Source organism: Brevundimonas sp. LM2 (genome assembly GCF_002002865.1).
Lineage (GTDB): Bacteria > Pseudomonadota > Alphaproteobacteria > Caulobacterales > Caulobacteraceae > Brevundimonas.
This window is the reverse complement of record NZ_CP019508.1, coordinates 3,127,869-3,239,344: the sequence shown is the minus strand read 5'-3', so window position 1 is coordinate 3,239,344 and position 111,476 is coordinate 3,127,869. Positions and strand designations below refer to the sequence as shown.

The window sequence follows — 111,476 nt, the reverse complement described above, 5'->3', positions numbered from 1 at the left end:
CCCTTCTGCGCTCGATCACCGGTCTGCAGACCATCGACGCCGGGTCCGGCCAGATCGACGTCTTCGGCGTCTGCGTGCAGAAGAACGGCCGCACCACCGGCGCGGTCCGCGCGGCGCGGCAGAAGCTGGGCATGATCTTTCAGCAGTTCAATCTGGTCGGCCGACTCAGCCTGTTCTCCAACGTCATGCTGGGCGCGCTCGGGCGGCTGCCGGCCTGGCGCGGCATGCTGGGGGCCTGGCCCAGTGCCGACAGGACCACGGCCATGGCGGCCCTGCACCGCGTCGGCGTCTCCGACTATGCGGCCCAGCGCGCCAACACCCTGTCCGGCGGGCAGCAGCAGCGGGGCGCCATCGCCCGCGCCCTGGTCCAGGGCGCGCAGGGCATCCTGGCCGACGAGCCGGTCGCCTCGCTGGATCCCGTTTCGGCGCGCAAGGTCATGGAGCTTCTGGTCGAGCTGAACCGGCGCGACGGCCTGGGCGTCATCGTCACCCTGCACCAGGTCGACTATGCGATCCGCTATTGCGATCGGGTCATCGCCCTGAAGGCCGGCCAGGTCGTCTACGACGGCCCCTCCACCGGCCTCGACACCCCCACCCTCATCGACATCTACGGTCCCGAGTTCGAGGACGCATTCTGGGAAACCAAGGCATGATCCGTCTGCACGCGCCCGCCGGTCGCCCAACCTTCGCCGGCCGCACCCGCCGCTTCGCCGTGGGAGCCGCCATCGCCGCCGCCACCCTGGCCCTGTCCGCCTGCGGCAACGGCGACGACGCCAAGACCGGCGGTGCCCCGACCGAGATCGATTTCGCCATCCTCTCGGCCGAGAGCCAGGCCTCGGCCGGTCCGCTGTGGCAGCCGCTGCTGGACGACATGTCCAAGGCCATCGGCGTGCCGGTGAAGCCCTTCTTCGGGTCGAACTACACCGTCCTGGTCGAGGCCATGAAGGGCGGGCAGGTTCAGGTCGCCTGGCTGTCCGCCAAGCCCTCGGTCGAGGCCATCGACCGCGCTCAGGCCGAGGTCATCGCCCGCACGGTCAACCGCGAAGGCGCCGACAGCTATCGATCGACTCTGGTCGTCAAGGCGGGGTCGGGCATCACCCTGGACCAGGTCCTGGCCTGCGGAAAACGCTTCGACTTCGGCATCGGCGACGCCCAGTCGACCTCTGGGACGCTCGCGCCCATGGCCTTCCTGTTCAACGCCCAGCAGCCGCCGATCGACCCGGCCCAGTGCTTCAAGACGGTCCGTTCGGCCAACCATCAGGCCAATGCCTTCGCCGTGGCCACCGGCGTGGTCGACGTCGCCACCTCCAACACCGTCAACACCGTCTTCCTGCTGCGCGAGAACCCGCAGATCGCGGCCCAGATCCAGGAGATCTGGCAGTCCCCGCCCATCCCGGAGTCGGGCATCGTCCTGCGTTCGGACCTGGATCCCGCCATCAAGGAGAAGGTCCGCAGCTTCTTCCTGACCTATGGCCAGGGCGAGGGGGCCGAGGCCGACCGCCAGCGCCAGGTCCTGGCCGGACTGGAGTATTCCCAGTTCCGCGCGGCCGATAACAGCTATCTGAACCCGGTCCGCGAGATGGTCGCCGACCAGCAGCTGTCGGAGGCGCGCGCCGAGGGCGACGCGGCCGGCGTCGCCGCGGCCGAGGCCGAGCTGCAGCGCCTGCGGTCGCTGCGCGAGGTCCAGCCTTGAGCGCGGGCGCGCTCGACACCATCCCGGCGGCCCCGACGAAATCGTTCGGAGCCTGGGTGCTCGATCTGCTGGTCTGGGGCGGCGTCGCGGCCGTCCTGATCTACAGCATCGGCGACGTCGATCTGGAGAACCTGAGCAATCTGTTCAGCAATTCCGCCAACACCCAGGTCTTCGCGGCCCAGCTCCTGGACCCCGACTTCAGCGACTGGCGGCTGTTCGTCGAGAAGATGTGGGAGACGGTCCAGATCGCCCTGTGGGGCACCTTCCTGGCCGTCTTCGCGGCGGTGCCGATGGGTCTGGCCGCCGCGCGCAACGTGTCTCCGGCCTGGGTGGTCACGCCGATCCGCCTGCTGATGAACCTGCTGCGCTCCATTCCCGACCTGGTGATCGGCCTGCTGTTCGTCGTGGCCGTTGGCCTGGGGCCGCTGCCGGGCGTGCTGGCCATCGCCCTGAACACCTCCGGTGTCCTAGCCAAGCTGTTTTCCGAGGCCGTCGAGTCGATCGACAAGGGGCCGGTCGAAGGCGTGCGCGCCACCGGGGCCCTGGGCCTGCACGAGATCGTCTGGGGCATCATCCCCCAGGTCGCGCCCCTGTGGACCTCCTTCGCCCTCTATCGCTTCGAGTCCAACAGCCGTTCGGCCACCGTCCTGGGCCTGATCGGGGCCGGTGGCATCGGTCAGGTGCTGTTCGACCGGATGAACGGTTTCGGCTATCGCGACGTGTCGGCCATCGTCATCGTGGTGGTGGTCGCCGTGACCCTGATCGACATGCTGTCACAGGCCATGCGCAAACGTCTGCTTTAAGCGTCGCAGAATCGCCTTTTCGAAAGCTCCTTCATGTCGTCCACCCTGCATCGCCGACTGTTCGTCGCCGGAACCGCCACGATGGCGTTGATCGTCGCCGCCTGCGGCCAGGGCGGCCAACAGCGGACGGGCATCTGGGCCGCCGGCTCGTCCACGGTCTTTCCATTTTCGACGCGCGTGGCCGAGAATTTCGGACGCAACAATCCGAACGGGTCCCCGCCCCGCGTCGAGTCCCTGGGCACCGGCGGGGGGATCCAGGCCTTCTGTCAGGGCGTCGGGCCCTCCACGCCGGACATCGCCAACGCATCGCGCCGCATGAAGGGGTCGGAGTTCGACCTCTGCGCCAGCAACGGCGTCACCGACATCATCGAGATCAAGATCGGCTATGACGGCCTGGTCGTGGCCACGTCCCGCACCGGGGCGGACTTCGTGCTGCAGGGCAGCGACCTGTATCTGGCCCTCGCCAAGGAGGTGCCCGGCCCCAACGGCACCTTCATTCCGAACCCGCACCGCACCTGGGACCAGGTGCGGGCCGGCCTGCCGCCCGCGCGGATCCAGGTCTATGGCCCGCCGCCGACCTCGGGCACCCGCGATTCCTGGGTCGAGCTGGCCATGACGCCCGCCGCCGAGGCCGTTCCCCAGGTCGCTGCCCTGGCCGAGAGCGATGAAGACCGGTTCGAGGCCATCGCCCATACGCTGCGCGAGGACGGGGCCTGGGTCGACTCGGGCGAGAACGACAACGCCATCGTTCAGACCCTCACCCGCACCCCGGGTTCGGTCGGCGTGTTCGGCTATTCCTTCCTCGAGGAGAACATCGGCCAGGTGAAGCCGGCGCTCGTCAACGGCGTCTCGCCGACGCTGGAGACCATCGCCTCGGGTGAGTATCCGATCTCCCGCTCCATGTTCATCTACGTCAAGAAGGCCCACATCGGCGTGATCCCGGGGCTTCAGGAGTTCCTGGTCGAGTTCACCTCGGAGGCCGCGACCGGCCGGGGCGGCTATCTGCAGGACCGGGGCATGGTGCCCCTGCCCACGGATGAACGGATGGCGCAGCGTTCAGTGGCGACGAACCTGACCGTGATGACCCGTCCCGAATAGGGCTCGGTTCCCGGCCCGATCAGGCCGCCGCGCGCCTGCGCACGCGGGCAATGCGTCGTAGACGCCGCCAGAACCGGCCGCGCTCCGGCTCCGGATACGGCTCCAGGTTCTCCACGAACTGTTCGGCCGAGGCGCGCCAGCTGAAGGTCTCGGCATAGGCCCGGACCACCGTGCGGTCGCACTCCAGCGCCTTCAGACAGGCGACCTTCAGATCGTCGTCGATGGCCCCGGCGTTCGATCCCGGGATCAGGTCGATCGGCCCGTGGGCCGGATAGGCCGCGACCGGCGTGCCCGTGGCCATGGCCTCCAGGATCACCAGGCCGAAGGTGTCGGTCCAGCTGGGGAAGACGAAGACGTCGGCGTCGCGGAAACACCGCGCCAGCTCCTCGCCGAACCGCGCCCCCAGGAACTTGGCCTGCGGATAGCGGGCCTCCAGATCGGCCCGGGCCGGACCGTCGCCGACGATGATCTTGGTGCCTGGCAGGTCGGTCTCCAGGAAGGCTTCGATATTCTTCTCGACCGCCACCCGGCCGACGTTCAGCCAGAACGGCCGCGGCCAGGCCTTGCCTCCCAGACCGTCGAAGATTCGCTCCAGATCGGGCCGGAACTGTTCGGTGTCGACGCCCCGGGTCCAGGGCGAGATGTTCTTGAACCCGTGTTCTTCCAGCTCGGCCTTCAGCGTCGGCGTGGCCACCATCAGCCGTCCCGACGGCTTGTGGAACCACTTCATATAGGCGTAGCCGACCTGCACCGGGACCGGGAACCGCGCCGAGATATATTCCGGGAATTTCGTATGATAGCTGGTCGTGAAGGGCAGTTTCCACTCGACGCAGATGCGCCGCGTGGCGATGCCGATCGGGCCTTCGGTGGCGATGTGGACCGCCTCCGGCTCGATCGCCCGCAGCCGCTCGCGAATCTCTTCTTCGGCACCCAGGGCCAGGCGGATTTCCGGATAGGTGGGAGCCGGGATGGTGCGGAACTGGCTGGGCTCGATGACCTCGACCTCGTGACCCATGGCGCGGCACTCAGCCACGGTGCGGGTCAGGGTGCGGACGACGCCGTTGACCTGGGGCTCCCAGGCGTCAGTGGCCAGAACGATACGCATGGGGCGGGGCGGCAGCTCTTATCGTTAAGCAAGGCGCAAACCTCTAGCGGCTTGCCGCGCGGAAGGCGAGATGTCCTGACCCCCTCCCGTTCGGGCGCGGAAGGGTCTATGTGGCCGCCATGAACGCCCATGTGATGCCCCCCGTCGCCGGACTGCGACCCGCCCTGTCGCAGGACTGGGATACGCTCGATCACGGCAAGTTCGCCGATGAACCGACCCGCCTCGCCGGCCTCCTGGCCGCTGCCACCCTGGACGGCCCCACCCGCGCCGCCGTCGTGGCCGACGCCGTCGCCCTGGTCGAACACGCCCGCCTGAGCCAGAAGAAACAGGGCGTCGTCGAAAGCTTCCTGCAGGAGTTCAGCCTGGGCACCCGCGAGGGCCTGGCCCTGATGTGCCTGGCCGAGGCCCTGCTGCGCACGCCGGACGAGGACACGCGCGACCGGCTGATCGCCGAGAAGATCGGTTCGGCCGACTGGGCCAGCCACTTGGGCCAGTCCGACAGCCTGTTCGTCAACGCCTCGACCTGGGGCCTGATGCTGACCGGTCGGCTGGTGGATGCCGACGAACAGGCCAAGCGCGACCTGCCGGGCTTCCTCACCCGCGTCGCCGGCCGTCTAGGCGAACCAGTCATCCGCCAGGCCGTGGCCGCCGCCGTCCGCATCATGGGCGAGCAGTTCGTGGTCGGCCGCACGATCGAGGCGGCGCTGAAGCGGTCGAACAAGGAAGGCTGGCTGTGCAGCTTCGACATGCTGGGCGAGGGGGCCCGCACCGCCGCCGACGCCGAACGCTACGAAAAGATCTACGCCGATGCCATCACGGCCGTCGGCAAGACGGCCAAGGGGCAGGGGCCCGAGGTCGGCCACGGCGTCTCGGTCAAACTGTCGGCCCTGTCGCCTCGCTATGAGGCCACGCACGAGGATCGGGTCTGGACCGAACTCTATCCCCGCGTGCTGCGCCTGGCCCGGATCGCCGCCGCCGCCGACATCAACTTCACCATGGACGCGGAAGAGGCCGACCGCCTGGCCCTGTCGCTGAAGCTGCTGGACCGGCTGGCGCACGAGCCGTCGCTGGGCGACTGGACCGGCCTCGGCCTCGCGGTCCAGGCCTATCAGAAGCGCGGGCCCGAGGTCATCGCCCGCGTCGCCGACCTGGCCCGTGCCAGCGGCCGTCGCCTGATGGTCCGACTGGTCAAGGGGGCCTATTGGGACACCGAGATCAAGCGCGCCCAGGTCATGGGTCGCACCGACTACCCGGTCTTCACCACCAAGGCCGCGACCGACCTGAACTACCTCGTCTGCGCCCGCGCCATGATCGACGCGGCCCCGCACCTCTATTCGCAGTTCGCCACCCACAACGCCCACTCCCTGGCCGCCGTGCACCGCATGGCGAAGGATGCGGGCGTCAAGATCGAGTTCCAGCGCCTGCACGGCATGGGCGAGGCCCTGTACGAGGCCGCCGCCGAAACCTTCGGGCCCATGATCGTCCGCGCCTACGCCCCCGTCGGCGGGCATGAGGACCTGCTGCCCTATCTGGTCCGCCGCCTGCTGGAGAACGGCGCCAACTCCTCCTTCGTCCATGCCCTGCTGGACGAGCGGGTGCCCGCTTCCGCCGTCGCCGCCGACCCCATCGCCGTGGTCGAGCTGGCACCCGACCGTCACGCCAGGATCCCGCCCCCCAAGGACATGTATATGGACCGCCAGAACTCGCTCGGCCGCGACTATTCCCAGAAGGCCGACCGCGAGCGCCACGCCGCCGCCCTGTCCCGGGTCGATGCCGAACGCTTCCTGTCCGGCCCCCTGATCGAGGGTGGTCTGGCCGCCGGGGAAAACCCCCGCGACGTCACCAACCCCTGGGACCGGACCCAGGTCATCGGTCGGGTTTCGGAGGCCACGACCGAAGACGTCGACCACGCCGTCGACCGGGCGCAGCGGGCGCAAGTCGCCTGGGATCGCGCCGGTGGATCGCGCCGCGCCCCGGTCCTGCGCGCCATGGCCGACGCGCTGGAGGCCGACATGGACCGTCTCGTCGCCCTGCTGTGCCGCGAGGCGGGCAAGACGCTGAACGACGGCGTGGCCGAGGTGCGCGAGGCCGCCGACTTCTGCCGCTACTACGCCATGCTGGCCGAGAAGGATTTCGGCGGTCCCGTGAGCCTGGCCGGGCCGGTGGGCGAGACCAACCGGCTGGTCCTGCACGGACGCGGCGTCTTCGCCTGCATCAGCCCGTGGAACTTCCCCCTGGCCATCTTCACCGGCCAGATCGCCGCGGCCCTCGCGGCCGGCAACGCCGTCCTGGCCAAGCCGGCGGAACAGACGCCCCTGATCGCCGCCGAGGCCGTGCGTCTGTTCCACGCGGCCGGATTGGACGCCGACCTGCTGGCCCTCGTGCCCGGTCGGGGCGAGACCGTGGGCGCGGCCTTGGTCAGCCACCCCGGCATCGACGGCGTCGCCTTCACCGGCGGCACCGACACGGCCGCCGCCATCAACCGCGCCATCGCCGCCCGCCCCGGCCCCATCCTGCCCTTCATCGCCGAGACCGGCGGGCTGAACGGCATGTTCGTCGACACCACGGCCCTGCGCGAACAGGTCATCGACGACGTCATCGGCTCCGCCTTCGGCAGCGCCGGCCAGCGCTGCTCGGCCCTGCGCATCCTCTATGTGCCCCGCGACTCGGCCGACAGCGTGATCGAGGGGCTGAAGGGCGCCTTGGCGGCCCAGGTCGTGGGCGACCCCGCCGATCCGTCCACGGACATCGGCCCCGTCATCGACACCGAGAGCCGACAGGCGCTGGAGGCCCACATCGGCCGCCTGACCCGGGACGCCAGGATCCTGGCCCGCGCCGCCATGCCCACGGGGGCCGAGCGCGGCGACCTGTTCGCCCCGACGATCGCCGAGATCCCGACCCCGGACTATCTGGAGCGCGAGGTCTTCGGCCCCATCCTCCACATCTACCGCTACGACCCCGCCGACCTGAAGTCCGTCGCCGGCAAGCTTGCGGCGCGCGGCTATGGCCTGACCCTGGGCGTCCACAGCCGTATCGAGGCCTTCGCCGAGGAGGTCGTCTCCCTGGTCCCCGCCGGCAACGTCTACATCAACCGCGGCGTCACCGGCGCGGTGGTCGGGGTGCAACCGTTCGGCGGCGAGGGCCTGTCCGGCACGGGGCCCAAGGCGGGCGGGCCGAACAGCCTGATCCGCTATGCGTCGGAAAAGGCGATCAGCAATAACATCTCGGCCCAGGGCGGGGACCCGGCGCTGCTGAACCTGTGACCAAGGCGCCGACCTGAGGGTCGGCGCGCCTTCCGCGCGTGCCGATCAGCTCGGGAGCGTGGCCGCCACCGCGACGAACTCGGCCTGGCGGCCGGTCGCCGACTTGGCCAGCAGCGCGCGCAGATGCGCCCGGGCCGTTGTCATCCTGACTCCCCGGGCGTGGGCATGCGCCTCCAGGGTCATGCCGCGCAACAGCGCCAGGGCGAGGGCCCGCTCCGCCGACGTCAGCCCGAACGCGGTCGCGGCCGCGCCGGCCTGGCGCGCCGCGTGGCCTTGAACGTCGCGAATGCGTAGGATTGCCAATGGTCGCCCACCGCCCCCACGGAAGGGATCGATCGCGATGCGCCAACCGACCGTGCCGTCCGGACCCAGGATCGCCCGGGATGTTCCGACCGGGAACCGTGACGTCGCGGCCGCCACGGCCTCACGCAGCGCCCGATCGTCTTCGGCACCCTTCAGCCTGAGGCGACCGGTCGCCTCGCGGCTGAAGGGCATGCCCGCCTCGGTCTGCGCCGCAGGATTGCGCCAGACGACGGTCGCCAGCCTGTCCACGATCAGCACCGCATCCGGCGAACTCGCGCTCACGCTTTCGGCCACGGCCAGCTTTTCGCCCAGCAGCGTCATCCGCCAGCGCGCCCTGACCATGCGCGACAGATAAGGCTGGGCGGCCTGCAACAGGCGCTCGTCCGCCTCTTCGAACGCCGGTTGGGACCGCACCCGCTGGATGCCGATCCCGGTCAGTTCGCGGCCGTGCGGCGTGGTCAGCATCACGCCCAGGCAATGAAAGACGTTCTTTCCGCTGGGCCTGATGAAGTCGTTGTACAGCTCGCTGTCCGCCATCTCGGCCTGGCTGACCAGGCGTTCGCAGTTGATCGCCACATCCAGCGGGGCCAGGACGCTGCGTTGACGCCACAGGTCGTGTTTGTGGTAATATTCCTCATACGGAGCGATATGCTCGGCCATCTGGAAGGCCGACCCGATGGTCACGGTCCCGTCGGCGGCGTGATTTAGGGTCCAGCTCGTCACGGCATCGAAACAGAGGCTGAGCCGCCCTGCTAACAGGCGGTGCGCCTCGTCATCGACCGTCGCCTCCAGCGCGGCCTCCGTCATCGCTTTCAAACGGTCCATCGCGTCCCCACGAGGGTGGAAATAACATTGTTTTTCCGCCTCGTTCAAATGAACGATGTGCGTCGGAAGCGGCGATGGCATCCGTGCGGGCGCGGTGGTTAACGCCGCCAACCTCCCCACATAGCCTGCCCCGCCGGCTGGCCCGTATAAGGAAGACCGATCATGCCGACCGTCAATGTCACGGCCCAAGATCAAGGTTGGTACGCCGGGTCCATCCACGGCTCTGGTAACACAAACTACGTGACCGGAGAGTTCGGGGCTGGCGAATACCGAAGCTTCTTCGTTTTTGATTTGACCGGCCTTGCCGAAACAGTTCGGTCGGCACGGTTCGTGGTCAATGCCGAAACGATCGCCACCTTTGATGATTTTGAAGTTCTCCGACTGTTCTCCGTGGACCGAACAGGCGCCGCGAGCCTGATCGCTGGGACCGCCGGCCTCGATGGTTTCGCGGATTTGGCCGATGGCACCCTGTTTGGCAGCCTCATTGTCAGGAGAACCGATGGCGGACGCTTAGTCGAAATCGAGCTGAATGCTGCCGCATTGGCCCAGATAAACGCGAACCTGGGCGGCGTCTTTTCGCTTGGTGGTTCCCTGCGCGACATCGGTTTGGGCGGGACTGAAGAGTATTTCGGCGGCTTTTCCGGCACGCAGTTCGCACGCCTTATGCTGGACACGACCGGGACACCTCCGACACCAACGCCGACGCCCAACTTTGTTTCTCTAACCAGCGGCGTGACTGTCCCGATCTCGCTCGCCGAGGGCAATCTGGGGACCACCGACTTCACCTTCACGATCAGTCGGTCCGGCGACATGACCGCGACGCTGACGGTGGACTGGGACGTGGACGGACTGGGTCTGGTCAATCCCGCCGATGGCGCGGACTTCATCGGCGGCGTGCTGCCCGGTGGCACGGTGACCTTCAGTCCGGGCGAAACGACCGAGACCATCACGGTTCGGGTGGCGGGGGATCGCGCCGTCGAACGGGACGAAAACTTCGTCCTGCGTCTGTCGGATGCCCGGACGACCGGAACCGCGGGCGTGAGCCTCGGCCAGGGCACGGCGAACGGACGAATCTACAACGACGATGTTCAGGGCTATCTACGGATATCCCCCACCTACCAGACCATGGTGGAGGGCCACGTCGGTCTCAGCAATTTCGCCTTCACCCTGAGCCGCACGGGCGATCTGTCTCAGGCCATGACGGTGACCTATGTCGTCCGGGCCCCGGGCGCGGGCAATGGCGACGTGCTGGCCGACGCCGCTGACATCGTGGGTGGCGCGTTCCAGATCCGCACGGCCGTGATCCCGGCCGGAGCGTCGTCGGTCGCAATCGTGGTGCAGACGACGGCAGACCGGATCGTCGAACCGCACGAGACGTTCACTGTCCAGATCACCGGCTTCACGGGCGGCGACCCGACCACGATCATCTCCACCCCCGACGCCACCGGCCGCATCTTCAACGACGACGGCTTCCCGCCGGTGATCCCGCCCGGACTGTCGGCAGGCGCGTTCGGCGACCCCCACCTCATCACGCTCGACGGCCTCGGATACGATTTTCAGGCGCACGGCGAGTTCATTCTGATCGAGACCGTGCCGGGCGCGACCGATCCGTTCCAGGTGCAGGTCCGTTTCGAACCTGCGGAGGGCTCCGACCTCGTCAGCGTCACGACCGGCGTGGCGACCGAGATCTACGGACAGCGGATCGTGATCGACGTCAACGGCTCGGACCTCGTCAGAATCGACGGCGTGGCGGTGTCGTTGCTCGGCGCGCCGCTGGACCTGAGCGGCGACGGCCAGGACGACCTGTTCTTCGACGGCAGCCAAATCGTCGTGGTTTTCCCGGGTGGCGACCAGCTCCACGTGGCGGTCTTCGACGGCTTCGTGAACACCGGTGTCTTCCTGACCACCGCCCATCTCGGACAGGTCCGGGGTCTTCTGGGCGACGGCGACGGGGACGGCACCCGCAGCGACGACTTCGCGCTGCGCGACGGCACGCTTTTGGCCCAACCGCTTGATTTCGACACCCTGTACGGCGCTTTTGCCGATAGCTGGCGGGTGACCCGCTCTGATTCCGGCCAGGACAACGCCTCGCAGTTCGATTATGCGGCCGGCCAGAACACCGAGGACTTCACCGATACCAGCTTCCCTGGCGTCCAGCTGACGCTGGCGGACCTTCCGGCGGACCTCCGGGCGGCGGGCGAGGCGGCGGCCGACGCGGCCGGTATCACCGACCCCCTGCTGCGCGAGGCGGCCATTCTCGACTTCGCCCTGACCGGCGACGACCAGTTCGCCGCCGGCGCCGGTGCCGTGGTCGCCGTACCGCAGGTAACCCTCGTCACGGAGAACGCGCCGACGCTAGGTGAGATCATTGGGGTAACGGCGGGCGTGGCGCAGGTCACCGAGGGCGGCTCGGGCACCCAGGGCCTAAACTTTACCGTCTATCGACTGGGCGACACGGCGGGAGAGACGACGGTCACCTACGCCTTCGCGGGGACGGGCATCGACGCGGCGGACTTCCAGGACTCGACCGCCCTCAGCGGCGCGATCATCTTCGCCGACGGTGAGACGTCCAGGACCCTGACGCTGAACCTCGCCGGCGATCTGACGGTCGAGGACGACGAAGCCATCCGGCTGACGATCGTCGCGCCGACCGACGTGATGGTCGCCTCGCCCTTCGCCCAGACGGTAGTCCTCAATGACGACAACACCGCGCCGATCGCGGTCAACGACGCCTTCGTGACCCTGCCCGGCGAGGCCGTATCCGGTGACGTGCGGGCCAACGACTCCGATCCGGACGGCGATCCGCTGAACGTCACGCTGGTCACCGGCCCGGCCTCCGGCACCCTCGTCCTGAACGACTCGGGCAGCTTCACCTACACTCCGAACGCCGGCTTCGTCGGAACCGATACCTTCATCTACAGCGTGTTCGACGGCCAGGTTCTGGCCCAGGCCACGGCGTCGATCGCTGTGACGGCACCAGGGGGCGGCACCACCGGGGACGACATTCTGAACGGCACCGCCGGCGATGACACCCTCGACGGCGACGCCGGCGACGACACCCTGAACGGCGGCCCAGGGGACGACATCCTGTCGGGTGGTACCGGCTTCGACGCCGCCAGCTATGCCGGGGCGACTGCGGGCGTCACGGTCGATCTGTGGCTGGATCAGCGCCAGGATACCGGCGGCGGCGGGTTCGACACCCTGCGTGCCATCGAGGGCGTCATCGGGTCCGACCACGCCGACACCCTGCGCGGCAATGCCGGCACCAATACCCTGATCGGCGGGGGCGGAAACGACGTGCTGGACGGCGGCGCGGGGGTGGATCGGCTAGAGGGCGGCACCGGTGACGACACCTATGTGATCGACACGCCCCAGGACCAGATTGTTGAAGGGGCCGGTGAGGGCATCGATACGGTTGAAAGCTATCAGACCTATACGCTGGGCGAGAACCTTGAAAACCTGACCCTCCTGTGGGGCGGCGACTCCTTCGGCTACGGCAATGCGCTGGACAACAGGATCCGCGGCAACACCGGAGCCAACAGTCTGTTCGGCTACAACGGCAGGGACCTCCTCGAGGGCGGAGCCGGGAACGACACGATCAACGGCGGGGGCGGCGACGACACCTTGAACGGCGGCCCGGGGGATGACGTCCTGCTAGGCGGCAGCGGGATCGATACCGCCAGCTACGCCGGGGCGAGCTCGGGCGTTACGGTCGATCTGTGGCTGGATCAGCGCCAGGACACCGGCGGCGGCGGGTTCGACACACTGCGCGCGATCGAGGGTGTCACGGGGTCGGACTACGCCGACATGCTACGCGGCAACGCCGCTGCCAATACCCTGATGGGCGGCGGCGGAAACGACGTCCTCAACGGCGGCGCGGGAGTGGACCGGCTGGAGGGCGGCACGGGCGACGATACCTATGTGATCGACATGCCTCAGGATCAAATCGTCGAAGGGGCCGGCGAAGGCATCGACACCGTCCAGAGCTATCAGACCTATGCGCTCGGGGATGACCTGGAGAACCTCGTCCTCCTGTGGGCCGGCGACTCCTCCGGCTTCGGGAATGCGCTCGACAACAGCCTTGTCGGCAACACCGGCGCGAACCGCCTGTTCGGCCGCGGGGGGCGTGACACCCTGGAGGGAGGCGACGGCGCCGACCGTCTCGAAGGGGGCAACGGGGCGGATGTGCTGGTCGGCGGCACCGGCGCGGACACCTTCGTGTTCCGTACCGTGTGGGAAACGGCCAAGGGGGACGGCGACTGGATCATGGACCTTGAAGCCGGGGACCAGGTCGACCTGTCTGCCATCGACGCCAACCGCACCGTGGCGGGCGTTCAGACCTTTTCCTTGGTCGATGCGTTCACGCGGAACGCGGGCGAGATTGTCGTCAGCCTCGATACCATGGGCAATACGATCGTCAGCCTGGATGACAACGGCGACGGCTGGGCCGACGGAACCCTATCCATCGCCGGCGCTCACCTCGCGACGGTCAATGATTGGCTTTTGATCTAGGCGCTGCAGGGAACGTGCGATCCCCCGGGAGCCGGGAGGCCACCACCTCGCCTCGCTCGCTCGACGGCTTCAACGCTGCGGAGGTCTGGGGCGGATCAGCCCGCCCAGCCCCCCGCCCGGCTGAGCGCGCTCGGCACCGGGCGACCGATCGTCTCGCCGATCCATCGCGCGGTCCGGATCAGGGCGTCCAGGTCGTAACCGGTCGCATAGCCGGCCCGCTCCAGCATATAGACCAGGTCCTCGGTCGCCACATTTCCCGTGGCCCCGGGGGCGAAGGGACAGCCGCCGATGCCGCCGACCGAGGCGTCCAGCACATCGATCCCGGCCTCGATCGCGGCATGGGCATTGGCCAGGCCGGTGTTGCGCGTGTCGTGGAAATGCAGGCGCAGGGTCGCGTCCGGGGCCGTGGCCCGTGCCGCCTCGATCTTGCGGCTCACGCTCCACGGGTCGCCGACGCCAATGGTGTCGGCGAGGCCGATCTCGGCGACCCCCAGGGCGGCGAGTTCGCCGACCCGGTCCGCCACCTGGCTCACCGAGACCTCGCCGTCGAACGGACAGCCCCACACACAGGACAGGGTCGCCGACAGGGCCGGGACGGGGGTGTCGGCCCCGTCCGAATTGTGCCGCCGGGCCAGGATGTCGGCCAGCATGGCGACCTGGTCGCGCACGCCCAGCCCCTGGTTCTTCAGCCCGAACCCCTCGGTCACCGACAGGGAGACGTTGACCTCGTCGACCCCGGTGCCCAGGGCCCGGTCATAGCCCTTGGCGTTCAGCACCAGGCCGATGCGGCGATGGTCTGGCGACGGTGGCAGGGCCGCCATCACCGCCTCCGCCCCGGCCATCTGCGGCACCCGGCCGGGATGGACGAAGCTGACCGCCTCGATCCGCCGCGCCCCGGCCGCCTCCAGCCTCAGGACCAGGTCGGCCCGGACGGCGGGGTCCAGGATCGCCGCCTCGTTCTGCAATCCGTCGCGGGGGCCGACCTCGACGATCTGGATCGGACGCGGGCTCAAGACCGGGGCTCCGGGACGGTGCCCGGCGGGGCATAGACGGTCAGGCGGACGTCGTCGCCGGTCGAATAGTTGTGGCCCGTCACCACCTCGACCGCGCGGCCGGGCACTCCGGTCGTCGCCGTGGCGGCGCGAAAGGCGTCGGCGTCCCGGGCCTCGACGATGGCGGGCCGGCCCTCGGCCAGGGCCCGCGCGGCCCCGGTGGCGTCGGTCAACTGGGTGTCGCGCCCGACCAGGAAGACGAAGCTCGGCTCGTGGAAGGTGGTGATGGCGACCGGCCCGGGCACCAGTCCCTGGGCCGGCTCCAGCCCGTGTTTCTGCAGCGCCGCCTCCAGCCGCGGCGCGATGGCCAGGGGACGCAGCTGCCGGATCGTGCCGGCCAGGCCAGCATGCGCTAGGACGCCGAAGGCGATGGCGATCACCAGCCCCGTCACCGCCGCGCGGTTGAGCAGCAGGAAGCCGCCGATCAGGGCCGCCATCCCCGCGCAGACGATGGTGATATTGGCCCAGGTCTGCGCCGTGGTCGTGCCGAAAGCGGTCAGGCCATAGACGGTGATGCCGCTGACCAGCACCGCCGCGACCACCGCCAGGGCGGCCCCGGACCAGCGCGAGGCCAGGCCGATCGGCCGAGTCAGGGCGGCGGCCATCAGCAAGGCGATCGCCCCGAACGTCGGCAGCGTATAGTGGAACAGCTTGGTCGGGGTGGCCTCGAAGATCAGCCAGGCCGGCACCAGCCAGCAGACCAGGAACCGGATCGCCGGCTCGCTCCGTCGACTCCAGGCCGTCGACAGGGCGGCGGGCAGCAGCAGGGTGGCCGGGAACAGCAGCAGGGGCGACAGCAGCAGATAGTAGCCGGGCCAGGCCCCGTGGCTCTCCTGGCCGCTGACGACCTTGGACGCCATGTCGCCGACCAGGGCCTCGCGCCAGAAGCCGCCGTCGGTGGCGATGGTCACGGCGATGGCCCAGGGGCCGACGATCAGCGCCACCAGCGGAATGCCCCAGCCCCAGCCCAGCCGCTTCAGCCAGGCCCAGCGCCGGTCCCACAGCGACAGGGCGATGACCGCCGGCACGACGACCAGCAGGCCGATCGGCCCCTTGATCAGGATCGACAGCCCCAGCCCCAGCCACAGCATCAGCTTGTAGGGTCTCTGCGTCGGATCGCCCTTGATCAGGGGCCCCACCTTCGACGCCATGTACAGCCGCGCCAGGCCCGCCATGGCCAGGGTCACCGACCCGCACAGCATGGCGTCGGTCTTGGCGATGCCCGCCTCGGACGACAGCAGGAAGCTGGTCCCCAGGATGGCACCGGCCAGGAAGCCCGCCCGCGCCCCGAACAGCGCCGACCCCATCCAGGCGCAGGTCCAGGCCGCCAGCATGGCTCCCAGCAGCGAGGGCAGGCGGTACGGGGCGATGTCCCGGCTCTCGACCGAGGAGGTCAGGGCGACGGCCGCCGCCTGCATCCAGTAGATGCCGACCGGCTTCTTCCAGCGCGGCTCGTCCTGGAAGCGGATGTCGACATAGTCGCCGCTTTCCAGCATCTGCGAGGTGGCCTGGGCATAGCGGCTCTCGTCCCGGTCCAGCGGGGGCAGCAGCAGCAGCGACGGCAGCCCCGCGATCATCGCCAGCAGCGCCGCCAGCAGCGGGCCGCGCCAGCCGGCGAGGTAACGGTCGAGGTCGGGTCGGGTCATCCGGACTTGCTAACACGAAGATCGACGGGGCGTCATAGAGCAAGCGGCGTACGACGCTTCGCGATCCCCCGACGGCAGGACATGGTGCAAACGGGCGATTTGCGGCTAGACAGCACCGATGAGCAACGTCGCGACCCCCGAAATCTCCGTCGTCGTCCCGGTCCACAACGAGGCCGGGGCCGCCGGCCCCCTGGCGCGCGAGATCGCCCGCGCGTTCGCCGGGCGGTCGTACGAGATGATCTTCGTCGACGACGCCAGCCGTGACGCGACCCTGGCCGAACTGAAGGCCCTGGGCGCGGAACTGCCGACCCTTCGCGTGCTGGCGCATCAGAGCAATGCGGGCCAGAGCCGGGCGGTCCGCACCGGGGTGCTGGCCGCGCGGGGCGCGATCATCGTCACCCTCGACGGCGACGGTCAGAACCCGCCCGCCGACGCCCCGGCCCTGGCCGACGCCCTGATCGCCGCCCCGCCGTTGGTCGCCCTGGTCGGCGGAGTGCGTCAGAAGCGGCAGGACTCGGAGGCCAAGCTGTGGGCCTCACGCTGGGCCAACCGCATCCGCAAACGGCTGCTGGGCGACGACGCCGACGACACCGGCTGCGGGCTCAAGGCCTTCCGCCGCGAGGCCTTCCTGCGGCTGCCCTATTTCGATCACGTCCACCGCTACCTGCCGGCCTTGATGATCCGCGAGGGGTACGAGAACCGCTACCTGCCGATCAGCCATCGCCACCGCGAGACGGGCCAGTCGAAATACACCAACTGGGGGCGGCTGCGCGCCTCGGTCACCGACCTGCTGGGCGTGATGTGGCTGAAATCACGCTCCCGCCGTCCCGGGACCGTGACCGAGGTCTAGGCGGGCCACCGAGGCCGGTTCGGGCGTAGCCGTGCCGTGCGATCCGGGGTAAACGTCCTTAACAAGCTCGGCTGTCGAAGCGCGAAGGACCGACCCATGCTGATCGCCCTGCCTCTGCTGGTCATCCCCGTCATCCTGTACAACATCGTCGTGGTTTTCGGGGCCGGCGGCGGCGGCCTGGCGGCGGCGGACGACACCCTACGCCAGTCGCTGTTCTCGATCCCCATGACCTCAGGGGCCAGCTGGAACATCGGCATCGGTGACATGATCCTGTTTCTGTCGCTGATCCTGCTGTTCTTCGAACTGCTGAAGTCGACCTCCAGCCAGAAGGTCGCCATCGTCAACCACGCCCTGTCGATGGTGGTGTTCGTCGTCTGCCTGGTGGAGTTCCTGCTGGTCCGCGGCTTCGCCACCTCGACCTTTTTCCTGATCATCACCATGGTGATGCTGGACGTGCTGGCCGGCTTCATCGTCACCATCATCTCGGCCCGCAAGGACCTCGACTTCGGCGGCGGGCACTAGATCAGGGCGGTGAAGAGCAGCGAGACGACGATCACGTCGAAGGCGCGGGCGGCGAGCGAGAAGGTCATGGCACGGTCCGAGAGGCGACAGTTGGCCGGCGGACTGCAAGGGTCGGGCCAGTCGGGCCCCGCGCCTCAGATATCGGTCTTCTTGACCAGGCCCGACGGCGGACGGCGGTCGTTCTCGCCGGAATATTCATTGCCCAGATAGCTGGCGCGGGCCGAGTTCATCAGCGGGGGGCCGGCCTTCAGGCCCCGGCGCTGACCCTTCTGGCCCATCAGCTGGGCGGAAAAGGCGGCGGCCAGATCAGCGGGGGCGATCGGATCGGCAGGGCTTGCCGGGTCCGGCATGCTGTCGACGACCGGAAGGGTCGCCACCACCAGGGCGCGGCTGGCCGAGGCGACCCGTCGTTCCGCGGCGTCGCGGCGCTGGGCGGCGCGTCGATCGCGTTCGCCGACGGGAGGGATCGGCCGGACGCCGTCGGTCACGGCTTGTCCTGATCGGCTGGGGCGGCGGCCAGCCTGGCGATCTGGGCCTGCATCGCGTCCATCTGTCTGCGCATCTCCTCCAGGGGGTCGGAGGCGGGCGCATCCGGTGCCATGGCGGGGGCGGGGGCGGGCTCTCCGGCCGGACGGGCGTAGGAGAAGGCCGGGAACATCTTCATGGCGTTCTCGAACATGGCCATGTTCTGCTTGACCGCCGCCTCCATCAGGGTGCCGCCCATCAAGCCGCCGGCGGGCGGCGTGCCAAAAGCCTTGGTCATCTGGTCGCGGAACTGCTCCTGCTGCCGCGAGAAGTTTTCCAGCGACATTTCCAGATAGCTGGGCAGGACACCCTCCATCTGACCGCCGTAGAAGCCGATCAGCTGGCGCAGGAACTGGACCGGCAGCAGGGCCTGGCCGCGGCTTTCCTCCTCGAAGATGATCTGGGTCAGAATCTGCCGGGTCAGTTCTTCGTTCGTCTTGGCGTCGAAGACCACGAAGTCGACGCCCTCGCGCACCATGACGGCCAGGTCCTCCAGCGTGACATAGGCGGAAGTGGAGGTGTTGTAGAGCCGCCGGTTGGCGTATTTCTTGATGACGACAGGCTCGCCGTTCCTGCCGCTGTCCTTGGTCTTGCCGCCTGGGGTATTGCTGTCCGCCACGGTTTGCGTCCTCGCTGTTACACCCCGTTATCCCGCAGTGCGAAGGCCGGCGCCAGTGTTGATATGACGGTTCGACGTCAGGTCAGACTGGGGGCCAGAACGACGCCGACCAGCACCGCCGCCCAGTGAACGCCGGCCCCGGCCACCACGAACCCATGCCAGATCGCCCGGCGGTACTTCACCTTGGGCGAAATGAAGATCAGCACGCCGGACGTATAGATCAGCCCGCCCAGCACCAGCAGACCCAGGGCAAGGGGGCTGACGGTTTCGATCATCGGCTTCAGCGCCAGGACCGCCAGCCAGCCGAACACGGCATACACGGCGCTCCAGAAGGCGTCCGAAATCCGCGGCGCGACCAGCTTGGCCGCCACGCCCCCGAAGGCGATGATCCAGACCGCCAGGGTGAATCCGACGGCCCAGCCGCCCTCGAACCGCTGGGTGGTGAAGGGGGTATAGCTGCCGGCGATCATCAGAAAGATCGCCGCCTCGTCCAGTCGGCGCAGCACGGGGCGCGCCCGGCACGGACGGGTCAGGTTGTAGACGGTCGAGGCCGTGAGCATGGCGATCAGGCACAGGGCATAGATGCCGGTCGCCGTGACCGCCCCCACCCCGCCATAGAGGGCAGACAGCACCGCCAGCACCAGGCCGCCGACCGCCGCCAGCGTCAGGCCGACGACATGGACGACCAGATCCGCCGTGTGTTCGGCGCGCGTCTCGTAATGCTCTTCCAGATCGATCTGATCGGGCGTGCAGATGCGGCGGGCATGGTGCTTCAGGATCTCGAGCATGGTCCCACAAACTCGGCAATTCCGTCTGTCGTTCCCTCTAGCATGGGCATCCCGGATGACTTTCGCCTGAACGCGGAAGGGTAGGGTGACGAAAGCCGCGCGATGCGGCAGAAACGCCACGAATTCCCGGTCGCCATTCCCGCGGCGGCCGGACCCTCTGTCAGAAAGCCTCGCCGCATGACCGACGTCGTCATCGTCTCCGCCGCCCGCACCCCGGTCGGATCCTTCCTGGGCGGCCTGTCGTCCCTGCCGGCCTCGAAACTGGGGGAAATCGCCATTCGGGCGGCGCTGGAGCGGGCCGGGGTCGATCCGGCCGAGGTGGACGAGGTCATCCTGGGCCATGTGCTTCAGGCCGCCGCCGGTCAGGGCCCGGCCCGCCAGGCCGCGATGGGGGCCGGCATCCCCAAGGAGACCCCGGCCTGGAGCCTGAACCAGATCTGCGGCTCGGGCCTGCGGGCGGTGGCGCTCGGCTATCAGCAGATCGCCCTGGGTGACGCGAAGATCATCGTCGCGGGCGGGCAGGAGAGCATGAGCCAGGCACCCCACGCGCAGAACCTGCGCGCCGGCCAGAAGATGGGCGACCTCGCTTTCACCGACACCATGATCAAGGACGGGTTGTGGGACGCCTTCAACGGCTACCACATGGGGCAGACGGCCGAGAACATCGCCGAGCGGTTCCAGATCAGCCGCGCCGATCAGGACGCCTTCGCCCTGGCCAGCCAGCACAAGGCCGAGGCGGCCCAGACCGCCGGCCGATTCGCCGACGAGATCGTCCCGGTCGTGATCGCCGGTCGCAAGGGGGAGGTCACGGTCGACCAGGACGAATACATCCGCCACGGCGCGACGCTGGAGTCGATGGAGAAGCTGCGTCCCGCCTTCACCAAGGACGGTACGGTCACGGCCGCCAATGCCTCCGGCCTCAATGACGGCGCGGCGGCCCTGGTGCTGATGTCGGCCGAGGACGCGAAGGCGAGGGGGCTGGAACCCCTGGCCACGATCCGGTCCTGGGCCACCGCCGGCGTCGATCCGGCGGTCATGGGCACGGGTCCGATCCCGGCCTCCAGAAAGGCGCTGGAGAAGGCCGGCTGGACCGTCGCCGATCTGGACCGGGTCGAATCCAACGAGGCCTTCGCGGCCCAGAGCCTGTGCGTGCTGCGCGAACTTGGCCTCGATCCGGACAAGGTCAACGTCAACGGCGGGGCCATCGCCATCGGCCATCCGATCGGGGCCTCCGGCGCCCGTATCCTGACCACCCTGCTGCATGAACTGAAGCGGTCGGGCGGCGCCCGGGGCCTGGCGACCCTGTGCATCGGCGGCGGCATGGGGGTGGCCATGTGCGTCGAACGGGTGTGATCGCGGGCTTTAGCGTCTAAGACACCGCCGATGACGACAACGCTCCTCTACGGCCGCCCGCCCCTGGTCTTCGATCCGCCCGGCGATGCCACCCAGACCTCGCCCCTGATCCCCGGCTCCACCGCGCTGGAAAGCCTGGCCGACGGCGCGGTCGAGACCGCCATGGTCTATGCGCCACCCGGCGTGCTGGAGCGGCGCTACACCCTGGCCCAGACCCTGAGGACGCTGAAGGTCGGCGGTCGCCTCGACGTGATGGCGGCCAAGGACAAGGGCGGATCGCGGTTGAAGAAGGAGCTCGAGGCCTTCGGGCTGGAGGTCGGCGAAAGCGCCAAGGCCCATCACCGTCGCTGCGTGGTGGTCAGGCCCGAGACCCTCGTCGGCATCGACGCCGCCATCGCCGCCGGGGCGCTGCAGCAGGTGGAGGGACTGGAGGCCTGGTCCCAGCCCGGTGTCTTCGCCTGGGACCGGATCGACGCCGGCTCGGCCCAGCTGGCCGCCCACATGCCGCCGCTGAAGGGGATAGGGGCCGACCTCGGCTGCGGCTACGGGGCCCTGGCGACGGTGGTGCTGCGCAGCCCGGCCGTCACCGCCCTGCGCCTGATCGACCTGGACCGCCGGGCGGTCGAGGCGGCCCGCAAGAATGTCGAGGATCCGCGCGCCAGTTTCGACTGGGCCGATGTCCGTCTGCTGGAGGCCGCGGGCGATCTCGACTTCATCGTCTGCAACCCGCCCTTCCACGACGGCGGGGCGGAGGACCGACGCCTCGGCCAGGCCTTCATCAAGAAGGGGGCCGAGATGCTGAAGAAGGGCGGCACCCTGTGGCTCGTCGCCAACCGGCACCTGCCCTATGAGGCCGAGCTGAAGGCGGCGTTCAAGCGGGTCACCCCGATCACCGACGGCGGTGGCTACAAGCTGTTCGAGGCGGTGAAGTGAGCAAGACCCCCACCAGCCGCGTGGACAAGCTGCTGGGTTCGATGGGCTATGGCTCGCGCACCGAGATCGCCCGGCTGGCCAAGGTCGGGGGCATCGTGTTGGACGGGGTCGATCTGTCCGACGTGTCGAAGCGGATCCCGGTGACCCCGGACCTGCCGACGCGGATGCAGGTGGACGGGCGGCCGCTCGATCCCCCCGCCGGTCTGCTGCTGATCCTGAACAAGCCGCTGGGCATGACCTGTTCGCACAAGGAGGACGGCGACCTGGTCTATGACGTCCTGCCCGAGCGCTGGCGTCGCCGCGACCCGGCCATATCGACCATCGGCCGGCTGGACAAACAGACCTCGGGCCTACTGCTGCTGACCGACGACGGCGACCTGCTGCACCGGGTCATCAGCCCCAAGCGCCATGTGGCCAAGGTCTATCGCGCCACCCTGGCCCGCCCCCTGGCCGGCACCGAGGGCGACCTGTTCGCCGCCGGCGGCCTGGTGCTGGAAGGCGAGGACAAGCCCCTGGCCCCGGCCGTGCTCGAAGTCCTGTCGCCGACCGAGGCCCGTCTGACCGTGACCGAGGGTCGCTACCACATGGTCCGCCGGATGTTCGCCGCCGTCGGCAACCACGTCGAGACCCTGGACCGCGAACGGGTCGGGGGGCTGGCCCTTCCCGACGACCTTGCTCGGGGGGCCTGGCGGCTGGCGACCGAGGCCGAGACGGCGGCCATCTTCGCCTGAGGCCAACTCGACAGGCGGACGGCAGATAGCTATTATGGCCACATGCCCTGCTACTCCGTCGCGGAAGCCAAGAACAACCTGCCCAAGCTCCTGGATCGGATGCTGGCGGGCGAGGAGGTGGTGATCACGCGCCGCGGCAAGCCGATCGCGCGATTGAACCCCGCCGTCGATGCCGAACCGCAAGGGGTCGTGATCGACCTGGCCTGGCTGGACTCGGTCCGCCCGCCCTCGCTGAAGCCCGACGATCTTGGCGATGCCGTCGCCGAGATGCGGGCGGAGTACAGGTATTGACGCTCTACGCGGACACGAGCGTCCTCGTTTCATCGATCAGCCCCGACGATCACACCCCGAGAGCACGGCGCTGGCTCGCAGGCTCCCCGCGTCTGATCGTCAGCGGTTGGACGGTGGCGGAGTTAGGCGCGGTTGTGCGCCGGCAGGTCCGTGTCGGCCGATTGGATCGTGACTCCGTCGCCATGGCCGAGACCGCCCTGCAGGCCATCGTGGATCAGCCAGGAGCCTTCCGGCCGGTCGTGGCGGCCGATGTGGTCGAGGCCGGCCATCTCGTGCGCCGTTACGAGCCGCTCCGCGCGCCCGACGCCCTGCATCTTGCGGTCGCGCTGCGCTTGGGATTTCCAATCGTGACGTTTGACACCGGACTGGCCGAGGCCGCCGAACAGGCCGGTATCGGGGCGGTGACCCCATGACCCGCGTCAAGATCTGCGGCCTGACCACGCCCGACACCCTGGACGCCGCCCTCGACCATGGCGCGGCCTTCGTCGGGGCCGTCTTCTTCGCCCGCAGCCCCCGCAACCTGTCGCCGGAGGACGCCCGGCCCCTGTTCGAGCGGGCCCGGGGCCGGGCCGGGATCGTGGCGGTGACGGTGGATGCGGCGGACGACCTGCTGGACCGGATCGGGGCCCATCTGCGGCCCGACTTCGTCCAGCTGCACGGCCATGAAACCCTCGCCCGCGCCCATGAGGTCCGGCGTCTGACGGGGGCCAAGCTCATCAAGGTCCTGTCGGTCTCGACCCCGGTGGACCTGGAGATCGCCGCCGACTGGGAGGATCACGTCGACCACCTGATGTTCGACGCCAGGCCGCCCGAGGGCTCCGACCTTCCCGGCGGCGTGGGCGCGACCTTCGACTGGGCCATGCTGAGCGGCCGGGCCTTTCGACACGACTGGTTCCTGGCCGGGGGGCTGACGCCGGACAATGCGGCCCAGGCTGCGGCGATCAGCGGCGCGCCCCTGCTGGACGTGTCCTCTGGCGTCGAAAGCGCGCCGGGTGTTAAGGACGCGGCCCGGATCGCGGCCTTCCTGAAGGCCGTGGCCTGATCGTTTTGCCCGCCGTCCCTTCGGCCCGCCCGCCTGAAAGCTGTCGCCCGTGAACGCCATCATCCCCAACGAATACGCCATGCCGGACGACGAGGGCCGGTTCGGTCCCTACGGCGGGCGCTTCGTGGCCGAGACCCTGATGCCGCTCGTGCTGGAGCTGAACCACGCCTATGAGCGGTGCAAGGCCGACCCGACCTTCCAGGCCGAACTCGACGACTATCTGACCCACTACGTCGGCCGGCCCAGCCCCCTCTATCTGGCCGAGCGCCTGACCGAGCACTACGGCACCGCCAACATCTGGTTCAAGCGCGATGAGCTGAACCACACGGGCGCGCACAAGATCAACAACTGCATGGGCCAGATCCTGCTGGCCATGCGGATGGGCAAGAAGCGCATCATCGCCGAGACGGGGGCCGGTCAGCACGGCGTGGCCACCGCCACCGTCTGCGCCCGCTTCGGCCTGCAGTGCGTGGTCTACATGGGTGCCGCCGACGTCCAGCGTCAGTCGCCCAACGTGTTCCGCATGAAGCTGCTGGGGGCCGAGGTCATCCCGGTCACCTCGGGTCGCGGCACGCTGAAGGACGCGATGAACGAGGCGATGCGTGACTGGGTCACCAATGTCGAGGACACCTACTACCTGATCGGTACCGCCGCCGGCCCGCACCCCTATCCGGCCATGGTCCGCGACTTTCAGAGCGTGATCGGCAAGGAGGCCAAGGTCCAGATGCAGGCCCGGCGCGGCAAGCTGCCGGACGCCTGCGTGGCCGCCATCGGCGGCGGCTCCAACGCCATCGGCCTGTTCCATCCGTTCATCGAGGACGCGGGCGTGCGCCTGATCGGCATCGAGGCCGCCGGGCGTGGTCTGGACGGCCCCGACCACGCGGCTTCGCTGCAGGGCGGCCGCCCCGGCGTCCTGCACGGCAACCGCACCTATCTGCTGCAGGACGACGACGGCCAGATCCTGGAGGGCCACTCCATCTCGGCCGGCCTCGACTATCCGGGCATCGGGCCGGAGCACGCCTGGCTCAAGGACATGGGTCGCGCCGAATACCGCGCCGCCACCGACGCCGAGGCCCTGGAGGCGTTCCAGCTGTGCGCCCGCCTTGAGGGGATCATCCCCGCCCTGGAACCCGCCCACGCCCTGGCCCGCATCGGCGAGATCGCGGTCGAGATCGGCAAAGGCGGCGACGTGGTGCTGAACATGTGCGGACGGGGCGACAAGGACATCTTCGCCGTGGCCCTGCACCTGGGCGTGGAGCTCTAAGCCATGACCACCGCACGCATCGACGCCCGCTTCGCCGCGCTGAAGGCCGAGGGCCGGGCCGGCTTCGTGGCCTATGTCATGGCCGGCGACCCGAGCCGGGATCAGGCCCTGGAGATCCTGCGCGGCCTGCCCGCCGCCGGGGCCGACATCATCGAACTGGGCTTTCCGTTCAGCGACCCGATGGCCGAGGGACCGCCGATCCAGCGCGCGGCGCTGCGCGGCCTGAAGGCGGGTCTGACCCTGCGCGGCACGCTGGACCTGGCCCAGGCCTTCCGCGAGGGCGACGCCGACACACCCCTGATCCTGATGGGCTATCTGAATCCGATCGAGAGCTACGGCTACGAGGCCTTCGCCCGCGACGCGGCGGCGGCCGGGGTGGACGGCTGCATCGTCGTCGACTGCCCGCCGGAAGAGGCCGACCCCCTGACCGACGCCCTGGACGCAGCCCACGTCTCCCTGATCCGTCTGGCCACCCCGACGTCGGACGACGCCCGGCTGGAGGTCATCGCCCGCCGCACCTCGGGCTTCGTCTACTACGTCTCCGTCGCCGGCGTGACCGGGGTCAAGGAGGCCCAGTCGGCCTCCGTCGCCCCCGCCGTCGAACGCGTCCGCCGCGCCTCGGGCCTGCCCGTCGCCGTCGGCTTCGGGGTCAAGACGCCGGAACGCGCCGCCGAGATCGCCCGCGTCGCCGACGCCGTCGTGGCTGGCTCCGTTCTGGTCGACGAGGTCGCGGCCGCCCTGGAGGCCGGCGCGCCGGTCGCCGCCCGCGTCCTGGCCAAGGTCAAGGCCCTGGGCGATGCCGTGCGCGGTGCGCGCGTGGGCGAAACCGTCTAAGAGACCCCCATGCCCGACAAGACCCCTCCCAAAGCCCTCCAGGAAAAGCGCGGCGGCTGGCTCAGCCGCTTCGCCCCGGGCGTGCGCAAGATCGTCAGCCGGCGCGAGACGCCGGACAATCTGTGGGTCAAGGATCCCGACAGCGGCGACATGCTGTACCGCCCCGATCTGGAGACCGCCCTGTGGGTGACCCCGTCGGGCCGCCACATGCGGATCAATGCCGCCAAACGGCTGGGCTACACCTTCGACGGCGGCGAGTATGAGCCGATCGCCTCGCCCGAGGTGGCCGAGGACCCGCTGAAATTCTCGGACGGCAAGCCCTATCGCGAGCGGCTGATCGCGGCCCGCAAGGCCACCGGCCTGAAGGACGCCATGTCGATCGGCTTCGGCGACATCGGCGGCACCCCGGCCGTGGCGGTGGTCCAGGACTTTTCCTTCATGGGCGGCTCGCTGGGCATGGCGGCGGGCGAGGGCTTCATCGCCGCCGCCCGCGCCGCGATCGCGCGCGAGGTGCCCCTGGTCTGTTTCACCGCCGCGGGCGGCGCGCGGATGCAGGAGGGGGCCCTGTCCCTGATGCAGATGGCGCGCACCACCCTGGCGGTTCAGGAGCTGAAGGACGCGCAACTGCCCTATGTCGTGGTCCTGACCGATCCGACGACCGGCGGGGTCACGGCCAGCTACGCCATGCTGGGCGACGTGCATCTGGCCGAGCCCGGGGCGCTGATCGGTTTCGCCGGTCCGCGCGTCATCGAGACCACCATCCGCGAGAAACTGCCGCCCGGCTTCCAGCGATCGGAGTACCTGCAGGAGAAGGGCATGGTCGACCGCGTGGTCGCCCGCGCCGACCTGCCCGAGACCCTGGGCAAGATCCTGTCGATGCTGATGGGCGGACGGCGTCAGGCGGCCTAGGCGCGCCTCCAGAACGGCCAGTCGATCACCTCGCCGACCCACAGCGCCCACCAGACGATGACCGGCTGAAACAGCAGGCGCGGGCCGTGATAGGCCCAGCCCAGCAAGGGCTGGGCGCGGTCCAGGTCGATCTGAGCGTGATGGATGTTCGCGGGGAACACGCAGATCGCATAGAGCGCCAGACCGATGCCCGCCGCCTTGCGCGCACGTGGAATGATGAGCCCCACCGCCCCGGCGATCTCGGCCAGTCCGGTCAGCAGGATGACCTGTCGCCCGTAAGGCACCCAATTCGGTGCGATGTCCATGAACGGCTCGGTGACCGCCAGATGTAGGATCCCGGCGACGAGGAAGATCGTGGCCAGAAGCCAGCGGAACAGCATACGGATCGTCATTCGATCAGCTTACGCCCTCCCTTCGCGACCGCGACAGGGTAAAGACAGCGCATGGATCCCGTCTCCGCCCGCCTGTTGGCCCGTCACCCGCAGAAGATCGATCTGTCCTTGGACCGCATGCGCACGCTGTGCGCCGTCCTGGGCCAGCCCCAGATGCAGCTGCCGCCGGTGGTCCATGTCGCCGGGACCAATGGCAAGGGCTCGACCATCGCCTTCCTGCGCGCCATGGCCGAGGCGGCCGGACTGAAGGTCCACACCTATACCTCGCCGCATCTGGTGCGGTTCAACGAGCGCATCCGGCTGGCGGGCGCGCTGATCTCCGACGAACGGCTGTCGGCCGTCCTGGACCGGATCGAGGCCGTGCGGGGCGTCGAGGCGACGGTGTTCGAAAGCACCACCGCCGCCGCCTTCGTCGCCATGTCCCAGGTCCCGGCCGACCTGGCCATCGTCGAGGTCGGGCTGGGCGGGAGCCTGGACGCGACCAACATCATCGACCGGCCGCTGCTCAGCGTCATCGCCCCCATCGACTACGACCACGCCGAGTTCCTGGGCACGGCGATCGAGGGCATCGCCGGCGAGAAGGCGGGCATCCTGAAGGCCGGGGCGCGGGGCATCGTGGCGCGTCAGAGCGAGGCGGCCATGGCGGTGATCGAGGCGCGCGCCGCCTCGGTGCTGACGCCCCTGACGGTCATGGGCACCGACTTCGACGCCTGGGCCGAGCGCGGCGGCATGGTGTTCCAGGATCAGGAGCGGTTCCTCGACCTGCCCGCGCCCGGCCTGCGCGGCCCGCACCAGATCGCCAATGCGGGTCTGGCCGTGGCCGTGGCGTTGGAGCTGGATCTGCCGGAGACGGCGATCGCGGCGGGGGTGGCGGGGGCGACCTGGCCGGCGCGGATGCAGCGGTTGAGCGCCGGACCCTATGGCGCGATGGCGCGGGCGGCCGAGGCGGAGCTGTGGCTGGACGGGGGGCACAATCCGCATGCCGCCCGCGCCCTGGCCGAGACCCTGGCCGAGCGCCAGGCCAAGGCCCCCCGGCCCCTGGCCCTGATCGTCGGCATGCTGGCCAATAAGGACCACGCCGGCTTCTTCGAGGCGCTGCGGGGGTCGCAGGCCCATGTCTTCACCGTCGGCTTCGAGGGGGCCGCGGCCGACCCCTCGGCCCTGGCGGCGGTCGCGCGTGGCCACGGCCTGGGGGCCCAGAGCTCCTCCTCCGTCGAGGCGGCGCTGAGCCGGGCGCTGCGGCTGGGGGCGGGCCGGGTGGTCATCTGCGGCTCCCTGTACCTGGCCGGCGAGGTGCTGGGGGCGTCGGAAGAGACGTCGCCGACCTAAGTCCTTCCCCCGCCCTTCGCGGGGGAAAGCCGTCCGTCTTCGAGCGAAGCGAGAACAGGACGGATGGGGGAGCCTGTTCTTCCTTTCACCAAGGCAAGCTAAACTTCCCCCATCGGCCCTGGATCGCTTCGCGATCGACGGGCCGCTTTCCCCCATGAAGAATGGGGGAAGGGCTTCGCTAGCCTTTCCGCAGCCCCGTGATCGTCCGGTTCGGGGCGATGTCCTCGGCCGAGGTGATCAGGTGGATCAGCGCCGGCCGGTCGCGCGTCGCCTCGCGGGCCGCCTGAAGCGCGGCGGGGAAGGCCTCTGTGGTGTCGCAGCGGACGGCGAAGGCCCCGAAGGCCTCGGCGTATTTGACGAAGTCGGGGTTCGTCAAATCGGTGGCCATGATCCGGCGGGGATAGTGCCCCTCCTGGTGCATGCGGATCGTGCCATAGGTGGCGTTGTCGACGACGATGACCAGGGTGTTGATGCCGTGCTGGACGGCCGTGGCCAGCTCTTGGCCGGTCATCAGGAAGTCGCCGTCCCCCGCAACGCAGATGACCTCCCGATCGGGATACAGGGACTTGGCCGCGACGGCGGCGGGATAGCCATAGCCCATGGCCCCCGAGGTCGGGGCCAGCTGGGTGCGGCAGGCCCGGTGGCGGTAGAAGCGGTGCAGCCAGGCGGCGAAATTGCCCGCGCCATTGGTGACCATGGCGGTCGGCGGCAGGACCTCGCCCAGGTGCGCCATGCACTCCGACATATTGACCGCGCCGGTGACCGGCACCGGCGTCGAGAAGGCCTGGTAGTGGGCGTGGGCGGCCTGAGCCTGCTCATGCCAGGCGCGACCGGGCTCCAGCGTCGCCAGGGCGTGGGCGGCCAGGCTGTTGTCGGCACAGGCCGAGATCAGCGGCGTCCAGACCCGCCCAAGCTCCTCCGGCCCCGGATGGATGTGGACCAGGGTCCGGGCCGTGTGGTCGCGGGTGAACAGGGTATAGCCTTGGGTCGGGTTCTCGCCCAACCGGGCCCCGACGGCGATCAGCAGGTCGGCGTCCTTGGCCCGCTTCATCAGCTCCGGATTGCAGCCCAGGCCGAGGTCGCCGGCATAGTTGGGCCGGTCGTTGGACAGGATGTCCTTCCTGCGGAACGACAGGGCGACGGGCAGGCCGAGACGCTCGGACCAGTCGCCGATCGCCGCGGCGGCTTCCTCGGTCCAGCCCGACCCGCCCAGCACCAGCAGGGGGCGTTCGGCCTGAGACAGGCGCTCGCCCAGATCGGTCAGGAAGGCCGGGTCCAGACCGGCCCTGGCCGGCACTACCGGGCGCAGCGGTTCCGCCCCGCCGGCCTCATGCAGAAGGTCCTCGGGCAGGGCGATGACGACCGGTCCCATCCGCCCCTGCAGGGCGGTGGCGAAGGCGCGCTCGACGATCTCGACGGTGCGCTCGGGGCTTTCGATCTCGGTCGCCCATTTGGCCAGACCGCCGAACACCTCGCGGTAGTCGACCTCTTGGAACGCCCCCCGGCCCCGGTCGGTCAGGGCGATCTGGCCGACGAACAGGATCATCGGCGTCGAGTCCTGATGCGCCGTATGGACGCCGATCGAGGCGTGGGTGGCCCCCGGACCCCGCGTGACCATGCAGATGCCGGGCCGGCCGGTCAGCTTGCCATAGGCCTCGGCCATGTTGGCGGCCCCGGCCTCGTGGCGGCAGGTGACGACCTCGATCTCCGGGTGGTCGACCAGGGCGTCCAGCACGGCCAGATAGCTCTCGCCCGGCACGCAGAAGACCCGTGTCACGCCGTTCAGCGCAAGGGTCTCCACCAGGCGGCGGGCGGCGGTTCCGGCGGGTTGGGCGCGGGTGTCGGTCATGCGCTCAGACCTATCAGATTGGGGCTGCGGATGAATATGGAACCTGCGGTGACGCTTGGCGTTTGCACAGCTTCACTGTTTGGAGTCCTCCCCATGAAGAAGATCGTCGCCCTGTCCATCGTCGCCGCCGCCCTGGCCGTGTCGGCCTGCAACACCGTGTCCGGCGTCGGCCGCGACGTCTCGGCCGCCGGTTCGGCCGTCTCGACCGGTGCCGAGCAAGCCAAGAACTGATCGACCCCGCGTCGATCGAATGAAGAGCCCGCCGGCACCCGGCGGGCTCTTTGTCTATGCGTCATAGGCCACCCCCGTCAGATACAGCCCATCCGACGGCGACACCGGCCCGCAGGCCGTGCGATCCCGGGCCGCCAGCGCCGTCTTCACGTCCTCGGGGGACCAGCGGCCCAGACCGACCTCGACCAGGGTGCCCGTCATCGAGCGGACCTGGCGGTGCAGGAACGATCGGGCCTCGAACACCAGATGCACCTCCTCACCGACGGCGGTGACCCGGGCCACGTCCAGGGTCTTCTCCGGCGATTTCGACTGGCAGGCCAGGTCGCGGAAGGTGGTGAAGTCGTGGTGGCCGGTCAGGTGCTGGGCCCCCGCCTGCATGGCGATCACGTCCAGTGGCCGGCGCACGTGCCAGACCCTGCCCCGTTCCAGCGCCGGACGGCCCGGCCGGTTCAGGATCCGGTACAGATAGCGCCGCCCGGTGGCCGAGAAGCGGGCGTGCCAGTCGTCGGCCACGGCCTGACAGTCCAGCACGGCCACCCCCTCCCGCACCATGTGGGCGTTCAGGGCGTTCATCACGGTGGCGGCCGGCCAGTCTTTCTGCAGATCGACATGGGCGACCTGGCCGGTGGCGTGGACCCCGCTGTCGGTACGGCCGGCGGCGGCGATGCGGACGGTCTGGCCGCAGAAGGCCGCCACGGCGGTCTCGACCACCCCCTGGACCGTCGGCAGGCCGTCCTGGGCCTGGAAGCCCGCATAGGGGCCGCCGTCGTACTCCAGCGTCAGCCGATAGCGCGGCATCAGCCCAGGATCGTCCCAACCGGCAGGGGAAAGCCGCGCAGGAAGTCGCCCGGCCCCTGGGCCGCCTTGCCTTCGCGCTGGACCCGCAGCAGGCGCACGGCGCCGTTGCCCGTGCCGATCAGCAGCTCGTCGTCCAGCACCTCGCCGGGCGCGCCCGCGCCCTTCAGGCTGGGCCGGGACATCAGGGCCTTGATCCGGACGGGGCCGTCGGGACCCGGGGCCTCGAACCAGGCCCCGGGGAACGGGGCCAAGCCGCGGATGTGGCAGTCCAGCTCGGCGGCGGGACGGGTCCAGTCGATGCGCGCCTCGGCGGGCGTGATCTTCTTCGCATAGGTGACCTCGCCGACCTGTTCGGTCTCGGTCACGCCGCCGCGTTCGATCGCGGCCAGGGCCCGGGTCCACAGGGTGGCGCCGGTGGTGGCCATGCGATCGGACAGGGTGGCGGCGGTGTCGTCGGGCTGGATCGGCAGCACCTCGGACAGCAGGATGGCCCCCTCGTCGAGGCCCTCGGACATGCGCATGATCTGGACCCCGGTCTGGCGGTCCCCGGCCATGATCGCCCGCTGCACCGGCGCCGCCCCCCGCCAGCGCGGCAGCAGCGAGCCGTGCAGGTTGAAACAGCCGAGCCGGGGCGCGGCCAGGACCTCGGGCTTGAGGATCTGGCCATAGGCGACGACGCAGGCGGCATCGAGATCGAGGCTGGCGAAGGTCTCGATGGCGTCCCGGGCCTTCATCGAGGCGGGGGTGAAGACCGGCAGGCCCATGGTCTCGGCGAAGGCGTGGACCGGCGAGGGGGTCAGCTTCTGGCCCCGGCCCTTCGGCTTGGGCGGCTGGGAATAGACGGCCACGACCTCATGGCCGCTGGCGATCAGTTCGGCCAGGGACGGCACGGCGAAGTCGGGGGTACCCATGAAGGCGAGGCGCATGGCCTGTCTCTAGTCGCGCCGCCCCTTCGGCGCCAGTCGGGCAACCCCGGAGGCATGGGAGCGGTCGGAAAAACACCGTCCGACCCGTCCGACCCGTTCGCCTGTTCCGTTCGCGTCTCCGCCCTGCGTTGATCCCGGACGGCACTCTGGCACACAGGTGCGTCAGAATCGGACGTAGGTGGGGGCACGGGAGACATGGTCTGCGGTCACAATCTCCCGGCGGGAGAGGGCTTGAGCGCCTGAGCGCCGAAGGCGATCAGACTTGCGCGAAAGGGTGAGGGGCGGGTGGTAAGTCGGCGTGAGCCGTCGCACGGACGGTGGCGCGGCTTTCGCCCACTTCAGCAGAAGCCCATCACCCTTTCGGCTGGCGGCTCGCTGCGCTCACCGAGCCTCAAGCCCTCTCCCGCCGGGAGAGGGTGACGACTATATGCCCTCCCATGACAAAGACCCTGCATATCGATTTCGTCTCGGACGTCGTCTGCCCCTGGTGCGTGGTGGGGCTGGGCGGGCTGGAGGCGGCGCTGGCGACCCTCAAGGCCGAGGGCATCGAGGCCGAGGTCCATTTCCAGCCGTTCGAGCTGAACCCCGGCCTGCCCGCCGAGGGGGAGAACATCGTCGACCATATCGGCCGCAAATACGGCTCGACCCCCGAACAGTCGGCGGCCAACCGGGCCATGATCACCGAACGGGCGGCCGAGGCCTGGCCGGGATTCGAGATGCGGATGGGCGCGGACAGCCGCATTTGGAACACCTTCGACGCCCACCGGCTGCTGCACTGGGCCGGGACCGTGGGCGCAGGCGAGCAGAGGGCACTGAAGGCGGCGCTGTTCCACACCCATTTCACCGAGGGGAAGGCCCTGCCGGATGCGGTGGTGCTGGCCGACGCGGCGGCGGCGGCCGGGCTGGACCGGGACAAGGCCGTCGAGGTCCTGGCCGACGACCTCTATGCCGCCGAGGTGCGGGCGGCCGAGGACCTGTGGCGCTCGCGCGGGATCAATGCGGTCCCGGCCGTGGTGGTGGAGGGGAAGTGGCTGATCAGCGGCGGCCAGTCGGCGGCGGTGTTCGAGGAGGCGTTGCGGAAGATGGCGGCGGAGGCCGTGGACTTGCCTAAACCCGGATCGCGCCCATAATGACCCCATGACGCTGAACACGAAACAGTCGGTGGATACGGGGCGCAGGCTTCTGAAGACCTATGGCTCGTGGGAGAAGGTCCGTGAGGCCAGCCAGCCCGGCAAGCATGGCGTCTTTCTGGTCATGCCGCGTGATCTGGGCCGGCTGCACGAGAAGGCCGCGGCGCTGAAGGCCAAGTGACGCCGAGCTTCGGCTTCGTTCTTTCGATCCTGCTGCTCGCGCCCGGATTCGCCGCCTTCGCCGGCTATTATTTCGGGGCCCTGAGAGGCCCGGTCCGGCAGGCGCCCGCGCGACCCAACTCCTTTCTCGCCCTGGCCGCGATCACTTTCGGGGCCCTGATCGCCCATGCGATCGCCGCGATCCTGCTGGCGGGTCAGGCGGCGTGGTGCGGCGTCCTGCCGTGCGCGTCGGTGCCGTGGGAGCCGAACCTGTATCTGGAGCTACTGCGGTTCCGCAGTCCGTCCAGCGTGCCGGGGCAGGGGACGGCCGCCGCCCTGCTGGTCTCGCTGGCCGTGGTCACCGCGCTCGGGTTCGGCATCGGCTGGGTGGCGGCGTGGCGGGCGCAGAAGTCGTTCCGGCTGCGGTCCTTGATCTATGGCTGGACGGCGGACCTGGCCTTCTCCGACGCCCTGGTGGTCAGCGCCTTCGTGGTCTCGGACCTGGGCTCCGACGGCAGCTATCTGGGCTATGAGGGCATCGTCCGCGACCTGAAGATCGGCGCGGACGGGGAGATCAAGACGATCTCCCTGTCGGACTGCGACCGGTTCGTGCTGACGGTGAAGCCCGAGGGGCTGGAGCGGGTCGCCGTCGACCGGTCGATGATCCCCTTCGTGATGCTGGAGGCGGCCAACATCAAGAACATCGCCCTGAACCCCTATTTCGATGTCGAGGCGCTGCTGGCGGGGGACGATGAGCTGACGCCCGAGGAGGAGGCGGCGCTGCTGGAGGCGGAGACGAAGTTTCCTGAGGAGGGGCAGGGCTAGCTAAGGAATCCCTCAGGCGTGCATTTAATTGCTAGCTCAGTAGTTCCGCAACGCGATCAGTCATCGACTGCTCTGCTTCTTTGGCCCGGCGTCCCTCTCGCATTTTGAGTTCACGCCGCTTTGCATCTACGAGAAAGATAATCCAATCCAGCGCTTCTTCTGTTTCCAGATTGGTACTTGCTGAAATCCGTACGAACGAGCCGTCATCGAAGTCGTGACGACCTAAAGACCGTTCCCCTACAGGCTTGACCTCATCGTTCTGGATAGGCGCAGCGGGCGATCCACTACTTGGAATGTTTGGCGTCGCAACGGCCGCGTCCGACAAATTGCCCTCAACAGCCTCGGAGTTAGCGGCCGGGGAGAGACGCGCTTCCCGTTCGGCGTACGCCAGAGTGTCTCGATAGGCGAGTATAACTCCCGGTACGGCAGCCGGCGCAAAACCGTTTCGAACGAGATAGTTACGAAGAACATCTTCATTTGGCAGAGGGCCAGGAAATTTCTCACTAAGTTCATGAAAAAGAATAGGTTCTCGTGCGGCCTGTTGGATGGCCTCTCGTCGTTCTTGATCGTTCAAGGGATTCAGAAAACGCATCGCTCGATCACTGACGCGGATATCGTCGCCTCGACCTTCTAGCAGCCCGTACTTGCTTAGCGCGGATATCGCGGTTGCAGACGCTCCGTTGATGCCCGCGTAGCCCATGCTTTTGACGACTATCTCACGGGGCGCTCCGTGGGTATGTTGGCTCTGATAGATCAGCCGAACCTTATCGAGCGCTTCCGGTAAACTCAGTGACGGATAGTTCGGCGAGCGAGTGCGCTTTTCCACAAGGAGCCTCCAAGGCTGACACGATAACCGTTCGGCGTTTATGCCGAGAACAATCACTATCGTCAAGTGTTCTTGTGTTCGCAGATAGCGAGAACTTTTTGCTTGCGAGATCGCCGATTCTCGACGACAAAGGTTCCGCTTCGACCAAAAGGAGGTTTTGATGAGGAGAGTTTTAGCTCCGGCGCTCGCGCTCACCGGCGACCGGAGCCGTAACGTAAAGGGCCGTCGCTGATCCCCGGCAAGAGAAATAGCGACGGCCCATGGTGAGTCACTTGGACGGCGACTTCGCGAGAGACATCTCACGAAGTCGCCAATTCGGCTAGAACTTTCGTGGAGATGGCAATGGCCACCGCTAAGCAGCTGACGGCGCAGGATATCGCCGACATCAAGGCCCGGCTCCGGCAGGGCGAATATCAACACCACATCGCAGCGGACTACGGCCTCAACCAAGGACGTGTGTCGGAGATCAACACCGGCAAGCGTGGCGTGGTGATTCAGCCGCAAGCGCAGTTGACGATGCTCTAGCAGGGAGGGCCGGAAGCGGTGCTTCCGCCCCTTTTTGGATCGGCGGGCTACGGCACGGTCCGGTAGTAGACGCGACCGCTTTGATGCGTGCCGTCCTTTCGACGCTCGATCCCAGGAAATTCTGCGGCTCTCCGTTCCTCAACGACGTAAGTCACTTTGATCTGGCGAGCCGTGTTTTCGGTCAGGTAGGTCACATAGGGATTGTCGGCGTGCTCAAGCACTGCGGCCTTGAACACGTCACGTGCAGGAATCCAGTCGCCGCGAGATCGTCTTTCGACGATCCGAAGGAATTGGCGGCCGAATTCTTTGGCCTCTTCGGAGCGCCGCACGGCTTCAGTCGACGACATAGATCTCTCCCTTCCCCGCCCGGAACTTCGCCGACATCTCCGCCATCCCGGCCTCGGCCGTGGCGGGGTCCAGCAGCGAGCCCCCCGCGTCGTTCTGCGCCGCCGCGTCCCGGCGGATGTCCTGGCTGATCTTCATCGAGCAGAATTTCGGGCCGCACATGGAGCAGAAGTGGGCGGTCTTGTGGGCCTCCTTGGGCAGGGTGGCGTCGTGGTATTTGCGGGCGGTCTCGGGGTCGAGGCCGAGGTTGAACTGGTCTTCCCAGCGGAACTCGAACCGGGCGCGGGACAGGGCGTCGTCGTGCAGGCGGGCGGCGGGGTGGCCCTTGGCGAGGTCGGCGGCGTGGGCGGCGATCTTGTAGGTGATGACGCCGTCCTTGACGTCCTGACGGTCGGGCAGGCCCAGATGCTCCTTGGGCGTGACGTAGCAGAGCATGGCCGTGCCGAACCAGCCGATCATGGCCGCCCCGATGGCGGATGTGATGTGGTCGTAGCCGGGGGCGATGTCGGTGGTCAGCGGCCCGAGCGTATAGAAGGGCGCCTCGTGGCAGTGTTTCAGCTGCTCATCCATATTGGCCTTGATCTTGTGCATCGGCACGTGGCCGGGGCCCTCGATCATGACCTGGCAGCCCTTGGCCCAGGCGATCTTCGTCAGTTCGCCCAGGGTGCGGAGCTCGGCGAACTGGGCCTCGTCATTGGCGTCGGCGATGGAGCCGGGGCGCAGGCCGTCGCCCAGCGAGAAGCTGACATCATAGGCCCGCATGATGTCGCAGATGTCCTCGAAATGCTCGTAGAGGAAGCTCTCGCGGTGATGGCTGAGGCACCATTTGGCCATGATGGAGCCGCCGCGCGAGACGATGCCGGTGACGCGCTTGGCCGTCATCGGCACGAAGGGCAGGCGGACGCCGGCGTGGATGGTGAAATAGTCGACGCCCTGTTCGGCCTGTTCGATCAGGGTGTCGCGGAACACCTCCCAGGTCAGGTCCTCGGCAATGCCGTTCACCTTCTCCAGCGCCTGGTAGATGGGGACGGTGCCGATGGGGACGCTGGAGTTACGGATGATCCAGTCGCGGATGTTGTGGATGTTGCGGCCGGTCGACAGGTCCATGACGTTGTCGGCCCCCCAGCGGGTGGCCCAGACCAGTTTGTCGACCTCGTCGTCCACGCTGGACAGGACGGCCGAGTTGCCGATGTTGGCGTTGATCTTCACCAGGAAGTTCCGGCCGATGATCATCGGCTCGACCTCGGGGTGGTTGATGTTGTGCGGGATGATGGCCCGGCCGCGGGCGATCTCCTGGCGCACGAATTCCGGGGTGACGTAGTCGGGGATGCTGGCGCCGAAGGATTCTCCATCGCGGGTCGAGGGTCGGGGGTCGAGGGGCGAGGAAGACGAGAAGGCGGCGTTGGGGGAGGGCATGGTCGTGCCGTCGGCGAAGGTGATGGTGCTGGCTTCCGAACCTCGACCCTCGACCCTCGCCTCTTCTCTCCGCAGGTTCTCCCGGATCGCCACATACTCCATCTCCGGCGTGATGATGCCGGCCTTGGCGTATTCGTACTGGGTGACCGGGCGGCCGGGGACGCCCTTGAAGACCTTGTGCCGGCTGGTGTCGAAACGGGGGGCGAGGTTCTTGCCGGAGGCGTGGCCGTTGTCCTCGGGCTTGACCTCGCGGGGGTTGAGGACGGGCGCGATGTCGCCGCGGTCCAGTTGCCACGACGACTTCACCAGCGGCAGGCCGCGCTTGATGTCGATGGTCGCCGTGGGGTCGGTGTAGGGGCCGGAGCTGTCATAGATCGTCACCGGCGGCTCGTGAGCGCTGGGGTGGACGGCGACCTCGCGGAAGGGGACGCGGAGGTCGGGGAACAGGGTGCCGGGGACATAGACCTTCCTCGACCCGGCGCGTTCGCCGGTGGGGATGGTGCCGGTCTCGCGCATGACCTCGTCCCGCGCGTCCTTCAAGGACAGATCCACAGAAGGTTCGTGGCTATCGCTCGCGACGCGGTCGCTCACTACTTGAGCCACGAGATTGGGCTCATGCGCCGAGGCATCGGGGACGAGGGGCGGGGTGACGGCGATGTTCATGGCGGCCTCTGTGCGTTGAGGTCCGCCGACGTCGGGCGAGAGGGTCCTGTAGCGTGGACCCGTGTTTCCCATCCCTTCGCCGGCATGACCCGGATCAGGTTCGACGGGTCAGAGGCTTACCTCAATCTCAGCCGCTCGCGCGCGACCCCCCGGAGAACGACACCACGATAGACCGCGATCAGGGTTCGGACCAGCCCCCGACGGTCAGTTCCAGTTCGCCCCGGCGTGGATCGGTCTTGAACATCAGCGTCAGGTCGGCCGTGGAGCCCCCGCCCAGATAGTCGACGGTGGCGGCGGCGGTCTCGGGCGGGCCCGTGGGCGGGGTCAGGGTGGCGTTGACCTCCAGCGCCATGGCGGTGGCGCGGCCGCGGTTCTCCGCCTCGACCTCGACCCGCCAGCCGCCGGCGGCGCGGCTGACGTCGCGCACGCGCAGGATCGGGTCGGGCGGCGTGGCGGGCAGCAGGGCCTCCTGCACCAGCACGCCGAGGGCGCCGATCACCACGACCAGGCCGATCAGGGCGACCAGCCATTCCAGGATGGGATTGGCGCGTTTCAGGGCGGCTGCGGCCATCAGATCACCAACCGCGCGACGGCGGCTCCCAGAGCGGCGGGGAAGCCCAGCACCACGGTCATGGAGACGACGCCGCCCAGCGCCTGTCCGTCCGTGCGGCCGATGGCCCACAGCATGAACAGGCTGACCAGCAGTGCCAGGGCATAGCCGACCACGGTGAACTGGAAGAAGGCGCTGACCGGGTGGTCGGCCGGCTGCTGCCCGCCGAAGCCGACCGAGAACACCAGGGCATGCAGCAGGACCAGCGAGACCAGCGCCAGGGCCAGGGCGTGCCAGGCGGACAGGGTGTGGGCGATGCGGATCACCTCCTCCGTCGGGGCGATGTTCAGCGACAGGAACAGGGCGCCGGCCACCATCAGGAAGACCTCGCCCAGCCAGGAGGCCGAGTCCTCCTCCTCCTGGCCGTCGTCCGGCAGCAGCTGCTTGCGGGCCAGCAGGGCCCCCATGGCGGCGGGAATGGCCTGGATCGTGATCTGGCCCACGGCGTCCCGCGGGGCGGAGCCGGGCTGGATGATGTTGAACAGGGCCATCAGGCCGGCGGCCGTGGCGAAGCCGACGGCCAGGGCGGTCAGGGTGTTCAGCACGTCGCTGGTGGTGCTGCGGCGGGGATCGAAGCCGGCGTAGTCGGCCAGGCCGTACAGCAGCGGCAGGCCCAGGGCGACGAAGGCGATCAGCCGCCACGGCTCCATCGTGGCGCCGAAGCGCCACATCTCCTGGGTCATGAACATCGGGACGGCGAAGATCAGGGCCCCGCCGAAGGCCCGCGCCAGGTCGACGACGAAGCGTCGCTCACGCGTGAGGAGGGCGGCGATCGTCGTGTCCATGGCCCCGCAACGCTTTCGGCCAAGCTTGGCTCCCGCCGGCGATGGGATCAAACCTTGTCGCCGCCAAGCGCGAGCGGACGCGCTAGAGTGGTCCGTCGCCCCGCAGGAACCGAACCATGCAGACCGAACCCTTCGACTTCGACCGTCCCGCCGCGGAGGGCGCGGCGGCGCGGCGGGTGCGGGCCCGGCTGGATCGGCCGGACGGACAGGCGCGGGCCTGGGCGCTGTTCGCCCACTGTTTCACCTGCGGCAAGGACAATCTGGCGGCCACGCGGATCAGCCGGGCCCTGGCCGCCGAGGGGGTGGGCACGCTGCGGATCGACTTCGCGGGCATCGGCGAACAGACGCTCGCGGCGATGCCGGAGGGCTTCTCCGTCGATGTCGCCGACCTGGTGGCGGCGGCGCGGCACATGACGGCGCACGGCTGCGCGCCCGGCCTGCTGGTCGGCCACAGCCTGGGTGGGGCGGCCGCGATCGCGGCGGCGGGCGACATTCCCAGCGTCCGGGCGGTGGCGACGATCGGCGCCCCCTTCGACGTCGCCCACGTGCTGCGCCTGCTGGGCCCCCAGGCCGAGGGGCTGGGCCATGGCGAGACCCATACCGCCAGCGTCGGCGGGCGGCCGGTCTCGGTCGGGGCGGGCTTCGCCGACGATCTCAGGATGCAGGATCAGAAGGCGAGGCTGGCGGATCTGAAACGGGCGCTGCTGGTGATGCATTCGCCGGTCGACCAGATCGTCGGCATCGAGGAGTCCAGCGCGATCTTCATCGCGGCCCGGCACCCCAAGAGCTTCGTGTCGCTGGACCGGGCCGATCACCTGCTGTCGAAGCCCGCCGACGCGGCCTATGCCGCCAATGTCATCGCCGCCTGGGCCAGCCGCTACCTGGATGGGATCGAGGCCGAGTCCGCCATGCCGCCCGCCGACGGCGTGGTGCGGGTGGCCGAAACGGGGGCGGGCCGGTTCCAGGTCCGGGTCGAGGCGGGCGGGGCGATGCTGCTGGCCGACGAGCCGGTCTCGGTCGGCGGGATGGCCTCGGGGCCGACGCCCTATGCTTTGGTGGCGGCGGGACTGGGGGCGTGCACGGTGATGACGCTGCGGCTCTATGCCGAGAAGAAGGGCTTGCCGCTGGAGCGGGCGGCGGTCGAGGTGCGGCACGACCGGCAGGTGGGCCAGACGCCGCCGGACGTGTTCGAGCGGACCCTGACGCTGGACGGGACCCTGGACGCCGCCCAGCGCGCCAGCCTCTTCGCCATCGCCGAAAAATGTCCGGTGCATCGGACCCTCGAAGCGGGGGCCCGCGTCGTGACGCGGGCGGAGACCGCCATGGCGGCCCCGGCGGAGACCGAGCATTTCGCGCAGATGGAAACGGCCTGCGAGACCCAGGCCGACTAGCCCGGGACCGGAGGCCGGGCGACGGACGAGCGCTCGCGCCGGTGCCGGGGCAATGGTAGCAGTGGGCGGAACGCAAAAGGCCGACCCATGCATCTCGCCCGCTTTCCCCGTCTGCGCCTGGCGCACCTGCCGACCCCGCTGGAGCCCTTGCCGCGCCTGTCGGAGGCCCTGGGCATCGACCTCTGGATCAAGCGCGACGACTGCACCGGCTTGGCCGGCGGCGGCAACAAGACGCGCAAGCTGGAGTTCCTGTTGGGCGACGCCTTCGAACAGGACGCCGACACCCTGGTGACCCAGGGGGCGGTGCAGTCCAACCACGTGCGCCAGACGGCGGCGGCGGCGGCAGCTACGGGGCTGAAATGCGAGGTCATCCTGGAGGAACGGACGGGGTCGAAGGCGACCGATTATGTCCACAACGGCAACGTCCTGATGGACCGGCTGTTCGGGGCCATTATTCGATCCGTGCCCGGAGGATCGGACATGCCGGCCGAGCTGGAGGCGACGGCGGAGGCGGTGCGGGCGCGGGGCGGACGGCCCTATGTGATCCCGGGCGGTGGGTCGAACGCCATCGGCGCCCTGGGCTATGTCGACTGCGCCCGCGAGATCGTGGTCCAGGCCGATGAGCTGGACCTGGCCATCGACCGGATCGTGACGGCGACGGGCAGCGCCGGGACCCATGCCGGGCTGGTGGCGGGGCTGGCCGTCCTGGGAGCCGACATTTCGGTGCTGGGCATCGGCGTCCGCGCGCCGAAGGAGAAGCAGGAGGCCAATGTGATGAAACTGGCCCGGGAAACCGCGATGCTGCTGGGCCACGCCGACCGGGTGACGGACGCCATGGTCGTGGCCGACTGCGACTATGTCGGCGCCGGCTACGGCCTGATCGACCAGGGGGTGGCGGACGCCCTGATGCTGGCGGCGCGGACCGACGGGATCGTGCTGGACCCGGTCTATACCGCCAAGGCGATGAAGGGGCTGATCGCCCTGGCCCGGGCCGGGCGGTTCGAGGGGGAACGGGTGGTCTTCCTGCACACCGGCGGGGCCCAGGGTCTGTTCGGCTACCAGGGCGAGCTGGACGCGATGCTCTAGCGCGCTTGCCCCGCCAGGCTGGGCGTGAGGGCGTCCGGGTGCTGACCCTCCGGCCCGACGAGCGGGCGGTGGCCTAGTTCGAGCTGGCGCCGACCGGCTGCGTGCGGCTCAGGCCGCCTTCGCCTGCGGGATCTCGACGAGGCCGGGGCGGTGAATGGGGAGGTCGAAGCTGACGGTGGTGCCTTTCCCGGGCGTGCTCTCCATCCGCATTTCGCCCTGGTGCAGTTCGATCAGCGACTTGGTCAGGGCCAGGCCCAGACCGGTGCCCTGGGTGGTCTTGGAGTGCTGGCCCTCGACCTGTTCGAAGGGATGGGCCAGCCGGGCCAGGTCGGCCTCGGCGATGCCGATGCCCGTATCGGCGACGGCAATCCGCATATGGGTCTCCCCGCGCTGCGTGACGGAGACGGTGATCTCGCCGCCTTCCGGGGTGAACTTCACCGCGTTCGAGATCAGGTTCAGCATCACCTGCTTCAGGCCGCGGTAGTCCGCCTCGATCTGGGGCACATCGCCGGCCTTCAAGGTCAGGGTCAGGCCGCAGTCCTGCACCTTGCCGCGCATCAGGCGAATGGCGTCCTCGCACACCTCGGTCAGGGACACCGGTTCGTAGTGCAGGGTCATCTTCCCGGCCTCGATCTTGGCCATGTCCAGGATGTCGTTGATCAGGCTCAGCAGATGCTGACCGGATTTCAGGATGTCGTGGGCGTAGCCCTTGTATTTCTCGTGTCCCAAGGGACCGAACATCTCGCCGGCCATGATTTCGGAGAATCCGTTGATGGCGTTCAGCGGGGTGCGAAGCTCGTGGGACATGTTGGCCAGGAACTCCGACTTGGCCTGGTTGGCGGCCTCGGCCCGGGTCATGGCGATTTCGTATTTACGGGCCAGCTGGCTGAGCATGCCCTGGCTCGCCTCCAGCTCGGCCACGGTCTTGCCCAGGGACTCGGCCGCCCGCTGGCGCTCCACTTCCTGACGGCGGATGGCGGTCACATCCGCCGCGGTGATGACGGTGCCGCCGTCGCCGGTGAACCGCTCGGCCAGCTGCAGGACCCGCCCGTCGTTCAGCTCGACCTCGCGCGCGCCGGCCCGGCCTTCGGGCGACGGCCGGTCGGCCTTGATGGCCAGGGCGGCGATGCGGTTCAGCTCGTCCTTCTGGGCCCCCTTGCGCACGGCCTCGTCGGCGAAGCCGAAGGCGTCCTTGAACGCCTGGTTCCACAGGATCAGCCGACCCTGCCGATCGAACAGGACGAAGGCGTCGGACACGCTCTCGATGCCGTCGCGCAAACGTCCCTCGGCGGCCTGGGCCTGGGCCTTGGCGCGCCGCGCCTCGGTGATGTCCATGGCCACGCCCATGATCAGGTCGAAGCCGTCTTCGCCGCGTGCGCCGCGGGCCTGGCCCCGGGCATCGATCCAGCGGACGCCGCCACCCTCCTTGGCGACGGGGAAGGTCACCTCGAACGCCCCGAAGGTCGCGGCCTGACGCAGGGCGTGTTCGACCAGATTGCGATAGCGGGGATGGATCCGGTCCATCACCGCCTGGCTGCTGACGCCGCCCCCTGCGGGCAGGCCGACCAGGGCGGCCATATAGTCCGAGATCTCGACCGTTTCCCTGTCCAGATCCCATTCCCAGACGCCGCAGCGCGCGGCCTCGACGGCGACGCGGAAGCGGTTCTCGCTTTCGGCCCACACCTTGGCCGCGCGTCGCTCCTGCCAGCGCTGCAGAATGGCCATTCCCACGACCAGAACGCCCAGCCCCAGGGGCGCGATGAACAACCACAGATCGCTGACGACGGCGGCGGCACCGCTGATGCTCTGGCGCCAGGCGACGGCGACCAGCCCCGTCTCGCCCACCCTGACCCCCACGGCCGACAGCGGGCCGCCGGCCGTCCGGCCGATGACGGGCGAATGCGACTCGACCAGATCGCCGATCTCCAGGCCGAGGCGGGCGTTCAGCGTGGTCGTCTCACCCAGTATGCCGCCATCGGCGCGAACGATCAGAACGCCGTCCTGGGCCGGGGGACGCGTCAAGGCGGTCAGGGTGCGCTCGGTCGTCGTGCGCCGGCTGAAGACGGCGGTGGTCGTCTGATCGAATTCCGCCCGGCGCGCGCCGGTGACCGCGAGCGTCCGGCCGCCGGGGGCGCTGACCATGAAGGCCGTCTCGGGCGCGATGCGTCGCGCGGCTTCGATCGCCGCCAGGGGGCGTTCCGGCGCGTCGGCAAGGCCGACCGCAGCGACATCGAGGCCGAGCTGAGCGCGGCTCAGCGATGCATCCAGCTGCGCGGCGGCCAGCTGAGCGGCCGTGACCAGGGCCTCCTGCCGCAGCGCGGCCAGCTCGCGGGCGGGTCGGGTGCTCTCGCGCGCAAAGATCAGGACGTAGCTGGCCACACCCAGGGCGAGCGCGAGCAACAGGATCCTGGCCCAGGTGGGCAGGCCGTCTGGCCGGTCCGCGGCACGGCGGCCCGGATGCTGAATGCGGCGCTCAGTGCCCCGCAAGGCGCTCTCCCAGAGGTTCGCGGCCTGATCCGGCGGGGCCGGGTGCGCGCGCGTTCGTGTCGCGGTCGAATCTAGGCTGCGTCGCTGAATCCTGTCGAGACCCGTCCAATGGATTAGGCGGCGACCGCCCTCTGGGAGAGCGGCAGACCGATCTGGCTTTCCGCCGGGGCCCCGACGATCTGGGTGATGGACTTCAGGATCTCATGCGCTTCCCGCGCCAGGGCGAGGCTTTCGGGCGGGGCGTCGTCCGGGTCTTCGGACACGGCATCGACCAGCCGCTGCGCCAGCTGCATCAGCCGGGGCGCGGAGACGATCAGACGACCCTGGAACTCGATCTTCTGCGGATCGCGATCGTATTCGGCCCCGGGCACGCGCCAGCCGCCCCAGTCGGCGGTATCGGTGACCACGACGGGATAGCTGCCGGGATAGGGGTGATGGGGCACGTCCTCGGCGGACTGCCACTTGTTGCGGGCCCGCAGCAGCCGCCAGTCGCCGACGTCCCGGCTGGCCTCGTCCTCGACCGGCAGGCTCAGTTCGCCGGCCTGGAACTCGCGCCCCAGGCCGACGTCGTAGGTGACGCGGACCGGTTCCTCGAAGCCCTTGGCCCAGACGGGCTGGACCTTCTCCACCTGAGCCCAGGCGCCCACGCACTCGACCCAGACCTTCTGGCCTTTTTGAAACTGAGCGCGCGCCATGGAGGTCCCTTTTTCTCCGCCGATGGTGCCGGAGGCCGCCTTGACACAGGGTTTCCGGACAGGGTGAAGGGATCGTGAAGACCGGGAAAACGGGGGCGTCGCGGGCAAAAGACGCCCCGCGACAGCGCTGCGCCTCGACGCGGCCCGCTCGCCTCCCCATTGTCCTGTCCATGAACCGTCGTGACCTCCTGACCCGGGCCGCGCTGCTGGCCGGCGGGCTGGGCGGCGCCTGGTGGCTGCGTGAAAACGTGCTGTGGCGCGATCCCGCCATGAGCTTCGGACCCGACGGGACCAGCGGATGGGTCTCCTATGACGAGCCGCGCGCCGCCACGCCCACGGCCCTCGTCACCATCGCCGGTCAGACGGTACGGGCCCTGATCGATTCCGGCGCGCAGTTCTCCGTGATCGACAGCGGGCTGTTCGACGCCCTGGGCTTGACCCGTTCCGTCGACGTGCCGCTGGTGGCCTATGGCGTCGGAGGCGGGGCCCAGATGGGCCGGGGCACGACGCTGCAGATCGCGCTCGGCGACATGCGGATCGCCGGACTGCGCGCCGCCATTCTCGAACTGGGCCCCCTGGCCATGCGGCAGGGCCTGTCCGCGCCGCTGATCCTGGGCCAGGACGTGCTGGGCGAAACCGTGCTCGAGCTGGACACGACCGCGCATCGCCTGAGGTTTCACGACCGGGCCGCGCATCGTCTGCCGGAGGATGTCCTGCCGGTGACGGTCGGGCGGGCGCGCGGCGCGCTGCATACCGAGGTCACGGTCGAGGGCGCGCGGTTTCAGGCCGTGGTGGATACGGGGGCCTCGGCGATCCTGGCCCTGGGGCGCGAGACGGCGGTCACTGCAGGCCTGCTGGACGGCCGGCCCGTCCGCGAAGGCCGCAGCATCGTGCTGGGCGGGGCCATTGCCTCCGAACTGGTCCGGGCACGGACGATCACCATCGGCGATCAGCTGTACCAGGACGTCGAGACGGCGATCTATGCCGACGTGGCCCTGCCGGGGTTCCCGACCGCCCTGGTCGGGATGGCGGCGTTCGAGGGTCAGAGGGTGCTGCTGGATCTGGGCGGCCCCGCCCTCCACACCTCGCGTCCGCTGGACCTGGGGGGCGGCTAGAGCTTGATCGTTTGAGGTGTGTGGATCAGGCTTCAGGGCCGGGTCTGGCCCGTGCCGGTGACCAGATATTTGAAACTGGTCAGCTGTTCGGCGCCCACCGGGCCTCGGGCGTGCAGGCGCGAGGTCGAGATGCCGATCTCGCCGCCGAAGCCGAACTCGCCGCCGTCGGCGAACTGGGTCGAGGCGTTCCACAGCACGATGGCGCTGTCGACGGCCTGCTGGAAGGCCGCGGCGGCCCAGGCGTCCTCGGCCACGATCGCCTCGGTGTGGCCGGAGCCATAGGTGGCGATGTGGGCGATGGCCTGGTCCAGCCCGTCGACGATCCGCACCGCCAGCATCGGGGCCAGATACTCCGTCGACCAGTCGGCCTCCTCGGCCGCCGCCATGCCGGGGACCAGGGCCATGGCCTCGGCGTCGCCGCGCAGCGCGCAGCCCGCCGCCGTCAGGGCCTGGGCCACCGGCACCAGCAGACGCTCGGCCGCCGTCCGGTCCACCAGCAGGGTCTCGGTCGCGCCGCAGACGGAGACGCGCCGCATCTTGGCGTTGACCACGACGTCGACCGCCATCGCGGGATTGGCCGAGGCGTGCAGATAGGTGTGGTTCAGCCCCTCCAGATGGCCCAGCACGGGCACCCGCGCCTCCGCCTGGACCCGCGCCACCAGGCTCTTGCCGCCGCGCGGGATCAGCAGGTCGATCGTCCCCTCCAGCCCGGTCAGCAGGGCCCCGACGGCCGCCCGGTCCGGCGTGTCGACCAGCTGCACCGCGTCCAAGGGCAGGCCGGCCTCGACCAGGCCCTCGACCATGGCCGCATGGATGGCGCGCGAACTGTCCAGACAGTCGGAGCCGCAGCGCAGGATGGCGACATTGCCCGAGCGGATCGACAGGGCGGCGGCGTCGGCGGTCACATTGGGCCGGCTCTCATAGATGATGGCCAGCACGCCCAGGGGCGTGCGCACGCGCTGGAAGGCCAGGCCGTTCGGGCGGGTCCAGCGGTCGGTGACGACGCCCAGCGGGTCGGGGAAGGCGGCGACCTCGTCGACCGCGTCCGCCATGGCCGCGATCCGGGCCGGGGTCAGGGCCAGACGGTCCTGCAGGGCCTCGCTCATGCCATTGGCGCGGGCCCGATCGAGGTCGATCCGGTTGGCGCTCAGGATGGCGTCGGCCCGCGTCCGCAGCGACCGGGCGGCGGCCGCCAGAGCGCGGCTGCGGACCTCGGCCGGCGCGGTGCGGACGGCCTGGGCGGCGGCGCGGGCGCGGCGGCCCATGCCCCGCATGTCGTCGTCGATCTCGCTCATGGGGTCAGCACCAGGTCGTCGCGGTGGATGGCCACGCCCGGCCCCTTATAGCCCACGATGGCCTCGATCTCACCCGAGTGGCGACCCAGGATCAAGGCCATCTCGTCGGCGGAATAGGCCGCCAGACCGACGCCCACGGCGGTGCCGTCGATCAGCACGCGCACGCTGTCGCCTCGGTCGAACCGACCTTCAATCCGGCGGACGCCGGAGGCCAGCAGGCTGCGTCCGCCCGCCAGGGCCTCGGCCGCCCCCGCGTCGACCTCCAGCAGGCCGGCCGGTTCCAGACTGCCGGCGATCCAGGCCTTGTAGGCCTGCAGGGGGCTGGCGGGGGCGGTGATCAGGGTGGCGCGGGCCCCCTGGCTGGCGGCGAACAGGGGACGGGGCACGAGGCCGGAGACGATCAGGGTGGCGCAGCCGGCCGAACGGGCGATGCGGGCCGCCTCCAGCTTGGTCGTCATGCCGCCGGTGCCGACCGAGGCCTGGGCGTTCGCCCCGCCCGCCATGGCCAGGATCTCGGGCGTCAGGGCCTCGATCCGGTCGATGTGGCGGGCGTCCGGGTCGCGGCGGGGATCGGCCGTGTACAGGCCGTCGACGTCGGACAGCAGGATCAGCAGGTCGGCCCGGGCCAGCTGGGCCGTGCGCGCCGCCAGCCGGTCGTTGTCGCCGTAGCGAATCTCCTCGGTGGCCACGGTGTCGTTCTCATTGACCACCGGAACGACGCCGAGCTTCAGCAGGGCCTCCAGCGTGGCCCGGGCGTTCAGCCACCGCCGGCGCCGCTCGGTGTCGTCGCGCGTCAGCAGGACCTGGGCCGGGGTCATGTCGCGCGAGGCCAGGGCGCTCTCCCAGGCCTGCATCAGCAGAGACTGACCGACGGCGGCGGCGGCCTGTTTCTCGTCCAGCCGGGCGTTCCTCTCCAGCCCGAGCCGACCCCGCCCGAGGGCCACGGCCCCGGACGAGACGACGATGACCGACCGGTTGCCGGCCCGCAGCAAGGCGATGTCCTCGGCCAGGCCGGTCAGCCAGGACAGGGCCGGCCCCTTGCTCTGATCATCGACGACCAGCGACGAGCCGACCTTGACCACCACGCGGCGGGCATGGCGGAGGGTCTCGGCGGCGGTCACGGACTGGGAGGGCACACCGGACCATGGCCCGGTGGCCGGTTCCCGACAAGCGATCAGGTGGCGGTGTACCCCTCGCAGCTGGCCGGGTCGCCCGACCGATAGCCGCGCTGCAGCGCCTCGACCCGCTGGGCCGAGGTGCCGTGGGTGAAGCCGTCCGGGTTGACCTGTCCGCCCGAGCGACGCTGCAGGGCGTCGTCGCCGATCGCCGAGGCGGTCTTCATGCCCTCCTCGAGATCGCCCGGCTCCACCGCCACCTCGCCGTTGGACACGGCCGCCGCATTGGCGGCCCAGACCCCCGCGTAGCAGTCGGCCTGCAGCTCCAGCCCGACCGAATACTGGTTCGCCTCGGCCTCGCCGGAGGCGCGGGCCTGGGCCTGCTGAACCCGCTGGGAGGCACCGGTCAGGGTCTGGACGTGATGGCCGATCTCGTGGGCCAGGACATAGGCGCGGGCGAAGTCCGCGCCCGAGGCCCCCAGGTCATTTTCCATCTGCTGCCAGAACGACAGGTCGAGGAAGACCTGCCGATCGGCCGGGCAGTAGAAGGGGCCCATGGCCGACTGGCCGAAGCCGCAGCCGGTGGAGGTGCCCTGTTCGTACAGGACGATGTTCGCAGGCGGGGTGTAGCCGTCCAGCTTGGTGGCCCAGACCTGGTTGATGTTGCCGCCGACGATGTCGATGAACTGGCCGGCCTGATCCTCAGGCGTCCCCTGGGTCCCCTCCTGGGCGGCGCTGGCCCCGCCGAACTGGCTGGCGACCTGGGTGGTGGTCGAGGGATCGATCCCGAAAACGAAATATCCGATCAGCGCCAGGACCGTGACGCCGATCCCGCCGCCCGCGATCGCTCCGCCGCCCATGCCGCGCCGATCCTCGACGCCGCCGCCACCCCGTTGTCCACCCTGCCAGCGCATGTCCGTCTCCCCGTTGTGTGTCCCAAGCTAGGCCGGAACGCGGTCGGGACGGAAGGGATGCGTGGCGATCAGCGGGGGGCGCTCAGCGCGGCCTGCGATCCAGCCAGTCGTCGATCTGCGTCACGCCCGCCACGGCGGTGTCGCGGTCGCGTCGGGCGGCCTCGGGCGTCTGGGGGATGAGGGGCTGCAGCGGGATATAGGGTTCGGGGGCGCGCGCCGCCTGAAGGTCCTGCCGGGTCAGGCGGGCACCCAGCTGGTTCTGACGCGCCGTGGCGGCCTGGTCGCGCGAGCGCTGGTACAGCCGCTCGTTCTCGTAGCGGTGCTGATCGGCGACCGTGGCGCCGACATAGGGGATGACGGGCCGGACCTGGGCGCTGACGGTGCCGGCGACGGCCATCAGGGCGAGGGCGGGCAGGGGGGCGAGCCTCTTCATGGATGGAGACATGGGTTCCGTTGCCGCAGTCGCCAAGCGGAGCCGCAACCTCGGGGCCTCTGATCGGTTCTTCGACCCTCATTTCAGCGGCAAGGAGCCTCCCCATGACCCAATCCCTCACCGGCAAGCGCGTCGCCGTTCTCGCCACCGACGGCGTGGAACAGATCGAACTGCTTGATCCCGTCAAGGCGCTGAAGGCGGCAGGGGCCACAGTCGAGGTGATCTCGCTGAAGACCGGCACGATCCAGGGCTTCAACCACCTGACTCCCGGAGACGCCATCCCGGTCGACAAGGCCCTGTCGGACGCCGACGCCGGCGACTACCAGGCCCTGCTGCTGCCCGGCGGCGTGGCCAATCCCGACCAGCTGCGGGTGGAGGAGCCGGCGCTCGACTTCATCCGGGCCTTCTTCGAGGCCGGCAAGCCGGTGGCCGCCATCTGCCATGCGCCCTGGCTGCTGATCGAGGCCGGCGTGGCGAAAGGCCGTCGCCTGACCAGTTTCAAGACCATCCGCACTGATCTGCGCAATGCCGGGGCCGAGGTGGTCGACGAGGAGGTGGTCGTCGACAACGGCCTGGTGACCAGCCGCAGCCCCGACGACCTGCCGGCCTTCAACGCCAAGATGATCGAAGAGATCGCCGAAGGCCGCCACGGTCACGGCGTCTCGGCCTAGTCGAGGGCGAAGACCGAGCTGCGCTTGATGGCGAAGTCTTCCAGCCCGCGCGTCGTGGGCACCTGGTACTCCGCCAGGAGCGTCAGGCCCGCGGCGTCGAAATAGGTGCGGTGGGGATCGCCGATCAGCACGCGCGATCCCTGCCGGCGCGCCTGCCGCAGCCAGGCCATGACGCGGTCGGTCATCGGCTTTTCGTAGCAGACGTCCCCGGCGCACAGCACGTCCACCTTGGGCGGGTCATGGTCCAGCAGGTCGGTGTCGGTGAATTCGACGGCCACGTCGTTGGCGGCGGCGTTCAGGGCCACGGCCGCGCCGCAGAAGGGATCGATATCGACGCATCGCACGGTGGTCGCCGCCGACAGGGCGGCCGCGATCCCGACCAGTCCGGAGCCGGTGGCGAAGTCCAGTACGGTCCTGCCGGCGACCTCCTCCGGATGGTCCAGCAGCCAGCGCGCCAGACCCTGACCGCCTGACCAGGCGAAGGCCCAGAAGGGCGGGGGCAGGCCCAGTTCGCCCAGTTCCTCTTCCGTCATGCGCCAGATCGGCGTGATCTCGTCGGCCAGCCACAGGCGGATCTGAGGCGTGTGCGGCACGGCCTGAAGCCGGGTGTTGGCCAGGATGAAGGCGCGGGGATCGGCGATGGCCATGGCGGGGATGTGAGCCCTCCGGCCCTGTTCGGCTAGAGCCAGGGGTTCAGCAGGGCGCGCATATCCACCCGCGCCTTCAGCCGGGCCGCCATCAGATAGACGCCGCCCAGCTTGCGCTGGATGAACAGGGTGTCGATGGGCGGGATGTGCCAGACGGCGCGGTCCTCGGCGAAACTCATTCCCCGCGTCCGCAGCTGGGCGACCACGGCGGTGTCGCCGAAATCGAACGGCTCGGTCGCCTGGAACGGGGCCAGGACCAGGTCGAACATGGCCTCCAGGCCGGCCCGGTCCTTGTTCAAGGCCCGGTCGTCGAAGAAGCCGATCCGCCGCGCCGCAGCGATCGCCCCGTCACGATCATTGGCCAGGGCGGCCCTCAGGAAGACGCGATAGCCCTCGGCCACCTCGGGCCCGATCGCGCGGGTGGCCCCGAAGTCCAGCAGGACGATCCGGCCGGTCGCGGGGTCATGGCGATAGTTGGCGAAGTTGGGATCGGTCTGCATCAGGCCGAACGCGAACAGTTCGCGCAGCAGCAGTCGCATCAGCACCGTGGCCACCCGGTCACGCTCGGCCTGGGGGGCGGTGGCCAGATCTTCGACCGGGTCGCCGGGCAGATAGGTCATGGCCAGGACGTCGGGCCGGGTCAGGTCGGCGTGCAGGCGCGGGACCACGAAATCGGGATCATCGGCCAGCAGGGTCGCGAACCGGGCGAGATACTGACCCTCTCGCTCGTAGTCGGCCTCCTCGTGCAGCTGGCGCTTGGCCTCGCCCAGCAGGGGGGTGACGTCCAGTTCCCTGGGCATCAGGCCGGACAGACGCATCAGGGCGGCGACGTTGTCGACGTCGCTGTCGATGCTGTTCCGGACTCCCGGATACTGCACCTTGATGGCCAGGTCGTCGCCGTTCAGCGTCAGGGCCCGGTGAACCTGGCCGATCGAGGCGGCGGCGACGGGGTCGAAATCGAAGCGCGTGAACCGCGCCTCCCAGCCCCGGCCCCAGCGGCGGTTCAGGGCGGCCTTCAGCTGGACCTGGGGCATGGGGCGGGCGTCGGCGCGCAGCCGCGACAGGATGTCGGACAGCTCGGGCGGCAGCATCTCGCCGGCGTCCATGGAGATCAGCTGGCCCACCTTCATCGCCGCCCCGCGCAGCTGGGCCAGCTGTTCGGTGACCCGCACGGCATTGGCCGGGGTCAGCAGCAGGTCGCCGACGGTCGGCCGCCTGCCTTGGCTGAACTGGCGCGCCCCCTCGGCCAGCATGCCGCCGGCCACGCCCGAGGCCAGTCCGCCGAAGCGGGCGAGACGGGACAGCCGGCCGCTGGGGACGGCCATGCCTCTGGGATTTTCAAGGGGCGGGCGCATGCGGCAGAGATGGGCCGTCAGACGGTCGACCGGAATGCGGCATGTCAGCCGGGCCTCCGAGCCGTCTCCACCGACCTTCCGGGTGCACTCACCGCATGTCGCGTTGACCTGACAAAGTCAGGTTGACATGACATATGGTGGATGTAAGGTAGGCCTTACAAATGAGGAGGCCGGACATGGCTTGGGACAGCAGTACAGCGGCGCGCCGCTACAGACTTCGCACGATCGCGTTCACCGTGCCCTATGTTGCGATCTGCGTGGCGATGATGACCACGGATGCTTTTGACGAAGTCATGGGCAAGCCGGCCGCCTGGGTACTGGCTGCGGCCGTGTCCGCGCCGGTGATCGGCCAGATCTGGGCCGTGCTCGCCTTCATGCGCGAAAGCGACGAGTTCGTCCGGGGCGTGACGGCCAAACAGTTCATCGTCGCGGCGGGACTGACGCTGGCGGTCGCCGCCTTCTGGGGGTTCGGTGAGAGCTTCGCCGGGGCCCCACATATTGAGACCTGGCTGATCGTCCCGCTCTTCTTCGGCATGTACGGGGTCGTTTCGCCCTTCATCCGCAGCAGCCGATGAAGAACGGACTGAAAGCCCTCCGCGTCGAACGCGGCTGGACCCAGGAGCAGCTGGGGCAGGCGCTGGGCGTCTCGCGCCAGGCGGTCAACGCCCTGGAGACCGAGAAGCACGACCCCTCCCTCGACCTCGCCTACCGGATCGCCGTGCTGTTCGGCCAGCCGGTCGAGACGATCTTCGAAAACCCCCACGCCTGACACTCGTCAGGCCCATCCAAAGGACATCGAGATGAAGTTTCCCACTGCCTTGCTGCGGTGCCGGCGCCCCCGTGCCTGGTTCCCGATCGTCGTCGCCGTCGTGGTGGCCTGTACGGTCGCCAACGAACAGGCCAAGGCCGAACCGGCGCATGCGGTTCAGGCCGCCACGCCCTTCACCTCCGGCCGGCTGTCGGTCGAAGTGATCGGGTCCGGCTCCGACGTCATCCTGATCCCCGGCCTGGTGTCCTCAAGCGAAGTCTGGCGGCCGCTGGCCACGCGGCTGGCCGCGACCCACCGGGTGCATCTGGTCCAGCTGGCCGGGTTCGCGGGCGAGCCCTGGAACCACGGCGACGGCCCCTTCGTCCAGCCCGAGGTCGACGAACTGGCGCGCTATGTCGCCGAGGCGGGCCTGGATCGGCCCGCCGTCATCGGCCATTCGATGGGCGGCCTGTCGGGCCTGCTGCTGGCGCAGCAGCACCCGGAGCGGGTCGGGCGGCTGATGATCGTCGACGCCCTGCCGTTCTACAGCGCCCTGTTCGGCCCGACCGCGACGGCCGAGTCCGCCCGTCCGTTCGCGGCCCGGATGGCCGCCGGAATGCTGGCGTCCGACGACGCCGCCTTCCGCGCGCAACAGGCCCAGGCGGCCGTCGGCCTGACGCGCGATCCGGCGATGCGCGAGACCATGGTCGAATGGTCGATGGCCAGCGACCGCCGCGCCGTCGCCGCCGCCCTGACCGACGTCATGACCACCGATGCCCGGCCGGGTCTGGCCGCCATGACCACGCCGGTGACCGCCCTCTATGCCTCCGATGCCGACGGCGGCGCGCCGGCCGCCATCGCCGATGCGATGTGGACGCGGGAATACGCCGGCTTGCCGGAGGTGACGCTGATCCGGGTCGACGGCAGCCGTCACTTCATCATGGCCGACCAGCCGGACCGGTTCGTCGCCCTGGTGGACGACTTCCTGAAGTGAGCCGCGGCTCGCGGCTCTCCCTCTCCCGAAGGGGCGAGCCCCGACGTCAGGCCTTGGGCGCGCCGCCGAACTCGTCGGCATAGGCGGGGGCGAGCAGGGACCGGAAGGCGCTTTGCGGCACGGTCACCTCATAGGCCCCCTCGGCATAAAGGCCGACCAGATAGGGGCCGATCAGGAAGACCAGCCCGCCCGCCTTGCCGGGCGTCGCGCCCTGGGCCAGGACGAAGGGCGTGGTGGCGGCGCGGGGGCAGGTCCAGTCCCCGCCGCCGGTCAGAGCCACGGTCTGGGCCCCCGGGTCGCGCTTCCTCTTTTCGACATTCACCGCGGCGCACAGGGCGGCGTCGAGCGACGACAGATTGGCCCCCTTGGCGAACAGGTCGGCGGCGGTGATCTCGCGCTTAAGCGCCTTGTCCCACAGCACCGAGCGGTAGGCCGAGTTGGGATGGGCCCCGCCGGTGTTCTCGTAGTCGGTGCGGACCAGGCTGAAGAGCTTGCCGGTCTCGGCCCCGGGCACGATGTCGATGGACTTGGCATAGGGCCCCAGGCCGGCGTCGCCTCCGGCCTCGCTGCGATCGGCCTGGGCCCCTTCGGTGAAGGCGCGCAGGTCGGCGACCGAACGGGCATAGAGGGCGGCGTGCAGGTCGGGCTGGGTCTTGATCGCCGCCGGCAGTTTCAGACTGACCTCGGCATAGGGGGTCTTGGACTCATAGGCCATCGGCGCGGCCGCGGCCGGGGTCACGGCGGCCCCGGGGGCGGGGGCCGGGCCGGCGGGCTCGGCGGGCCGGTCCCGATTGCACCCGGCCAGGGTCGCCGCCAGGGCGAGGCTCAGAACGAGGGCGCGGGTGGAAGGGGTCATGGCGGTCTCCAGTCTAGAGCGGCGACGTTACCCCGCCCAGGGCGATGGCCGCCAGCAGGATCAGCCCCGCCTCCCGGTTCGACCGGAACAGGCGCAGGGCCAGGGCCCCGTCCTCGGGCCGCAGGGTGCGCGCCTGCCAGGCCAGGTGGGCGGCATAGGCGATCAGGACGAGGAAGAATGGCGCGGCCAGCCCGGCCGCGAACCCGGCCGCTGCGGCGAGGCCGAGAGCCAGGGCATAGAAGACGGCGACGCCGCGCTGGACGTCCTTGCCCAGCCGGCGGGCGGTGGACCTGACCCCCACCATGGCGTCGTCCTCGAGGTCCTGCAGGGCGTAGATGGTGTCGTAGCCCAGCGTCCAGAACACGCCGCCGAGGTAGAGAAGCGTAGCGGCGGGCGTCACCTGACCGCTCACCGCCGCGAACCCCATCAGGGCCCCCCAGTTGAAGGTCAGGCCCAGCCAGGCCTGGGGCCACCAGGTGATCCGCTTCATGAAGGGATAGGCGGCCACCAGGGCCAGGGACCCGACCCCCAGCAGGATCGCCGTCAGGTTCAGGGTCAGCAGAATGAGCAGGCTAATGAGGCTGCAGCCGACCACGAAGGCCCACGCCTGTTTGACACGGATCCGGCCGGACGGGATCGGCCGCTGGGCGGTGCGGGCGACCTGGGCGTCGATGTCGCGATCGACGATGTCGTTGAAGGCGCAGCCCGCCGCCCGCATCAGGCAGGCCCCGATCCCGAAGCCGACGAACAGCCACAGGTCGTACAGGCCGGGCAGGCGACGATCGGCGGCCAGAACCAGGGTGATGCCCTGCCAGCCGGGCAGCAGCAGCAGCCAGATGCCGATCGGCCGGTCGAACCGGCCCAGCTTCAGCCAGGGCTTCAGGCCTTCGGGCGCGCGGGCGTCGACCCAGTTGCGGCCGGCGTCGGGCAGCGGGGCGGACATCCGGCTCAGCCCCGCCGGACCAGCAGGACGCCGCCGACGACCAGGGCGACGCCGGCGATCCGGGTCAGGCTGATCGGGTTCGGCGGCACGCCCAGGGCCCCGAAATGGTCGAGCACCAGGCTGAGCAGCAGCTGGCCCGCCACCATCAGGGTGATGGTCGTGGCCACGCCCAGCCGGGGCACGGCCCAGGCCGCTGCGACCACGAAGATCGCGCCGTACAGCCCCCCGAACCAGGCATAGGGGGGCAGGCCCTTGGTCGCCACCATGTCGGGCCGGGTGTGCAGGACGGCGGCCAGGATCCCCAGCGCCGCCGTGCCGACCGCGAAGCTGATGAAGGCGGCGTTGACCGGGCTGGCCACGGCCTGGGCCAGCCGCGCATTGGTCGGGGCCTGAAGCGCGGTGGCCCCGCCCGCCAGGACGACGGCCAGCATGGCGAGATAGGGGGCGAAATTCATGGCGGGTCTCTACCAGTTGGGATCGACCGGCGCCCCGCCGAAAATCTCGGCCAGCCGCGCGACGGTCGAGCGGTGGGCGTCGGCGGGCAGGTCCAGGGGATCGAACCAGCCGGTCTCGGCGATCTCGCCGTGGTGGGTCAGTTCACCGGGGGTGAAGGCGTCGAAGCGATAGACGGCGACGTGATCGCCCGGGAAGAACCGCTCATTGGAATGCAGCGACACCAGCCGCCCCGGAGCGATGGCCGTCAGCCCCGTCTCCTCGAACAGCTCGCGCGCGGCGGCGTCCAGACAGGTCTCCCCCCGATCCACCCCGCCCCCGGGCAGCCACCAGCCTGCCAGATAGGTGTGTTTGACCAGCATGACCCGGCCCCGATCGTCGACCGCCACGGCCCGAACGCCGAGCGTCATGCCCCGGGTCGCCCGCGAGACAGCGAAGAACAGCGGCCGGGTGAACGGCTCGATTCGGGTGCGCCAGGCCATGAGATTCCGTGTATCGCGGTCGTCGCCTCTTGGCCATTCGGAGTCCGCCATGCCTGCCGTATTCCAGACGCTGCGCGATCCTGCGAACTATCGCGAAGTGGCCACGCTCTGGTTGGGATTGTCGACCCTTCTCGCGGTTGGCGGAGTGTCTGTGGGCAGTCTGGCCGTGCTTTTCGCCCAAGACGCATTCCAGAACGGCGAGATTTCAGCGGGCCGGTATTGGACTGTGACTCTCGGCTATCTAGGGCTGGTGATTAGCCCCGTTCTGGCCTGGGTGCTGCGTGCCCGACGCCGCTATTGGGCCGCGATGGTTGCTGCCGCCTGGCCGGTCGCCTGTTTTGCCCTGACGTGGCCTCTGATCGCTCGCGCGTGAACCGCGTCAGGGTAGGGCGGCAGGCCTTCACATGACAAACCTCTGATTCTGATGCTGCCCCGGTGCGCGGGTCGCCATCCCGGTGAGGGCAGGGGAATGCCGGAGCCTGCCTGACGGCTCGGGCTGTCTGCCGTCTTGAACCTCCGCCCCGCCCGCTCTATTGCAGCCCCTGAACAGGAGAGTTCCATGCTCGCGCTCGGCATCATCATCGGTTTCGTCGTCGTCCTCGCCGCGATCAACGCGTTCGAGTTCGGCCGGGTTGACTGACACCCCGCTTGGCGCGGCCCTGGTCACCGGGGCGGCGCGCCGCATCGGCCGCACCATCGTGCTGGCCCTGGCCCGACGCGGCCATGACGTCGCCATCCATCACCGCGACTCCATCGACGACGCCGAGGCCCTCGCGGCCGAGGTGCGCGCCCTGGGCCGTCGCGCCGCCGTCGTCTTGGCCGACCTGACGGACGAGGCGGCGGTCCGTGCCCTGATCCCTGCCGCCGTCGCCGCCCTGGGGCCGCTGTCGGTTCTGGTCAACAACGCCTCGGTGTTCGAGGACGACCGGGTCGGAGGCCTGTCGCGCGAGACCTGGGACCGGCATCTGGAGACCAATCTGCGCGCGCCGCTGGTGCTGTCCGAGGCCTTCGCCGCCCAGGCGCCCGACGGGGCCGCCATCGTCAACCTGCTGGACCAGCGGGTGCTGAAGCCCGATCCGCGCTTCGTCTCCTATGCCCTGTCGCGCAACGGCCTGTGGTGGGCGACGCGGACCCTGGCCCAGGCCCTGGCCCCGCGCATCCGCGTCAATGGCGTCGGCCCCGGTCCGACGCTGAAATCCATCCACCAGACCGCCGCCGAGTTCGAGGCCGAGGCCGCCGCCGTGCCCCTGGGCCACGGGGCCTCCCCCGACGACATCGCGGCGGCCGTCCTGTATCTCGTCGCGGCCCGCTCGGTCACGGGCCAGATGATCGCCGTCGACGGCGGCCAGCATCTGGCGTGGCAGACCCCCGACATCGACCCCGAGGCCTGACCGTGTCCCTGCTTACCCCGTCCCCAACCGCGCCGGTGCGCGAAAGCCTGACCATCTTCGTCCAGGGCCTGATCGTCGAGGCGGGCATCGGCGTCTATGACCACGAACACGGCCGGCTGCAGACCCTGCTGATCGACGTGAGCCTGGATCTGGGGCCGGCCGAGGTGCACGGCCTGGCCGATACGGTGAACTATGAGAGCGTCGCCGCCGCCTGCCGCCGCATCGTCGCCGAGGGCCATGTGGGGCTGGTGGAGACCTTCGCCGAGCGGCTGGCCCTGGACTGTCTGACCGATCCCCGCGTCCTGGCCGTGACCGTGCGTGTCGACAAGCCCGGAGCGCTGGAGGCCGCCGCCGGGGCCGGATGCGAACTGCGCTATCGTCGCTGATCCAGCCTGAACCTTGCGTTCGCGGGGCTTTGGCACGACATAGCGCCCTTCCATGCCCCAGGTTCGCTTCACCCGCCGATTTTCGATGGCCCACCGTCTGCTGGCGGACGCGGGGTCGCGTTGCGCCGTGCCGCACGGGCACAATGAGTTCGTCACCATCACCCTGGCGACGGACGCGGCGATCGATTTCGGCGGCTCCAACTACGTCGCCTCGTTCGAGAGCCTGAAGACCCGCTGGCACCGGTTCATCGACGGGGCGGTGGATCACGCCTTTCAGCTCGGGTCGGCCGATCCCCTGCTCGACTGGTTCCGCACGCATGAGCCGCACCGGCTGGGCCAGCTGATGGTGTTCCAGGGCGACCCCACGACCGAGGCCTTCGCCATCGCCCTGCGGCGCAAGCTGGACGCCCTCCTCGCCGACGACGGCTCGCCGTATCGCTGCGTCGAGCTGGCGCTGGAGGAGACACCGACCAATACCATCGTGGTGGGCGAGCATCTGAGCCCGGCCGAGCGCGGCTGGGCGGCCGGGTCGTGGATGGACCGGCCCGACATGAGCATCAACGACCTCTGAGCGGGTTGCCTCGCGCCGGGCGGACCGCCATTGTCGCCGCAACTGTTCCCGAGGATTTCGATGGCCGAACCCGGCGATCCGACCACGCTCCCGCCGACCGAACCCGACGTCGATCATGACGACCTGATCGGCTTCTCGTCGGCGGCCCGGCTGCAGGGGCGGTCGCGCGCCATGCCCCCCTCTGAGCCTCCCGCCCCAGAGGCACCCGTGGTCGAAGCGATCGTTCCCAAGCCGGTCGTGGCGTCGCCGCAGATGCAGCCGCCGCCCGCGCCGGCCGACGCGCCGGCCGTCCAGGCGGCTTCGGTCCATGCCACGACGGCGCAGGCCTGGGCGACCGAAAGCCCGGTCAAGGCCTCGACCCGGAGCGGTCGAGCGCCCCAGGCCCCGGGCGACGTCGGGGACGCCACCGGCCTCTATGCCGTCTATGCCCTGATCCTGTTCGCGGTCCCCACGCTGGGAGTCTCGGCCCTGGTCGCCCTGCTGGCCGTCACCGGGCGCGCCGGCCCGGACCATCCGGTGGCCGCCAGCCATTTCGTGTTCCAGCAGCGGACCCTGTGGGCCGGCGGGGTCGCTGCCGCCCTGGGCGGGATCCTGATCGCCGTCGGCCTGGGCGTCTTCGTCCTGTTCATCGTGGCGGTTTGGTTGATCCTTCGCGGGACCAGCGGCGTTATGGCCCTGAAGGCCGGACGACCGGTCCGCGATCCGCGCGGCTGGTTCCTGGCCTGAGGAAACACGCATGTCCGACCCCGCCCAGCCCGCCCTTGCCCCCGGCCACGCGTCCGAAGGCAAGCCCGCCGCCCTGATCGCCTGGGGCCTGTTCATCCTGTCGATCCCCTCGGCGGCCCTGCTGGCCCCGGTCGGCTTGATCGTCGCCTATGCCGGGCGGGGCTCTGCCACCGGCATCCCGCGACAGCATCTCGATGCCGCCATTCGCCTGTTCTGGTCGGTCTTCTGGTGGACCATTGCGACGGGGATCCTGTTGGTCGTCAGCGTCTTGCTTTCATGGCTACTATTGCCGATCGTTTTCATCTTCCTGCTCTGGGGCGTGCTCATCCTGCTGGGCGTCTGGTTCACGATCAAAAGCGTTCTTGCGCTCCTCAACCTGCTCCAGGACAAGCCGGCCTAGCACCCCCGCCTCCGTGGAACGGCCGTTGGGCCCGCGGGTTTTGCCCTGACCCAAGAGGAACACCATGTCCGACTTTCGCGACGACGCCGCCGAGCAGCGCTACGAACAGGGCTTCGCCGATCCGTCCGGCGCGATGCGCCAGGTCTGGGCCGACTATGCCGACAGCGGCACCGGGCGCGCCATCCTGCATGTCGAGGCCGATGACGCCCTGCGCGGCTCGGGCGCGGCCGGAAAGTTCATGCAGGCGCTCGCAGACCATGCCCGCGCGCAGGAGACCCGGCTGATCCCCCGCTGCGGCTATGCCGTCGCCTGGTTCAAGCGCCATCCGGACCAGAGTGACGTCCTCGCGCATATTTAGTGAGCGTTAAGTGACGCGTTCGGTGGATCCCAAAGCGGGGGTCCACCGAAAACGATCAAGCTCTAGCCGCCCGCATATCCGCCGATGATCGGCAGCACCTCGCCGGTGATGAAGCTCGACATCTGGGGCGAGGCCAGGAAGACGTAGGCGGGGGCGATCTCCTCCGGCTGGGCCGGGCGTTTCATCACCGTCTTGGCCCCGAACTGGGCCACGTCCTCGGCCTGTTTGTCGGCCGGGTTCAGCGGCGTCCAGACCGGGCCGGGTGCCACCGCGTTCACGCGGATGCCGCGCGGGGCCAGGTGGGTGCCCAGCGACCGGGCGAAGGCGTGGATGCCGCCCTTGGTCATCGAATAGTCGAGCAGGTCCTTGTTGCCCAGGATGCCGGTGACGGAGCCGGTCATCACGATCGCGCCGCCCGCCTTCATGTGCGGCACCGCCGCCTGGGCCAGGTTGAAATAGCCGTAGAGGTTGGTCTTCAGCGTCCGGTCGAAATGTTCGAAGGTCAGGTCCTCGAAGGCGTCGACATGCTCCTGGAAGGCGGCGTTGGGCACGACGACATCCAGACGCCCGAAGGCCTTGAGCGTCTCGGCCACGGCCATTTTCGAGAATTCGGGATCGGCGACGTCGCCCTTCAGCACGATGGCGCGGCGGCCCTCGGCCTCGACGGCCTGTCGGGTGACCTCGGCGTCGTCGTCCTCGTCCAGGTGGCAGATGGCGACGTCGGCCCCTTCGCGGGCGAACAGGACGGCGACGCTGCGGCCGATGCCGGAATCGGCCCCGGTGATCAGGGCGGCGAACCCTTCCAGCTTGCCGGAGCCCGTCCAGAAGGGGGCGTCGTACATCGGGGCGGGATCCAGGGCGGCCTCGTCGCCGGGCTTGGTCTGGTGCTGTTCGGGGAAGGGGGGTTCGGGATAGGTCCGGGCTCCGGCCTGGACCGCGCCGCCATCCGCGTCGCCACCGCCGGCACCGTCCGCCTTGGCGTCGATCCCGGCCTGGATCGCGCGCTCGTGGTCGGCGGTGTCTTCGGCGGCGGATTCAAGATGGTCGGTCATGGGGCTCTCCAGGGACAGTCCCACAAAGTGTGCGGACCCCTGGCGGGTTCCGGCGCATTATCATCACGACGGCGGGAGGGCCGTCGGGGAGGCAGTCATGGACGGTATCGATATTCCCGACCTGGGCGCGGTCTCGGGTCCGCTGGAAACCTGGGTCCTGCCGGCGCTGCTGGGGCTGGGCCTCGCCTCGGCGACCGGCCTGCGGACCTTCCTGCCGCTGCTGATGCTGGCCCTGGCGGCGCGGTTCGAGCTGTTCGGCGTGACGTTGAACGACCAGATGGCCTGGCTGGCCGACTGGCCCGCCGTCGCGGCGCTCGGCATCGCCGCCATGGTGGAGTTCGCGGGCGACAAGATCCCGGTCGTGGATCACGGCCTGAACGTGATGGGGGCCTTCACCCGTCCCGTCGCCGGGGCCGTCGCGGCGGGCAGCGTCTTCGCCGGGCTGGACCCCACCACCGCGGCGGTCGCCGGCGTCATCGTCGGGGCCCCGACCGCCTTTGCCTTCAACGCGGCCCAGGGCGGCACCCGACTGGCGTCCACGGCCACGACGGGCGGGATCGGCAATCCGGTGCTGTCGCTGATCGAGGACGTACTCAGCTTCCTGACCGTGATGCTGGCCTTCCTGGCGCCCGTGCTGGTGCCGGTGCTGATGGTGTTCGTGGCGGTGCTGGTGTTCCGGCTGGCGCGGCGGATGCGCGAACGGCTCTACCGGCGCGAGGTCACAGGCTCCGCGACACGATCGCCTTGATGCTTCCGGCCCTGGACGGCAGGTCCTCGGCCAGACGCGAGGCGATCTCGCGCGCCCCGACCGGATAGGCGTCGCCGCCCTTGGCGATGTCCTCGGCCATGGCGGAGGCCTGCAGCAGCAGCTTCTCCAGCGCCTCGACCTGTTCGACGGCCAGGGCCCGGGCCTCGGCCTGCAGCCGCTGCACGCGCTCGGCCGTGGTCTGGGGCGCGCGCATCAGGTCGTAGATCTCGGACTCGCCCGCCACCAGGCGCAGGTCGGGCTTATTGGTCTTGTCGGTCTTGCTCATCTTCAGTCTCCTGACGGAAAAACGACGATCCGCGTGGAACGGTTTCACGATCGCAGGCTCCGGCGCCGCTTCTGGTCAGCGCTGTGCCGACTGCGCAACAGTCAGGGTCGGGATCAGACCTTTTCCTTCCGCCGCTGCGCGATCTGCTCGGCCGTCATCATCTCCGCCGCCTCCTCGTTCAATGCGCGGCCTTCGCGGCGCGGCTTCACATAGGGGGCGGGTTCCGGCGTGGTGGCATTGCCGCGCGACAGGGCGCGACCCGCCTGCAGTCCGCCCGCCACCTGCAGGGTCAACCGCTCGTAGTCGCGACGGCGGGCGTCATCGACCGCCTCGCGCGCCTCCTGGTCCGAGAAGCCCAGGTCCATCAGCACGTGCTCGCTGAAGGCCAGGGCGCTCTCGAAGGTCTCGCGGATATGGTATTCGACGCCCGCCTTGATCAGGCGGATCGAATGACCCCGGTCATAGGCCCGCACGAACAGCTTGGTCAGGGGGAACTCGGCCTGCACCAGTTCGACGATCCGGTCGGCCGTCTCGGGCTTGTCGACGCAGACCAGGATGCTCTCGGCGTCCGCGGCGCCGGAGGACCGCAGCACGTCCAGCCGCGCGCCGTCGCCGTAATAGACCTTGAAGCCGAAGTTGCCGGCGGCCTTGATCATGTCCACGTCGATGTCGACGATCGAGACGTCGACGTCGCGCGCCAGAAGCGGCTGACAGACCACCTGGGCGAAGCGACCGAAGCCGATCACCAGCACCCGCTCCTGCAGGTTGCGGGCCTCCTCCACCCCCTCCAGCGACACCGGCTCGCGCGACCTCAGCCGGTCGGCGATCAGCATGCGCAGCGGCGTCAGGGCCATCGACAGGATCACCACGGCCGAGGCGATGGCGGCGGTGCGGCCGTCGAACAGACCGGCGGCCAGGGCGGCGGCATAGAGGACGAAGGCGAACTCCCCGCCCTCGCCCATCAGGGCGGCACGCTTGACCGCCTCGCTGTGCGAGGCCTTCATCACCCGGGCGACCGAATAGACGCCGAAGATCTTGGCCCCCATGAAGGCGGCGACCCCGCCCAGCACGATCGGCCAGTCGCCGGCCACGACGCCGAGGTCCAGCGACATGCCGACGCTGAGGAAGAACAGGCCCAGCAGGATGCCGCGGAACGGCTCGACGTCGGCCTCCAGCTGGTTGCGGAAGGTGGATTCCGACAACAGGACCCCGGCCAGGAAGGCCCCCATGGCCATCGACAGCCCGCCCAGGTCCATGGCCCAGGCCGCGCCCAGCACGACCAGCAGGGCCCCCGCCGTCATCACCTCGCGCCCGCCGTACCGCGCCAGCAGCCGGAAGGCCGGGTTCAGCGCCCAGCGCCCGATGACATAGACGGCCGCGACGGCGGCGATGGCGAAGCCGACGGTGATCCAGATCGGCTGCGGGTTCTCGATGGTGGTGCCGAACTGGCCGGCCAGGATGGCCACGATCGCCAGGAGCGGCACGATGGCCAGATCCTCGAACAGCAGGATCGAGACGACGCGCTCCCCGTCGGTCTCGTTGTTCTCGTTCCGCTCCTCCAGCAGCTGCATGACGATGGCGGTGGAGGACAGGGCGAAGCCCGAGCCCAGCACCAGGGCCGCATACCAGGGCAGGCCGAACAGGATCGCCGCCCCGGTGAGCAGGGTGCCGCAGACCAGGACCTGCAGCGCGCCCAGGCCGAAAATCTCCTGGCGCAGGCTCCACAGCCGGGCCGGCCGCATCTCCAGCCCGATCAGGAACAGGAACATGACGACGCCCAGCTCGGCGACGTGCAGCACGGCCTCCGTGTCCTGGATCAGGCCGAAGCCGAACGGACCGACCGCCAGGCCGGCGGCGAGGTAGCCCAGGACCGCCCCCAGGCCGAAGCGTTTGAACAGCGGCACGGCGAACACGGCCACGGCCAGCAGCGCCACCGCATGCCCCAGCCCCATTCCCGTCGGTTCCGCCATGTCTGCCCCTTGCTGCGCCGTTCTATAGTGGCGTCACTGTGTCGCGATTGCGAGGGGTGGCGGCGTCAGTCGCGCAGTTCGATCCAGGCGGGCGCATGGTCGCTGGCGTGCTCTTGGCCGCGAACCTCGGCATCGACGCCCGCGTCGGTCAGCCGTTCGGCGGCTTCCGGGTTCAGCAACACGTGGTCCAGCCGCAGCCCGGCGTTGCGGCCCCAGCTGTCGCGGAAATACTCCCAGAACGTATAGACGGCCTCGTCTGGAAACCGCTCGCGCAGGGCGTCGGTCCAGCCGTCCTCCAGCATCCGGGCATAGGCCGCCCGGCTCTCGGGCTGCAGCAGGGCGTTCTTCTTCCAGGACCGGCTGTTGTAGATGTCGGCCTCGGTCGGGACGACGTTGTAGTCCCCGGCCAGGACAACGGCCGCCTCGGTGTCGAACAGCGTGCGGGCGTGGGCGATCAGCCGCTCGAACCAGGCCAGTTTGTAGTCGAACTTGGGCCCCGGCTGCGGATTGCCGTTGGGCAGATACAGGCAGGCGACCAGGACCCCGTTCACGGCGGCCTCCAGATAGCGGCTCTGGACGTCCTTGGGGTCGCCGGGCAGGGCGCGGCGGGTCACGACCGGCGGGGCGTCGCGGCTCAGGATGGCGACGCCGTTCCAGCGCGATTCCCCGACCCAGGCGGCGTGATAGCCGGCCTCGCGGATGGCGGCTTCCGGGAACTTGTCCTGCGGCGCCTTCAGCTCCTGCAGACAGGCGACGTCGGGCCGGGTCTCCTCCAGCCAGGCGATCAGGTTGGTCAGGCGGGTGTTGACGCCGTTGATGTTGAAGGTGGCGATCCGCATGGGCTCACAACGCCCGGGTCAACTCCACGATCCGCCGGACCAGGGCGCTGTCCGGATCGGTCAGCGGGTCCAGCACGGTGAAATGGTTCAGGCCGGGCAGGGCCTCGAACCGGGTCTCGACGCCCTTGGCCCCCCACAGCTCGGCCATGGCCTGCGACTGACGGATGAACTCGGAGGTCTCGGCCCCGCCGACGACGCAGTCCAATACCGTGCCCCCGGGCGTCGAGCCGTTCGGGGCCGGCCAGTGGATCGGCGACAGGGCCGCCGCCTCGCGCGCGTCCAGCCGCAGGGCGGTGTTGATCGAGGTCGGGATCAGCGGGGCCAGGTCGAACACGCCCGAGATCGCCAGGGCCGCCGAGGCCCGGGCCTCGCTGAGCAGGCAGGCCGCCAGATGCCCGCCGGCGGAATGGCCGAACACCATGGGCCGGCGACCGTTACGGGCACGCAGCCCGTCGGCGACCGTGCGCATCTGCTGCACGATCCGGCCCAGCCGCACCGTCGGGCACAGGTCGTAGGACGGGATGGCGACGCTGATCCCGTGGGCCAGCAGGGCCGGGGCGATGCCGCTGAACCAGGCCTTGTCCAGGGCCTGCCAGTAGCCGCCGTGGATGAAGACCGCGACCGGGGCGTCCGGCCCGGCCTCGAACAGGTCCATGACCTCGCGCTCGCCGGGGCCATAGCGGACCAAGGTCGGGGGATGGGCGGCGCGGGCCGCCTCGGCCGCCGCCTTCCAGCGGGCCATCAGCACCGGGTGGTCCGGCACGGCGGCGCGGTTGTTGTATTCGGCCTCCAGCCATTCGGCCGGGGACAGGGGGGCTTATCCATCGTGTCGGCATCCGCTACCAAGCCCGCGAACACCGGAGCCTCACGCCATGATGACCGCCATCTTCGTCTTCATCAAATGCGAGCTGGGGCACGCCAACGACGTCGCCGCCGACATGGTCGACAATGTCGAGAACGTCTCGGAGGTCTATTCCACCTCGGGCCAGTACGACCTGCTGGCCAAGTTCCAGCTGCCCAAGGAGATGGACATCGGCACCTTCGTGACCAAGTCCGTCCAGACCCGGCCGCACATCCGCGACACCTTCACGGTGATTACGTTTTCGCCCTTCCTGCCGAGCAAGGGCTGACACAGACGCTCTCCCTCCCCCTGCGGGGGAGGGGCGTCGCGCAGCGACGGGGTGGGGGCGGCAAGGCAACGTGGCGCAAGTCTGTGTCTGGCTCGCCGGGCCGCCCCCACCCGGTCTCCGCTTCGCTTCGCCCACCCTCCCCCGCAGGGGGAGGGAGAGGTTCTTCCCTGACGCTACGTCACCCGTTTTCTTTGCTATTCTGACCGCCTGAGACGCCGGGACAGGCGTCAGGGAGCGAACCATGGCCGATCTGGACACCTTCCGCGCCGAGACCCGCGCCTGGCTGGAGGCGAACTGCCCGGCCGAATGCCGCGGTCCCCTCGCCAATGAGGAGGACCGGGTCTGGGGCGGGCGCAACGGGGCCTTCAAGACCCCGGCCCACCAGCGCTGGATGTCGGTCATGGGCGAGCGCGGCTGGACCGCGCCGGAATGGCCGACCGAATACGGCGGCGGCGGGCTGAGCCGCGAGGAGGCCAAGGTGCTGGCGTCGGAGATGCGCCGCATCGACGCCCAGTCGCCGCTGTCGTCCTTCGGCCTCTGGATGCTGGGCCCGGCCCTGCTGCAGTTCGGCACCGAGGAACAGAAGAAGCGCTTTCTGCCCGAGATCGTGCGCGGCGAGATCCGCTGGTGCCAGGGCTATTCCGAACCCGGCGCGGGCTCCGACTTGTCGGGCATCCAGACCCGGGCCGAGGATCGCGGCGACCACTGGATCGTCAACGGCCAGAAGGTCTGGACCTCCTATGCCGACCAGGCCGACTGGATCTTCTGCCTGGTCCGCACCGACCCGGAGGCCCCCAAGCATCTGGGCATCAGTTTCGTCCTGTTCGACATGGCCACGCCGGGGGTGACGACCAAACCCATCGCCCTGATCAGCGGCAAGTCGCCCTTCTGCGAGACCTTCTTCGACGACGTCCGGGTCGAGAAGGCGAACCTGGTCGGGACGCTGAACCGGGGCTGGGACGTGGCCAAGGCCCTGCTGGCGCATGAGCGCACCATGATCGGCGGCATCGGCGACATCGGCCGGCCCATGAGCCACGTCGCGGTCGACTCGATCGGGCTGGACGAGGCGGGCCGTCTCGACGAACCCATGCTGCGGGCGAAGATCGCCGATCTGGAGATCGACGCCGCCGCCTTCCGCCTGTCGATGGAGCGGGTCGGGGATCAGGTGAAGGCGAAACAGGTCTCGCCCGCCATCGCCTCCATGCTGAAATACTACGGCTCGGAGCTGAACAAGCGCCGTCACGAACTGGCCATGGCCGCCGGCGGCTCGGACGCGCTGGAGTGGGACAGCGATCGGTCGAAGAAGGGCACCGCCGCCCGCGACTGGCTGCGGACCAAGGCGAACTCGATCGAGGGCGGGACCAGCGAGGTCCAGCTGAACATCATCGCCAAACACCTGCTGCAGCTGCCGGGGGCGTGAGCGTGTCCTCCCTTTCTGCTCCCTTCCCCTCGAGGGGGAAGGGTCGGGGATGGGGTGGAGGCACGGCGCCACCCGTTGCCCCGCGAGACTCCGACGGAGCCCTGTTGCCTTATCTGATCCGCCGTGCCCCCACCCCCACCCAACCCTCCCCCCTCGAGGGGGAGGGCTCTCGAGTGTGCTGCCCATGCCCCTGATCCTGACTGAAGAGCAGACCATGCTGAAGGAGGCCACCGACGGCTTCCTCAGCGAGAACGCCCCCATCGCCCACCTGCGCCAGCTGCGGGACAGCAAGGACGCCGACGGCATCTCCCGCGACCTGTGGAAGGCGTTCGGCGAGATGGGGTTCGCCGGCGTCATCATCCCCGAGGAACATGGCGGCTCCGGCCTCGGCGCGGTCGAGGCGGGGATCGTGGCCGAGGGGCTGGGCCGTACCCTGACGCCCTCGCCCTTCTTCGGCTCGTCCATCCTCGCCGCCCGCATCCTGATCGACGCAGCCTCGGCCGAGCAGCAGGCCGCCTGGCTGCCCCGGATCGCGGCGGGCGAGGCCATCCTGTCGCTGGCGCTCGACGAAGGCCCCAAGCACCAGCCGTCGCGCATCGCGACCACGGCCGAACGCAGCGGCAACGGCTTCAAATTGAACGGAGCCAAGGGCTTCGTGCTGGACGGCCATATCGCCGACGCCCTGATTGTGGCGGCCAGGACCGAGGCGGGCACGACCCTGTTCCTGGTCGATCCGAAGACGGCGGGCGTTGCGATCGAGCGCACCGTCATGGTCGATGCCCACAACGCCGCCCGCATCGTCCTGACCGACGTTCAGGTCGACGCCGACGCGGTGATCGGCGCGGTCGACGGCGGGGAGGCGGCGCTGGAGGGGGCGCTGAACCTCGGCCGCGCCTGCGCCGCCGCCTGCCTGACCGGGGCGGGGGATCAGGCCTTTCTGACCACCGTCGACTACCTTCGCACCCGCAAACAGTTCGGCAAGGCCATCGGCGAGTTCCAGGCCCTGCAGCACCGCGCCGCCCATCTGTTCACCGAGCTGGAGCTGGCCAAGGCCGCCGTCTTGGGGGCGCTCCAGCGGCTCGACGCCGGGGCCGAACGCGCCGACCTCGCCGTCTCGGTCGCCAAGGCCAAGGCCGGCAAGGTGGCCGAGCTGGCGGTGCAGGAGGCGGTGCAGATGCACGGCGGCGTGGGCATGACCGACGAATACGACGTCGGCCTGTTCATGAAGCGCGTCCGCGTCCTGAACGAGCTCCTGGGCGACGCCGGATTCCACGCCGAGACGCTGGCCCGAGCCGGGGGCTACTAGGGGAAACGCCCTTCAGGCCGCCCTAGTGGATGCTTTCCCCGTGCTGGGAATAGTCGAGGCCCTCGACCTCGCCGTCCCTGGGCACGCGCAGGCCGGTGGTGAATTTGCAGATCATCAGCACCAGGAAGGTGCCGACCGCGCTCCAGGCCATGACGGCGGCCAGACCGACGATCTGTTTGAGCACGTCCGCGCCCTCGGCCACGCCGTTGATGGCGGTGGTGGCGAAGACGCCGGTCAGGATGGCCCCGACGATGCCGCCCACCCCGTGGATGCCGAAGGCGTCGAGACTGTCGTCGTACTTCAGCGCATGCTTCAGCCAGACGGCACCCGCATAGCAGGCCGGGCCGCCGATCAGGCCGATCAGGAAGGCCCCCTTGGGGTCGACGAAGCCGGCGGCGGGGGTGATGGCGACCAGCCCGCCGACGATGCCGGACAGCAGGCCGAGCAGGGTCGGCCGCTTCTTGTCGATCCATTCGATCGTCATCCAGCCCAGGGCCGCCGCGGCCGGGGCGAGGATGGTGTTCAGGGCGGCAACGGCGGCGATCCCGTCGGCCGCCCAGGCCGAGCCCGCGTTGAACCCCAGCCAGCCGACGAACAGCAGGCCGGTGCCGATGGCGGTATAGGCCAGGTTGGCCGGGGCCATATTGTCCCGCCCGAATCCGTACCGCGGGCCCAGCACCAGGGCGCAGACCAGGCCGGCGACCCCGGCGTTGACGTGCACAACCGCCCCGCCCGCGAAGTCCAGCACGCCCCACGACCCGAGGTAGCCGCCGCCCCAGACCTGATGGCAGATCGGGGCGTAGACGATCAGGTGCCACAGGCCGAAGAACAGCAGGGACGCCGAGAATTTCATCCGCTCGGCGAAGGCTCCGGCGATCAGGGCCGGGGTGATGATGGCGAAGGTCAGCTGATAGGCGATCCAGAGATACTCCGGCAGGCCAGGGGCCAGGCTGTGGGCCGTGTCGATCCGGACCCCGTCGAGGAACAGAGCCTGGACGCCGCCGATGAAACCGTTGGTCGCCGGGCCGGAGCTGCCGAACGACAGGCTGTAGCCGACCACGAACCACAGCACGGTCACCACCATCAGGGCCGCGGTGGAGGCGGCGATGGTGGCGATGATGTTCTTCTTGCGCACCATGCCGCCGTAGAACAGCGCCAGGCCGGGCAGGGTCATCATCAGCACGAAGGCCGTCGAGACCAGGATCCAGGCCGTGCCGGCCGCGTCGAGCGCCACGGGGGCCTGATGGGCGAGGAGAACCGGCGTCGCCGTCACGCCGGAACCGCCTGACCCGGATCGACCTTGCGGTCCGCCTCGGCCACGGCGGCCGGAACGATGCGGACGAACCGCTTGAGGCTGTCGCCCCAGGCCGAGAGCAGACGCCGCGCCAGGGGCGATCCGGTCGCGGCCAGATGGGCCTCGATCAGGGCCTTCAGCCGCTCGCCGGCCTCGGACGTGACGGGCGCGAAGGCCGCCAGGTCGCCGTTCAGGGCCAGGCCGGTCCGCCCCGCCTCGTCCAGCACGAACAGCTCGCCGCCCGACATGCCGGCGGCCAGGTTCCAGCCGACCAGACCCAGGATCGCAACCCGGCCGCCGGTCATGTATTCGCAGGCGTGGGCCCCCGCGCCCTCGACCACGGCCTCGGCCCCCGAGTTGCGCACCGCGAACCGCTCGCCCGCCGAGCCGGCCACGAACAGCCGGCCCGAGGTGGCCCCGTACAGGGTGGTGTTGCCGATGGCGGGCTGGTGGGCGCGCCATTCGATCGGCTTGACCACGATCTCGGCCCCCGACAGGCCCTTGCCGACATAGTCGTTGGCCTCGCCGGTCAGCTCCAGCTTCAGGCCCCTGGCCCCGAAGGCCCCGAACGACTGCCCGGCCGAGCCCTGCAGCTTCAGGGTCAGGACGCCGGTCGGGCCGGTCGGGCCCCAGCGCCGCACGATGGCGGAGGAGACCCCCGCGCCGATGGTCCGCATGACGTTGGAGATCGGATAGGTCAGCTCCGACGTCTGGCCGCGATCCAGGAAGGCCCAGGCGTCGTTGAGGACGCGGGCGTCCAGCGTCGGCGGAACCTCGGCGCGACCCTTCTCGGCCCACAGCTTCTTCTCGGCCGCCTCGACCCGCACCAGCAGCGGGTTCAGATCGAGGTCGTCCAGATGCGCCCCGCCGCGCCGGACCTGGCGCAGCAGGTCTGTGCGGCCCACGATCTCGTCCAGGCTGCGCGCGCCCAGCAGGGCCAGGTATTCGCGGACCTCCTCGGCGATGAAGCTGAACAGGTTGACGACCTTGTCCGCCGTGCCGGTGAATTTCTCGCGCAGGCGCGGGTCCTGGGAGCAGACGCCGACCGGGCAGGTGTTGGAATGGCACTGACGCACCATCAGACAGCCCATGGCGATCAGGCTGGCGGTGCCGATGTTGAACTCCTCGGCCCCCAGGATGGCGGCGATGACGATGTCGCGCCCGGTGCGCATGCCGCCGTCGGCGCGGACCACTACGTGGCTGCGCAGGTTGTTGAGGCTCAGCACCTGATGGGTCTCGGCCAGGCCGATCTCCCACGGCAGGCCGGCGTGCTTGATCGAGGACTGGGGCGAGGCCCCGGTGCCGCCGTTGTGGCCGGCGATCAGAATGACGTCGGCCTTGGCCTTGGCGACCCCGGAGGCGATCGCCCCGATGCCCGAGGCGCTGACCAGCTTCACCGTCACCCGAGCGTCCGGATTGATCGACTTCAAGTCGTAGATCAGCTGGGCCAGGTCCTCGATCGAATAGATGTCGTGGTGCGGCGGGGGGCTGATCAGGGTGGTGCCGACGGTCGAATGCCGCATCCGGGCGATGAACTCGGTGACCTTGAAGCCGGGCAGCTGGCCCCCCTCGCCGGGCTTGGCTCCCTGGGCGATCTTGATCTCGATCTCGCGGCACTGGTTCAGATATTCGGCAGTGACGCCGAACCGGCCCGACGCGATCTGCTTGACCGCCGAGTTCATGTTGTCGCCGTCCGGGCGGGTCGCATAGCGGTCCGGATCCTCCCCGCCCTCGCCGGAGACCGAGCGGGCCCCGATGCGGTTCATGGCCACGTTCAGCACGCCGTGGGCCTCAGGCGACAGAGCCCCCAGCGACATGCCGGGCGTCAGGAAGCGCTTGCGGATGTCGGAGACGCTTTCGACCTCCGACACCGGGACCGGCGTCAGACCCTCGCGCCAGTCCAGCAGGTCGCGCGGGGCCAGGTCCGGCTGCTCGCGGACGGCCTCGGCATACTGTTTGAACCGCTTGTAGTCGCCGCGATTGCAGGCGTCTTGCAGCAGGTGGATGACCTTGGCCTCATAGGCGTGGGCCTCCTGGCCCGCGCGGATGCGGAAGAAGCCGCCGATGGCCGGGGAGGGCGCGGCCTCGGTCCAGGCGGCGGCATGGCGCTGGATCGCCGCGCGCTCCAGCCCGGCCAGGCCGATGCCGGAGATGCGCGACGGGGCGCCGGGGAATAACTCGGCCGTCACGGCGCGGCTCAGGCCCAGCACCTCGAACTCGCAGCCGCCGCGATAGGCGGAGATGACGCTGATGCCCTTGCGGGCCAGGGTCTTCATTAGCCCGGCTTCCAGCGCGCCCTTGTAGTTGAGGCAGGCGCGGTTCAGCGACAGGCCCGGATAGGCCCCGCGGTCCAGACGCTCCTGGAACAGCTCCTGCGCCAGCCAGGGGTTGATGGCGGTGGCCCCGACCCCGATCAGGACCGCGAACCCGTGCGGGTCCAGCACCTCGGACGAGCGAACGACGATGGAGACGAAGCTGCGCAGGCCGGTGTCGGTCAGGCGGCCGTGAACCCCGGCGGTGGCCAGGATCATCGGCACGGAGATGCGATCCTCCGACGCCCGCTCGTCGGTGACGACGATCAGGCCGCATCCGCCGCGCACGGCGGCCTCGGCCTCGTCCTTGATCCGGTCGAGCGCGGTCCGCAGGCCGGCACCAGGGCGGTCACCCTCCGCCGGCAACGGGTACGAACAATCGATCACCACGGTCGAACCGGCCTCGACGACATCGAGCATCCGCTCGTACATGCCAGTGGTTAGGACCGGGCTGTCCAGCACGAAGACGTTGGTCTGGGCCTCTTCCTCGGCGAGGATATTGCCCAGGTTCTTGAACCGGGTCTTCAGGCTCATGGCCCCGGCTTCGCGCAGGGGGTCGATCGGCGGATTGGTGACCTGGCTGAAGTTCTGGCGGAAATAGTGGGCCAGGGGCCGGGGCAGGGCGGAGAGGACCGCCGGCGGGGCGTCGTCGCCCATGGACCCGACCGCCTCCTTGCCGTCCGTGATCATCGGATCCAGCAGCAGGTCCAGGTCCTCGCGGCTGAAGCCCGCGGCGATCTGGCGGCGGGTCAGGGCCTCGCCGGTGGCGGCGCGCGGCTCGGGTCCGGGGCCGATCAGGGGCTCCAGATCGACCATGTTCTCCAGCCACTCCGTATAGGGATGGTCGGTGGCCAGGGCGTCGATGGCCTGGGTCTCGTCCAGGATCACGCCGGCCTGAAGGTCGGCGACGATCATCCGCCCCGGCCCGATCGGCAGGCGGCGCTTGATGCGGCTTTCGGGCAGGCCGGCCAGACCGGCTTCCGAGCCCGCCAGCAGCAGGCCGTCGTGGGTCTCCATGGCGCGCAGGGGGCGCAGGCCGTTGCGGTCCTTGCCGCAGACGATCCATCGGCCGTCGGTCGCGCAGATGGCGGCGGGCCCGTCCCAGGGCTCCATCACCGCGTTGCAGTAGGCATACAGCGCCCGGTGCTCGGCCTTCATCAGCCCCTCGTCCTTGGCCCAGGCCTCGGGGATCAGCAGGGCCTTGGCCATGGGGGCCGGGCGACCGGCGCGGACGAGGACCTCGAAGACGTTGTCGAGCGCGGCGGAGTCCGACCCACCCGGCTGGACGACCGGCTTGACGTCGCCGTCATGGCTGCCGAAGGCCTGAGCCGTCATGCGGATCTCGTGGGACCGCATCCAGTTCAGATTGCCCTTCAGCGTGTTGATCTCGCCGTTGTGGGCCAGCATCCGGAACGGCTGGGCCAGCCGCCATTCGGGGAAGGTGTTGGTCGAATAGCGCTGGTGGAAGATGGCGTAGGCGGACTGGAAGGTCGGATCCAGCAGGTCCGGATACAGCTGGTCCAGCAACTCGGCCCGGACCATGCCCTTGTAGATCAGCGACCGCGCCGACAGGGAGCAGATGTAGAACCCCGGCACGCTTTCGGCCAGGACCGCGCTCTCGATGCGGCGGCGGCACAGATACAGTTCGCGCTCCAGCGCCTCGCGGGCGTCCGGCCCGGCCAGTTCGGCCGGGGCCGCCAGCATGACCTGCTCGATCTCGGGCCGGGTGGCGTCGGCCTTGGACCCCACGACCCGCAGGTCGATCGGCGTCTGGCGCCAGCCATAGATGAAGAAGCCGGCGCGCAGCACCTCGGTCTCGACGATGGCGCGGGCGCGATCCTGGGCCCCCAGGTCGGTGCGCGGCAGGAAGATCTGACCGATGGCGATCGGGCCGGGCCGCAGGGCCTGGCCGATGATCCGGACCTGTTCGGCGAAAAAGGCCTGGGGGGCCTCGACCATCAGGCCGGCCCCGTCGCCCGACAGGCCGTCGGGATCGACCGCGCCCCGGTGGGCGACGTTCTTCAGCGACTTGATGGCCAGCTCGACCACCTCGCGCCGGGGCACGCCGTCGATGGCGGCGACCAGGCCGACCCCGCAGGCGTCCTTCTCCGACGACGGCTCATAGGCGTGGGCGTCGATCAGGCGCTGGCGGTCTTGTTGGTATTGCGTCAGCCAGGTCATGCGGCCTGCTCCTGGGTGCGGGCCTTCAGATAGCGGTCGATCTCCGCTGCGGCGTCCTGGCCGTCGCGCACGGCCCAGACCACCAGCGAGGCCCCGCGCACCGCGTCCCCGGCGGCATAGACGCCCGGCAGGCTGGTGGCGAAGCCGCTGCGGGCCACGGCCACCGTGTCCCATTCGGTCAGGCTGAGGTCGTCATGGTGAGCGGCGAAGGCCTCGGGCAGGAAGCCCAGTGCCTCGATCACCAGGTCGGCGGGCAGGTCGAAATCGGACCCCGGCACCGGCACGATCTCGCGCCGCTTGCCGAACTCGGGCTCCGACAGGGCCATGCGGGCGGCGCGGACGGCGGAGACCGCGCCGTCGCGCGACATCAGGGCCTTGGGCGCGGCCAGCCATTCGAACCGGATGCCCTCTTCCTCGGCGTTCAGCACTTCGCGGGCCGAGCCCGGCATGTTGTCGCGGTCGCGGCGATACAGGCAGGTGACGCTGGCCGCGCCCTGGCGCACGGCGGTGCGGACGCAGTCCATGGCCGTGTCGCCGCCGCCGATGACGACGACGTTGCGCCCGCGGGCATGATGGCCGGTGTCGTCGTCGGCCTCGCCGAGGTCGCGGCGGTTCTGGTGGATCAGGTATTCGAGCGCGGGCAGGGTGTCACCCGGACCCGCCCCCGGGACCTGCAGCGCCCGGGCCTGATAGACCCCCATGGCCAGCAGGACCGCCTCGTGTCGCTCGCGCAGCTCGGCCAGGGTCACGTCGGTGCCGACGTCGCAGTTCGTGACGAAGGTCACGCCGCCGTCGATCAGCCGATCGACCCGGCGCTGGACCACCCGCTTCTCCAGCTTGAAGCCGGGGATGCCGTAGGTCAGCAGGCCGCCCGGGCGGTCGTGGCGGTCGTAGACGGTGACCTGATAGCCCTGCTCGCGCAGCCGGTCGGCGGCGGCCATGCCGGCGGGGCCGGCCCCGACGATGCCGACGCTTTCGGGCCGCTCATGCAGGGGCCGGATCGGTTCGACCCAGCCGTTGTCGAAGGCGGTGTCGCCGATGAAGGCCTCGACCGAGCCGATGGTCACGGCTTCCCAGCCCGACTGGTTCAGGGTGCAGGAGCCCTCGCACAGACGGTCCTGCGGACAGATGCGGCCGCAGATCTCGGGCATGGTCGAGGTGGCGGAGGCGATCTTCCAGGCCTCGCGCAGCTCGTTCTCGGCCGACAGGCCCAGCCAGTCGGGGATGTTGTTCTGCAGCGGGCAGGCGGTCTGGCAGAAGGGCACGCCGCAGTCGGTGCAGCGCCCGGCCTGGGTCTCGAGGTTCTGGGGCGTGGGTTTGACGATGATCTCGCCGAAATCCTGCACGCGCACGGACGCTTCCGCCTTGGGCAGGCGGCGCGGTTGAACGACGAACCCTTGGGGTCCGGATGGGCCTTTCTGTTGCATGGGCCCATATAAACCGAAGCGGGACCGTCGGCGCAAATGATTTCCCCGTGACGGGGTTCGTGCCCGGATCAAACGCAACGAATGTGCACAGATACGGCCGATTGCCGATGGCTTCTCCCTCCCCGTCCGGGGGGTCGTCGATGCGCTTGCATCGACGGGGTGGGAGCGGCCGGCGAGTTAGACCCCGCAGAGCGCTGCATGGTTCTGCCGCCCCCACCCGGTCTCCGCTGCGCTGCGACCCCCCTCCCTGAGGGGGAGGGGGATCACTGTGCCTCAGCTTTCCCAGCCGCCGGCCAGGGCCTTGAACAGGGCGATCTGGTAGCTGGTGACCAGGGCGTCCGACTGGGCCAGGGTCGCCTCGGCCGAGGCCTCCGTGCGCTGGGCGTCCAGCACCGTGAACAGGCTGTCGGCCCCGGCGTCGAACCGCAGGCGGGCCAGGCGGGCGGCGTTGGCGGCCTGGTCCCGCGCCTCGGTCAGGGCCGCGCGGCGGTCCAGCTCGTTGGCGTAGTTGGTCAGGGCCGTTTCGGTCTCCTGCAACGCCGCCAGAACCGTCTGGTCGAAGGTCGCCAGGGCGGCCTCGGTGCGGGCGTCGGCCGCCTCGATCCGGGCGCGCGTGGCCAGGATGTTGGGGAAGCTCCAGCTGATAAGCGGGCCGAACGAGAACCGGTAGGAGTCGTCGTCGCTGAGGTCCGAGGCGTCCAGCGCCGTCGACCCCAGCGATCCGCCCAGGGAGATGGTCGGATACAGCGAGGCCGTGGCCACGTTCACGCGGGCGGCGGCGGCGGCCAGGCTGCGTTCGGCCTGGCGGATGTCGGGGCGACGCGCCAGCAGGGCCGCGCCGTCGCCGACCGGGATCGGCTGGTTCAGCTGCGGCGGACGCTGGCAGGACCGCGCGGCCTGGGAGGCCTCGGTCGGGGTCACGCCCGTCAGCGTCGACAGGCGATACAGGGCCCCGTCGCGCTGGGCCCGCAGCGTCGGCAGCTGCGCCCGGGTCAGGGCCAGCTCGGCCTGGGCGCGCGAGGTGTCCAGACCGGTGCCGGCCCCGCCTTCCAGCAGGCGCTGGGTCAGGTCGGCGGTGTTCTGCTGCAGGCCCAGGGTGCGTTCGGCGACGGCGATCTGGGCATTGGCCGAACAGGCGTCGGCATAGGCCCGGGCGGTCTCGGCTGCGACGGAGACGCGGATGACCTCCAGCGCGGCGGCCTGGGCGTCCACATCGGCGCGGGCGGCGCGGATGGTCGAGGCGACCCGGCCGAACAGGTCGATCTCGTAGGAGGCGTCGAGGCCGACGTCATAGACGTCGAGTTCGGGCGCGTCCTGACCGGCGGGCAGGCCGATCGAGGTCGCGGTCGACGACTGGCTGCGTGTCGCGGACGCGGAGGTGTTGGTCGTCGGCAGCAGGCCCGACCGGGCCTCCGACAGGCTGGCCCGCACGGCGCGCAGATTGGCGACGGCCGCCTCCAGCTCGTTGTTTTGGGCGAAGGCCTGTTCGATCAGGCCGTCCAGCGTGGGGTCGGCATAGAGCCGCCACCAGTCGCTGCGCGCCTCTGCCTTCGAGACCGCGCCGTTGGCGGCCCCAAGCGGCGTGCTTACGAAGGCACCCGACGCGAGGGGGGGGAGAGTGGCGTCGGGTGCCTTCGGCCCGACCGCGCACGCTGCCAACAGGGCGGAGGCGGCGCAGGCGGTCAGGAGGGGGGAAAGGCGGGTCGGGATCATGCGGCGTCTCCCGTGCGCGGCGCGGTGTGCGCGGGCGCCGGTTCGTGGGAGCCATAGGGGGCGCCCGTGGTGGGCGTCTCCGAGGGCTTGGTCGGCGTCTGCGGGATCCGGGCGGCCAGGCCGCGGCAGATCACGTAGAAGACCGGGGTGAACAGCAGACCGAAGACGGTGACCCCGATCATGCCGAAGAACACGGCGGCGCCCAGCGACTGACGCATCTCGGCCCCGGCTCCATCGGCCAGCACCAGGGGCAACACGCCCAGGATGAAGGCGAAGGAGGTCATCAGGATCGGGCGCAGCCGGATCCGGGCGGCCGCGACGGCGGCGTCCCAGCGGTCCATGCCGTGCTCTTCCTGCTGCTTGGCGAACTCCACGATCAGGATGGCGTTCTTGGCCGCCAGGGCGATCAGCACCACCAGCCCGACCTGGACCAGGATGTTGTTGTCCAGCCCCAGGGCGTTGACCCCCAGCATGGCCGCCAGCAGACACATCGGCACGATCAGGATGACCGCCAGCGGCAGAGTGAAGGCCTCGTACTGGGCGGCCAGCACCAGGAAGACCAGCAGCACCGCGACCACGAAGATGATCGTCGCCCCGCCCGCCGCCTGTTTCTCCTGATAGGCCAGGCCGGTCCACTCGTAGGAGAAGCCGGGCGGCAGGGCCTGGGCCGCCATCTCTTCCATGATGCCCAGGGCCTCGCCGGACGAGACGCCGGGCGCGCCCTGGCCCTGCAGCTCGGCCGCCGGGAACAGGTTGTAGCGGACGATCCGCGACGGACCCGCGCTTTCGCGCAGGGTCGCCACCGAGCCCAGCGGCACCATGGCCCCGCTCTCGGAGCGGACCTTCAGGTTGGCGATGTCGGCCATGTCGTCGCGATAGGCCGGCTCGGCCTGGGCGGTGACCCGGAAGGTCCGGCCCAGCATATTGAAGTCGTTGACGTAGGACGATCCCAGATAGATGCCCATGGTCTCGAACACGGCCGAGGGCTGGACGCCCATCATCAGGGCCCGGTCGCGGTCGACGTCGGCCTCGATGCGCGGCGAACCGGTGTTGTAGGTCGAGAACACCTGCTGCACCTGGGTCGGGGCCGCGGCCGCCGCGCCCATCATCGCATAGGTGGCCCCTTCCAGCGCGCCATAGCCGGCCGCGGACGTGTCCTGGACCATCATGGCGAAGCCGTTGCCGGTTCCCAGCCCCTGAACCGAGGGCGGGGCGATGACGAAGATGTTGGCGTTCTGGATGCCGGAGGCGGCCCCGGTGATGGCCCCGGCCAGGGCGGTCGCCGTGGTCTCGCGCGTCGTGCGGTCCTCATAGTCGTTCAGGCGCACGAAGATGGTCGCGGCATTAGACCCGAACGAGAAGCTGGTCCCGTCCAGACCGGCGAAGGCCACGGTGCCGTCGACGCCTTCGGTGCCCTCGATGATGACCCGGGCCCGGTCCATCACCGCATTGGTCCGCTCCAGCGAGGAGCCGGCCGGCAGCTGCACGACGCCGATCAGATAGCCCTGATCCTGCTCGGGGATGAAGCCGGAGGGGGTGTCGATCAGACGCCAGGCCGTCAGGCCCAGCAGGCCGACGTAGACGACCAGCACCAGGGCCACGGTCCGGACCAGACGCGCGGTCAGACGGCCGTAGCGGTCGGACAGCCAGTCGAAGCCCTCGTTGAACTTCCGTCCGCCCCAGCCGGCGTAGTATTTCGCCTTGCCGAAGGCCGTGCGGGGACGCGGGGCGGCCTCGTCATGGTGCTGGTGCGGCTTGAGCAGCAGGGCGGCCATGGCCGGCGACAGCGTCAGGGAGACGAATAGGGAGACCACGGTCGCCGCCGCGATGGTGACGGCGAACTGGCGGTAGAAGATGCCCGGGATGCCCGGCACGAACATGGTCGGGATGAACACGGCCACCAGCACCAGACCGATGGCGATCAGGGCACCGGAGACCTCCTCCATGGACTTGTAGGCGGCCTCCTTGGGCGACAGACCCTCGCGGACGTAGCGTTCGACGTTCTCGACCACGACGATGGCGTCATCGACCACGATCCCCACCGCCAGCACCAGGGCCAGCAGCGACAGGGAGTTGATCGAATAGCCGAGCGCCAGCTGCACCGCGAAGGTGGCGACCAGCGCGATCGGGATGGCGACGATCGGGATGATCGCGGCGCGCCACGACTGCAGGAAGATCAGCACGACCAGGACGACCAGAATGACCGCCTCGATCAGGGTGTGCTGGACCGACTCGACCGAGGCGGCGACGAATTCCGTCGGGTTGTAGGGGACGCCGATCTCCAGACCCGCGGGCGCGTCGGCCTTGATGGCCTCGACCTCGGCCAGGACGCGTTCGGCGGTGCCGAGCGCATTGGCCCCCGGCTGCTGAACGACGGCGATGCCGACGCCGCGGACGCCGTCGAAATAGCCCTGGATGCCATAGTCCTGAGCACCCAGTTCGACGCGGGCGATGTCGCGGATGCGCGTGACCCGGCCGTCGGCGTCGGTCTTGACGGCGATGTCGGCGAATTCCTCGGGGCTGGATAGACGCCCCTGGACCTGGATCGGCTGCTGGAAGGCGGAGGCGTTGGTGGCGAAGGGGGGCTGGCCGATCGAGCCGGCGGCGGCCTGGATGTTCTGGCCGCGCAGGGCGGTGGTGATGTCGGAGGCGTTCAGACCGCGCGCGGCGGCCTTGGCCGGATCGATCCAGACCCGCATCGAATAGTTGCCGCCGCCGAAGACGGTGACGTTGCCCACGCCCTCGATCCGGAGCAGGCGGTCGCGCAGGGTCGAGTTGGCGTAGTTGCCGATATAGTCGCTGTTCAGGACGTCGCCGGGCGAGGTCAGGCCCAGGATCATCAGGAAGCCGGATTCCTGCTTGTTGACGATGACGCCGACCTGACGGACGGCCTCGGGCAGGCGCGGCTCGGCCAGGGCGACCCGGTTCTGGACCAGCACCTGGGCGTTATCCAGATCGGTGCCGGGTTCGAAGGTCACGGTGATCGCCACCGTGCCGTCCGAGGTCGAGGAGGACGACAGGTACAGCATCCCCTCGACGCCGTTGACCTCCTGCTCGATCGGCGCCGCCACCGTCTCGGCCAAGGTCTCGGCCGAGGCTCCGGAATAGGCGGTGTTGATGGTGATCGTGGGCGGCGCGATGTCCGGATACTGCGCCAGGGGCAGCAGCGGATAGGCGAAGATCCCGACCAGGGTGATGAACACCGCCAGCACGGCGGCGAAGATCGGCCGGTCGATGAAGAAGCGCGAGATGTTCATGCGTCTGGTCTCAGTCGCCGATGGCGACGGATTGGGTCAGGGCGGCGGCGGAGGTGCCGGTCGCCGCCGGCGGGGCCGTCGTGGTCGGGACGGTCTCCTGGCGAGGCTGACGCACGATGCGGCCGTTGGTCGGGGCGATCTTGGTGCCGGGCATGGCGCGCTGCAGACCCTCGATGATGATGCGGTCGGTGGGGCGCAGGCCCGAGCGGACGACGCGCAGGCCGTCGACCAGCGGTCCGAGCTGGACCGGGGTCGGGGTGACCGAGCCGTCGGCGGCGACGACGGAGACGACGCGGCGCGCCTGATCCGTGCCGACGGCCGAATCCGGCACCAGCAGGGCGTCATAGGCTCCGGCGCCGGCGACGCGGCCCTGGGCGAACATGCCGGGCTTCAGGAAGCCGTCGCCGTTGGGGATGACGGCGCGCAGACGGATCGTGCCCGAGGCCGGATCGATGGCGTTGTCGGTGAAGTCCAGCGTGCCGGTGCGGGTGAAGTCGCTCTCGTCCTGCAGGCGGATGCGCACGGGGGCCGACCGGCCGGCGCGGGCGTCGCGCTGATACTTCAGCAGCAGGGACTCGGAGCCCTCGAACACGAAATAGATCGGCGAGGAGGAGACGATCGTGGTCAGGATGTCGGCGGCCGAGGAGCCCCCGGCGACGACGTTGCCCGGATCGACCCGACGGTCGGACACGCGGCCGGAGGCCGGGGCGGTGACGCGGGTGAATTCGACATCCAGTTGGCGCGCGCGGACGGCGGCCTGGGCCGAGGCGACGGCGGCCTGGGCGTTCTGGACGGCGCCTGAATTGGTGTCGACCTCGGACTGGCTGACGGCCTGGCTGGCCAGCAGGCCTTGCGAGCGGGTCAGGTTGGTGCGGGCCAGGGACAACTGCGACTGGGCCTGGGTCAGGGCGGCCTGGGCGGCGGCGAGCTGGGCCTGCGCCGGACGCGGGTCCAGGGTGAACAGCAGCTGGCCGCGGCGGACGAAGTCGCCATCGCGGAAGTGAACGGCCTGGATGAAGCCGCCGACGCGGGCGCGGACCTCGACCTGGGAAGTGGCCTCGAACCGACCGGTGAAGTCGTCCCAGTCTACGACGCGCTCGGCCAGGGGCACGGCGACCGTGACCGGTGCAGCAGGCGGCGGGCCCTGGGCCTCGGACGGTTGCGAACAGCCATAAAGCGCGCCCGTCGCAAGGACGGACACGGCGACGATCTTCAGCCTGCGCATGCGCGCACTCTCCAATTTGGGTAGAAATCCCTGTCTTCGGCGCGGCCGGACGCAAGTCGGGGGAGACCGGTCATCGCCTGTTGACTTAGATGAATGTGTCGGTCGCGCTTGTCAACAGGCGATGACATGGCCATAGCTAATGCGGGGCTAGAGGAGATCAACTTGAGTTTCGTCGCCTGCCGACCGAGAAATGCTGCCGCCACGCGCGAGGCCATTCTGGACGCCGCCACGCGTCGGTTTTCGGCTGAGAGCTATGATCAGGTCGGTATCCGGGATGTGGCGGGCGAAGTCGGCGTCGATCCGGCGCTGATCAGCCGCTATTTCGGCTCCAAGGAAGAACTGTTCCGCGCGGTGATGGACGGCTGCGGCACGGGCGCCGACCTGACCGAGGGCGACCGGGCCACCTTCGGCGAGCGCATGGCCCACGACATCGTCTATGGCGCGCGCAAGGAGGGCAAGCTGGCCTGGCTGCTGCTGATGCTTCGGTCGATCGCCTCGCCCAAGGCCGCCGAGGTGATCCAGCGGGCGTCGCGCGAGACCTTCTACGAGCCCTTCATCGCCTGGGTCGGCGGCGAGGACGCCGAGATCCGCGTCCGCATCGCGGCGGGCATGATGATGGGGCTGACCGTCAGTCGGGACCTGTCGGGCGGGCTGAACATGACCCCGGACCAGTGCGAGCGGTTGAAGACCCGTGTCGCGAAGATCCTTCAGGACCTGGTCGACGGCTGAGCGGACCAACGGGCCCGGCTCCGCTTGCGTGGCGTGCCTCCGGCTTTAAGGTCCGCCGTGAACTTTTGAAGACGGACGGGGCTTGCGGATGCGTGGATGGATGTTGGCGGCGCTTGCCGCGGTCGTCGCGATGGGCGGAACGGCGGCGTCGGCCCAGGTCAGCGTCGGCCCGATCCAGCAGACGACCGGCACCTTCGAGGACAAGTTCCGCCAGTTCGAGGGCGAGGACTGGCCCACCCCCACCGACTATCGCAACGCCTCGGGGGCCCCGGGGCATCGCTACTGGCAGCAGAAGGTCGATTACGAAATCGACGTCGCGCTGGACGAGGGTGATCGCACCCTGACGGGCACCGAGACGGTCACCTACACCAACAATTCGCCGGACCGGCTGGGCTATCTGTGGCTGCTGCTGGACCAGCAGAACTATCGCCGCGCCTCCCTGGCCGAACGCAGCCGCACGGTCGGCTCCGACACCACCCTGTCCGTCAACGAGGTCGTGCGGGTGCAGCGTTTCCAGGAATGGGAGGGCGGGTTCAACGATCTGAAGATCACGGGGGCGGACGGCCGGGACCTGCCGTTCTCGATCACCGACTCCCTGCTGCGCATCGACCTGCCCCAGACGCTGGGCACCGGCGAGACCTTCACCTTCACCATCGCCTTCACCCTGCCGCTGCCCGAGACCAATGTCGTCGGCGGGCGCAGCGGCTATGAGTGTTTCACCAAGGCCTGGGAGGACGGCAACTGCATCTTCCTGGCGGCCCAGTGGTTCCCGCGACTGGCGGTCTATTCGGACTATGAGGGCTGGCACAACGCACAATTCCTGGGATCGGGCGAGTTCACGCTGGAGTTCGGCGACTACGACGTTTCGATCACCGCCCCGGCCGACCACCAGGTCTCGGCCACCGGCGCGCTGCAGAACCTCGACATCCTGACCGCCGCCCAGCGCCAGCGCCTGGACCAGGCCCGCACCGCCGATGAACCCGTCTATATCGTGACCCCGGCCGAGGCCGCCGCGGCCGAGGCCAGCCCCGCCCGCTCCGGAACCCGGACCTGGAACTTCGCCGCCGCGAACGTGCGCGACTTCGCCTTCGCCTCCAGCCGCAAATTCATCTGGGACGCCATGGGCGTCGAACAGGACAGCGCCGAACACCCGGTGGTCATGGCCATGTCCTTCTTCCCCAAGGAGGCCCGGCCCCTTTGGGACTCCTGGTCGACCAAGGCCGTGGCCCACACCCTGGACGTCTACAACCAGTTCTCGATCACCTACCCCTATCCCGCGGCCCAGTCGGTCAACGGCCCGGTCGGCGGGATGGAATATCCGATGATCACCTTCAACGGGCCGCGCCCGCTGCGGGGCGACGACGGCAGCCTGACCTATACCGAGCGGACCAAGGCCGGGCTGATCGGGGTCATCATCCATGAGGTGGGCCACACCTATTTCCCGATGATCATCAACTCCGACGAACGCCAGTGGACCTGGATGGACGAGGGGCTGAACAGCTTCCTGCAGTATCAGGCCGAAAAGCTGTGGGACGCCGACTTCCCCGCCCGGGGCGAGCCGCGCCAGATCGTCGAATACATGATCTCCGAGAACCAGGTGCCGGTCATGACTCAGTCGGACAGCATCCTGCAGTTCGGCAACAACGCCTACGCCAAGCCGGCGACGGCCCTGAACATCCTGCGCGAGACGGTCATGGGCCGCGAGCTGTTCGACCGGGCCTTCCGCGAATACTCGCAGCGCTGGGCCTTCAAGCGGCCGACCCCCTACGACTTCTTCCGCACCATGGAAGAGTCCTCGGGCATGGACCTGGACTGGTTCTGGCGCGGCTGGTTCTACACCACCGACCACGTCGACATCTCGCTGGACAAGGTCATCGCCGTGTCGCTGGAGTCCGCCGACCCCGAGGCCCGCGCCCGCGCCGCCCGCGCACGCTTCGAGGCCGAGCCGGAATCGCGCACCGTGGTCAACAACCGGGGCATCGAAACCGTGACCGAGCGCGATCCGTCGGTCCGCGACTACTATGACGAGACCGACGCCTTCACCGTCACGGCCACCGAGCGCCGCGACGCCGCCAAGGCTCGCACCGCCGCGGAGGCTGACGCCAACCGCCGCCAGGCCCTGACCTTCGACGACAACGTCTATCGCTTCACCTTCTCCAACCGGGGCGGGCTGGTGATGCCGGTGATCCTGAAGCTGAACTGGTCGGACGGCTCGGACGAGATCGTGCGCATCCCCGCCGAGGTCTGGCGGCGCAACAGCCAGACCGTGACCTGGCAGCATGTGTCGTCCAAGACCCTGGTCTCGGCCGAGGTCGATCCCCTGTGGGAGACCGCCGACGCCGACCGCGCCAACAACGGCTTCCCGCAATCGATCCAGCCCAGTCTGGTCCCCCTGGCGCCCCAGGGCCCCCAGGCCCCCAACCGGATGCGCGACGACGACCGCCGGGTCACGCCCGACAGCCTGCGCCCCCGGGCGGTGACGCCATGAGGCGGCTGGGCCTCTCCCTCATGGCGGCCGCGATGATGCTGGCCACCCCGACCCTGGCCCACCGCGGCCACGGGGGGCTGACGGTGGTGGTGATCGACCCGGCGACCGGCGGCGTCACCGTCACCCACCGCTTCGCCGCCCATGACGTGGAGCCCGCGCTGGTCACGGTCGCTCCGGACGCCCAGCCGACCCTGGACGACCCAGCCGCCGTCTCGGCGCTGGAAGCGCATCTCGACCGCCGCTTCCGGCTCGAGGTCAACGGCGAACGGATCGACCTGGATCATGAAGAGACTGATCTGGCCGGAGACAATATCCGGGTCGACTTCGCCGGGACGGGGACGGCGGGCGGGGCGGTCCGGACGGTGCGGGTCGATCTCGATTTCTTCCCCGGCGTGCACGACGATCAGGAACAGCAGGTCAACATCCGCGCCGCCGGCGTCACGCGCACCGTCGTATTTCGACCCGGCAGCCCCGCGCAAACGGTTGTTTTCACCCGTTGAGACGCGTCACGGGGTAATTTTACCGGTGAACCGACGGTAGACCCTGCGTCTTGGAAGTTTCTTCCAGCGCCTCTTGCGCAGCGCTACGGTTTCTGGCCTTATGGCGCGGCAATCAGGAGCCGGCCGTGAGCCACCGCACCCGCTACCCCTCGACCCGACCCACCGCGCGCATCGCCGCCGCGGCCCCCTCCGGCGCGCCCGCCGCCATGATCACCCTTACCCTCAGCGTACTCGTGCTTCTGCTCTCCGGAGCGGCGTGGATGCAGCTGACCTGAACCCCAACATCAGGATCGCTCGCAGACACCCGCTCCCGACAGGAAGCGGGTTTTTTGTTGCGCCGATCCGAGACCCCCTACCGGAACGCCTGAAGACCATGACGCAAGATTCCACCTCTCAGGACACGTCTCCTTCGCCCCGGCGAAGAAGCGCGGTCGTGACCGCCGGAGCCAACCGCGCCGCGGCCCGCAGCTATCTGCGGGCCGCCGGCATGGACGACACCGACTTCGACAAGCCGATGATCGCGGTGGTCAACACCTGGTCGTCCGTCACGCCGTGCAACATGCACCTGGACCGCCTGGCCAGGGACGTCCGCGCCGGGATCGTCGCGGCGGGCGGCTTCCCGATCGACTTCAACACTATCGTCGTCACCGACGGCATCTCCATGGGCACGCCGGGCATGAAGGCCTCTCTGATCTCGCGCGAGGTCGTGGCCGACTCGATCGAGCTGGCGGTCCAGGGACATCAGATGGACGGGGTCGTCTGCATCGTCGGCTGCGACAAGACCATCCCGGCCGCCGCCATGGCCCTGGCGCGGATGGATATCCCGGGTCTGGTCTATTACGGCGGCACCATCCTGCCGGGCGTGGTCGGCGGCCGTGAGATCTCGATCCAGGACGTGTTCGAGGCCATCGGAGCCCACGGCGCGGGCACTCTGGACGACGCGGGGCTGAAGGCGGTCGAGGCCGCCGCCTGCCCGGGTGCCGGGGCCTGCGGCGGACAGTTCACCGCCAACACCATGGCCATGGCCCTGTCGGTCATGGGTCTGTCGCCGATGGGCGCCAACGACGTCCCCGCGGTCGATCCGGCCAAGGGGGCCCAGGGCCATCGCTGCGGCGAACTGATCGTCGAACGGGTCTTCGCCGGCGACACGGCCCGCAAATACATCACGCGGGCCAGCCTGAAGAACGCCGCCGCCGCCGTATCCGCCTCGGGCGGTTCGACCAATGCGGTGCTGCACCTGGCCGCCATCGCCATCGAGGCGGGCGTCGAGTTCGGCGTCGAGGACTGCAACACGGCCTGCGAGACCACGCCGGTCATCTGCGACCTGAAGCCCGGCGGCCGCTTCCTGGCCAGCCATCTGTATGCGGCGGGCGGCACCCGTCTGGTGACCCAGCGGCTGGCCGAGGCGGGCAAGATCGTCAACGCCCCGACCGTCAGCGGCCGCAGCCTGTTCGCCGAGGCCGCCGAGGCAGAAGAGGCCCCCGGCCAGCAGGTGGTGACCACGATCGCCGCCCCGATCAGCCCGCGCGGCTCCTATGCCGTCATCTATGGCGATATCGCCCCCGAGGGCGCGGTCATCAAACTGACCGGCCACAAGGTCGACCGGTTCGAGGGTCCGGCCTGCGTGTTCGACAGCGAGGAAGACGCCTTCCACGCCGTCCAGGACGGATCGATCGGCGAGGGCGACGTCATCGTCATCCGCTACGAGGGTCCCAAGGGCGGCCCCGGCATGCGCGAGATGTTGCAGGTCACCGCCGCTTTGAAGGGCCGGGGCATCCACGACGTCGCCCTGATCACCGACGGCCGGTTCTCGGGGGCCAGCTACGGCTTCGTCGCCGGCCACGTCTCGCCGGAAGCCGCGGCGGGCGGGCCCATCGCCCTGATCCGCGATGGCGACCGCATCACCATCGATGTGACCGCGCGCCGGATCGACGTTGCCGCCGACCTGGCCGCGCGCCGCACCGGCCATGTCGCCCCGCCGCTGAACCCCGCGACCGGCGTCTTCGCCAAATACCGCGCCAGCGTGGCCTCGGCCGCGCAGGGGGCCGTCACCATTCCCAACCCGCCGCCGGCTCAGATCCGTGCGGAAACCCGTCAGACGCAGGAAGCCTAGGCCATGGAAATCTACACCAACGACGACATCCGCCCCGGCGTCATCGCGGGCCACCGCATCGCCATCATCGGCTATGGCTCCCAGGGTCGGGCCCATGCCCAGAACCTGAAGGACAGCGGCCACGACGTGATCGCGGGCGTCCGCCACGGCGGCAAGGGCTGGAAGAACGCCACCGCCGACGGCGTCGCCACGGCGGAGCCGGCCGAGGCGGTCAAGGGGGCGGACATCATCGCCATCCTGACGCCCGACATGGCCCAGGCCCAGATCTACAAGGACGTGATCGAGCCCAACGCCAAGAAGGGGTCGGCCCTCCTGTTCGCCCACGGCTTCTCGATCCTGTACGGCCGCGTCACGCCGCGGAAGGACATGGACGTCATCTTGGTCGCGCCCAAGGGGCCGGGCGATCTGGTCCGGCGCGAATATGCGCGCGGACGCGGGGTCCCCGCCCTTTTCGCGGTCGAGCAGGACGCCACCGGCAAGGCCCGAGACCGGGCCATGGGCTATGCCAAGGGCATCGGCGGCGCGACCGGCGGCCTGCTGGAAACCAGTTTCAAGGAAGAGACCGAGACCGACCTGTTCGGCGAGCAGGCGGTCCTGTGCGGCGGCGCCAAGGAGCTGGTCATGGGCGGGTTCACCACCTTGGTCGAGGCCGGCTACCAGCCCGAGATCGCCTATTTCGAATGCCTGCACGAGCTGAAGCTGATCGTCGACCTGTTCTACGAGGGCGGCATCACCAAGATGAACGAGTTCATCTCCGAGACCGCCAAATGGGGCTCGGTCGTCAGCGGTCCGCGCGTGATCAACGCCGAGACCCGCGCCCGGATGAAGGACATCCTGACCGAGATCCAGGACGGCACCTTCGCCCGCGAATGGATCGCCGAGAACGAGGCCGGCAAGGGCGCCTACGACGCCCTGGTCAAGGCCGACGGCGAGCATCTGATCGAGTCGGTCGGGGCCGGTCTGCGCGAGCGGATGGCCTGGCTGCACGCCCCCAAGACCGCCGAAGCCGCCTGATCCCGAAACCCCAACCCAGTCAGTCCCAGACCGATCATGACCGCCGTCGCCACCGCCATCAGCGCCAAAGCCGCCCACCCGCCCCAGAGCGGCGCGCGGCTGCTCGTCTCGACCCTGGAGCGGCTGGGCGTCGAGGTGGTGTTCGGCTATCCGGGCGGGGCGATCATGCCCGTCTATGACGCCCTGACCGGGTCGGGCCTGAAGCATATCCTGGTCCGGCACGAACAGGGCGCGGCCTTCGCCGCCGACGCCTATGCCCGGTCCACCGGCAAGGTCGGGGTCTGTATGGCGACCTCAGGCCCGGGCGCGACCAATCTGATCACCGGCATCGCCAACGCCATGATGGATTCGGTGCCGATGGTCTGCATCACCGGCAATGTCGCCACCCATCTGATGGGGACCGACGCCTTCCAGGAGATCGACATCCTGGGCGTCACCCTGCCGCTGGTGAAGCACAGCTGGGTCGTGCGCGATCCGGCCGACGTCCCCGCCGTGATCGAGGAGGCCTTCCACGTCGCCCGCTCCGGCCGGCCGGGGCCGGTGCTGGTCGATCTGCCGAAAGATGTTCAGGTTGGGATGACTTCGGACGACTTCGGTTTCCATTATCCGAACGCGGTCGCGCCGCTGGATCACGCCGCGATCGCCGAGGCGGAGACCCTGATCCGCGCCGCCGAACGGCCGCTGATCTACATCGGCGGCGGGGTGAAAATCGCCGGGGCCGTCGAAGCCCTGCGCGCCTTCGCCGAGCGCACCGGCATCCCGACCGTCTCGACCCTGAACGCCCTGGGTTCGATCCGCACCGATGCCCCCGGCTTCCTGGGCATGCTGGGCATGCACGGCACCCGCGCGGCCAATGAGGCGGTGCAGGAGAGCGACCTGCTGATCGTCTTCGGGGCCCGGTTCGACGACCGCGCGACCGGCAAGCTGAACGAGTTCGCGCCCCATGCGAAGGTCGTCCATTTCGACATCGACCCGGCCGAAATCAACAAGCTGCGGGCCGTCCATGTGCCGGTCGTCGGCGACCTGAAGGCCGGGATCGAGGCCCTGACCCAGCGCGTCGCCGCCCGTCCCCTGGCCATCGAGGCCTGGGCCGGCCGCTGCACCGACAACGCCCGCCGCAACGCCTTCCGCTATGACGCCCCGGGCGAGGGGGTCTATGCGCCGGCTCTGCTGAACGAACTGTCCCGGACCGCCGGCGACGGGTTCGTGGCCGCCTGCGACGTCGGCCAGCACCAGATGTGGGTGGCGCAGCACTGCGAATTCTCGCGGCCCGAGGCCCACCTGACCTCGGGTGGTCTGGGGGCCATGGGCTACGGCCTGCCCGCCGGCCTGGGGGCCAAGATGGCCAGCCCCGCGGCCCACGTCGTCACCGTGTCGGGCGACGGCAGTTTCATGATGAACATCCAGGAGCTGGCGACCCTGCGCCGCTACGGCGTGGCGCTGAAGATCGTGCTGCTGGACAACTCCAGCCTGGGCCTGGTGCGCCAGTGGCAGGAGCTGTTCTTCGCCGAGAACTATTCCGAGGTCGATCTGTCCGACAATCCCGACTTCGTCGCCGTGGCCCAGGCCTTCGGCATCGAGGCCTTCAGGATCGACCGACGCGACCAGGTCACCGACGGCATCGCCCGCCTGCTGGCGGCCCCGGGGCCCTGCCTGATGCACGTCCTGATCGACCCCAAGGAAAACGTCTGGCCGCTGGTGCCCCCGGGCAAGTCCAACGGCGAGATGATGCACGACACGCGCTTTGACGAAGGAGACATGGCATGACCGAGACCATCCAGATCCAGATCGACCGGGCCGACGGCTCGCTTCAGCGCCTGATCGGTCTCGTGGAGCGCCGCGGTTTTCACATCGACGCCATGAGCCTGTCGGACGAGGGGGCGATGCGCCGTGTCCAGCTGCAGGTCCGCGGGCGCGACGCCGGCCGCTGCACCGAAAACCTGGGCCGCCAGATCGACAAGCTGGTCGGCACGACCCGGGTCGGCTTCTCTGCCGCGACCTACGGCTACCAGAGCGGGGTGGCGGCATGAGCGGCTCCGTATCCGATGGCGTAGGAGACCCCAACCGGGTCGTCGTCTTCGACACCACCATGCGCGACGGCGAACAGGCCCCGGGCTTCTCCATGTCGCCCGAGGACAAGGTCCGCATGGGCCGCCAGCTGAAGGCTTTGGGCGTCGACGTGATGGAGGCGGGCTTCGCCGCCGCCTCTCCGGGCGACGAGGACTGTATCCGCGCCGTGGTGGGCGAGATGGCCGAGGACGACTCGGGGCCGGTCTTCTGCTCCCTGTCGCGGGCTAACGAGGCCGACATCGACGCCTCCTACCGGGCCCTGCGGGGGACGAAGCGCCGGCGCTGCCATGTCTTCATCGGCACCAGCCCGATCCACCGCTCGGCCAAGCTGCGGATGACCCCGGACCAGGTCCTGGCCCAGGCGGTCCGCGCCGTCGAATACGCCCGGACCCATTTCCACGACGTCGAGTTCTCGGCCGAGGACGCTATCCGCACCGAGCCGGAATTCCTGGCCGAGGTGCTGGAAGCGACGGCCGGGGCCGGGGCCTCGACCCTGAACGTGCCGGACACGGTCGGCTATGCGACGCCGGACGAGATCGCCAGCCTGTACCGGTTCCTGATCGCCCGGATCCGGCCGCGGTTTCCCCACGTCGTCTTCTCGGCCCACTGCCACAACGACCTGGGGCTGGCCGTCGCCAACAGCCTGTCGGCCATCGAGGCCGGGGTGCGGCAGGTGGAATCGACCATCAACGGCATCGGCGAACGGGCGGGCAACGCCGCCCTGGAAGAGGTGGTCATGGCCCTGCGCACCCGGGCCGAACGCTATGGCGTGACCACCGGCGTCGACGCCACCAAACTGGTCGAGACCAGCCGGCTGCTGAGCGAGATCACCCACTCGCCCATCGTGCGCAACAAGGCCATCGTCGGCATAAACGCCTTCGCCCACGAGGCCGGCATCCACCAGCACGGCATGTACGCCGACGCCCGCACCTATGAGATCATGCGGCCCGAGGACGTCGGGTTCGCCGGCAGCTTCTTCGTCCTGGGCAAGCATTCGGGCCGGACGGCCGTGGCCAAGCGGGCCGAGGTGCTGGGCTATCCCCTGGTCGGCGACCACCTGACCGCCGCCTTCGCCGCCTTCAAGACGCGGGCGGACGACATCGGCGAGATCGACGACAAGGAGCTGGTGGCCATCTGCGTGGCGACGCAGCGAGAGGCGGCGCATGCCGCAGCCTGAGCCCCGCACCCTGTTCGACAAGGTCTGGGACCGCCACGTCGTGGTGGCGGAGACGGCCGAGACGCCGGGCGTCCTCTATATCGACCTGCATCTGGTCCATGAGGTCACCAGCCCCCAGGCCTTCACCGAGATCGAGGCGAGGGGGCTGAAAGTGCGCCGGCCCGACCGCACCTTCGCCACCCTGGACCATTCGACCCCGACCCTGCCGGCCGGGCCGGACGGGCATCGCCCCTATGTCACCGCCGAGGCCGAGGCCCAGGTGCACCGGCTGGAACAGAACTGCGCCCGCCACGGCATCGAACTGGCCGGCTGGGGCTCCGGCGACCGGGGCGTGGTCCATGTCATGGGTCCCGAACTGGGCCTGACCCAGCCCGGCATGACCGTGGTCTGCGGCGACAGCCATACGGCGACCCACGGCGCCTTCGGCGCCCTGGCCTTCGGCATCGGCACCTCCGAGGTCGGCCACGTGCTGGCGACCCAGTGCCTGCTGCAGCGCAAGTCCCAGACCCTGCGGGTGACCATCGACGGAACGCTGCGGCCCGGGGTCTCCGGCAAGGACGTGGCCCTGGCCGTGATCGCCGCCCTGGGCTTCGGCGGCGGCACCGGCTTCGTCATCGAATACGCCGGCCAGGTGGTGCGCGATCTCGACATGGAAGGGCGGATGACGCTCTGCAACATGTCGATCGAGGCGGGCGCGCGGGCGGGCATGATCGCCCCGGACCAGAAGACGCTCGACTGGTTGCGCGGCCGCCGTCACGCGCCGCAGGGCCAGGCCTGGGAGGCCGCCGCCGCCGGCTGGCTGGCCCTGGCCAGCGATCCGGGCGCGGTGTTCGATCAGGAGATCGCGCTGGACGGTTCGGCGATCCGGCCCATGGCCACCTGGGGCACCACGCCCGACGCCGGGGCCCCGATCGGGTCCCGCGTGCCCGAGCCGCGCTCCGACAGCGACCGCAAGGCCATCGCCTATATGGGGTTCGAGGCCGGCCAGACGACGACGACCCAGCCGGTCGATGTGGTCTTCATCGGCTCCTGCACCAACGGCCGCCTGCCGGATCTGCGCGCGGCGGCGGACGTGATCCGGGGCCGCAGGGTCAAGCCCGGCGTCCGCATGCTGGTGGTGCCGGGTTCCGAGGCCGTGCGCCGTGACGCCGAGGCCGAGGGGCTGCACACCGTCTTCCTCGAGGCCGGGGCCGAATGGCGCATCCCGGGCTGTTCAATGTGCATCGCCATGAACGGCGACGTGGTCGCGCCCGGGCAGCTGGCCGTCTCGACCTCCAACCGCAATTTCGAGGGCCGTCAGGGCAAGGGCGCCCGCACCATCCTGGCCAGCCCGGCCACGGCGGCGGCCTCGGCCATCGCCGGGGTGCTGACCGATCCGCGAGTCTATCTGGGGGAGACGGTCGATGCGTAACGATTCTGCTCCCGTCCCCTGGAGGGGGAAGGGCCGGGGATGGGGTGGAGGCGCGCCGTCAAAGGAAGGCTTCGACACCCGGTCTCCCTTCAAAACCGGACCAGACCGGGTGAACGCGAGAACCGGCATCGTGGTGCCTCCACCCCATCCCAACCCTTCCCCCTCCAGGGGAAGGGCTTTCGCCCGGCAACCTCATGCCTGAACCCCTCAAGATCCTGACCTCCCGCACCCTGGTCCTGACCCAGGCCAATATCGACACCGACCAGATCATTCCCGCCCGGTTCCTGACCACGACGGAGACGACCGGCCTGGGCCGCAAGGCCTTCTACGACTGGCGCTATGAGGCCGACGGCTCGCCCCGGCCGGAGGCCGTTCTGAACCGGATCGATCCGGCCGAGCACCGCATCCTGGTGGCCGGCGACAATTTCGGCTGCGGCTCCTCGCGCGAGCACGCGCCCTGGGCCCTGTACGACTATGGCTTCCGGGCGGTGATCTCGACCTCGATCGCCGACATCTTCACCTCCAACGCGCTGAAGAACGGCTTCCTGCCCGTCGTCGTCGATCAGGCGACCTGGGACGATCTGGTCGCCAACCCCGAACAGGTCGTCACCATCGACCTGGAGGCCGGCGAGGTGCGACGCGGCAACCATGCCCCGGTCGCCTTCGCCGTCGAACCCTTCGCGCGGCAGTGCCTGCTGGACGGGGTCGACACCCTGGGCTGGCTGCAGAAACACATGCCTGACATCGAATCCTACGAGCGTACCCGTTTTCCGGAGCCCACCGCATGACTGCCACCCAGACCTACAAGATCGTCCTGCTGCCCGGCGACGGGGTCGGGCCCGAGGTGACGGCGGCGGCCCAGGCCGTGCTGCGCGTCATCGGCGACTTCTATGGCCACCAGTTCGACTTCGCCGAGCACCTGATCGGCGGGGCCGCCATAGACGCCACCGGCGATCCCCTGCCGCAAGAGACGACCGCCGCATGTCTGGCGGCAGACGGCGTCCTGCTGGGCGCGGTGGGCGGGCCCAAATGGGATGGTCAGGCGCGGCGTCCGGAGGAGGGGCTGCTGGGCATCCGCAAGGCCATGGGCCTGTTCGCCAACCTGCGGCCGCTGCAGGTGTCGCCGGTCATGGCGCACCGCTCGCCGCTGAAGAAGGAGATCGTGGAGGGCGTCGACCTGATCGTCTTCCGCGAGCTGACCGGCGGGGTCTATTTCGGCGAGAAGACCCGCACCGACACCATGGCCTCGGACCTGTGCGTCTATACGGTACCCGAGATCGAGCGGATCACCCGCGCCGCCTTCAAGACCGCCCTGCAGCGACGCGGCAAGGTCACCTCGGTCGACAAGGCCAATGTGATGGAGACCAGCCGGCTGTGGCGCGAGGTCGTGACCCGTATCCATGCCGAGGAGTTTCCGCAGGTGCAGCTGGAGCACGCCCTGGTCGACTCCATGGCCATGCATCTGATCCGCAAGCCACGCGATTATGACGTCATCCTGACGGAGAACATGTTCGGCGACATCCTGTCGGACGAGATCTCGGTGCTGGGCGGGTCGATCGGCCTGCTGCCATCGGCCTCCCTGGGCGAGTCGGGCCCCGGCCTGTTCGAGCCGATCCACGGCTCGGCCCCCGATATCGCCGGACAGGACCTGGCCAACCCGGTCGGCACCATCCTCTCGGCCGCGATGATGCTGCGCCACAGCCTGAATCTCGAGGACGAGGCGTCGTCCATCGAGGCGGCCGTGGCGGCCGTGCTGGCGGCGGGGGCGACCACGGCGGATCTGGGCGGGGAGCTGGGCACGCGGGCCGCGGCCGAGGCGATCATCGACGCCATCCGCGCGATCCACTGGGCCGCCGCCCACCGGGTGCAAATGCACTGGGGTTAATGATTTCGTCATAACATCGTCACGCCGCCTCTGCGTGCACTGCAACACGCAGAAGCGCAAAAATTGACCTATGCGGACTGTGTGCGTGACGACACGCACACGAAAATTGCACAGGACGCGGTTGAAGCCCTTGCGCATAGCACCTTTGCGGTAAACAGTTTGCAACTGCGAGATCACACAGGGGATGCATTCATGTCGCAGTTCGTTAATCGACTTCCGGGGGTGCTGGCCCTCCTACTGCTGACCGCAGTGCTGTTCTATGCGGGGGGAGCCTTCGCGCAGGACGCCGCGCCCGCCCCGGTCGCGGCGGCCGTCGAGGCGGTCACCGAGGCCGCGACCGCGACCGTAGAGACCGTGGTTCCCGCGGAACCCGCTCCGACCCTGCTGGCCCACCAGGCGGTGGTCGAGGTGGACGCCGCCGCCAGCTCCTGGATCCTGACCTCGACGGCCCTGGTCCTGTTGATGACCCTGCCCGGCCTGGCGCTGTTCTACGGCGGCATGGTCCGGCGCAAGAACGTGATCGCCACCATCACCCAGTCGGTCGGCGTCGCCGCCGTCGTCAGCCTGGCCTGGTTCGGGGCGGGCTACACGCTGGCCTTCGGCGTCGGCCAGCCGATGTTCGGCTTCGACGGCGATACGGTCCAGTCCTACATCGGCTCGACCCAGGCCCTGTTCCTGAACGGCGTGACCATGGAGTCGGCCTATTCGGCCGCGCCCGGCCTGCCGGAATACCTCTGGATCGCCTTCCAGATGACCTTCGCCATCATCACCCCGGCCCTGGTCACCGGGGCCTTCGCCGAGCGGATCAAGTATTCGGCCCTGCTGCTGTTCACCTTCCTGTGGACCCTGTTCGTCTATTCGCCCATCTGCCACTGGGTCTGGGGCGGCGGGTTCCTCGGTTCGGCCGGGGTGCTGGACTTCGCCGGCGGCGCGGTCGTTCACGTCAACTCGGGCGTCGCGGGTCTGGTCTGTGCCCTGTTCCTGGGGGCCCGCAAGGGTTACGGCACCGAGACGATGAACGCCCACAACCCGGTCCTGACCATGATCGGCGCCTCCCTGCTGCTGGTCGGCTGGATCGGCTTCAACGCCGGCTCCGCCTGGGCCGCCGATGCCATCGCCGGTGTCGCCCTGCTGAACACCCTGCTGGCCGCCATGGCCGCCTCCCTGACCTGGAAGATCGTCGAGGTCATCGAGAAGCGCAAACCTTCGCTGATCGGCGTGCTGTCCGGCATGGTCGCCGGCCTGGTCGCCATCACCCCGGCCGCCGGCTTCGTCGATCCCAAGGGCGCGGTGGTCATCGGCCTGATCGCCGGACCGGTCTGCTACGCCGCCTCGGTGTGGTTGAAGAAACTGCTGCGCTACGACGACAGCCTGGACGCCTTCGGTATCCATGGGGCCGGCGGTCTGCTGGGCGCGCTGCTGACGGGGGTGTTCGCCACCACGGCGGTGAACGGCCTGTCGGACGGAGCCAATGTCGCCACCCAGGCCATGGGCCTGGCCTGGACCATCGCCTGGTCGGCGGTCGTGACCTTCATCATCCTGGTGATCTGCAAGTTCACCACGGGCCTGCGCGTCACCGACGCCCAGGAAGCAGAGGGCCTAGACACCACCCTGCACGGCGAAGGACTGGAGCACGTCTGAGACAGAACCAAGGCCGGGCGGGTCTTCCACCCGCCCGGCTGGCCTCCCCATTCAACAACCATTTCTTGAGGGATATCGAGATGAAAGTTCACGCATCCTGCGTCGCCGCTGCGGCCGCGCTCGCCGTGTTCGCGGCGGCCGGCTCGGCCTCTGCGCAAGACACCAGCGTCGCCTTCAATGCCGCCGTCACCACCGACTATGTGTTCCGCGGCATCAGCCAGACCAATCAGGACCCGGCGCTGCAGATCGGGGCCGATGCGACCATCGGCAGCCTGTATATCGGCGGCTGGGCCTCCAACGTCGATTTCGGCGACAGCACCGACGCTGAAATCGACCTGTACGGTGGCTATCGCACCGAGGTGTCGGGCTTCGCCGTGGACGTCGGCGCGATCGCCTACCTCTACGCCGACGTGCCCGTCAATCGGACCTACAACTATGTCGAGGCCAAGGTGGCGGTGTCGCGTGCCGTCGGGCCGATCACGGCCGGCGCCGCGGTCTTCTACTCGCCCAACTTCTTCGGCGGAGACGAACAGGCCACCTATATCGAGGCGAATGCGGCCTATGCCGTCAACGACAAGCTGACCATCACCGGGGCGGTCGGGGAGCAGTTCCTGGACGAGACGGACGACTATCTCACCTACAATATCGGCGCCGCCTATCTGGTGACGTCGAACGTGGTGGCGGACGTGCGCTATTACGACACCGACTACGACACCGGTGGGATCGTCAACGACCGCGTCGTCGGCACGCTCAAACTGCTGTTCTAGACCGGCACCTACCCATCCGGATCGCCCGGCGCAAAGGCCTTCCCTTCCGGGGGAAGGGCCTTTTTCGTGCCCGCGCGCGCGCCGCGGTCATGCCGATCCGATCCGATGCCGACCACTTTTCGTTTCCAGGCGCAGGAAGAGGCTTTACCGGCGAGGCAATCCGGGTGAACGCAGGGGCCATAACCGTCAAGCTCCCCAGCAAACGAGGCGACCTCCACCATGAGCACGACCGACACCGCCCCCCAGAAGGGCACCGGCCTGGCCTTCGCCTACGTCACCACCCTGTTCTTCGCCTGGGGATTCGCGACCTCGCTGATCGATCCCCTGATCGCGGCGGTCAAGCGCGTGTTCGAGCTCAGCTATACCGAGGCCTTCCTGACCGCCTTCGCCTGGTTCATCGCCTATGGGGTGGCCTCGCTCCCGGCCGCCGCCGTCCTGGCCCGACTGGGCTATAGCCGCGCCATCATCGCGGCCCTGGTCACCATGGTCCTGGGGTGCCTGATCGTCCCGCTGGCGACGATGCTGGACTTCTATCCCGGCATCCTGATCGCCCTGTTCGTGATCGCGTCGGGCGTGACCCTGCTGCAGGTCGCGGCCAATCCCCTGGTGGCGGAGCTCGGCTCGAAGAAGAGCTCTCATTTCCGTCTGGTGTTTTCCCAGGCGTTCAACTCCTTCGGGGCGACGGTCGGGCCGTGGCTCGGGTCGCACCTGCTGCTGACCGGGGGCGTCTTCGCCGCCGGCGCGGTCGTGACGGTGGCCACCCGGTCGGAATCGATGCGCAGCATCGACCTGGCCTTCCTGGCGCTGGGCGCCTTCTTCGCCGTGGTCGCGGCCTTCATCTTCTCGGCCCGCAAACAGATCAATGCGGCGGCGCCGGCCAAGACGGCGGGCGATACGTCCCTGATCGCCGCCCTGCGCTCGCCCTGGGCCATCTTCGGCGGCCTGGCCATCTTCCTGTATGTCGGGGCCGAGGTCGCGATCGGGACCATGCTGACCAACTTCCTCGCCAGCGAAAGCGTGTTGGGCCTGCCGCTGGAAGAGGCCGGCAAGATGCTGGTCTGGTACTGGGGCGGGGCCATGGTCGGCCGCTTCATCGGCAGCGCGGTGCTGCGGGTCGTCCCGGCGGCCATCCTGCTGGCGATCTGCACGGTGGTCGCGGCCGGCCTGTGCGCGGTGGTGATTCAGACCGGCGGCGGCACGGCCGCCTGGGCCGCCCTGGCCATCGGCGTCTTCAACTCCATCATGTTCCCGACCATCTTCACCCTGACGCTGGAGCGCTCGTCCGCCCCGGCCTCGGCCACCTCGGGCCTGCTGGTGTTCGGCATCATCGGCGGGGCCATCCTGCCGCTGATTTCGGGCGGGATCGCCGACCGGTCGGGCGGAGTGCTGAACCCGGCCTTCGTCGTGCCGATGCTGGCCTATGTCGCCCTGACGGTGTTCGCCATCGCCGCCGCGCGCAAGACGCCCCAGGGTGATGCCGTTACCCCCGTCGCCGTCGGACACTGACACCCGCCGCCGCCAGTACGCCCACCCACCGACCCTGCGTCCGCTAGGGGTAACCGTATGACGGAGTCGCCTCCATGTCCGATCGCCGGGCCTGTCCTTCTCGCCGTGCCCTGTTGACGGGGGCCTTGGGCATGGCGGTCGCGGGCGGGCTGGTCGCGGCCCCGCGGACGGCCGCAGCGAAGACGGCGGCGGACCGGGCGCGGGTCGACGCCCTGATCGCGCGAATGACGATCGAGGAGAAGGCGGGCCAGCTGAACGTGGTGGCGGACCCCTTCCGGTTCCGGCCCCACAACGTCAATCCGCTGGACGCCCTGGGCGACCCGGCGCGCGTCACCCAGATGATCCGCGACGGCCAGATCGGCTCGCTGTTCAACGGCATCGGGGCCGAGGCCGGTCGCGCCATCCAGACCCTGGCAGTGGAACAGTCGCGGCTGGGCATCCCCCTGCTGTTCGCCGCCGACATCATCCACGGGCTGAAGACGGTGTTTCCGGTGCCCCTGGCCGAGGCCGCCGCCTTCGATCCGGATCTGGCAATGCGCACGGCCCGCGCCACGGCGATCGAGGGGGCGGCCTCCGGCGTGCATCAGACCTATGCCCCCATGGTCGACGTCGCCCGCGACCAGCGCTGGGGCCGGGTTGTCGAGGGGGCGGGCGAGGACGTCTGGCTGAACGAGATCCTGGCCGTGGCCCGGGTCAAGGGGTTCCAAGGCGATCGGGGCCTGGCCGACCGCGACGCCCTGCTGGCCACGCCCAAGCATTTCGCCGCCTATTCGGCGGCGCTGGGCGGGATGGAGTACAACAGCACCGACATGTCGGACGCGACGCTGCGGGGCGTCTTTCTGCCGCCGTTCAAGGCCGCGTTCGACGCCGGCGCCCTGTCGGTGATGACCGCCTTCAACGACCTCAACGGGGTGCCGGCCACAGGCAATCCCTATCTGCTGACCGAGATCCTGCGCGAGGAGTGGGAGTTCCCCGGCTTCGTCGTCACCGACTATACGTCGGATCAGGAGATGATCGCCCACGGCTTCGCCCGGGACGGGCGTGACGCGGCGCGCATCGCGATCATGGCCGGGGTGGACGCCTCGATGATGTCGGGCCTGTTCCTGGCGCACATCCCCGGCCTGGTGGCCTCGGGCGAGGTGCCTCTGGCCCGGGTGGATCAGGCGGTCCGGCGCGTGCTGATGACCAAGGCGGCGCTGGGCCTGTTCGAAGATCCCTATCGTGGCTGCGATCCCGAGCGCGAGCGGATCGTCGTCGGGACCCAGGCCCACCGCGACCTGTCGCGCGAGGCGGCGGTCAAGTCGATCGTCCTGCTGAAGAACGACGGCGGCCTGCTGCCGCTCAAGCCCTCGGGCCAGAAGATCGCCCTGATCGGCCCGTTCGCCGACGACCGCGACGTGTTCGGGCCCTGGACCATCTGGGGCGACGAGAGCCGAAAGGTCTCGGTGTCGGAAGGGTTCCGCGCCGCCATGGACGATCCGGCCTCGCTGGTCGTCGTCGAGGGGGCCTCGGTCGAGACCGAGGTGATCGGCGGCATCGAGGCGGCGGTCCGCGCGGCCAATGCGGCCGATGTCGTCGTCCTCGCCCTGGGCGAGAACAGCCGCATGTCGGGCGAGGCCCAGTCGCGCACCGAGCTCGATCTTCCGGCCCCCCAGCGCGCCCTGGCCGAGGCCATCCGGGCCACGGGCAAGCCCGTCGTCGTCCTGCTGCGCAACGGCCGGGCCCTGGACCTGACCGGTCCGGTGGCCGAGGCCCAGGCCATCGCCGTGACCTGGTTCCTGGGCGGAGAGATGGGCCATGCGGTGGCGGACGTGGTGTTCGGCAAGGTTTCGCCGTCCGGCCGCCTGCCGGTCAGTTTCCCGATGCGCGGCGGCCAGCAGCCCTTCAGCTATGACCACAAGGCGACCGGCCGGCCGGCCGATCCGGCCCTGGCGACCCAGGAATACACCGCCCGCTATCGCGACATCACCAATGTGGCGCGCTATCCCTTCGGCCACGGCCTGACCTATGCGCCGGTCGCCTATGGGGCCGTGAGCCTGTCGAACGCCAGCCTGGCCTGGGACGGGTCGGTCGAGGTCGCGGTGGCCGTGCGGAACGACGGCGATCGGCCGGTCGTCGAGACGGTGCAGCTGTATATCCACGACCGGGTCGCCTCCCTGACCCAGCCGGTGCGGCGCCTGCGCGACATCCGCAAGGTGCCGCTGGCCCCGGGCGAGACCCGCGAAGCCCGCTTCACCCTGTCAGCCCGTCAACTGAGCTTCATCGGGGCCGACGGTCAGCCGACCGTCGAGCCGGGGGAGTTTCATGTCTGGCTGGCCCCTTCGGCCCAGGCGGGCACGCCGGTCCTGCTGACCCTCGCCCCGCGCTGAGGGCGGTCAGCCGCGGGCCAGACGGCCCCGGATGGCGGTCACGACGTCGGCCAGGATCAGATCGGCCAGGCCCCAGGGCTCGATCAGATACCGGCGCGCCAGTCGGCCCGGGTCGCGGACCAGCCGGTACAGCCATTCCAGCCCCAGCGGCCCCATCCAGCGCGGCGCGACGCTCTGGACGCCCGCCTCATAGTCGAAGGCCGCCCCGACCGAGAAGATCACGCTGTCGGGCAGAGCGTCCAGAGTTTGGCCGATCCAGACCTCCTGGCGCGGCATGCCCATGCCGACGAACAGGATGTTCGGCTGGAAGGCGTTGAGGGCGGCGATCACTTCGGCCGTCCCGGCCGATCCCGGCGCGGCGTCGAAATAGCCGTCGCGCACCGCGATCTCGGCCCCCGGATAACGCGCCGCCAGCCGCTGGCGCGCCGTCTCGGCCACGCCGGGCGCGCCCCCCAGATACATCACGCGCCAGCCCTTGCGGTCGGCCAGGCTCCAGAAATGGTCGCGCCAGTCCAGATAGGTGCAGCGATGAAAGGCGCGGCCATGAATGCCGATCAGCCGGGCGAAGGCGATCAGGGGCGCGGAATCGACCTCGACCAGATCGGCCCGGCGGTAGAAGTCGGCCATGTCCGGGTGGCGCCGGACCAGGTTCAGACTGTTCAGGTTGTGATTGGCCACCACCGCCTTGCGGCCCTGGGCGACCCAGGCCTCGACCTGATTCAGCACCTCTTCCGGACGCACCAGATCGACCCTCTGGCCCAGCAGCCGCACGCTTTCGCGCGGCCGCCGCGCGGCGCGGATCGGGCGGCGCGGGGACTCGCGTCGGTCCGGCGCCAGGGCGGCGTCGAGGGTGTTCGGCGACAGATCGGCCATAGGGCCACCCTGGCCGATCCGCCTCAAGACCGGGTAAGCGGACAGGCTTAACGGAGCGTCGCCGGCCGGGTCGACCTGGGGCTCAGCGTTCGACCATGCGGGTGTACAGATGCCAGGTGGCATAGCCGAGCACCGGCAGCACCACCGCCAGGCCCATGAACAGGGGCAGGCAGCCGAGCAGCAGAAGGGCGGCGACACGCAGGCCCCAGGAAGCCACCGCCCCGGGATTGCGCCCCACCGCCCGGATCGAGGTGGCCACGGCCGTCCCGGCATCGACCGGCCTGTCGACCACCATGGGGAAGGACACCAGGGTCAGCAGCACGGTCAGGACCGCGAACACCGCCCCGACCAGATTGCCGACGACGACCATGGCCCAGCCCTCGGGCGTGGAGAACAGCTGTTCGAACCCGCCGACGATCGTCATCGGCCCGACCTGGGCCAGGGTGGCCTGATAGATCACCCAGGCGGCCGCGATCCAGGTCGCGAAGAAGACCAGGGACATCAGGGTCAGCATCAGCAGCGGCGTGCGGCTGCGCCCGTTCAGCGGATCGAAGAAATGGATCCAGCTGGAGCTGATGCCCGCCTCGCGCCGCCGGGCGATCTCGTAGAAGCCGGCCGCGGCGGCCGGGCCCATGACCGAAAGCCCCGCGACGAGCGGGAAGAAGACCGGCAGCAGCCGGTCGTTCAGCGCGATCGCCGCCGCCAGCAGTCCCAGCACCGGATAGAGGACCGCCAACACCAGGACGTCGCCGCGTTTGGCGCTGAAGTCCTTCCACCCCTCTGACAACGCCCAGTTGATGTCCGCCTGCGTGATACGTCGCACGCCGGGTGCGGCGGTCGGGCGCGGGTCGACGGAAATGCTGGACATGGCAGGCTCCGGGAACAGGGACAGGGTGGTGGTGGGGGGCGGCGAACTCTCGGGTCAGGCTGGGGTTGGGACAGGCACGTGAGCCGACGCTAGGCCTCCGATGGGCCCCGCGCTACCGAGGGGGCCGTCACGGCTTGGTGATCGCTCCGGTTGCGGGCCTCTCCCGCAGGAAGGCGCGCACGGGCGGGAGCGACCGCGCGGGGGCCTCCTCCTGCGGCAGGTGACCCAGGTCGGGGAAGGCCACCAGACGGACGTCGGCCAGGTGGCGCTGATAGTCGGCGGCGTTGGCGAAGGGGATCATGCCGTCCTGCTCGCCCCAGACCAGCAGCACCGGGGCCCGGATGCGGCGCAGCATCGGCGCCGGGTCGCGGAGCACCGTCTGCTCCATCCGGTCCAGCATGGCCTGCCGCGCGCCGGGGGCCAGCATCAGGTCGCGATAGCGGGTGACGGTCGGCTCGGTCAGGGCGGAGGGGTCGGCATAGCCTACAGCGATGTTCGACCGCAGCAGGCCGCGCGGCAGGACATAGCGCATGGCCTGCATGACGACCGGCACCTCGGGGGCCTTTCCGTATTCGAAGCCCGGGCTGGCGAAGCCGTCGGGTGAGACCAGCACGAGGCGGTCGACCCGCTGCGGATGCTCGGCCGCCATGGTCCAGGCCAGACGGCCGCCGATGGAGTTGCCGACGAAGGCCGCGCGCGCGACCCCCAGCCGGTCCATCATGGTCCGCAGCAGGGCGATGACATGGTCGTCGTCATATCTGCCGGCCGGATCGGGTGGCGACAGGCCGGAGCCCGGCAGGTCCAGCCGGATCACGCGAAGGTCGTCGTCCAGCGCCTGGGCCCAGGGCTCCCAGGTGTGCAGGCTGGATCCGAAGCCGTGGAGCAGGATGACGGCGGGGGCCTCGCGCGGGCCGGTGTCGCGGACGTGCAGGCGGGTGCCGCCGACCGCGATCATGTCGCCGGGGCGGGCCAGATAGAGCCGTTCGAGCTCGGCCCGCGACTTGTCCGGCGCGTACAGCCACAGGCCGAGACCGACCACGGCCACGGCCACCAGCGCCAGGGCGACGCGCAGGCCGGGCTTCATGCGGTCCGGGGCGCGTCGGTCATCCGATCAGGCGGCGACGGCGGTGCGGGCCAGGGCGCAGTGGCTCCAGATCTCCGACAGGGCGTCGATCAGCCGGTCGATGTCGCCGTCGTCGTGCACCGGCGAGGGGGTGATGCGCAGCCGCTCGGTGCCCAGCGGCACGGTCGGATAGTTGATCGGCTGCACATAGATGCCGTGGTGCTCCATCAGCCAGTCGGAGATCATCTTGCACTTGTGCGGGTCGCCGACCATCACCGGGATGATGTGGCTGTCGTTCGGCAGGTGCGGGATGCCGGCGACGTCCAGACGCGCGCGGACGCGGGCGACCCGGTCCTGATGCCGGGCCCGCTCCATCTCCGAGGCCTTCAGATGCCGCACGCTGGCCGCAGCCCCCGCGACGACGGCCGGGGGCAGGGCGGTGGTGAAGATGAAGCCCGAGGCGAAGCTGCGCACGAAGTCGCACAGGGCCGAGGAGGCGGCGATGTATCCGCCCATCACGCCGAAGGCCTTGCCCAGGGTGCCCTCGATCACCGTGATCCGGTCCATCAAACCTTCGCGCTCGGCCACCCCGCCGCCGCGCGGACCGTACAGGCCGACGCCGTGGACCTCGTCCAGATAGGTCATGGCCCCGTGTTTCTCGGCCACCTCGACGATCTCGCGGATCGGGCCGATGTCGCCGTCCATCGAATAGACGCTCTCGAAGGCGACCAGTTTCGGCCGGCCGGGCTCGATCTGCGACAGCAGTTCGTCCAGGTGCGCAGGGTCGTTGTGGCGGAAGACCTTGTATTCGGCCCGGCTGTGGCGGATGCCCTCGATCATCGAAGCGTGGTTGCAGGCGTCCGACAGGACCACGCAGTTGGGCAGGCGCGCGGCCAAGGTGCCCAGGGCGGCCCAGTTGGAGACGTAGCCCGAGGTGAACAGCAGGGCCGCCTCCTTGCCGTGCAGGTCGGCCAGCTCGCGTTCCAGCAGGACGTGGTGATGGTTGGTGCCGGAGATGTTGCGCGTGCCCCCGGCCCCGGCGCCGCAGCTGTCCAGCGCCTCGTGCATGGCGCGCAGCACGTGGGCGCTCTGGCCCATGCCGAGATAGTCGTTGGAGCACCAGACGGTGACCTCGTCCGGCCCTTCGCCATGCTTCTTCGCTTTCGGGAAGCTGCCGCGCTTGCGCTCCAGCTCGGCGAAGACGCGGTAGTTGCCGCTGTCGCGCAGGGAGTCCAGCTCGGTCTGGAAGAAGGTCTCGTAGTTCATGGCGGTGGTCCCCCAGGTCATTTTCTTACGCGTGGTCGTTGATCGGTTCGGCGGCGGTCGGACGCGCGACCGGGACGGCGGGTTTGGTTTGCTCCAGGGCCCAGCCCCACAGGGCGCGGTCGGGCGAAGGCAGCATCAGGAAGCCGTGTTCCAGCAGGCCCAGCGCGGCCAGCATGAACATCAGGGCATAACCGACCTGGGTCCCGCCCGTGCTCGCCAGAGCGGCGTCGCCGAGCATCAGCGTCACCACGATCGCGACGGCCAGCGACAGCGGGAACAGGGCATTGAACCGGGCGCGCCGGAAATAGCTCTGCAGGTATTTCAGGCCGGCCGGCAGGAAGGCGATCGGGGGGTTGGGCACGCCCAGGAAGATGTTCAGCTTGGTCGACAGCCGCATGCCCAGCAGCAGCAGGAAGGTCAGGGTCCCGGTCTGGTTCGGCTGATCCCAGGTCAGGGCGACGAACAACAGAGCGGTCAGGGCCAGGGCGATCTCGTGATGGATCACGGTCTCGGCCGACAGGGTGAACCGCTTCCAGCCCTGCGCCCCGAACGGACAGGCGGTGCGGCGCGGGCCGGTCAGCTTGCCCATCAGGAAGCCCATCTCGTGCCAGCCCCAGACGGTCAGGGCGCAGCCGAAGGCCAGATAGGCGCTGGTCACGCCCGGGTCCCGCGCCGTGATCATCACGCCGACGGTCGCCGCCGCCGCCAAGCCGGCCGAAAGCCCCAGGCTCCAGCCGAAGGTGGCGCGGGGCCGCCGCACCAGCCACAGGATCGCGCCGGTGGAGACCCACCAGAGCAGGGCCGCGATCAGCAGGGGCTGGAGGAAGACGGCCATCGATCAGTAGGTCGGGGCCAGGCGGACGTCGGCCGGCAGGGGGTGCTTGTCCACCGGCAACAGATACAGACCCGCCAGCGTCGCGCCCGCCTTCAGCACCAGGCCGAACCGCTTCAGCCCGCCGACCATCCCGCCCTTGCTCTTGGCCTTGGCGATGGCGTCGGAGGTCCGGCGCAGCCGCTCCATCCCGGCCCGGAAGCGCGGATCGTCGGTGCGCAGGCTGATTGGATAGACCTGTTTCGAGATCTCCGAACAGATGCGGAAAACCTCGTAGTCGTAGGCGGTGATGTCGACGCCCAGCGCCTTGTGGAAGGCCGGCCGCATGTGGTCGCGGACGTACATGGTCGCATAGACGCTGAGCAGGAAGAATCGGATCCACCAGACGTTGCCGCCGCTCAGCAGCCTGGGATCGTTGCGCATGATCAGGGCGAAGGCCTCGCCGTGCTTGAACTCGTCGTTGCACCACCGCTCGAACCAATTGAAGATCGGGTGGAAGCGCTTGTCGGGGTTCGCCTCCAGATGGCGATGGATCGCGATGTAGCGCGCGTAGCCGATCTTCTCCGACAGATAGACGGCGTAGAAGATGAACTTGGGCTTGAAGTGGGTGTATTTCTTGACCTTGGTCAGGAAGCTCAGGTCCACGCCGATCCTGGCGTCCTTCAGCGTGTCGTTGATGAAGCCGGCGTGGCGGCTCTCGTCGCGGCTCATGTATTTGAACAGGGCGCGGATGTCGGGGTTCTGAACCCGCTTGGCGATCTCGGCGTAGAGCACGCAGCCCGAGAACTCCGACGTCAGGGACGACACCAGGAAGTCGGTGAACTCCTTGCGCAGGTCGTCGGGCAGGTTCTCGATGATGCCGTCGAAGGCGGCGTCGCGCTTGAAGTGGTCCTTGTTCACGTCCGCCGCGAACTCGGCCATCAGGGCGTCCCACTGGGCCCGCACCGGGGACACGTCGATGCGGTCCAGGGCGGCGAAGTCGGTGGTGTAGAAGCGCGGCGACAGGACGGTGTCCTCGGTCGCCAGCTTGAAGGACGACTCGGAATTCACCTTCTGCCGCGCGGCCTCGCGACGGAGCGCGGCCAGGCCGGGGGTTTCCTCATAGGTGTCGAAGCTTACGGCGGTCACAGGGTCCTCCGGGGGGTGAAGCTGACTTCGTACAGCTCGTTCATTTCAAAGAAGCCGGCGCAGGTGCGGGTCCAGACGCGCTCCAGGAAGGAGGCGCGGCGCAGGGTGGCCATTCGGCGGAAGGTGCGGCGCTCGCCGAAGGCGACGTGGATCGGTTCGCCATGCACCTGGACCTCGTCGCCGGGACGGATCACGGGATCGCCGTCCAGGGAAACATGGGCATGCAGGCTCTCGTCGGAGTGTTCGACCTCCACGGTGCAGCCCATCTGCAGCGGGCGGTTCATGCGACGGTTCCCGGGTTGGCGGCGTCGCCCTCGGGCGCGATCAGATGGATGAAGTCCATCCGGTTGGTGGGGCCGAAGGCGTTCAGATTCAGCACCCGGCCGGTGGCCAGATCCTGGATGGTGACGGCCCCGTCCGACCACTGGGCGACGCGGAAGGGCTGGTCCGATCCCAGGCCCTGGGCGCGACGATCGCGGACCAGGCTGCGCAGGACGCCGCGCACGAAACCGCCGGAGGCGGTGGGGATCATCCGGTCGGCCTCGCCGACGGCGACCACACGCACGGCCCCGTCGGGCAGGTCGTGGAAATACAGGTCCTCGGACTGGGTCACCTGGGCGACCCGCGCCGCCTCGGTCCTGGCCGCCGGCGAACCCACCAGGCCCAGCCGCGAGCCGCCCACGGCGAGCAGCGACGACCCGACCAGCAGGATGGCCGCGATCAGCGGGCCTTTGGGGAAGGGTTTCTGGTCGTGGGCGGACATCGGTCGGGCTTTCTGTTCGGACGGTTCAGGCGGCGGCCGGCTGGCCACCCGAGGCCGCGCTTCCGGAGGCGGCGGTGGTCGGGCGGGTGGGCTGGCGGGCGGGTTCGGCGACGAAGGGCCGGTCGGCGGCCGCGGCGGCCCGCTGCAGCTGCAGGCTCAGGCGTTCGGCGACGGCGGCGGCGTCCGGCAGGGCGCGCATCATCGGCTGGGGGTTGACGAAGGACCAGGGGCGGACGTGCGGCCACAGGTGCGGGTAGGCGATCTTGACGTCGCCCGCGAGGCCCAGGGGGATGTCGCCCACGCCCTGGCCGTCCAGCTTCAGCCCGGCCGAGGCGACCGCGCCGTAGGGGATGTTGAAGCATTTCGACAGGGCCACGCCGTGGCGCAGCACGAACCGCTTGTTGGTCATCGTATAGACCGTGGAGCGGGCCGCCAGCCAGGCGTAGAGGGTCAACAGGGCGATCGCCGCGGCGCCCGCCGCGAGGGTCAGGACCCCCGCCGTGACCGCCTGTCCCACCGACTTGCCGGACGCCAGGCCGCTGCCGACGTTCCAGACCGCCAGCAGGCCGAAATAGCCGCCGACCAAGTGCGTGTGCAGCGCCGTCCGGGCCAGGGTGCGCCAGTCAGGGGCCCCCTGCCACAGGATGTGTTCGCCCGCCGGCAGATGCCCGGGCAGGCCGCGGACGGGTTCGTCGGCGTGTTCGTACTCGCTCATAGCCAGGGCTCCTGACGGTCCCGCGTCGCATAGAGGTGGCCGCCGCCGTAGTAGCCGACGATCCGTTCCTCCTCGAGCAGGGTAACCTGATCGGCACTCTGCGTGCCCGGGACCTCGGCGAACTGCGCCGCCGTGATGGCATTGACCTTGACCGCCCGGGCCCCGACGACCGCCATGTTCATCGGCAGCAGCACCTTGCGGGCCCCCACATCGACCTCGATGTAGCGGATCAGCTGCTCGGAGCGGTCGACCCACAGGTCAGAGACCACGCCGCCCTTCAGACCGTCGCAGCCCAGCACCGGCAGGCCCCGCGGCTCGGTGTCATGGTGCGACACCACGAAGTCCGGGGCGACGCGAATCGGCACGATCCGGGCCAGGCCGTCGATGGTCAGGTCGGGATAGTTCGGCCGCTGGGCGTAACCACCGGGGCCGATGCCGTCGAGCAGGGGATTGCCGGTCGGCTCGATCGGCGAGCCGTCGGTCATGGCGCTGCGCCGCGCGGCCAGGACCTGGGTGTCGCGGTTGTCGGCCCGCGGCAGGGTGCGGGTGCCGTGGCCGTGGGGCAGGATGAAGGTCTTGGGCTGGGCCGTGAAGAACAGACCCCCCAGCGGCTCCTTGCGCCCGGTCACGTCGTCTTCCAGCGGATAGCCTTCGCGACGGTCCTCGCGGCGCAGGTAGAAGACCAGGCCGGCGAAGAACAGGAAGAAGGCGATGAGGCAGAACTCCGCCGCATCGAAATCACCAAAGAGATAGGGACTGTCCATATCAGGGGTTCCTTTTGGACCGGGGCATCAGGCGGGCAGGTCGGCGAGGCCGAACCTTGAGAGTTCGTGGGACGCGGCGGCGGGCGGGGCGT

At 69.6% G+C, this 111,476-nt stretch carries 108 protein-coding genes and 1 riboswitch (2 of these 109 cut by a window edge); of the genes, 58 read left to right on the top strand and 50 right to left on the bottom strand.

Annotation, left to right across the window (positions count from 1 at the left end; translation table 11 throughout):
- The 4 genes in view from phnC to BZG35_RS15995 are tightly spaced (at most 33 nt apart) and all read left to right on the top strand, a layout consistent with a single transcriptional unit that may run on beyond the window.
- Positions 1-653, top strand: the 3' portion of a protein-coding gene (gene phnC / locus BZG35_RS16010; protein WP_077357172.1) for a phosphonate ABC transporter ATP-binding protein. Its footprint begins 157 nt before the window's first position; the window shows 653 of its 810 coding nt (coding positions 158-810); its start codon lies off the left edge, out of view; its stop codon occupies positions 651-653.
- Positions 650-1,693, top strand: a complete 1,044-nt coding sequence (gene phnD, locus BZG35_RS16005) for a phosphate/phosphite/phosphonate ABC transporter substrate-binding protein (protein WP_077357170.1) — start codon at positions 650-652, stop codon at positions 1,691-1,693. Before phnC ends, phnD begins: the two co-directional genes overlap by 4 nt.
- A complete protein-coding gene (gene phnE / locus BZG35_RS16000) occupies positions 1,690-2,496 on the top strand; it encodes a phosphonate ABC transporter, permease protein PhnE (RefSeq protein ID WP_077357168.1) in 807 nt (268 codons plus the stop codon). The genes phnD and phnE overlap by 4 nt, the downstream gene beginning before the upstream one ends.
- A 33-nt stretch (positions 2,497-2,529) precedes the next feature.
- Positions 2,530-3,594, top strand: coding sequence for a substrate-binding domain-containing protein (locus BZG35_RS15995; protein ID WP_077357166.1), 1,065 nt, complete (start codon positions 2,530-2,532; stop codon positions 3,592-3,594).
- Between the two features lie 19 nt (positions 3,595-3,613).
- Here the strand turns inward: BZG35_RS15995 and BZG35_RS15990 are convergent, their stop codons facing one another.
- The gene (locus BZG35_RS15990; RefSeq protein ID WP_077357164.1) at positions 3,614-4,699 is read right to left on the bottom strand and encodes a glycosyltransferase family 1 protein; all 1,086 of its coding nucleotides are present in this window, start codon (positions 4,697-4,699) and stop codon (positions 3,614-3,616) included.
- 119 nt (positions 4,700-4,818) lie between these two features.
- On the opposite strand from BZG35_RS15990, the gene putA reads away from it, so the two are divergent.
- On the top strand, positions 4,819-7,962 hold the full coding sequence (gene putA / locus BZG35_RS15985) for a bifunctional proline dehydrogenase/L-glutamate gamma-semialdehyde dehydrogenase PutA (protein WP_150126157.1): 3,144 nt from the start codon (positions 4,819-4,821) through the stop codon (positions 7,960-7,962).
- 45 nt (positions 7,963-8,007) lie between these two features.
- On the opposite strand, the gene BZG35_RS15980 is transcribed toward putA, so the two are convergent.
- Complete coding sequence (locus BZG35_RS15980; RefSeq protein WP_077357162.1) at positions 8,008-9,090, bottom strand: hypothetical protein; 1,083 nt, start codon at positions 9,088-9,090, stop codon at positions 8,008-8,010.
- A 162-nt stretch (positions 9,091-9,252) separates the two neighbouring features.
- Between BZG35_RS15980 and BZG35_RS15975 the strand changes: the two genes are divergently transcribed.
- Positions 9,253-13,602 (top strand): Ig-like domain-containing protein, encoded by a 4,350-nt coding sequence (locus BZG35_RS15975; RefSeq protein ID WP_077357160.1) that lies wholly within the window; start codon positions 9,253-9,255, stop codon positions 13,600-13,602.
- Positions 13,603-13,697: 95 nt separating this feature from the next.
- Here the strand turns inward: BZG35_RS15975 and BZG35_RS15970 are convergent, their stop codons facing one another.
- Both BZG35_RS15970 and BZG35_RS15965 read right to left on the bottom strand, forming a co-directional pair.
- Positions 13,698-14,615 carry a hydroxymethylglutaryl-CoA lyase gene (locus BZG35_RS15970; RefSeq protein WP_077357158.1) on the bottom strand — a complete coding sequence of 306 codons (918 nt, stop codon included), beginning with the start codon at positions 14,613-14,615 and terminating at the stop codon, positions 13,698-13,700.
- Entirely contained in the window at positions 14,612-16,300 is a 1,689-nt protein-coding gene (locus BZG35_RS15965) for a glycosyltransferase family 39 protein (protein ID WP_077357156.1), read from the bottom strand. The genes BZG35_RS15970 and BZG35_RS15965 overlap by 4 nt, the downstream gene beginning before the upstream one ends.
- Positions 16,301-16,418: 118 nt before the next feature.
- Between BZG35_RS15965 and BZG35_RS15960 the strand changes: the two genes are divergently transcribed.
- Entirely contained in the window at positions 16,419-17,150 is a 732-nt protein-coding gene (locus BZG35_RS15960) for a glycosyltransferase family 2 protein (RefSeq protein WP_077357154.1), read from the top strand.
- A 96-nt stretch (positions 17,151-17,246) separates the two neighbouring features.
- On the top strand, positions 17,247-17,672 hold the full coding sequence (locus BZG35_RS15955) for a hypothetical protein (protein ID WP_077357152.1): 426 nt from the start codon (positions 17,247-17,249) through the stop codon (positions 17,670-17,672).
- Positions 17,673-17,806: 134 nt separating this feature from the next.
- Here the strand turns inward: BZG35_RS15955 and BZG35_RS15950 are convergent, their stop codons facing one another.
- The 3 genes from BZG35_RS15950 to BZG35_RS15940 all read right to left on the bottom strand — a co-directional run bounded on the left by BZG35_RS15950 (position 17,807) and on the right by BZG35_RS15940 (position 19,604).
- Entirely contained in the window at positions 17,807-18,160 is a 354-nt protein-coding gene (locus BZG35_RS15950) for a hypothetical protein (RefSeq protein ID WP_077357150.1), read from the bottom strand.
- Positions 18,157-18,816, bottom strand: a complete 660-nt coding sequence (gene phaR / locus BZG35_RS15945; RefSeq protein ID WP_077357148.1) for a polyhydroxyalkanoate synthesis repressor PhaR — start codon at positions 18,814-18,816, stop codon at positions 18,157-18,159. The genes BZG35_RS15950 and phaR overlap by 4 nt, the downstream gene beginning before the upstream one ends.
- Positions 18,817-18,893: 77 nt before the next feature.
- A complete protein-coding gene (locus tag BZG35_RS15940; RefSeq protein ID WP_077357146.1) occupies positions 18,894-19,604 on the bottom strand; it encodes a hemolysin III family protein in 711 nt (236 codons plus the stop codon).
- Between the two features lie 177 nt (positions 19,605-19,781).
- Here BZG35_RS15940 and BZG35_RS15935 point away from each other — a divergent pair, with 177 nt between their 5' ends.
- From BZG35_RS15935 to BZG35_RS15895, 9 genes are all read left to right on the top strand, one after another.
- Entirely contained in the window at positions 19,782-20,957 is a 1,176-nt protein-coding gene (locus tag BZG35_RS15935; RefSeq protein ID WP_077357144.1) for an acetyl-CoA C-acetyltransferase, read from the top strand.
- Positions 20,958-20,987: 30 nt separating this feature from the next.
- A complete protein-coding gene (locus BZG35_RS15930) occupies positions 20,988-21,890 on the top strand; it encodes a class I SAM-dependent methyltransferase (RefSeq protein ID WP_077357142.1) in 903 nt (300 codons plus the stop codon).
- Positions 21,887-22,621, top strand: a complete 735-nt coding sequence (locus BZG35_RS15925; RefSeq protein WP_171981985.1) for a pseudouridine synthase — start codon at positions 21,887-21,889, stop codon at positions 22,619-22,621. Before BZG35_RS15930 ends, BZG35_RS15925 begins: the two co-directional genes overlap by 4 nt.
- Positions 22,622-22,663: 42 nt before the next feature.
- Positions 22,664-22,912 carry a type II toxin-antitoxin system Phd/YefM family antitoxin gene (locus BZG35_RS15920; protein ID WP_077357140.1) on the top strand — a complete coding sequence of 83 codons (249 nt, stop codon included), beginning with the start codon at positions 22,664-22,666 and terminating at the stop codon, positions 22,910-22,912.
- Positions 22,909-23,325 carry a type II toxin-antitoxin system VapC family toxin gene (locus BZG35_RS18050; protein ID WP_171981984.1) on the top strand — a complete coding sequence of 139 codons (417 nt, stop codon included), beginning with the start codon at positions 22,909-22,911 and terminating at the stop codon, positions 23,323-23,325. Before BZG35_RS15920 ends, BZG35_RS18050 begins: the two co-directional genes overlap by 4 nt.
- Entirely contained in the window at positions 23,322-23,954 is a 633-nt protein-coding gene (locus tag BZG35_RS15910) for a phosphoribosylanthranilate isomerase (protein ID WP_077357136.1), read from the top strand. Before BZG35_RS18050 ends, BZG35_RS15910 begins: the two co-directional genes overlap by 4 nt.
- A gap of 79 nt (positions 23,955-24,033) precedes the next feature.
- The gene (trpB, locus tag BZG35_RS15905; RefSeq protein WP_371454846.1) at positions 24,034-25,218 is read left to right on the top strand and encodes a tryptophan synthase subunit beta; all 1,185 of its coding nucleotides are present in this window, start codon (positions 24,034-24,036) and stop codon (positions 25,216-25,218) included.
- A gap of 3 nt (positions 25,219-25,221) precedes the next feature.
- Positions 25,222-26,052 (top strand): tryptophan synthase subunit alpha, encoded by an 831-nt coding sequence (trpA, locus tag BZG35_RS15900; RefSeq protein WP_077357132.1) that lies wholly within the window; start codon positions 25,222-25,224, stop codon positions 26,050-26,052.
- A 9-nt stretch (positions 26,053-26,061) separates the two neighbouring features.
- A complete protein-coding gene (locus BZG35_RS15895) occupies positions 26,062-26,961 on the top strand; it encodes an acetyl-CoA carboxylase carboxyltransferase subunit beta (RefSeq protein WP_077357130.1) in 900 nt (299 codons plus the stop codon).
- Here the strand turns inward: BZG35_RS15895 and BZG35_RS15890 are convergent.
- Positions 26,958-27,353, bottom strand: a complete 396-nt coding sequence (locus BZG35_RS15890) for a DoxX family protein (protein ID WP_077357128.1) — start codon at positions 27,351-27,353, stop codon at positions 26,958-26,960. The two genes, BZG35_RS15895 and BZG35_RS15890, sit on opposite strands and share 4 nt — an antisense overlap.
- A gap of 51 nt (positions 27,354-27,404) precedes the next feature.
- On the opposite strand from BZG35_RS15890, the gene BZG35_RS15885 reads away from it, so the two are divergent.
- On the top strand, positions 27,405-28,682 hold the full coding sequence (locus BZG35_RS15885; protein ID WP_077357126.1) for a folylpolyglutamate synthase/dihydrofolate synthase family protein: 1,278 nt from the start codon (positions 27,405-27,407) through the stop codon (positions 28,680-28,682).
- A gap of 178 nt (positions 28,683-28,860) precedes the next feature.
- Here the strand turns inward: BZG35_RS15885 and BZG35_RS15880 are convergent, their stop codons facing one another.
- Positions 28,861-30,531, bottom strand: coding sequence for a thiamine pyrophosphate-binding protein (locus tag BZG35_RS15880; protein ID WP_077357124.1), 1,671 nt, complete (start codon positions 30,529-30,531; stop codon positions 28,861-28,863).
- Between the two features lie 93 nt (positions 30,532-30,624).
- Here BZG35_RS15880 and BZG35_RS15875 point away from each other — a divergent pair, with 93 nt between their 5' ends.
- A complete protein-coding gene (locus tag BZG35_RS15875) occupies positions 30,625-30,762 on the top strand; it encodes an entericidin A/B family lipoprotein (RefSeq protein ID WP_077357122.1) in 138 nt (45 codons plus the stop codon).
- Positions 30,763-30,816: 54 nt separating this feature from the next.
- Here BZG35_RS15875 and truA read toward each other — a convergent pair whose 3' ends face one another.
- Both truA and fmt read right to left on the bottom strand, forming a co-directional pair.
- Positions 30,817-31,560 (bottom strand): tRNA pseudouridine(38-40) synthase TruA, encoded by a 744-nt coding sequence (gene truA / locus BZG35_RS15870; protein ID WP_077357120.1) that lies wholly within the window; start codon positions 31,558-31,560, stop codon positions 30,817-30,819.
- Positions 31,560-32,486, bottom strand: coding sequence for a methionyl-tRNA formyltransferase (fmt, locus tag BZG35_RS15865; RefSeq protein WP_077357118.1), 927 nt, complete (start codon positions 32,484-32,486; stop codon positions 31,560-31,562). Before fmt ends, truA begins: the two co-directional genes overlap by 1 nt.
- 437 nt (positions 32,487-32,923) lie before the next feature.
- Here fmt and BZG35_RS15860 point away from each other — a divergent pair, with 437 nt between their 5' ends.
- The 3 genes from BZG35_RS15860 to BZG35_RS15855 are packed head-to-tail and all read left to right on the top strand — an operon-like array spanning position 32,924 to position 34,600.
- Positions 32,924-33,616 (top strand): DsbA family oxidoreductase, encoded by a 693-nt coding sequence (locus tag BZG35_RS15860; RefSeq protein ID WP_077357116.1) that lies wholly within the window; start codon positions 32,924-32,926, stop codon positions 33,614-33,616.
- A 7-nt stretch (positions 33,617-33,623) separates the two neighbouring features.
- Positions 33,624-33,797, top strand: coding sequence for a hypothetical protein (locus BZG35_RS18045; RefSeq protein ID WP_171981983.1), 174 nt, complete (start codon positions 33,624-33,626; stop codon positions 33,795-33,797).
- Positions 33,794-34,600 carry a hypothetical protein gene (locus tag BZG35_RS15855; protein ID WP_077357114.1) on the top strand — a complete coding sequence of 269 codons (807 nt, stop codon included), beginning with the start codon at positions 33,794-33,796 and terminating at the stop codon, positions 34,598-34,600. Before BZG35_RS18045 ends, BZG35_RS15855 begins: the two co-directional genes overlap by 4 nt.
- A 31-nt stretch (positions 34,601-34,631) precedes the next feature.
- Here BZG35_RS15855 and BZG35_RS17765 read toward each other — a convergent pair whose 3' ends face one another.
- A complete protein-coding gene (locus BZG35_RS17765) occupies positions 34,632-35,426 on the bottom strand; it encodes a hypothetical protein (RefSeq protein ID WP_150126073.1) in 795 nt (264 codons plus the stop codon).
- A gap of 342 nt (positions 35,427-35,768) precedes the next feature.
- Here BZG35_RS17765 and BZG35_RS15850 point away from each other — a divergent pair, with 342 nt between their 5' ends.
- A complete protein-coding gene (locus BZG35_RS15850) occupies positions 35,769-35,951 on the top strand; it encodes a hypothetical protein (RefSeq protein ID WP_077357112.1) in 183 nt (60 codons plus the stop codon).
- 47 nt (positions 35,952-35,998) lie between these two features.
- On the opposite strand, the gene BZG35_RS17760 is transcribed toward BZG35_RS15850, so the two are convergent.
- The 4 genes from BZG35_RS17760 to BZG35_RS15835 all read right to left on the bottom strand — a co-directional run bounded on the left by BZG35_RS17760 (position 35,999) and on the right by BZG35_RS15835 (position 39,770).
- Positions 35,999-36,298, bottom strand: coding sequence for a hypothetical protein (locus BZG35_RS17760; RefSeq protein WP_150126072.1), 300 nt, complete (start codon positions 36,296-36,298; stop codon positions 35,999-36,001).
- Complete coding sequence (gene thiC, locus BZG35_RS15845) at positions 36,285-38,228, bottom strand: phosphomethylpyrimidine synthase ThiC (RefSeq protein ID WP_077358209.1); 1,944 nt, start codon at positions 38,226-38,228, stop codon at positions 36,285-36,287. Before thiC ends, BZG35_RS17760 begins: the two co-directional genes overlap by 14 nt.
- A 200-nt stretch (positions 38,229-38,428) precedes the next feature.
- Positions 38,429-38,537: riboswitch (TPP riboswitch) on the bottom strand.
- A 16-nt stretch (positions 38,538-38,553) separates the two neighbouring features.
- Positions 38,554-38,946 carry a hypothetical protein gene (locus BZG35_RS15840; protein ID WP_077357110.1) on the bottom strand — a complete coding sequence of 131 codons (393 nt, stop codon included), beginning with the start codon at positions 38,944-38,946 and terminating at the stop codon, positions 38,554-38,556.
- Positions 38,946-39,770 (bottom strand): TIGR02587 family membrane protein, encoded by an 825-nt coding sequence (locus tag BZG35_RS15835; protein WP_077357108.1) that lies wholly within the window; start codon positions 39,768-39,770, stop codon positions 38,946-38,948. The genes BZG35_RS15840 and BZG35_RS15835 overlap by 1 nt, the downstream gene beginning before the upstream one ends.
- Before the next feature lie 116 nt (positions 39,771-39,886).
- Here BZG35_RS15835 and BZG35_RS15830 point away from each other — a divergent pair, with 116 nt between their 5' ends.
- Complete coding sequence (locus BZG35_RS15830; RefSeq protein ID WP_077357106.1) at positions 39,887-41,161, top strand: bifunctional alpha/beta hydrolase/OsmC family protein; 1,275 nt, start codon at positions 39,887-39,889, stop codon at positions 41,159-41,161.
- Positions 41,162-41,248: 87 nt separating this feature from the next.
- Positions 41,249-42,247 carry a D-cysteine desulfhydrase gene (locus BZG35_RS15825; RefSeq protein WP_077357105.1) on the top strand — a complete coding sequence of 333 codons (999 nt, stop codon included), beginning with the start codon at positions 41,249-41,251 and terminating at the stop codon, positions 42,245-42,247.
- Positions 42,248-42,355: 108 nt separating this feature from the next.
- Here BZG35_RS15825 and BZG35_RS15820 read toward each other — a convergent pair whose 3' ends face one another.
- Positions 42,356-44,734 carry an ATP-binding protein gene (locus tag BZG35_RS15820; RefSeq protein ID WP_150126071.1) on the bottom strand — a complete coding sequence of 793 codons (2,379 nt, stop codon included), beginning with the start codon at positions 44,732-44,734 and terminating at the stop codon, positions 42,356-42,358.
- 113 nt (positions 44,735-44,847) lie between these two features.
- Positions 44,848-45,429, bottom strand: a complete 582-nt coding sequence (locus BZG35_RS15815) for a hypothetical protein (RefSeq protein ID WP_077357103.1) — start codon at positions 45,427-45,429, stop codon at positions 44,848-44,850.
- A gap of 170 nt (positions 45,430-45,599) precedes the next feature.
- Here BZG35_RS15815 and BZG35_RS15810 point away from each other — a divergent pair, with 170 nt between their 5' ends.
- Complete coding sequence (locus tag BZG35_RS15810; protein WP_077357101.1) at positions 45,600-46,544, top strand: retropepsin-like aspartic protease; 945 nt, start codon at positions 45,600-45,602, stop codon at positions 46,542-46,544.
- A 32-nt stretch (positions 46,545-46,576) separates the two neighbouring features.
- On the opposite strand, the gene BZG35_RS15805 is transcribed toward BZG35_RS15810, so the two are convergent.
- The 4 genes from BZG35_RS15805 to BZG35_RS15790 form a co-directional block, all read right to left on the bottom strand.
- Positions 46,577-47,839 (bottom strand): glutamate-5-semialdehyde dehydrogenase, encoded by a 1,263-nt coding sequence (locus BZG35_RS15805; protein ID WP_077357099.1) that lies wholly within the window; start codon positions 47,837-47,839, stop codon positions 46,577-46,579.
- Positions 47,836-48,960, bottom strand: coding sequence for a glutamate 5-kinase (gene proB, locus BZG35_RS15800; RefSeq protein ID WP_077358207.1), 1,125 nt, complete (start codon positions 48,958-48,960; stop codon positions 47,836-47,838). Before proB ends, BZG35_RS15805 begins: the two co-directional genes overlap by 4 nt.
- Positions 48,961-49,013: 53 nt before the next feature.
- Positions 49,014-49,868 carry a neutral zinc metallopeptidase gene (locus BZG35_RS15795; RefSeq protein WP_077357097.1) on the bottom strand — a complete coding sequence of 285 codons (855 nt, stop codon included), beginning with the start codon at positions 49,866-49,868 and terminating at the stop codon, positions 49,014-49,016.
- 82 nt (positions 49,869-49,950) lie between these two features.
- Positions 49,951-50,301, bottom strand: coding sequence for a hypothetical protein (locus BZG35_RS15790; protein WP_077357095.1), 351 nt, complete (start codon positions 50,299-50,301; stop codon positions 49,951-49,953).
- A gap of 104 nt (positions 50,302-50,405) precedes the next feature.
- Here BZG35_RS15790 and BZG35_RS15785 point away from each other — a divergent pair, with 104 nt between their 5' ends.
- Positions 50,406-50,972 (top strand): type 1 glutamine amidotransferase domain-containing protein, encoded by a 567-nt coding sequence (locus BZG35_RS15785; RefSeq protein ID WP_077357094.1) that lies wholly within the window; start codon positions 50,406-50,408, stop codon positions 50,970-50,972.
- Here the strand turns inward: BZG35_RS15785 and BZG35_RS15780 are convergent.
- Positions 50,969-51,619, bottom strand: a complete 651-nt coding sequence (locus BZG35_RS15780; RefSeq protein ID WP_077357092.1) for a methyltransferase — start codon at positions 51,617-51,619, stop codon at positions 50,969-50,971. The genes BZG35_RS15785 and BZG35_RS15780 overlap by 4 nt on opposite strands.
- 32 nt (positions 51,620-51,651) lie before the next feature.
- The gene (locus BZG35_RS15775; protein WP_253189202.1) at positions 51,652-52,944 is read right to left on the bottom strand and encodes an AarF/ABC1/UbiB kinase family protein; all 1,293 of its coding nucleotides are present in this window, start codon (positions 52,942-52,944) and stop codon (positions 51,652-51,654) included.
- A gap of 206 nt (positions 52,945-53,150) precedes the next feature.
- Here BZG35_RS15775 and BZG35_RS15770 point away from each other — a divergent pair, with 206 nt between their 5' ends.
- The 3 genes from BZG35_RS15770 to BZG35_RS15760 are packed head-to-tail and all read left to right on the top strand — an operon-like array spanning position 53,151 to position 54,716.
- Positions 53,151-53,549: a hypothetical protein gene (locus BZG35_RS15770; protein WP_077357088.1), complete on the top strand. Its 399-nt coding sequence runs from the start codon at positions 53,151-53,153 to the stop codon at positions 53,547-53,549.
- Positions 53,546-53,743, top strand: a complete 198-nt coding sequence (locus BZG35_RS15765; protein ID WP_077357086.1) for a helix-turn-helix transcriptional regulator — start codon at positions 53,546-53,548, stop codon at positions 53,741-53,743. Before BZG35_RS15770 ends, BZG35_RS15765 begins: the two co-directional genes overlap by 4 nt.
- Before the next feature lie 31 nt (positions 53,744-53,774).
- Positions 53,775-54,716 (top strand): alpha/beta fold hydrolase, encoded by a 942-nt coding sequence (locus BZG35_RS15760; RefSeq protein ID WP_077357084.1) that lies wholly within the window; start codon positions 53,775-53,777, stop codon positions 54,714-54,716.
- A 46-nt stretch (positions 54,717-54,762) separates the two neighbouring features.
- On the opposite strand, the gene BZG35_RS15755 is transcribed toward BZG35_RS15760, so the two are convergent.
- Genes BZG35_RS15755 through BZG35_RS15740 form a run of 4 tightly spaced genes read right to left on the bottom strand, consistent with a single transcriptional unit; the run spans position 54,763 to position 57,450 of the window.
- Positions 54,763-55,572, bottom strand: a complete 810-nt coding sequence (locus BZG35_RS15755) for a DUF3298 and DUF4163 domain-containing protein (RefSeq protein WP_077357082.1) — start codon at positions 55,570-55,572, stop codon at positions 54,763-54,765.
- A gap of 13 nt (positions 55,573-55,585) precedes the next feature.
- Entirely contained in the window at positions 55,586-56,515 is a 930-nt protein-coding gene (gene ubiA, locus BZG35_RS15750; protein ID WP_077357080.1) for a 4-hydroxybenzoate octaprenyltransferase, read from the bottom strand.
- 5 nt (positions 56,516-56,520) lie between these two features.
- On the bottom strand, positions 56,521-56,970 hold the full coding sequence (locus tag BZG35_RS15745) for a DMT family transporter (RefSeq protein ID WP_077357078.1): 450 nt from the start codon (positions 56,968-56,970) through the stop codon (positions 56,521-56,523).
- 9 nt (positions 56,971-56,979) lie between these two features.
- A complete protein-coding gene (locus BZG35_RS15740; protein ID WP_077357076.1) occupies positions 56,980-57,450 on the bottom strand; it encodes an NUDIX domain-containing protein in 471 nt (156 codons plus the stop codon).
- 49 nt (positions 57,451-57,499) lie between these two features.
- Between BZG35_RS15740 and BZG35_RS15735 the strand changes: the two genes are divergently transcribed.
- The 8 genes from BZG35_RS15735 to BZG35_RS15705 all read left to right on the top strand — a co-directional run bounded on the left by BZG35_RS15735 (position 57,500) and on the right by BZG35_RS15705 (position 61,282).
- Positions 57,500-57,823: a hypothetical protein gene (locus BZG35_RS15735; protein WP_150126070.1), complete on the top strand. Its 324-nt coding sequence runs from the start codon at positions 57,500-57,502 to the stop codon at positions 57,821-57,823.
- Between the two features lie 135 nt (positions 57,824-57,958).
- Positions 57,959-58,090, top strand: coding sequence for a hypothetical protein (locus tag BZG35_RS18340; RefSeq protein WP_256364117.1), 132 nt, complete (start codon positions 57,959-57,961; stop codon positions 58,088-58,090).
- A complete protein-coding gene (locus BZG35_RS15730; RefSeq protein ID WP_077357072.1) occupies positions 58,083-58,841 on the top strand; it encodes an SDR family oxidoreductase in 759 nt (252 codons plus the stop codon). The genes BZG35_RS18340 and BZG35_RS15730 overlap by 8 nt, the downstream gene beginning before the upstream one ends.
- Before the next feature lie 2 nt (positions 58,842-58,843).
- The gene (gene folB, locus BZG35_RS15725) at positions 58,844-59,227 is read left to right on the top strand and encodes a dihydroneopterin aldolase (protein WP_150126069.1); all 384 of its coding nucleotides are present in this window, start codon (positions 58,844-58,846) and stop codon (positions 59,225-59,227) included.
- A 52-nt stretch (positions 59,228-59,279) separates the two neighbouring features.
- Positions 59,280-59,798 (top strand): 6-carboxytetrahydropterin synthase, encoded by a 519-nt coding sequence (locus tag BZG35_RS15720; protein WP_077357070.1) that lies wholly within the window; start codon positions 59,280-59,282, stop codon positions 59,796-59,798.
- A 60-nt stretch (positions 59,799-59,858) separates the two neighbouring features.
- Positions 59,859-60,524: a hypothetical protein gene (locus BZG35_RS15715; RefSeq protein WP_077357068.1), complete on the top strand. Its 666-nt coding sequence runs from the start codon at positions 59,859-59,861 to the stop codon at positions 60,522-60,524.
- A 10-nt stretch (positions 60,525-60,534) separates the two neighbouring features.
- On the top strand, positions 60,535-60,924 hold the full coding sequence (locus BZG35_RS15710) for a hypothetical protein (RefSeq protein ID WP_077357066.1): 390 nt from the start codon (positions 60,535-60,537) through the stop codon (positions 60,922-60,924).
- Positions 60,925-60,988: 64 nt separating this feature from the next.
- A complete protein-coding gene (locus tag BZG35_RS15705) occupies positions 60,989-61,282 on the top strand; it encodes a GNAT family N-acetyltransferase (protein ID WP_077357064.1) in 294 nt (97 codons plus the stop codon).
- 62 nt (positions 61,283-61,344) lie between these two features.
- Here the strand turns inward: BZG35_RS15705 and BZG35_RS15700 are convergent, their stop codons facing one another.
- Positions 61,345-62,334 (bottom strand): SDR family oxidoreductase, encoded by a 990-nt coding sequence (locus BZG35_RS15700; RefSeq protein ID WP_077357062.1) that lies wholly within the window; start codon positions 62,332-62,334, stop codon positions 61,345-61,347.
- 97 nt (positions 62,335-62,431) lie between these two features.
- On the opposite strand from BZG35_RS15700, the gene BZG35_RS15695 reads away from it, so the two are divergent.
- A complete protein-coding gene (locus BZG35_RS15695) occupies positions 62,432-63,082 on the top strand; it encodes a DUF4126 domain-containing protein (protein WP_150126068.1) in 651 nt (216 codons plus the stop codon).
- Here BZG35_RS15695 and BZG35_RS15690 read toward each other — a convergent pair.
- From BZG35_RS15690 to BZG35_RS15675, 4 genes are all read right to left on the bottom strand, one after another.
- Positions 63,054-63,368: a hypothetical protein gene (locus BZG35_RS15690; protein WP_077357060.1), complete on the bottom strand. Its 315-nt coding sequence runs from the start codon at positions 63,366-63,368 to the stop codon at positions 63,054-63,056. The genes BZG35_RS15695 and BZG35_RS15690 overlap by 29 nt on opposite strands.
- 113 nt (positions 63,369-63,481) lie before the next feature.
- Positions 63,482-65,338, bottom strand: a complete 1,857-nt coding sequence (locus tag BZG35_RS15685) for a monovalent cation:proton antiporter-2 (CPA2) family protein (protein ID WP_077357058.1) — start codon at positions 65,336-65,338, stop codon at positions 63,482-63,484.
- A gap of 65 nt (positions 65,339-65,403) precedes the next feature.
- Positions 65,404-66,177, bottom strand: a complete 774-nt coding sequence (locus tag BZG35_RS15680) for an exodeoxyribonuclease III (RefSeq protein ID WP_077357056.1) — start codon at positions 66,175-66,177, stop codon at positions 65,404-65,406.
- A gap of 4 nt (positions 66,178-66,181) precedes the next feature.
- On the bottom strand, positions 66,182-66,940 hold the full coding sequence (locus BZG35_RS15675) for an alpha/beta hydrolase (protein WP_253189201.1): 759 nt from the start codon (positions 66,938-66,940) through the stop codon (positions 66,182-66,184).
- A gap of 109 nt (positions 66,941-67,049) precedes the next feature.
- On the opposite strand from BZG35_RS15675, the gene BZG35_RS15670 reads away from it, so the two are divergent.
- The 3 genes from BZG35_RS15670 to BZG35_RS15660 all read left to right on the top strand — a co-directional run bounded on the left by BZG35_RS15670 (position 67,050) and on the right by BZG35_RS15660 (position 70,033).
- On the top strand, positions 67,050-67,307 hold the full coding sequence (locus BZG35_RS15670) for an Lrp/AsnC family transcriptional regulator (protein ID WP_077357052.1): 258 nt from the start codon (positions 67,050-67,052) through the stop codon (positions 67,305-67,307).
- Between the two features lie 241 nt (positions 67,308-67,548).
- Complete coding sequence (locus BZG35_RS15665; RefSeq protein ID WP_077357050.1) at positions 67,549-68,727, top strand: acyl-CoA dehydrogenase family protein; 1,179 nt, start codon at positions 67,549-67,551, stop codon at positions 68,725-68,727.
- Positions 68,728-68,911: 184 nt separating this feature from the next.
- A complete protein-coding gene (locus BZG35_RS15660) occupies positions 68,912-70,033 on the top strand; it encodes an acyl-CoA dehydrogenase family protein (protein WP_077358201.1) in 1,122 nt (373 codons plus the stop codon).
- 22 nt (positions 70,034-70,055) lie between these two features.
- On the opposite strand, the gene BZG35_RS15655 is transcribed toward BZG35_RS15660, so the two are convergent.
- From BZG35_RS15655 to BZG35_RS15630, 6 genes are all read right to left on the bottom strand, one after another.
- Positions 70,056-71,306, bottom strand: a complete 1,251-nt coding sequence (locus tag BZG35_RS15655; protein ID WP_077357048.1) for an ammonium transporter — start codon at positions 71,304-71,306, stop codon at positions 70,056-70,058.
- Complete coding sequence (gltB, locus tag BZG35_RS15650; protein WP_077357046.1) at positions 71,303-75,820, bottom strand: glutamate synthase large subunit; 4,518 nt, start codon at positions 75,818-75,820, stop codon at positions 71,303-71,305. Before gltB ends, BZG35_RS15655 begins: the two co-directional genes overlap by 4 nt.
- Positions 75,817-77,247 carry an NAD(P)-dependent oxidoreductase gene (locus tag BZG35_RS15645; protein ID WP_077357044.1) on the bottom strand — a complete coding sequence of 477 codons (1,431 nt, stop codon included), beginning with the start codon at positions 77,245-77,247 and terminating at the stop codon, positions 75,817-75,819. The genes gltB and BZG35_RS15645 overlap by 4 nt, the downstream gene beginning before the upstream one ends.
- Before the next feature lie 273 nt (positions 77,248-77,520).
- Positions 77,521-78,960: an efflux transporter outer membrane subunit gene (locus BZG35_RS15640; RefSeq protein ID WP_077357042.1), complete on the bottom strand. Its 1,440-nt coding sequence runs from the start codon at positions 78,958-78,960 to the stop codon at positions 77,521-77,523.
- Positions 78,957-82,217 (bottom strand): efflux RND transporter permease subunit, encoded by a 3,261-nt coding sequence (locus tag BZG35_RS15635; protein WP_077357040.1) that lies wholly within the window; start codon positions 82,215-82,217, stop codon positions 78,957-78,959. Before BZG35_RS15635 ends, BZG35_RS15640 begins: the two co-directional genes overlap by 4 nt.
- 10 nt (positions 82,218-82,227) lie before the next feature.
- Positions 82,228-83,442 (bottom strand): efflux RND transporter periplasmic adaptor subunit, encoded by a 1,215-nt coding sequence (locus tag BZG35_RS15630; protein WP_077357038.1) that lies wholly within the window; start codon positions 83,440-83,442, stop codon positions 82,228-82,230.
- 162 nt (positions 83,443-83,604) lie between these two features.
- On the opposite strand from BZG35_RS15630, the gene BZG35_RS15625 reads away from it, so the two are divergent.
- From BZG35_RS15625 to bglX, 16 genes are all read left to right on the top strand, one after another.
- Positions 83,605-84,171 carry a TetR/AcrR family transcriptional regulator gene (locus tag BZG35_RS15625; RefSeq protein ID WP_253189200.1) on the top strand — a complete coding sequence of 189 codons (567 nt, stop codon included), beginning with the start codon at positions 83,605-83,607 and terminating at the stop codon, positions 84,169-84,171.
- Positions 84,172-84,259: 88 nt separating this feature from the next.
- A complete protein-coding gene (locus BZG35_RS15620; protein ID WP_077357034.1) occupies positions 84,260-86,659 on the top strand; it encodes a M1 family metallopeptidase in 2,400 nt (799 codons plus the stop codon).
- Positions 86,656-87,159, top strand: a complete 504-nt coding sequence (locus BZG35_RS15615; protein WP_150126067.1) for a DUF6702 family protein — start codon at positions 86,656-86,658, stop codon at positions 87,157-87,159. Before BZG35_RS15620 ends, BZG35_RS15615 begins: the two co-directional genes overlap by 4 nt.
- A 125-nt stretch (positions 87,160-87,284) precedes the next feature.
- Positions 87,285-87,434 (top strand): hypothetical protein, encoded by a 150-nt coding sequence (locus BZG35_RS18040; RefSeq protein WP_171981981.1) that lies wholly within the window; start codon positions 87,285-87,287, stop codon positions 87,432-87,434.
- Between the two features lie 98 nt (positions 87,435-87,532).
- Positions 87,533-89,272 carry a dihydroxy-acid dehydratase gene (locus BZG35_RS15610; protein WP_077357030.1) on the top strand — a complete coding sequence of 580 codons (1,740 nt, stop codon included), beginning with the start codon at positions 87,533-87,535 and terminating at the stop codon, positions 89,270-89,272.
- Between the two features lie 3 nt (positions 89,273-89,275).
- The gene (ilvC, locus tag BZG35_RS15605) at positions 89,276-90,286 is read left to right on the top strand and encodes a ketol-acid reductoisomerase (RefSeq protein WP_077357028.1); all 1,011 of its coding nucleotides are present in this window, start codon (positions 89,276-89,278) and stop codon (positions 90,284-90,286) included.
- 36 nt (positions 90,287-90,322) lie between these two features.
- Entirely contained in the window at positions 90,323-92,053 is a 1,731-nt protein-coding gene (gene ilvG / locus BZG35_RS15600) for an acetolactate synthase 2 catalytic subunit (RefSeq protein ID WP_077357027.1), read from the top strand.
- Positions 92,050-92,316: an ACT domain-containing protein gene (locus tag BZG35_RS15595; RefSeq protein ID WP_077357025.1), complete on the top strand. Its 267-nt coding sequence runs from the start codon at positions 92,050-92,052 to the stop codon at positions 92,314-92,316. The genes ilvG and BZG35_RS15595 overlap by 4 nt, the downstream gene beginning before the upstream one ends.
- Positions 92,313-93,533, top strand: a complete 1,221-nt coding sequence (locus BZG35_RS15590; protein WP_077357023.1) for a 2-isopropylmalate synthase — start codon at positions 92,313-92,315, stop codon at positions 93,531-93,533. The genes BZG35_RS15595 and BZG35_RS15590 overlap by 4 nt, the downstream gene beginning before the upstream one ends.
- Positions 93,520-94,944 (top strand): 3-isopropylmalate dehydratase large subunit, encoded by a 1,425-nt coding sequence (leuC, locus tag BZG35_RS15585; protein WP_077357021.1) that lies wholly within the window; start codon positions 93,520-93,522, stop codon positions 94,942-94,944. The genes BZG35_RS15590 and leuC overlap by 14 nt, the downstream gene beginning before the upstream one ends.
- 194 nt (positions 94,945-95,138) lie before the next feature.
- Positions 95,139-95,732, top strand: coding sequence for a 3-isopropylmalate dehydratase small subunit (gene leuD / locus BZG35_RS15580; protein WP_077357019.1), 594 nt, complete (start codon positions 95,139-95,141; stop codon positions 95,730-95,732).
- Entirely contained in the window at positions 95,729-96,829 is a 1,101-nt protein-coding gene (gene leuB / locus BZG35_RS15575; protein ID WP_077357017.1) for a 3-isopropylmalate dehydrogenase, read from the top strand. The genes leuD and leuB overlap by 4 nt, the downstream gene beginning before the upstream one ends.
- A gap of 192 nt (positions 96,830-97,021) precedes the next feature.
- Complete coding sequence (locus BZG35_RS15570) at positions 97,022-98,470, top strand: ammonium transporter (RefSeq protein ID WP_077357015.1); 1,449 nt, start codon at positions 97,022-97,024, stop codon at positions 98,468-98,470.
- A gap of 80 nt (positions 98,471-98,550) precedes the next feature.
- Positions 98,551-99,237: a TorF family putative porin gene (locus BZG35_RS15565; RefSeq protein ID WP_077357013.1), complete on the top strand. Its 687-nt coding sequence runs from the start codon at positions 98,551-98,553 to the stop codon at positions 99,235-99,237.
- 219 nt (positions 99,238-99,456) lie between these two features.
- On the top strand, positions 99,457-100,743 hold the full coding sequence (locus tag BZG35_RS15560) for a sugar MFS transporter (RefSeq protein ID WP_077357011.1): 1,287 nt from the start codon (positions 99,457-99,459) through the stop codon (positions 100,741-100,743).
- Positions 100,744-100,817: 74 nt separating this feature from the next.
- Positions 100,818-103,112: a beta-glucosidase BglX gene (gene bglX, locus BZG35_RS15555; protein WP_077357009.1), complete on the top strand. Its 2,295-nt coding sequence runs from the start codon at positions 100,818-100,820 to the stop codon at positions 103,110-103,112.
- Between the two features lie 6 nt (positions 103,113-103,118).
- Here the strand turns inward: bglX and BZG35_RS15550 are convergent, their stop codons facing one another.
- The 11 genes from BZG35_RS15550 to BZG35_RS15500 all read right to left on the bottom strand — a co-directional run.
- Positions 103,119-103,985 carry a WecB/TagA/CpsF family glycosyltransferase gene (locus tag BZG35_RS15550; protein WP_077357007.1) on the bottom strand — a complete coding sequence of 289 codons (867 nt, stop codon included), beginning with the start codon at positions 103,983-103,985 and terminating at the stop codon, positions 103,119-103,121.
- Between the two features lie 82 nt (positions 103,986-104,067).
- A complete protein-coding gene (locus tag BZG35_RS15545) occupies positions 104,068-104,853 on the bottom strand; it encodes a DUF2189 domain-containing protein (protein ID WP_077357005.1) in 786 nt (261 codons plus the stop codon).
- A 127-nt stretch (positions 104,854-104,980) separates the two neighbouring features.
- A complete protein-coding gene (locus BZG35_RS15540) occupies positions 104,981-105,937 on the bottom strand; it encodes an alpha/beta fold hydrolase (protein WP_077357003.1) in 957 nt (318 codons plus the stop codon).
- A 27-nt stretch (positions 105,938-105,964) separates the two neighbouring features.
- Positions 105,965-107,182 carry a 5-aminolevulinate synthase gene (gene hemA, locus BZG35_RS15535; RefSeq protein ID WP_077358199.1) on the bottom strand — a complete coding sequence of 406 codons (1,218 nt, stop codon included), beginning with the start codon at positions 107,180-107,182 and terminating at the stop codon, positions 105,965-105,967.
- A gap of 25 nt (positions 107,183-107,207) precedes the next feature.
- Positions 107,208-108,017 carry a putative photosynthetic complex assembly protein PuhE gene (gene puhE, locus BZG35_RS15530; RefSeq protein ID WP_077357001.1) on the bottom strand — a complete coding sequence of 270 codons (810 nt, stop codon included), beginning with the start codon at positions 108,015-108,017 and terminating at the stop codon, positions 107,208-107,210.
- A 3-nt stretch (positions 108,018-108,020) separates the two neighbouring features.
- Positions 108,021-109,142 (bottom strand): magnesium-protoporphyrin IX monomethyl ester (oxidative) cyclase, encoded by a 1,122-nt coding sequence (acsF, locus tag BZG35_RS15525; RefSeq protein WP_216351859.1) that lies wholly within the window; start codon positions 109,140-109,142, stop codon positions 108,021-108,023.
- Positions 109,139-109,426 carry a hypothetical protein gene (locus BZG35_RS15520; protein ID WP_077356999.1) on the bottom strand — a complete coding sequence of 96 codons (288 nt, stop codon included), beginning with the start codon at positions 109,424-109,426 and terminating at the stop codon, positions 109,139-109,141. The genes acsF and BZG35_RS15520 overlap by 4 nt, the downstream gene beginning before the upstream one ends.
- Positions 109,423-109,905 (bottom strand): photosynthetic complex assembly protein PuhC, encoded by a 483-nt coding sequence (gene puhC / locus BZG35_RS15515; protein WP_077356997.1) that lies wholly within the window; start codon positions 109,903-109,905, stop codon positions 109,423-109,425. The genes BZG35_RS15520 and puhC overlap by 4 nt, the downstream gene beginning before the upstream one ends.
- A gap of 25 nt (positions 109,906-109,930) precedes the next feature.
- On the bottom strand, positions 109,931-110,620 hold the full coding sequence (puhB, locus tag BZG35_RS15510) for a photosynthetic complex putative assembly protein PuhB (RefSeq protein WP_077356995.1): 690 nt from the start codon (positions 110,618-110,620) through the stop codon (positions 109,931-109,933).
- A complete protein-coding gene (gene puhA, locus BZG35_RS15505; RefSeq protein ID WP_077356993.1) occupies positions 110,617-111,384 on the bottom strand; it encodes a photosynthetic reaction center subunit H in 768 nt (255 codons plus the stop codon). Before puhA ends, puhB begins: the two co-directional genes overlap by 4 nt.
- A gap of 27 nt (positions 111,385-111,411) precedes the next feature.
- Positions 111,412-111,476 carry the 3' portion of a BCD family MFS transporter gene (locus BZG35_RS15500; RefSeq protein WP_077356991.1) on the bottom strand. 1,417 nt of this gene lie beyond the right edge of the window, so the window shows 65 of its 1,482 coding nt (coding positions 1,418-1,482); its start codon lies off the right edge, out of view; its stop codon occupies positions 111,412-111,414.

What these genes read in the sequence shown, in the direction of transcription:
- BZG35_RS15670 (WP_077357052.1), top strand. Translation starts at nt 67,050, where the DNA reads ATGATGACCGCCATCTTCGTCTTCATCAAATGCGAGCTGGGGCACGCC.
- BZG35_RS15560 (WP_077357011.1), top strand. Translation starts at nt 99,457, where the DNA reads ATGAGCACGACCGACACCGCCCCCCAGAAGGGCACCGGCCTGGCCTTC.
- BZG35_RS15930 (WP_077357142.1), top strand. Translation starts at nt 20,988, where the DNA reads ATGACGACAACGCTCCTCTACGGCCGCCCGCCCCTGGTCTTCGATCCG.
- BZG35_RS15755 (WP_077357082.1), bottom strand. Translation starts at nt 55,572, where the DNA reads ATGACCCCTTCCACCCGCGCCCTCGTTCTGAGCCTCGCCCTGGCGGCG.
- BZG35_RS15965 (WP_077357156.1), bottom strand. Translation starts at nt 16,300, where the DNA reads ATGACCCGACCCGACCTCGACCGTTACCTCGCCGGCTGGCGCGGCCCG.
- BZG35_RS15850 (WP_077357112.1), top strand. Translation starts at nt 35,769, where the DNA reads ATGGCCACCGCTAAGCAGCTGACGGCGCAGGATATCGCCGACATCAAG.
- truA (WP_077357120.1), bottom strand. Translation starts at nt 31,560, where the DNA reads ATGCCGCGCTATCGGCTGACGCTGGAGTACGACGGCGGCCCCTATGCG.
- BZG35_RS15955 (WP_077357152.1), top strand. Translation starts at nt 17,247, where the DNA reads ATGCTGATCGCCCTGCCTCTGCTGGTCATCCCCGTCATCCTGTACAAC.
- BZG35_RS15630 (WP_077357038.1), bottom strand. Translation starts at nt 83,442, where the DNA reads ATGCGCAGGCTGAAGATCGTCGCCGTGTCCGTCCTTGCGACGGGCGCG.
- trpA (WP_077357132.1), top strand. Translation starts at nt 25,222, where the DNA reads ATGACCACCGCACGCATCGACGCCCGCTTCGCCGCGCTGAAGGCCGAG.
- BZG35_RS15540 (WP_077357003.1), bottom strand. Translation starts at nt 105,937, where the DNA reads ATGAAGCCCGGCCTGCGCGTCGCCCTGGCGCTGGTGGCCGTGGCCGTG.
- BZG35_RS15545 (WP_077357005.1), bottom strand. Translation starts at nt 104,853, where the DNA reads ATGTCCAGCATTTCCGTCGACCCGCGCCCGACCGCCGCACCCGGCGTG.
- BZG35_RS15875 (WP_077357122.1), top strand. Translation starts at nt 30,625, where the DNA reads ATGAAGAAGATCGTCGCCCTGTCCATCGTCGCCGCCGCCCTGGCCGTG.
- BZG35_RS15620 (WP_077357034.1), top strand. Translation starts at nt 84,260, where the DNA reads ATGCGTGGATGGATGTTGGCGGCGCTTGCCGCGGTCGTCGCGATGGGC.
- BZG35_RS15910 (WP_077357136.1), top strand. Translation starts at nt 23,322, where the DNA reads ATGACCCGCGTCAAGATCTGCGGCCTGACCACGCCCGACACCCTGGAC.
- BZG35_RS15975 (WP_077357160.1), top strand. Translation starts at nt 9,253, where the DNA reads ATGCCGACCGTCAATGTCACGGCCCAAGATCAAGGTTGGTACGCCGGG.
- phnD (WP_077357170.1), top strand. Translation starts at nt 650, where the DNA reads ATGATCCGTCTGCACGCGCCCGCCGGTCGCCCAACCTTCGCCGGCCGC.
- BZG35_RS15700 (WP_077357062.1), bottom strand. Translation starts at nt 62,334, where the DNA reads ATGACCGACCATCTTGAATCCGCCGCCGAAGACACCGCCGACCACGAG.
- BZG35_RS15570 (WP_077357015.1), top strand. Translation starts at nt 97,022, where the DNA reads ATGTCGCAGTTCGTTAATCGACTTCCGGGGGTGCTGGCCCTCCTACTG.
- BZG35_RS15680 (WP_077357056.1), bottom strand. Translation starts at nt 66,177, where the DNA reads ATGCGGATCGCCACCTTCAACATCAACGGCGTCAACACCCGCCTGACC.
- puhA (WP_077356993.1), bottom strand. Translation starts at nt 111,384, where the DNA reads ATGGACAGTCCCTATCTCTTTGGTGATTTCGATGCGGCGGAGTTCTGC.
- gltB (WP_077357046.1), bottom strand. Translation starts at nt 75,820, where the DNA reads ATGACCTGGCTGACGCAATACCAACAAGACCGCCAGCGCCTGATCGAC.
- BZG35_RS15590 (WP_077357023.1), top strand. Translation starts at nt 92,313, where the DNA reads ATGAGCGGCTCCGTATCCGATGGCGTAGGAGACCCCAACCGGGTCGTC.
- BZG35_RS15920 (WP_077357140.1), top strand. Translation starts at nt 22,664, where the DNA reads ATGCCCTGCTACTCCGTCGCGGAAGCCAAGAACAACCTGCCCAAGCTC.
- BZG35_RS15550 (WP_077357007.1), bottom strand. Translation starts at nt 103,985, where the DNA reads ATGGCCGATCTGTCGCCGAACACCCTCGACGCCGCCCTGGCGCCGGAC.
- BZG35_RS15665 (WP_077357050.1), top strand. Translation starts at nt 67,549, where the DNA reads ATGGCCGATCTGGACACCTTCCGCGCCGAGACCCGCGCCTGGCTGGAG.
- puhE (WP_077357001.1), bottom strand. Translation starts at nt 108,017, where the DNA reads ATGGCCGTCTTCCTCCAGCCCCTGCTGATCGCGGCCCTGCTCTGGTGG.
- BZG35_RS15890 (WP_077357128.1), bottom strand. Translation starts at nt 27,353, where the DNA reads ATGACGATCCGTATGCTGTTCCGCTGGCTTCTGGCCACGATCTTCCTC.
- BZG35_RS15635 (WP_077357040.1), bottom strand. Translation starts at nt 82,217, where the DNA reads ATGAACATCTCGCGCTTCTTCATCGACCGGCCGATCTTCGCCGCCGTG.
- BZG35_RS15810 (WP_077357101.1), top strand. Translation starts at nt 45,600, where the DNA reads ATGAACCGTCGTGACCTCCTGACCCGGGCCGCGCTGCTGGCCGGCGGG.
- BZG35_RS15830 (WP_077357106.1), top strand. Translation starts at nt 39,887, where the DNA reads ATGCAGACCGAACCCTTCGACTTCGACCGTCCCGCCGCGGAGGGCGCG.
- BZG35_RS15715 (WP_077357068.1), top strand. Translation starts at nt 59,859, where the DNA reads ATGGCCGAACCCGGCGATCCGACCACGCTCCCGCCGACCGAACCCGAC.
- BZG35_RS15825 (WP_077357105.1), top strand. Translation starts at nt 41,249, where the DNA reads ATGCATCTCGCCCGCTTTCCCCGTCTGCGCCTGGCGCACCTGCCGACC.
- BZG35_RS15745 (WP_077357078.1), bottom strand. Translation starts at nt 56,970, where the DNA reads ATGAATTTCGCCCCCTATCTCGCCATGCTGGCCGTCGTCCTGGCGGGC.
- BZG35_RS15740 (WP_077357076.1), bottom strand. Translation starts at nt 57,450, where the DNA reads ATGGCCTGGCGCACCCGAATCGAGCCGTTCACCCGGCCGCTGTTCTTC.
- BZG35_RS15660 (WP_077358201.1), top strand. Translation starts at nt 68,912, where the DNA reads ATGCCCCTGATCCTGACTGAAGAGCAGACCATGCTGAAGGAGGCCACC.
- BZG35_RS17760 (WP_150126072.1), bottom strand. Translation starts at nt 36,298, where the DNA reads ATGTCGTCGACTGAAGCCGTGCGGCGCTCCGAAGAGGCCAAAGAATTC.
- BZG35_RS15610 (WP_077357030.1), top strand. Translation starts at nt 87,533, where the DNA reads ATGACGCAAGATTCCACCTCTCAGGACACGTCTCCTTCGCCCCGGCGA.
- BZG35_RS15705 (WP_077357064.1), top strand. Translation starts at nt 60,989, where the DNA reads ATGTCCGACTTTCGCGACGACGCCGCCGAGCAGCGCTACGAACAGGGC.
- leuD (WP_077357019.1), top strand. Translation starts at nt 95,139, where the DNA reads ATGCCTGAACCCCTCAAGATCCTGACCTCCCGCACCCTGGTCCTGACC.
- BZG35_RS15735 (WP_150126070.1), top strand. Translation starts at nt 57,500, where the DNA reads ATGCCTGCCGTATTCCAGACGCTGCGCGATCCTGCGAACTATCGCGAA.
- leuB (WP_077357017.1), top strand. Translation starts at nt 95,729, where the DNA reads ATGACTGCCACCCAGACCTACAAGATCGTCCTGCTGCCCGGCGACGGG.
- leuC (WP_077357021.1), top strand. Translation starts at nt 93,520, where the DNA reads ATGCCGCAGCCTGAGCCCCGCACCCTGTTCGACAAGGTCTGGGACCGC.
- BZG35_RS15785 (WP_077357094.1), top strand. Translation starts at nt 50,406, where the DNA reads ATGACCCAATCCCTCACCGGCAAGCGCGTCGCCGTTCTCGCCACCGAC.
- BZG35_RS15805 (WP_077357099.1), bottom strand. Translation starts at nt 47,839, where the DNA reads ATGAGCGAGATCGACGACGACATGCGGGGCATGGGCCGCCGCGCCCGC.
- BZG35_RS15960 (WP_077357154.1), top strand. Translation starts at nt 16,419, where the DNA reads ATGAGCAACGTCGCGACCCCCGAAATCTCCGTCGTCGTCCCGGTCCAC.
- ilvC (WP_077357028.1), top strand. Translation starts at nt 89,276, where the DNA reads ATGGAAATCTACACCAACGACGACATCCGCCCCGGCGTCATCGCGGGC.
- BZG35_RS15595 (WP_077357025.1), top strand. Translation starts at nt 92,050, where the DNA reads ATGACCGAGACCATCCAGATCCAGATCGACCGGGCCGACGGCTCGCTT.
- BZG35_RS15840 (WP_077357110.1), bottom strand. Translation starts at nt 38,946, where the DNA reads ATGGCCGCAGCCGCCCTGAAACGCGCCAATCCCATCCTGGAATGGCTG.
- BZG35_RS18045 (WP_171981983.1), top strand. Translation starts at nt 33,624, where the DNA reads ATGACGCTGAACACGAAACAGTCGGTGGATACGGGGCGCAGGCTTCTG.
- puhC (WP_077356997.1), bottom strand. Translation starts at nt 109,905, where the DNA reads ATGTCCGCCCACGACCAGAAACCCTTCCCCAAAGGCCCGCTGATCGCG.
- BZG35_RS15995 (WP_077357166.1), top strand. Translation starts at nt 2,530, where the DNA reads ATGTCGTCCACCCTGCATCGCCGACTGTTCGTCGCCGGAACCGCCACG.
- BZG35_RS15770 (WP_077357088.1), top strand. Translation starts at nt 53,151, where the DNA reads ATGGCTTGGGACAGCAGTACAGCGGCGCGCCGCTACAGACTTCGCACG.
- BZG35_RS15645 (WP_077357044.1), bottom strand. Translation starts at nt 77,247, where the DNA reads ATGCAACAGAAAGGCCCATCCGGACCCCAAGGGTTCGTCGTTCAACCG.
- fmt (WP_077357118.1), bottom strand. Translation starts at nt 32,486, where the DNA reads ATGCGCCTCGCCTTCATGGGTACCCCCGACTTCGCCGTGCCGTCCCTG.
- BZG35_RS15895 (WP_077357130.1), top strand. Translation starts at nt 26,062, where the DNA reads ATGCCCGACAAGACCCCTCCCAAAGCCCTCCAGGAAAAGCGCGGCGGC.
- hemA (WP_077358199.1), bottom strand. Translation starts at nt 107,182, where the DNA reads ATGAACTACGAGACCTTCTTCCAGACCGAGCTGGACTCCCTGCGCGAC.
- puhB (WP_077356995.1), bottom strand. Translation starts at nt 110,620, where the DNA reads ATGAGCGAGTACGAACACGCCGACGAACCCGTCCGCGGCCTGCCCGGG.
- BZG35_RS15815 (WP_077357103.1), bottom strand. Translation starts at nt 45,429, where the DNA reads ATGGCGCGCGCTCAGTTTCAAAAAGGCCAGAAGGTCTGGGTCGAGTGC.
- BZG35_RS15690 (WP_077357060.1), bottom strand. Translation starts at nt 63,368, where the DNA reads ATGAGCAAGACCGACAAGACCAATAAGCCCGACCTGCGCCTGGTGGCG.
- thiC (WP_077358209.1), bottom strand. Translation starts at nt 38,228, where the DNA reads ATGCGCGAGACCGGCACCATCCCCACCGGCGAACGCGCCGGGTCGAGG.
- BZG35_RS15685 (WP_077357058.1), bottom strand. Translation starts at nt 65,338, where the DNA reads ATGGCGGAACCGACGGGAATGGGGCTGGGGCATGCGGTGGCGCTGCTG.
- bglX (WP_077357009.1), top strand. Translation starts at nt 100,818, where the DNA reads ATGTCCGATCGCCGGGCCTGTCCTTCTCGCCGTGCCCTGTTGACGGGG.
- BZG35_RS15775 (WP_253189202.1), bottom strand. Translation starts at nt 52,944, where the DNA reads ATGGCCGTCCCCAGCGGCCGGCTGTCCCGTCTCGCCCGCTTCGGCGGA.
- BZG35_RS15720 (WP_077357070.1), top strand. Translation starts at nt 59,280, where the DNA reads ATGCCCCAGGTTCGCTTCACCCGCCGATTTTCGATGGCCCACCGTCTG.
- BZG35_RS15760 (WP_077357084.1), top strand. Translation starts at nt 53,775, where the DNA reads ATGAAGTTTCCCACTGCCTTGCTGCGGTGCCGGCGCCCCCGTGCCTGG.
- BZG35_RS15640 (WP_077357042.1), bottom strand. Translation starts at nt 78,960, where the DNA reads ATGATCCCGACCCGCCTTTCCCCCCTCCTGACCGCCTGCGCCGCCTCC.
- BZG35_RS15880 (WP_077357124.1), bottom strand. Translation starts at nt 30,531, where the DNA reads ATGACCGACACCCGCGCCCAACCCGCCGGAACCGCCGCCCGCCGCCTG.
- BZG35_RS15765 (WP_077357086.1), top strand. Translation starts at nt 53,546, where the DNA reads ATGAAGAACGGACTGAAAGCCCTCCGCGTCGAACGCGGCTGGACCCAG.
- trpB (WP_371454846.1), top strand. Translation starts at nt 24,034, where the DNA reads ATGCCGGACGACGAGGGCCGGTTCGGTCCCTACGGCGGGCGCTTCGTG.
- BZG35_RS15780 (WP_077357092.1), bottom strand. Translation starts at nt 51,619, where the DNA reads ATGGCCATCGCCGATCCCCGCGCCTTCATCCTGGCCAACACCCGGCTT.
- BZG35_RS15695 (WP_150126068.1), top strand. Translation starts at nt 62,432, where the DNA reads ATGGACGGTATCGATATTCCCGACCTGGGCGCGGTCTCGGGTCCGCTG.
- BZG35_RS15565 (WP_077357013.1), top strand. Translation starts at nt 98,551, where the DNA reads ATGAAAGTTCACGCATCCTGCGTCGCCGCTGCGGCCGCGCTCGCCGTG.
- BZG35_RS15935 (WP_077357144.1), top strand. Translation starts at nt 19,782, where the DNA reads ATGACCGACGTCGTCATCGTCTCCGCCGCCCGCACCCCGGTCGGATCC.
- BZG35_RS15835 (WP_077357108.1), bottom strand. Translation starts at nt 39,770, where the DNA reads ATGGACACGACGATCGCCGCCCTCCTCACGCGTGAGCGACGCTTCGTC.
- putA (WP_150126157.1), top strand. Translation starts at nt 4,819, where the DNA reads ATGAACGCCCATGTGATGCCCCCCGTCGCCGGACTGCGACCCGCCCTG.
- BZG35_RS15795 (WP_077357097.1), bottom strand. Translation starts at nt 49,868, where the DNA reads ATGCGCTGGCAGGGTGGACAACGGGGTGGCGGCGGCGTCGAGGATCGG.
- BZG35_RS15940 (WP_077357146.1), bottom strand. Translation starts at nt 19,604, where the DNA reads ATGCTCGAGATCCTGAAGCACCATGCCCGCCGCATCTGCACGCCCGAT.
- BZG35_RS15710 (WP_077357066.1), top strand. Translation starts at nt 60,535, where the DNA reads ATGTCCGACCCCGCCCAGCCCGCCCTTGCCCCCGGCCACGCGTCCGAA.
- BZG35_RS15860 (WP_077357116.1), top strand. Translation starts at nt 32,924, where the DNA reads ATGACAAAGACCCTGCATATCGATTTCGTCTCGGACGTCGTCTGCCCC.
- BZG35_RS15885 (WP_077357126.1), top strand. Translation starts at nt 27,405, where the DNA reads ATGGATCCCGTCTCCGCCCGCCTGTTGGCCCGTCACCCGCAGAAGATC.
- BZG35_RS15615 (WP_150126067.1), top strand. Translation starts at nt 86,656, where the DNA reads ATGAGGCGGCTGGGCCTCTCCCTCATGGCGGCCGCGATGATGCTGGCC.
- BZG35_RS15990 (WP_077357164.1), bottom strand. Translation starts at nt 4,699, where the DNA reads ATGCGTATCGTTCTGGCCACTGACGCCTGGGAGCCCCAGGTCAACGGC.
- BZG35_RS15520 (WP_077356999.1), bottom strand. Translation starts at nt 109,426, where the DNA reads ATGAACCGCCCGCTGCAGATGGGCTGCACCGTGGAGGTCGAACACTCC.
- BZG35_RS15980 (WP_077357162.1), bottom strand. Translation starts at nt 9,090, where the DNA reads ATGGACCGTTTGAAAGCGATGACGGAGGCCGCGCTGGAGGCGACGGTC.
- ubiA (WP_077357080.1), bottom strand. Translation starts at nt 56,515, where the DNA reads ATGTCCGCCCCGCTGCCCGACGCCGGCCGCAACTGGGTCGACGCCCGC.
- BZG35_RS15790 (WP_077357095.1), bottom strand. Translation starts at nt 50,301, where the DNA reads ATGAAGAGGCTCGCCCCCCTGCCCGCCCTCGCCCTGATGGCCGTCGCC.
- ilvG (WP_077357027.1), top strand. Translation starts at nt 90,323, where the DNA reads ATGACCGCCGTCGCCACCGCCATCAGCGCCAAAGCCGCCCACCCGCCC.